This is a genomic window from Streptomyces sp. NPDC048192, from assembly GCF_043202415.1.
In the GTDB taxonomy this organism is placed as follows: domain Bacteria; phylum Actinomycetota; class Actinomycetes; order Streptomycetales; family Streptomycetaceae; genus Streptomyces.
In genome coordinates this window covers 222,654-335,131 of the sequence record NZ_JBIDAL010000001.1, presented here as the reverse complement: position 1 = coordinate 335,131, position 112,478 = coordinate 222,654, and the positions used below count along the sequence as shown (strand labels likewise).

Annotated in this window: 99 protein-coding genes and 2 pseudogenes (2 of these 101 cut by a window edge); 49 read left to right on the top strand and 52 right to left on the bottom strand. The window is 74.0% G+C overall.

Annotated features, from left to right (window positions below; genetic code table 11):
• Positions 1-234 carry the 3' end of a SpoIIE family protein phosphatase gene (locus tag ACGFZN_RS01490; protein WP_393856405.1) on the top strand. Its footprint begins 2,181 nt before the window's first position, so the window shows 234 of its 2,415 coding nt (coding positions 2,182-2,415); the start codon falls outside the window, past its left edge; its stop codon occupies positions 232-234.
• A gap of 286 nt (positions 235-520) precedes the next feature.
• On the opposite strand, the gene ACGFZN_RS01485 is transcribed toward ACGFZN_RS01490, so the two are convergent.
• Entirely contained in the window at positions 521-997 is a 477-nt protein-coding gene (locus ACGFZN_RS01485) for a flavin reductase family protein (protein ID WP_393856666.1), read from the bottom strand.
• 282 nt (positions 998-1,279) lie between these two features.
• Positions 1,280-1,897 carry a peptidoglycan-binding protein gene (locus tag ACGFZN_RS01480; RefSeq protein ID WP_393856404.1) on the bottom strand — a complete coding sequence of 206 codons (618 nt, stop codon included), beginning with the start codon at positions 1,895-1,897 and terminating at the stop codon, positions 1,280-1,282.
• 158 nt (positions 1,898-2,055) lie between these two features.
• On the opposite strand from ACGFZN_RS01480, the gene ACGFZN_RS01475 reads away from it, so the two are divergent.
• Positions 2,056-4,473, top strand: a complete 2,418-nt coding sequence (locus ACGFZN_RS01475; RefSeq protein WP_393856403.1) for a polysaccharide lyase 8 family protein — start codon at positions 2,056-2,058, stop codon at positions 4,471-4,473.
• Here the strand turns inward: ACGFZN_RS01475 and ACGFZN_RS01470 are convergent.
• Positions 4,460-5,302 carry a hypothetical protein gene (locus ACGFZN_RS01470; RefSeq protein WP_393856402.1) on the bottom strand — a complete coding sequence of 281 codons (843 nt, stop codon included), beginning with the start codon at positions 5,300-5,302 and terminating at the stop codon, positions 4,460-4,462. The two genes, ACGFZN_RS01475 and ACGFZN_RS01470, sit on opposite strands and share 14 nt — an antisense overlap.
• A 221-nt stretch (positions 5,303-5,523) precedes the next feature.
• Between ACGFZN_RS01470 and ACGFZN_RS01465 the strand changes: the two genes are divergently transcribed.
• Positions 5,524-6,267, top strand: a complete 744-nt coding sequence (locus tag ACGFZN_RS01465) for a TetR family transcriptional regulator (RefSeq protein ID WP_393856401.1) — start codon at positions 5,524-5,526, stop codon at positions 6,265-6,267.
• A 170-nt stretch (positions 6,268-6,437) separates the two neighbouring features.
• Entirely contained in the window at positions 6,438-6,857 is a 420-nt protein-coding gene (locus tag ACGFZN_RS01460) for a zinc ribbon domain-containing protein (protein ID WP_330336316.1), read from the top strand.
• Between the two features lie 64 nt (positions 6,858-6,921).
• On the opposite strand, the gene ACGFZN_RS01455 is transcribed toward ACGFZN_RS01460, so the two are convergent.
• Both ACGFZN_RS01455 and ACGFZN_RS01450 read right to left on the bottom strand, forming a co-directional pair.
• A complete protein-coding gene (locus ACGFZN_RS01455) occupies positions 6,922-7,308 on the bottom strand; it encodes a PPOX class F420-dependent oxidoreductase (protein WP_393856400.1) in 387 nt (128 codons plus the stop codon).
• A gap of 70 nt (positions 7,309-7,378) precedes the next feature.
• A complete protein-coding gene (locus ACGFZN_RS01450) occupies positions 7,379-8,557 on the bottom strand; it encodes a MalY/PatB family protein (protein ID WP_393856399.1) in 1,179 nt (392 codons plus the stop codon).
• Positions 8,558-8,829: 272 nt separating this feature from the next.
• Here ACGFZN_RS01450 and ACGFZN_RS01445 point away from each other — a divergent pair, with 272 nt between their 5' ends.
• Complete coding sequence (locus ACGFZN_RS01445; protein ID WP_393856398.1) at positions 8,830-10,215, top strand: S1 family peptidase; 1,386 nt, start codon at positions 8,830-8,832, stop codon at positions 10,213-10,215.
• A 90-nt stretch (positions 10,216-10,305) separates the two neighbouring features.
• Here ACGFZN_RS01445 and ACGFZN_RS01440 read toward each other — a convergent pair whose 3' ends face one another.
• The gene (locus ACGFZN_RS01440) at positions 10,306-10,491 is read right to left on the bottom strand and encodes a hypothetical protein (protein ID WP_153537178.1); all 186 of its coding nucleotides are present in this window, start codon (positions 10,489-10,491) and stop codon (positions 10,306-10,308) included.
• A 153-nt stretch (positions 10,492-10,644) separates the two neighbouring features.
• Entirely contained in the window at positions 10,645-11,340 is a 696-nt protein-coding gene (locus tag ACGFZN_RS01435) for a L,D-transpeptidase family protein (RefSeq protein ID WP_393856397.1), read from the bottom strand.
• A 260-nt stretch (positions 11,341-11,600) separates the two neighbouring features.
• Between ACGFZN_RS01435 and ACGFZN_RS01430 the strand changes: the two genes are divergently transcribed.
• Entirely contained in the window at positions 11,601-12,989 is a 1,389-nt protein-coding gene (locus ACGFZN_RS01430) for a pyridoxal phosphate-dependent decarboxylase family protein (protein WP_393856396.1), read from the top strand.
• A 4-nt stretch (positions 12,990-12,993) separates the two neighbouring features.
• On the opposite strand, the gene ACGFZN_RS01425 is transcribed toward ACGFZN_RS01430, so the two are convergent.
• The 4 genes from ACGFZN_RS01425 to ACGFZN_RS01410 all read right to left on the bottom strand — a co-directional run bounded on the left by ACGFZN_RS01425 (position 12,994) and on the right by ACGFZN_RS01410 (position 15,997).
• Positions 12,994-13,782, bottom strand: a complete 789-nt coding sequence (locus ACGFZN_RS01425) for an SDR family NAD(P)-dependent oxidoreductase (protein WP_393856395.1) — start codon at positions 13,780-13,782, stop codon at positions 12,994-12,996.
• Positions 13,783-13,853: 71 nt separating this feature from the next.
• Positions 13,854-14,483, bottom strand: coding sequence for an MBL fold metallo-hydrolase (locus ACGFZN_RS01420; RefSeq protein ID WP_393856394.1), 630 nt, complete (start codon positions 14,481-14,483; stop codon positions 13,854-13,856).
• Entirely contained in the window at positions 14,483-15,568 is a 1,086-nt protein-coding gene (locus tag ACGFZN_RS01415) for an S-(hydroxymethyl)mycothiol dehydrogenase (RefSeq protein ID WP_393856393.1), read from the bottom strand. The genes ACGFZN_RS01420 and ACGFZN_RS01415 overlap by 1 nt, the downstream gene beginning before the upstream one ends.
• A 123-nt stretch (positions 15,569-15,691) precedes the next feature.
• Positions 15,692-15,997 (bottom strand): hypothetical protein, encoded by a 306-nt coding sequence (locus ACGFZN_RS01410; protein ID WP_393856392.1) that lies wholly within the window; start codon positions 15,995-15,997, stop codon positions 15,692-15,694.
• Positions 15,998-16,240: 243 nt separating this feature from the next.
• Between ACGFZN_RS01410 and ACGFZN_RS01405 the strand changes: the two genes are divergently transcribed.
• On the top strand, positions 16,241-16,606 hold the full coding sequence (locus ACGFZN_RS01405; RefSeq protein WP_393856391.1) for a nuclear transport factor 2 family protein: 366 nt from the start codon (positions 16,241-16,243) through the stop codon (positions 16,604-16,606).
• 62 nt (positions 16,607-16,668) lie between these two features.
• Here the strand turns inward: ACGFZN_RS01405 and ACGFZN_RS01400 are convergent, their stop codons facing one another.
• A complete protein-coding gene (locus ACGFZN_RS01400) occupies positions 16,669-17,658 on the bottom strand; it encodes a CU044_5270 family protein (protein WP_393856390.1) in 990 nt (329 codons plus the stop codon).
• 547 nt (positions 17,659-18,205) lie between these two features.
• Positions 18,206-18,706, bottom strand: a pseudogene (locus ACGFZN_RS01395) (RNA polymerase sigma factor); the annotation flags it as partial.
• Between the two features lie 106 nt (positions 18,707-18,812).
• Here ACGFZN_RS01395 and ctaD (ACGFZN_RS01390) point away from each other — a divergent pair.
• Both ctaD (ACGFZN_RS01390) and ACGFZN_RS01385 read left to right on the top strand, forming a co-directional pair.
• Positions 18,813-20,444 carry a cytochrome c oxidase subunit I gene (gene ctaD, locus ACGFZN_RS01390; RefSeq protein ID WP_393856389.1) on the top strand — a complete coding sequence of 544 codons (1,632 nt, stop codon included), beginning with the start codon at positions 18,813-18,815 and terminating at the stop codon, positions 20,442-20,444.
• 87 nt (positions 20,445-20,531) lie between these two features.
• Positions 20,532-21,761 carry a glycosyltransferase gene (locus ACGFZN_RS01385; RefSeq protein ID WP_393856665.1) on the top strand — a complete coding sequence of 410 codons (1,230 nt, stop codon included), beginning with the start codon at positions 20,532-20,534 and terminating at the stop codon, positions 21,759-21,761.
• A gap of 28 nt (positions 21,762-21,789) precedes the next feature.
• On the opposite strand, the gene ACGFZN_RS01380 is transcribed toward ACGFZN_RS01385, so the two are convergent.
• Both ACGFZN_RS01380 and ACGFZN_RS01375 read right to left on the bottom strand, forming a co-directional pair.
• Entirely contained in the window at positions 21,790-22,815 is a 1,026-nt protein-coding gene (locus ACGFZN_RS01380; protein ID WP_393856388.1) for an alcohol dehydrogenase, read from the bottom strand.
• Positions 22,816-23,585: 770 nt separating this feature from the next.
• Positions 23,586-24,248 carry a TetR/AcrR family transcriptional regulator gene (locus tag ACGFZN_RS01375; protein WP_393856387.1) on the bottom strand — a complete coding sequence of 221 codons (663 nt, stop codon included), beginning with the start codon at positions 24,246-24,248 and terminating at the stop codon, positions 23,586-23,588.
• A 150-nt stretch (positions 24,249-24,398) separates the two neighbouring features.
• Here ACGFZN_RS01375 and ACGFZN_RS01370 point away from each other — a divergent pair, with 150 nt between their 5' ends.
• Positions 24,399-25,661 (top strand): YncE family protein, encoded by a 1,263-nt coding sequence (locus tag ACGFZN_RS01370; RefSeq protein WP_393856386.1) that lies wholly within the window; start codon positions 24,399-24,401, stop codon positions 25,659-25,661.
• Between the two features lie 30 nt (positions 25,662-25,691).
• Here ACGFZN_RS01370 and ACGFZN_RS01365 read toward each other — a convergent pair whose 3' ends face one another.
• Positions 25,692-27,758, bottom strand: a complete 2,067-nt coding sequence (locus tag ACGFZN_RS01365; RefSeq protein ID WP_393856385.1) for a GTP-binding protein — start codon at positions 27,756-27,758, stop codon at positions 25,692-25,694.
• 309 nt (positions 27,759-28,067) lie between these two features.
• On the opposite strand from ACGFZN_RS01365, the gene ACGFZN_RS01360 reads away from it, so the two are divergent.
• A complete protein-coding gene (locus tag ACGFZN_RS01360) occupies positions 28,068-29,171 on the top strand; it encodes an XdhC family protein (protein WP_393856384.1) in 1,104 nt (367 codons plus the stop codon).
• Positions 29,172-29,274: 103 nt separating this feature from the next.
• On the opposite strand, the gene ACGFZN_RS01355 is transcribed toward ACGFZN_RS01360, so the two are convergent.
• The 4 genes from ACGFZN_RS01355 to ACGFZN_RS01340 form a co-directional block, all read right to left on the bottom strand.
• Positions 29,275-30,699, bottom strand: coding sequence for an MFS transporter (locus ACGFZN_RS01355; protein WP_393856383.1), 1,425 nt, complete (start codon positions 30,697-30,699; stop codon positions 29,275-29,277).
• Between the two features lie 107 nt (positions 30,700-30,806).
• Positions 30,807-31,307: a metallophosphoesterase family protein gene (locus ACGFZN_RS01350; protein ID WP_393856382.1), complete on the bottom strand. Its 501-nt coding sequence runs from the start codon at positions 31,305-31,307 to the stop codon at positions 30,807-30,809.
• Positions 31,308-31,316: 9 nt separating this feature from the next.
• On the bottom strand, positions 31,317-32,327 hold the full coding sequence (locus tag ACGFZN_RS01345) for an SDR family oxidoreductase (protein WP_393856381.1): 1,011 nt from the start codon (positions 32,325-32,327) through the stop codon (positions 31,317-31,319).
• Positions 32,328-32,374: 47 nt separating this feature from the next.
• Positions 32,375-35,416 carry an FAD-binding and (Fe-S)-binding domain-containing protein gene (locus ACGFZN_RS01340; RefSeq protein ID WP_393856380.1) on the bottom strand — a complete coding sequence of 1,014 codons (3,042 nt, stop codon included), beginning with the start codon at positions 35,414-35,416 and terminating at the stop codon, positions 32,375-32,377.
• Positions 35,417-35,556: 140 nt separating this feature from the next.
• On the opposite strand from ACGFZN_RS01340, the gene ACGFZN_RS01335 reads away from it, so the two are divergent.
• The 4 genes from ACGFZN_RS01335 to rfbC all read left to right on the top strand — a co-directional run bounded on the left by ACGFZN_RS01335 (position 35,557) and on the right by rfbC (position 39,545).
• Positions 35,557-35,994 (top strand): MarR family winged helix-turn-helix transcriptional regulator, encoded by a 438-nt coding sequence (locus ACGFZN_RS01335; protein ID WP_393856379.1) that lies wholly within the window; start codon positions 35,557-35,559, stop codon positions 35,992-35,994.
• 274 nt (positions 35,995-36,268) lie between these two features.
• Positions 36,269-36,853, top strand: a complete 585-nt coding sequence (locus tag ACGFZN_RS01330) for a hydrolase (RefSeq protein ID WP_361988742.1) — start codon at positions 36,269-36,271, stop codon at positions 36,851-36,853.
• Positions 36,854-36,985: 132 nt separating this feature from the next.
• Complete coding sequence (locus ACGFZN_RS01325; protein ID WP_393856378.1) at positions 36,986-38,932, top strand: glycosyltransferase family 2 protein; 1,947 nt, start codon at positions 36,986-36,988, stop codon at positions 38,930-38,932.
• Between the two features lie 4 nt (positions 38,933-38,936).
• Positions 38,937-39,545, top strand: a complete 609-nt coding sequence (gene rfbC / locus ACGFZN_RS01320; protein WP_393856377.1) for a dTDP-4-dehydrorhamnose 3,5-epimerase — start codon at positions 38,937-38,939, stop codon at positions 39,543-39,545.
• Between the two features lie 34 nt (positions 39,546-39,579).
• Here rfbC and ACGFZN_RS01315 read toward each other — a convergent pair whose 3' ends face one another.
• The 6 genes and pseudogenes from ACGFZN_RS01315 to ACGFZN_RS01290 form a co-directional block, all read right to left on the bottom strand.
• Positions 39,580-40,383 carry a class I SAM-dependent methyltransferase gene (locus ACGFZN_RS01315; RefSeq protein WP_393856376.1) on the bottom strand — a complete coding sequence of 268 codons (804 nt, stop codon included), beginning with the start codon at positions 40,381-40,383 and terminating at the stop codon, positions 39,580-39,582.
• Entirely contained in the window at positions 40,384-41,247 is an 864-nt protein-coding gene (rfbD, locus tag ACGFZN_RS01310; RefSeq protein WP_393856375.1) for a dTDP-4-dehydrorhamnose reductase, read from the bottom strand.
• Complete coding sequence (rfbB, locus tag ACGFZN_RS01305) at positions 41,244-42,215, bottom strand: dTDP-glucose 4,6-dehydratase (RefSeq protein WP_393856374.1); 972 nt, start codon at positions 42,213-42,215, stop codon at positions 41,244-41,246. Before rfbB ends, rfbD begins: the two co-directional genes overlap by 4 nt.
• A gap of 44 nt (positions 42,216-42,259) precedes the next feature.
• Positions 42,260-42,391: pseudogene (locus ACGFZN_RS01300) on the bottom strand (sugar phosphate nucleotidyltransferase); the annotation flags it as partial.
• A gap of 122 nt (positions 42,392-42,513) precedes the next feature.
• A complete protein-coding gene (locus tag ACGFZN_RS01295) occupies positions 42,514-42,699 on the bottom strand; it encodes a hypothetical protein (RefSeq protein ID WP_393856373.1) in 186 nt (61 codons plus the stop codon).
• A gap of 122 nt (positions 42,700-42,821) precedes the next feature.
• Complete coding sequence (locus tag ACGFZN_RS01290; protein ID WP_393856372.1) at positions 42,822-43,190, bottom strand: DUF6479 family protein; 369 nt, start codon at positions 43,188-43,190, stop codon at positions 42,822-42,824.
• 113 nt (positions 43,191-43,303) lie between these two features.
• On the opposite strand from ACGFZN_RS01290, the gene ctaD (ACGFZN_RS01285) reads away from it, so the two are divergent.
• On the top strand, positions 43,304-44,968 hold the full coding sequence (gene ctaD, locus ACGFZN_RS01285; RefSeq protein WP_393856664.1) for a cytochrome c oxidase subunit I: 1,665 nt from the start codon (positions 43,304-43,306) through the stop codon (positions 44,966-44,968).
• Positions 44,965-45,348 (top strand): cytochrome c oxidase subunit 4, encoded by a 384-nt coding sequence (locus ACGFZN_RS01280; RefSeq protein WP_393856371.1) that lies wholly within the window; start codon positions 44,965-44,967, stop codon positions 45,346-45,348. Before ctaD (ACGFZN_RS01285) ends, ACGFZN_RS01280 begins: the two co-directional genes overlap by 4 nt.
• Here ACGFZN_RS01280 and ACGFZN_RS01275 read toward each other — a convergent pair.
• The 3 genes from ACGFZN_RS01275 to ACGFZN_RS01265 all read right to left on the bottom strand — a co-directional run bounded on the left by ACGFZN_RS01275 (position 45,284) and on the right by ACGFZN_RS01265 (position 49,648).
• The gene (locus tag ACGFZN_RS01275; protein ID WP_393856370.1) at positions 45,284-46,777 is read right to left on the bottom strand and encodes a cytochrome bc complex cytochrome b subunit; all 1,494 of its coding nucleotides are present in this window, start codon (positions 46,775-46,777) and stop codon (positions 45,284-45,286) included. The genes ACGFZN_RS01280 and ACGFZN_RS01275 overlap by 65 nt on opposite strands.
• Positions 46,774-47,049, bottom strand: a complete 276-nt coding sequence (locus tag ACGFZN_RS01270; protein ID WP_330336346.1) for a hypothetical protein — start codon at positions 47,047-47,049, stop codon at positions 46,774-46,776. Before ACGFZN_RS01270 ends, ACGFZN_RS01275 begins: the two co-directional genes overlap by 4 nt.
• A gap of 139 nt (positions 47,050-47,188) precedes the next feature.
• Positions 47,189-49,648, bottom strand: coding sequence for a SpoIIE family protein phosphatase (locus ACGFZN_RS01265; protein WP_393856369.1), 2,460 nt, complete (start codon positions 49,646-49,648; stop codon positions 47,189-47,191).
• A gap of 194 nt (positions 49,649-49,842) precedes the next feature.
• On the opposite strand from ACGFZN_RS01265, the gene lanKC reads away from it, so the two are divergent.
• The 4 genes from lanKC (at position 49,843) to ACGFZN_RS01245 (ending at position 56,248) form a co-directional block, all read left to right on the top strand.
• A complete protein-coding gene (gene lanKC / locus ACGFZN_RS01260) occupies positions 49,843-52,452 on the top strand; it encodes a class III lanthionine synthetase LanKC (RefSeq protein ID WP_393856368.1) in 2,610 nt (869 codons plus the stop codon).
• Positions 52,453-52,487: 35 nt separating this feature from the next.
• Positions 52,488-52,601, top strand: coding sequence for a SapB/AmfS family lanthipeptide (locus ACGFZN_RS01255; RefSeq protein WP_393856367.1), 114 nt, complete (start codon positions 52,488-52,490; stop codon positions 52,599-52,601).
• A 131-nt stretch (positions 52,602-52,732) separates the two neighbouring features.
• Positions 52,733-54,448 carry an ABC transporter ATP-binding protein gene (locus tag ACGFZN_RS01250; RefSeq protein WP_393856366.1) on the top strand — a complete coding sequence of 572 codons (1,716 nt, stop codon included), beginning with the start codon at positions 52,733-52,735 and terminating at the stop codon, positions 54,446-54,448.
• 75 nt (positions 54,449-54,523) lie between these two features.
• Positions 54,524-56,248: an ATP-binding cassette domain-containing protein gene (locus tag ACGFZN_RS01245; RefSeq protein ID WP_393856365.1), complete on the top strand. Its 1,725-nt coding sequence runs from the start codon at positions 54,524-54,526 to the stop codon at positions 56,246-56,248.
• Between the two features lie 30 nt (positions 56,249-56,278).
• Here ACGFZN_RS01245 and ACGFZN_RS01240 read toward each other — a convergent pair whose 3' ends face one another.
• Positions 56,279-56,887 carry a LuxR C-terminal-related transcriptional regulator gene (locus ACGFZN_RS01240; protein ID WP_393856364.1) on the bottom strand — a complete coding sequence of 203 codons (609 nt, stop codon included), beginning with the start codon at positions 56,885-56,887 and terminating at the stop codon, positions 56,279-56,281.
• 355 nt (positions 56,888-57,242) lie between these two features.
• Here ACGFZN_RS01240 and ACGFZN_RS01235 point away from each other — a divergent pair, with 355 nt between their 5' ends.
• The gene (locus tag ACGFZN_RS01235; RefSeq protein WP_393856663.1) at positions 57,243-59,387 is read left to right on the top strand and encodes a SpoIIE family protein phosphatase; all 2,145 of its coding nucleotides are present in this window, start codon (positions 57,243-57,245) and stop codon (positions 59,385-59,387) included.
• Positions 59,388-59,758: 371 nt separating this feature from the next.
• On the opposite strand, the gene ACGFZN_RS01230 is transcribed toward ACGFZN_RS01235, so the two are convergent.
• Positions 59,759-61,087: a S1 family peptidase gene (locus ACGFZN_RS01230; RefSeq protein ID WP_393856662.1), complete on the bottom strand. Its 1,329-nt coding sequence runs from the start codon at positions 61,085-61,087 to the stop codon at positions 59,759-59,761.
• Positions 61,088-61,286: 199 nt separating this feature from the next.
• On the opposite strand from ACGFZN_RS01230, the gene ACGFZN_RS01225 reads away from it, so the two are divergent.
• The 5 genes from ACGFZN_RS01225 to ACGFZN_RS01205 all read left to right on the top strand — a co-directional run bounded on the left by ACGFZN_RS01225 (position 61,287) and on the right by ACGFZN_RS01205 (position 68,311).
• Positions 61,287-61,700, top strand: coding sequence for a PaaI family thioesterase (locus ACGFZN_RS01225; RefSeq protein WP_393856363.1), 414 nt, complete (start codon positions 61,287-61,289; stop codon positions 61,698-61,700).
• Positions 61,701-62,154: 454 nt separating this feature from the next.
• A complete protein-coding gene (locus ACGFZN_RS01220; RefSeq protein ID WP_393856362.1) occupies positions 62,155-62,370 on the top strand; it encodes a type A2 lantipeptide in 216 nt (71 codons plus the stop codon).
• Positions 62,371-62,470: 100 nt separating this feature from the next.
• Entirely contained in the window at positions 62,471-63,277 is an 807-nt protein-coding gene (locus ACGFZN_RS01215; RefSeq protein WP_393856361.1) for an HlyD family efflux transporter periplasmic adaptor subunit, read from the top strand.
• 50 nt (positions 63,278-63,327) lie between these two features.
• The gene (locus ACGFZN_RS01210; RefSeq protein ID WP_393856661.1) at positions 63,328-65,493 is read left to right on the top strand and encodes an NHLP family bacteriocin export ABC transporter peptidase/permease/ATPase subunit; all 2,166 of its coding nucleotides are present in this window, start codon (positions 63,328-63,330) and stop codon (positions 65,491-65,493) included.
• Position 65,494: 1 nt separating this feature from the next.
• The gene (locus ACGFZN_RS01205) at positions 65,495-68,311 is read left to right on the top strand and encodes an NHLP bacteriocin export ABC transporter permease/ATPase subunit (RefSeq protein WP_393856360.1); all 2,817 of its coding nucleotides are present in this window, start codon (positions 65,495-65,497) and stop codon (positions 68,309-68,311) included.
• A gap of 24 nt (positions 68,312-68,335) precedes the next feature.
• Here the strand turns inward: ACGFZN_RS01205 and ACGFZN_RS01200 are convergent, their stop codons facing one another.
• On the bottom strand, positions 68,336-69,154 hold the full coding sequence (locus tag ACGFZN_RS01200) for a ribonuclease BN (RefSeq protein ID WP_393856359.1): 819 nt from the start codon (positions 69,152-69,154) through the stop codon (positions 68,336-68,338).
• 241 nt (positions 69,155-69,395) lie between these two features.
• Between ACGFZN_RS01200 and ACGFZN_RS01195 the strand changes: the two genes are divergently transcribed.
• Positions 69,396-70,442: a galactosyldiacylglycerol synthase gene (locus ACGFZN_RS01195; protein ID WP_393856660.1), complete on the top strand. Its 1,047-nt coding sequence runs from the start codon at positions 69,396-69,398 to the stop codon at positions 70,440-70,442.
• Between the two features lie 295 nt (positions 70,443-70,737).
• Here ACGFZN_RS01195 and ACGFZN_RS01190 read toward each other — a convergent pair whose 3' ends face one another.
• The 3 genes from ACGFZN_RS01190 to ACGFZN_RS01180 are packed head-to-tail and all read right to left on the bottom strand — an operon-like array spanning position 70,738 to position 73,320.
• A complete protein-coding gene (locus ACGFZN_RS01190; RefSeq protein WP_393856358.1) occupies positions 70,738-71,496 on the bottom strand; it encodes a polysaccharide deacetylase family protein in 759 nt (252 codons plus the stop codon).
• A 51-nt stretch (positions 71,497-71,547) separates the two neighbouring features.
• Positions 71,548-72,459, bottom strand: coding sequence for a DMT family transporter (locus tag ACGFZN_RS01185; protein ID WP_393856357.1), 912 nt, complete (start codon positions 72,457-72,459; stop codon positions 71,548-71,550).
• Positions 72,460-72,465: 6 nt separating this feature from the next.
• Positions 72,466-73,320 (bottom strand): SDR family NAD(P)-dependent oxidoreductase, encoded by an 855-nt coding sequence (locus tag ACGFZN_RS01180; RefSeq protein WP_393856356.1) that lies wholly within the window; start codon positions 73,318-73,320, stop codon positions 72,466-72,468.
• A gap of 308 nt (positions 73,321-73,628) precedes the next feature.
• Here ACGFZN_RS01180 and ACGFZN_RS01175 point away from each other — a divergent pair, with 308 nt between their 5' ends.
• From ACGFZN_RS01175 to ACGFZN_RS01155, 5 genes are all read left to right on the top strand, one after another.
• A complete protein-coding gene (locus tag ACGFZN_RS01175; protein WP_393856355.1) occupies positions 73,629-75,140 on the top strand; it encodes an MFS transporter in 1,512 nt (503 codons plus the stop codon).
• Between the two features lie 328 nt (positions 75,141-75,468).
• On the top strand, positions 75,469-75,645 hold the full coding sequence (locus ACGFZN_RS01170) for a hypothetical protein (RefSeq protein WP_393856354.1): 177 nt from the start codon (positions 75,469-75,471) through the stop codon (positions 75,643-75,645).
• A 124-nt stretch (positions 75,646-75,769) separates the two neighbouring features.
• Entirely contained in the window at positions 75,770-76,792 is a 1,023-nt protein-coding gene (locus ACGFZN_RS01165; RefSeq protein WP_393856353.1) for an iron-containing redox enzyme family protein, read from the top strand.
• Positions 76,793-77,467 (top strand): HemK2/MTQ2 family protein methyltransferase, encoded by a 675-nt coding sequence (locus tag ACGFZN_RS01160; RefSeq protein WP_393856352.1) that lies wholly within the window; start codon positions 76,793-76,795, stop codon positions 77,465-77,467.
• Positions 77,468-77,495: 28 nt separating this feature from the next.
• Positions 77,496-77,672, top strand: a complete 177-nt coding sequence (locus ACGFZN_RS01155; RefSeq protein ID WP_393856659.1) for a CDGSH iron-sulfur domain-containing protein — start codon at positions 77,496-77,498, stop codon at positions 77,670-77,672.
• Positions 77,673-77,916: 244 nt separating this feature from the next.
• On the opposite strand, the gene ACGFZN_RS01150 is transcribed toward ACGFZN_RS01155, so the two are convergent.
• A complete protein-coding gene (locus tag ACGFZN_RS01150) occupies positions 77,917-78,351 on the bottom strand; it encodes a subtilase-type protease inhibitor (RefSeq protein ID WP_393856351.1) in 435 nt (144 codons plus the stop codon).
• A 433-nt stretch (positions 78,352-78,784) separates the two neighbouring features.
• Between ACGFZN_RS01150 and ACGFZN_RS01145 the strand changes: the two genes are divergently transcribed.
• Positions 78,785-79,954 (top strand): lactate 2-monooxygenase, encoded by a 1,170-nt coding sequence (locus ACGFZN_RS01145; protein ID WP_393856350.1) that lies wholly within the window; start codon positions 78,785-78,787, stop codon positions 79,952-79,954.
• Between the two features lie 761 nt (positions 79,955-80,715).
• Here ACGFZN_RS01145 and ACGFZN_RS01140 read toward each other — a convergent pair.
• The 4 genes from ACGFZN_RS01140 to ACGFZN_RS01125 all read right to left on the bottom strand — a co-directional run bounded on the left by ACGFZN_RS01140 (position 80,716) and on the right by ACGFZN_RS01125 (position 86,818).
• Positions 80,716-82,407 carry an RICIN domain-containing protein gene (locus ACGFZN_RS01140; protein WP_393856349.1) on the bottom strand — a complete coding sequence of 564 codons (1,692 nt, stop codon included), beginning with the start codon at positions 82,405-82,407 and terminating at the stop codon, positions 80,716-80,718.
• Positions 82,408-82,948: 541 nt separating this feature from the next.
• A complete protein-coding gene (locus ACGFZN_RS01135) occupies positions 82,949-83,326 on the bottom strand; it encodes a hypothetical protein (protein ID WP_030739759.1) in 378 nt (125 codons plus the stop codon).
• Positions 83,327-83,329: 3 nt separating this feature from the next.
• Positions 83,330-83,569 (bottom strand): hypothetical protein, encoded by a 240-nt coding sequence (locus ACGFZN_RS01130; protein ID WP_330336371.1) that lies wholly within the window; start codon positions 83,567-83,569, stop codon positions 83,330-83,332.
• A 150-nt stretch (positions 83,570-83,719) separates the two neighbouring features.
• The gene (locus ACGFZN_RS01125; protein WP_393856348.1) at positions 83,720-86,818 is read right to left on the bottom strand and encodes a glycoside hydrolase family 2 TIM barrel-domain containing protein; all 3,099 of its coding nucleotides are present in this window, start codon (positions 86,816-86,818) and stop codon (positions 83,720-83,722) included.
• A 309-nt stretch (positions 86,819-87,127) separates the two neighbouring features.
• Between ACGFZN_RS01125 and ACGFZN_RS01120 the strand changes: the two genes are divergently transcribed.
• Positions 87,128-89,509, top strand: coding sequence for a SpoIIE family protein phosphatase (locus tag ACGFZN_RS01120; protein ID WP_393856347.1), 2,382 nt, complete (start codon positions 87,128-87,130; stop codon positions 89,507-89,509).
• Position 89,510: 1 nt separating this feature from the next.
• On the opposite strand, the gene ACGFZN_RS01115 is transcribed toward ACGFZN_RS01120, so the two are convergent.
• Positions 89,511-90,059, bottom strand: coding sequence for an RNA polymerase sigma factor (locus tag ACGFZN_RS01115; protein WP_393856346.1), 549 nt, complete (start codon positions 90,057-90,059; stop codon positions 89,511-89,513).
• Between the two features lie 45 nt (positions 90,060-90,104).
• On the opposite strand from ACGFZN_RS01115, the gene ACGFZN_RS01110 reads away from it, so the two are divergent.
• The 5 genes from ACGFZN_RS01110 (at position 90,105) to ACGFZN_RS01090 (ending at position 95,635) form a co-directional block, all read left to right on the top strand.
• The gene (locus ACGFZN_RS01110) at positions 90,105-91,496 is read left to right on the top strand and encodes a serine/threonine-protein kinase (RefSeq protein WP_393856345.1); all 1,392 of its coding nucleotides are present in this window, start codon (positions 90,105-90,107) and stop codon (positions 91,494-91,496) included.
• Positions 91,497-91,649: 153 nt separating this feature from the next.
• Positions 91,650-92,354: a DUF4232 domain-containing protein gene (locus tag ACGFZN_RS01105; protein ID WP_393856344.1), complete on the top strand. Its 705-nt coding sequence runs from the start codon at positions 91,650-91,652 to the stop codon at positions 92,352-92,354.
• Between the two features lie 200 nt (positions 92,355-92,554).
• Positions 92,555-93,793: a hypothetical protein gene (locus ACGFZN_RS01100; RefSeq protein WP_393856343.1), complete on the top strand. Its 1,239-nt coding sequence runs from the start codon at positions 92,555-92,557 to the stop codon at positions 93,791-93,793.
• Positions 93,794-93,856: 63 nt separating this feature from the next.
• Entirely contained in the window at positions 93,857-95,110 is a 1,254-nt protein-coding gene (locus ACGFZN_RS01095) for an SLC13 family permease (RefSeq protein WP_393856658.1), read from the top strand.
• Positions 95,111-95,143: 33 nt separating this feature from the next.
• Positions 95,144-95,635, top strand: coding sequence for a universal stress protein (locus ACGFZN_RS01090; protein WP_393856342.1), 492 nt, complete (start codon positions 95,144-95,146; stop codon positions 95,633-95,635).
• Position 95,636: 1 nt separating this feature from the next.
• Here the strand turns inward: ACGFZN_RS01090 and ACGFZN_RS01085 are convergent, their stop codons facing one another.
• Together ACGFZN_RS01085 and ACGFZN_RS01080 are read right to left on the bottom strand one after the other, a co-directional pair.
• Positions 95,637-98,072 (bottom strand): ricin-type beta-trefoil lectin domain protein, encoded by a 2,436-nt coding sequence (locus tag ACGFZN_RS01085; protein WP_393856341.1) that lies wholly within the window; start codon positions 98,070-98,072, stop codon positions 95,637-95,639.
• Between the two features lie 236 nt (positions 98,073-98,308).
• Positions 98,309-99,211 (bottom strand): helix-turn-helix domain-containing protein, encoded by a 903-nt coding sequence (locus ACGFZN_RS01080; protein ID WP_393856340.1) that lies wholly within the window; start codon positions 99,209-99,211, stop codon positions 98,309-98,311.
• A gap of 66 nt (positions 99,212-99,277) precedes the next feature.
• Between ACGFZN_RS01080 and ACGFZN_RS01075 the strand changes: the two genes are divergently transcribed.
• Positions 99,278-100,087 carry a phytanoyl-CoA dioxygenase family protein gene (locus ACGFZN_RS01075; RefSeq protein ID WP_393856339.1) on the top strand — a complete coding sequence of 270 codons (810 nt, stop codon included), beginning with the start codon at positions 99,278-99,280 and terminating at the stop codon, positions 100,085-100,087.
• A gap of 12 nt (positions 100,088-100,099) precedes the next feature.
• Here ACGFZN_RS01075 and ACGFZN_RS01070 read toward each other — a convergent pair whose 3' ends face one another.
• Positions 100,100-101,068, bottom strand: coding sequence for an aldo/keto reductase (locus tag ACGFZN_RS01070; protein WP_393856338.1), 969 nt, complete (start codon positions 101,066-101,068; stop codon positions 100,100-100,102).
• Positions 101,069-101,208: 140 nt separating this feature from the next.
• On the opposite strand from ACGFZN_RS01070, the gene ACGFZN_RS01065 reads away from it, so the two are divergent.
• Both ACGFZN_RS01065 and ACGFZN_RS01060 read left to right on the top strand, forming a co-directional pair.
• Positions 101,209-102,072 carry an endo alpha-1,4 polygalactosaminidase gene (locus ACGFZN_RS01065; RefSeq protein ID WP_393856337.1) on the top strand — a complete coding sequence of 288 codons (864 nt, stop codon included), beginning with the start codon at positions 101,209-101,211 and terminating at the stop codon, positions 102,070-102,072.
• Positions 102,073-102,216: 144 nt separating this feature from the next.
• Positions 102,217-103,080 (top strand): hypothetical protein, encoded by an 864-nt coding sequence (locus ACGFZN_RS01060; RefSeq protein ID WP_393856336.1) that lies wholly within the window; start codon positions 102,217-102,219, stop codon positions 103,078-103,080.
• Here the strand turns inward: ACGFZN_RS01060 and ACGFZN_RS01055 are convergent.
• Together ACGFZN_RS01055 and ACGFZN_RS01050 are read right to left on the bottom strand one after the other, a co-directional pair.
• A complete protein-coding gene (locus ACGFZN_RS01055; protein WP_393856335.1) occupies positions 103,077-103,601 on the bottom strand; it encodes a flavoprotein in 525 nt (174 codons plus the stop codon). The two genes, ACGFZN_RS01060 and ACGFZN_RS01055, sit on opposite strands and share 4 nt — an antisense overlap.
• A 9-nt stretch (positions 103,602-103,610) precedes the next feature.
• Positions 103,611-104,069: a nuclear transport factor 2 family protein gene (locus tag ACGFZN_RS01050; protein WP_393856334.1), complete on the bottom strand. Its 459-nt coding sequence runs from the start codon at positions 104,067-104,069 to the stop codon at positions 103,611-103,613.
• 129 nt (positions 104,070-104,198) lie between these two features.
• On the opposite strand from ACGFZN_RS01050, the gene ACGFZN_RS01045 reads away from it, so the two are divergent.
• Positions 104,199-104,783 carry a TetR/AcrR family transcriptional regulator gene (locus ACGFZN_RS01045; protein WP_393856657.1) on the top strand — a complete coding sequence of 195 codons (585 nt, stop codon included), beginning with the start codon at positions 104,199-104,201 and terminating at the stop codon, positions 104,781-104,783.
• On the opposite strand, the gene ACGFZN_RS01040 is transcribed toward ACGFZN_RS01045, so the two are convergent.
• Complete coding sequence (locus ACGFZN_RS01040) at positions 104,758-104,958, bottom strand: ferredoxin (RefSeq protein ID WP_393856333.1); 201 nt, start codon at positions 104,956-104,958, stop codon at positions 104,758-104,760. The genes ACGFZN_RS01045 and ACGFZN_RS01040 overlap by 26 nt on opposite strands.
• 13 nt (positions 104,959-104,971) lie before the next feature.
• Positions 104,972-106,201, bottom strand: a complete 1,230-nt coding sequence (locus tag ACGFZN_RS01035) for a cytochrome P450 (RefSeq protein ID WP_393856332.1) — start codon at positions 106,199-106,201, stop codon at positions 104,972-104,974.
• Here ACGFZN_RS01035 and ACGFZN_RS01030 point away from each other — a divergent pair.
• Positions 106,200-106,481 carry a hypothetical protein gene (locus tag ACGFZN_RS01030; protein ID WP_393856331.1) on the top strand — a complete coding sequence of 94 codons (282 nt, stop codon included), beginning with the start codon at positions 106,200-106,202 and terminating at the stop codon, positions 106,479-106,481. The two genes, ACGFZN_RS01035 and ACGFZN_RS01030, sit on opposite strands and share 2 nt — an antisense overlap.
• Before the next feature lie 45 nt (positions 106,482-106,526).
• Positions 106,527-106,976, top strand: coding sequence for a nitroreductase family deazaflavin-dependent oxidoreductase (locus tag ACGFZN_RS01025; protein ID WP_393856330.1), 450 nt, complete (start codon positions 106,527-106,529; stop codon positions 106,974-106,976).
• A gap of 78 nt (positions 106,977-107,054) precedes the next feature.
• Here the strand turns inward: ACGFZN_RS01025 and ACGFZN_RS01020 are convergent, their stop codons facing one another.
• The gene (locus ACGFZN_RS01020) at positions 107,055-108,125 is read right to left on the bottom strand and encodes a cation diffusion facilitator family transporter (RefSeq protein ID WP_393856329.1); all 1,071 of its coding nucleotides are present in this window, start codon (positions 108,123-108,125) and stop codon (positions 107,055-107,057) included.
• A 100-nt stretch (positions 108,126-108,225) separates the two neighbouring features.
• Between ACGFZN_RS01020 and ACGFZN_RS01015 the strand changes: the two genes are divergently transcribed.
• Both ACGFZN_RS01015 and ACGFZN_RS01010 read left to right on the top strand, forming a co-directional pair.
• Positions 108,226-109,242 (top strand): glutathione S-transferase family protein, encoded by a 1,017-nt coding sequence (locus ACGFZN_RS01015; protein WP_393856328.1) that lies wholly within the window; start codon positions 108,226-108,228, stop codon positions 109,240-109,242.
• Positions 109,243-109,270: 28 nt separating this feature from the next.
• A complete protein-coding gene (locus ACGFZN_RS01010; protein WP_393856327.1) occupies positions 109,271-109,573 on the top strand; it encodes a DUF4235 domain-containing protein in 303 nt (100 codons plus the stop codon).
• An 834-nt stretch (positions 109,574-110,407) separates the two neighbouring features.
• Here the strand turns inward: ACGFZN_RS01010 and ACGFZN_RS01005 are convergent.
• From ACGFZN_RS01005 to ACGFZN_RS00995, 3 genes are read right to left on the bottom strand one after another with little or no spacing between them, the layout of a single operon-like run.
• The gene (locus tag ACGFZN_RS01005) at positions 110,408-110,800 is read right to left on the bottom strand and encodes a VOC family protein (protein WP_393856326.1); all 393 of its coding nucleotides are present in this window, start codon (positions 110,798-110,800) and stop codon (positions 110,408-110,410) included.
• Between the two features lie 50 nt (positions 110,801-110,850).
• Positions 110,851-111,315: a pyridoxamine 5'-phosphate oxidase family protein gene (locus ACGFZN_RS01000; protein ID WP_393856325.1), complete on the bottom strand. Its 465-nt coding sequence runs from the start codon at positions 111,313-111,315 to the stop codon at positions 110,851-110,853.
• A 42-nt stretch (positions 111,316-111,357) separates the two neighbouring features.
• Positions 111,358-112,080, bottom strand: a complete 723-nt coding sequence (locus ACGFZN_RS00995; RefSeq protein WP_393856324.1) for a TetR/AcrR family transcriptional regulator — start codon at positions 112,078-112,080, stop codon at positions 111,358-111,360.
• A gap of 122 nt (positions 112,081-112,202) precedes the next feature.
• Here ACGFZN_RS00995 and ACGFZN_RS00990 point away from each other — a divergent pair, with 122 nt between their 5' ends.
• Positions 112,203-112,478, top strand: partial view of an APC family permease gene (locus tag ACGFZN_RS00990; protein ID WP_393856323.1) — the start only. Its footprint extends 1,227 nt past the window's final position; 276 of the gene's 1,503 nt are visible here — the first part of the coding sequence; it begins with the start codon at positions 112,203-112,205; the stop codon falls past the right edge of the window.

Below are 112,478 nucleotides of genomic sequence, written 5' to 3'. Positions count from 1 at the left end.
CTGGAGCCCGGCGACCGGCTGCTGCTGTACACGGACGGACTCGTCGAACGCCCCGGCGAGAGCCTGCAGGCTGGCCTGGACCGGCTGGCCGAGGCGGTGCGCGCCCAGGGCCCGGGCGAGTCCGGCTCCCTGGACGCGCTGCTCACCGCGATGATCGCGGACGAGCGGCGCGACGACGTGTGCGTGCTGGACATCCGGATGCCGGTGGACGACGTGGCGGACGCGCACGCGTGAGAGCCCTCGCCGCGGAGGGCAGCGCCGGGGTCAGTCGTCGTCGCGGTGCTGCCAGTACCAGAACAGGCCGGCGACGAGGGCCAGCAGGAAGACGGCGGGCAGGATCAGGCCCGGGATGCGGGAGCCGTTCATCGGGGCTGGCTTTCGGTCGTCGTACGGCGGCGGTGCGAAGCCGCGCGGCGCGGGGTCCGGGGGGTGCCGGTGCGGGGCGCGGGCTGCCCATCATGAGGCCTGGGCAGTGCCCCGGCAAGGGCTTTCGCGGGTGTCGCGGACTGTTCGAATCCGCTCAGTCGACGGGGTGGCCGGCCTCGATGCCGATCGCGTCGGACAGCCGCAGCAGGGGCCCGGCGGCGGGACCCTCGCCCCACTGCACGGGGTCCAGGACGAAGCCGACGTGGTCGCCGCCGTCGGTGCGGTGGAGGACGGCGCCGACGAACCAGGCCGCCGCGTCGCGCACGATCAGCGCGCCGCCGTGGCCCTCCGCGCAGTCCAGGCCGGCGAACTTGTCGACCTCGTCGCCGGTCCGGCCGCCGAAGAGCTCCGCGAGGTCCCGCTGGTCGCGGGTGATCAGGTGGACGGCGAGATGGTGGGCGGCCCGGGCGACGCGGTAGGTGTGGTTGGCCTTGGACAGCCAGACGGCGAACCGGGGCGGCCGGATGGAGCACTGCGAGGCGAACCCCACCAGGCACCCGCCCCGCTCATCGCCGGCGACGGCCGTGACCACGCACATGTCGGGGTCGAGCCGCTGGAAGAACCGCTCCATACCGCGCTCCGCCCCGCTCACCCCGTCCTCCCGGTCCTCGGAACCCACCGCGTCTGCCCCGCCCTCGGAGTCCGCCGAACCGCCCGCGTCCGCCGGACGGCCCGCTTCCACCGGTCCCGCCTCGCCCGCCGGTCCCGCCGTACCGCTCGGGTCCCTCATCCCTGTCCTGCCGTCCACGCCCGTCATGGCACCGTGCTCCCGTCCTCCGTCGGCCGGGTCTCCGGTCGGGCCCGAGCCCGCGGTGGGGCCCGCGCCGCCCTCCCGGGGTTCCCCGCGGCCCTGTCATGAATCGTCGGGCAGGACGGTCCGGGACTCCAGCGCCCGGCGCGTGTCGTCGCCGTAGACGCCGGTCTCGTCGCCCGTGATGCCGTACCAGAGCTGGAATCTGGCCACGGCCGCGGTGAGGGCGGCGTCGTAGGCGCCGCCGGTGGAGCCGTCGCGGTAGACGTCCGGGACGCGCAGCAGGCGTTCCTGGAGTTCGGTGACCTCGGGGCCGGTGTCGCCCTGGCGGAGGGTGCCGGGGCCGTCGGGGTCGGCGGCGGTGGGTGCGGGCGCCGATGTGGTGGCGGGCGGTGCGGTCGGCGCCGCGCCCGGCGGGGGTGAGGTCGCGGCGGAGTCCTGGCGGCCGGGCAGCAGCAGGGCGGAGCCGAAGCCGAGGAGCGCGGCGGCGGCCAGGGCCACGGCGACGGCCGCGCGGCGTAGGCCGGGGGCGGTGCGGGGCGGCCGTACGGGCGGCAGTTCCCGGGTCTCCGCCTCTTCGGCGGGCGCCGGCCGCGCCGGGACGCTCTCCATCTCGCGCATCAGTTCCGCGAGCCCGTCGAGACGGCGGGGCCGCAGCACCCGGACGGGTTCCAGGACCGGGCCACTGTGCGGCCGTTCGGGATCGGGCGCTGTCGGCACCGGGTTCTCCTTCCGTCGTCCCCGCCCTCCCCGTCGTCGGATACGGCGGCGGACGTGCCGCCGTTCAGCGCAGCCGCCCTCCCTTCGAACGACCGAAACGCTCAACTCCGCGCAAACCGTTGAGGGTTTTGGGAAAGCGGATGCTAGAAAGCGCCTTCATGACGACTCCTTGGTCACGCCGTGGCTTTCTGACCGCCTGTTCGGGATCCGCTGTGGCCCTCGGTCTCGGCGCCCGGGCGTTCGCGGCGCCGGACGAGTTCGCGACGCTCCGGGCAAGGTGGCGGACCCTGATCCTCGGCGAGGGATTCGACCCCGCCGCCGAGCCCTTCAGAAGCAGGCTGGCCGAACTGGGCGCGACGGCGAACCGGTACCGGACGACGATGGCCCCCGCCGCCGGCTCCCTGTGGCCCGACCTCGTCTACGCCGACCCGGACCCGGACACCGACCAGGAGTCCTACGGCTACTCGGGCAACATGAACACCAGTTACACCCGGCTGAGCACGATGGCGCAGGCGTACTGCCGGCCCGGCACCGGCCTGAGCGGCGACCCGGATCTGCGGGACGCGATCGTCACGGGCCTTGACCATCTGCACGACGACGTCTACCACGCGGGCCAGGTCCGCTACGGCAACTGGTACAGCTGGCAGATCGGCGCACCGCAGGCGCTGCTGGACACGTGCGTGCTGATGTACGACGCCCTCTCGTCCCGGCAGATCGCCGACCACCTCGCCGCCGTGGACCACTTCGTGCCCGACTCGGTGGTGGCGAGTTACAGCGGGACCAGCACGGGCGCCAACCGGGTCGACCTGTGCCGGGTGCTGGCACTGCGCGGGATCGTCGGGGCGGACGCGGCCAAGGTGGCGCTGGCCCGCGACGCCCTCTCCCCCGTGTTCCCGTACGTCACTTCCGGCGACGGCCTGTACGCCGACGGTTCGTTCATCCAGCACACCGCGGTGCCGTACACCGGCTCGTACGGCTCGGTGCTGCTCGGCGGGCTGGGTCTGCTGTTCGCGCTGCTGGCGGGGTCCGGCTGGGAGGTGACGGACCCGGGCCGGCAGACCGTGTTCGACGCGGTGGAGCACGCCTGGGCGCCGTTCCTCCACGACGGCCTGGTGATGGACTGCGTCGCGGGCCGGGCGATCAGCCGCGGGGTCGCGGCGGCGGACCCGCAGCGGATCCAGCAGGACGATCACCTGCGCGGCCATGCGGTCCTCGGCTCGATCGTGCTGCTCGGACAGGGGGCGAGCCCGGCCGAGAACGCCCGCTGGCGTGCTCTGGTGAAGGGCTGGATGCGGCGCGACTCCTACAGCCCGCCGCTCGCCGATCCGGTGCTCAGCCTGCCGCATCTTGCCCGGCTGCAGCAGGTCGCCGACGACGCGTCGGTGACGCCGGTCCCCGAGCCGGCCGGGCACCGGCTGTTCCCCTCCATGGCGCGGGCCGTCCATCGCGGACGCGGCTGGGCGGCGGCGCTGAGCATGGCGGACAAGCGGATCACGTACTACGAGACGGGCAACGGCGAGAACCTCCGCGGCTGGCACACCGGGGCCGGGATGCTCTACTGGTGGGGCGACACCTTCGCGGGCGGCCAGTACAGCGACGCCTTCTGGCCCACCGTCGACCCCTACCGGCTGCCCGGTACGACCGTCTCGCGCAAGCCGCTGGCGGACGGGGCCGGCGGCGACTGGGGCGCCCCGAAGCCGGACGCGGACTGGGTGGGCGGGGCGACGGACGGGCGGCGGGCCGCCGTCGGCCAGTACCTCAAGGGCCTGCAGTCGACGCTCGTGGCGAGGAAGTCGTGGTTCTTCCTGGACGACGCCGTGGTCTGTCTCGGCGCGGGCATCACCTGCGGCGACGGTACGGCGGTGGAGACGACCGTCGAGAACCGCAACCTCGGCGCCACCGGAGGCGCCCCCCTCACCGTCGACGGCACGGTCCAGCCCGCCACGCACCCCTGGTCGGCGACGCTCACCGGGGCGAGGTGGGCGCACATCGGCGGGCACGGCGGCTGTGTCTTCCCGGGCGGGGCGACGGTGCGGGCGCTGCGCGAGGCCCGCGACGGCAGCTGGAGCACGATCAACAAGGGCGGCTCGACCACCGTCCTGAACCGCACGTACCTGACGCTCTACGTCGACCACGGCACCGACCCGGTGAACGCGTCGTACGCCTACCTGCTGCTGCCGGGTGCCTCGGCGGCCCGTACGCGGGTCCGGGCCGCCGACGTGAACTGGCTGACCGTGCGCGCCAACACGAACGACCGGCAGGGCGTGACCGTCAGGTCGCTCGGGTTCACCGGGGTGAACTTCTGGTCCGGCGGAACGGTCGGGGCGCTCACGGCGAGCGATCCGTGCAGCGTGATGATCAGCGAGAAGGGGGACGGCACCGCCGTGATCGCCGTGAGCGATCCGCTGCGCACGCGCACGCGTCTCACCCTGACCTGGCGGCGGGCGGTCGCCGCGGTCACCTCCGCGCCGGCCACGCTCACCTCGTCGGCCACCGGCTCCGCGCTGACGCTGGCCTTCGGCGACCTCACCGGCACGGCGGGGGCCACCCAGACCGTCACCGTCAGGCTGGGCTGAGCGCCTGCTGCACGAACCGGCCCAGGGACGCCGTGAACGCGCTCACGAACGCGTCCCTGGCATCCTCCGGCAGGGCGTGCAGGGACAGATAGGGGTTGAGGTCCTCCAGTTCGACCAGCAGCAGGCCGCCGTCGCGGGTGCGGCAGGCGTCGACGCGCTGGATGCCGTGGCCGAGGTCGTTCCAGTCGACGAAGCGCCGGGCGAACTCCAGGTCGGCGGCGGTGGCCGCGTACGGTCTCAGCTCCCAGCGGCGCTGCGGATCGGGGGCGTACAGGGCGTACTGGAAGTCGTCGTCGACGAAGTAGAAGGACACCTCGTGGGCGAAGTCGACGCGGGGCTGTATCAGGACGTCGCCGGTGGCGTGCGCGGCGACCTGGCCGGCGGGGACGATCCGCAGGCCGAGGGAGTCGGCGCCGAGCAGGGGCTTGACGACGTAGCGTTCGGCGGCGGGCAGCAGACGCAGGTCCTCGGCGCGGCCGACGGTCGGTATGACGGGGAAGCCGGCGGCGCTCAGGTCGAGCAGGTACTGCTTGCCCGCCATGTCCGCCTTGCCGGTGAGCGGGTTGTAGACGCGGGCCCCGGTGGCGAGCGCCCGCGCGCGGAAGGTTTCGTAGGCGCGCTGGTAGCCGAGGACAGGCCCGCTGTTGCGGACGACGACGGCGTCGAAGCCGTCCATCAGCGCCTCGGCGTCCAGCGGGTGGCACAGCGCGAGGTCGAAGCGGGCGCGGAGCCGGGAGGTGAGGAAGACGTCCTCGTCGCAGTAGCGGCGCCCGCGGGCCTCGTACGCCAGGTCGGTGACGTAGAGCAGGCGGGGGCGGGCGGCGGGCATACAGGGTCTCCTCGAGGGGTGGTGTGGCCGGGCCGGCGGCGCGGCGCGCCGGCGGGGGTGCGGAAAGGTTACGCCGAGGTCCGGACCGTGCCGTCCTCACCCCGGAGCACCGCCCGGTCGCACCCTGAGGAGCCGATGCGCCAGCACTCAGTTCCCCCTGAGCGCCACATCCGCTGCACTGAGTGTCACCCGCCCCCGCTCCGGGTGCTACGTTCCCCTTCATGAGCTCCAGCAGCGCGGCGCCGGCCGAGAGGCCTTCGATGCGGGAGGCCCTCGTCTCGGCGGCCTTCCGGCTCTTCCTGGAACGCGGATACGAGCAGACCACCGTGGACGACATCGTGGCCCTGGCCGGGGTCGGCCGGCGTTCGTTCTTCCGCTACTTCCCCTCCAAGGAGGACGTGGTCTTCCCGGACCACGAGCGCTGCCTGGCCGACATGACCGCCTTCCTCGCCGCGGGCGACGAGGAGCACGAGCCGGTGCGGCGGGTGTGCGACGCGGCCCGGCTGGTGCTGCGGATGTACGCGGAGAACCCGACGTTCTCCGTGCAGCGCTACCGCCTGACCAGGAAGGTGCCGGGCCTGCGGGCCTACGAACTGTCGGTGGTGTGGCGCTACGAGCGCGCGCTCGCCGAGTATCTGCGCGGCCGGTTCGCGGGCCGGCCCGAGGGGACGCTGCAGGCGGACGTCATCGCGGCGGCGGTCGTCGCCGCGCACAACAACGCCCTGCGCTCCTGGCTGCGTTCGGACGGCGTGGGGGACGCGGGCGCCGCAGTGGACCGCGCTCTCGGGTATGTGCAGCGGGAGTTCGGGCACGCCGCCGAGCCCGCGGAGCCGCCCGTCCGCGTGCATCCGCTGCCGGGCGGGGAGGGCGGCCGTCCCGACGACGTGGTGGTGCTCGTCTCCCGCCGGGACGCTCCGCTGTGGCGTGTGGTGCAGGAACTGGAAGCGGCCCTCGGACGGGCCTGACCCGCCGCCGGCGCCCCCGCCGCCGCAGATTGGGGGTACGCAGTGCCTTTACGTGTGACACTCAGTGCCATACTCTGTCGCCGTGCACGGTGGCACGGCCGCCGCGCACGCGTGTGCCCGGTGCGCGCCGGACACGCGGGATTCCGGCCGAGCGCAGGGAGTTGACCAGCGTGTACCAGTACTCAGCAAACGCATCGCATCCGGCGGCCGGCTCCGCGGCGGGTGTCCTCGACCCCGTCTCCGCGGACACCAGGGACGCCCTCGTCTTCCAGCGCTGCACCTGGTGCGGCACCGCGATGTACCACCGGCTGCTGTGTCCGGTGTGCCAGGGCAGCGAGCTGCGCACGGAGCGCAGCGAGGGCGTCGGCACGGTCCGGCACTCCACCGTGGTGCACCGCAACACGCCCGCGGCACGCAACGTGTCGCTGATCGAGATGGCCGAGGGGTTCGTCGTACGGGGCCGGGTCATGGGCCCGCCGATCGGCATCCACAGCGGCGACCGCGTCCGGCTGTCCACCGCCCAGGATCCGGTGCGCGGCGAGCCCGTCTTCCAGCTGCTGGACGAGCCCTACCGGGGCGCCTGGACCTGACGGAACGCCGGGCGGCCGGCCGTCCGGCCGTCTCCCCGGTGGCCCGGCCGGTTCCGGTCGCCGGTCAGTCCGCGAGGGTCACGCGGATTCCCACCGTGCCCTCCAGTCCGCGGCGCAGCCGGCTGCCCAGCAGGGTGAGGCGGCCGAGGATGCCGTACTTGCGGGCGATGAGGTCCCGGTAGCGGGCGGTGGTGGCGGCGTCGGCGATCTCCGCGGTGGCCGGGACCTGGTCGCCGGTGGGGTTGCCGCGCAGGTCGCAGGGGCCGACCAGGACGTCCGCGCGGCGGCGGATCCGCTTGACCTTGAAGCTGTCGGCGGCCGTCCAGACGCCGAGGCCGTCCCCGTCGCGGACCGCCCACACGGGGGTGGCGACCGGGGTGCCGTCCTTGCGGTAGCTGGTCACCAGCAGGTACTTGCCGGAGCCGAGCCGGTCCAGCCGCGTGTCGTCCATGCCGGGCAGTGTAGGAGGCCGCGGCGCTCGGCGGACCGGCCCGGTCGCGGTGTTCACCGGATCCGCCCGGTCACTTCAGGGCCGCCGCCATACGCCGTACGCCTTCGGTGAGGATCTGGGGCGACGTCGCCAGGTTCAGCCGTACGTGCCCGGCGCCGCCGGTGCCGAAGGGCAGGCCCGAGCTGAGCGCGACCCGGCCGCGGTCGAGGAAGACCTGCGCGGGGTCGTCGCCGAGACCGAGGGCGCGGCAGTCGAGCCAGGCCAGATAGGTGGCCTCGGCGGGGCAGGCGCGGACCGCGGGCAGGTGCTCGGCGAGCAGGGCGGTGAGCAGGCGCCGGTTGGCCTGCACCCCGGCGAGCAGGGCGTCCAGCCAGTCGGTGGCCTCGCGCAGGGCGGCGGTGTGGGCGATGACGCCGACGTGGCTGGGGCCGTGGCCCACCTCCTCGGGGAGCCGGCCGAGGTCGGTGGCCGCCGCGGGGCCGGCGACGGCGAGGGCGGCCTTGAGTCCGGCCAGGTTCCAGCCCTTGGAGGCCGACATCAGCGACAGGCCGCGCTCGGCGCCGGGCACGCTCAGATACGGCACGAAGTCGACGCCCGGGGCGACGAGCGGGGCGTGGATCTCGTCGGCGACGACGCGGACGCCGTACCGTTCGGCGAGGGCGGCGACGGCGGCCAGCTCCTCGGCTGTGTGCACGGTGCCGGTGGGGTTGTGCGGGCTGCACAGCAGGAAGGCGGCGCGCCCGGACCCCGCGCCCGCCGCGCGGAACGCCCGCTCCAGGGCGGCGAGGTCGAGACGCTGACCGGCGCCGAGCGGGGCTTCGAGCACCCGCCGGTCCATGTGGGCGACGAACTGGAAGAACGGCGGATACACCGGCGGGTTGACGACCACCGGATCGCCGGGCCCGGTGACCAGCTTGATCATCTCGACCACGCCGAGCATCACGTCCGGAACGATAGCGGTGCGCTCGACGGCGATCCCGTCCCAGTCCCAGCGTTCGGCGGCGAAGGCGGCCAGGGCCTCGGCGTAGGCGGTGCCGGCCGGGTATCCGGTGTCGCCGAGGGCGAGCGCGTCGGTCACGGCGCGGACGACGGGTTCGGCGAGCGGGACGTCCATCTCGGCCACCCACAGCGGCAGTACGTCCTCGGGGTAGGTGCGCCATTTCATGCTCGTACGGCGGCGCAGCTGCTCCAGGCCGAGCGCCTGCAGCGGGCCGGATCCACCGGGCATGACGTGCGGGATGTCGGTCATGAGGATCACGATAGGAGCGCGGCGGAGCCGGTGGAACGGCCGTGCCACCGGGTACCGCGCCGAAGACCGGCCCGGACGACCGGCCGCCTCTCGCTCGGATCCTCCCTCGGGCGGGCCCACGACCCGGTACGCCGGCCGCGCCCCGCCGCCGGGTGCTGAACGCCGCGCCCGTCGGGCGCGTATGGAGGTGCGGGCCCTGGACGAGGCGGGGCCTCGCGCCGCCGGGACGGGCCGGCGTGCGTTCGGTTCGGTTTCGGTTTCGGGAGCCCCGCATGCGGCACGCACGACGACGGATCGTCCGGCGGGTGACCCGCCTGACGGCGGTCGCCGGACTCCTCCTGGGCGGCGCGATGGTCACCCAGGCGGCCATGGCGAGCGAGTCACCGCCGGCCGCCGCCAGACCGCTCGCCGCCGCGTCCGGATCCGGCGCCGGGGGCACGGGGGCCGCGCTGGTGGCGCGGCTCGGCACGGCGCGCACGGCGGGCGACTGGATCGGCGCGGACGGCCGACCGGTCGTCGCCGTCACCGACGGGGCGGCGGCCCGTGAGGTACGGCGCGCGGGCGCCGAGGCGAAGGTCGTGCGGCACAGCATGGACGAGCTCAAGTCGGCGACGGCCGCGCTGCGTTCGGCGCCGCGCGTGGCGGGGACCGCCTGGGCGGTGGACTACCGCACCAACCGGGTCGTGGTCAGCGCGGACAGCACGGTGTCCGCGGGCGACTGGTCCAGGATGAGCCGGGTGGCGGCGCGGATCGGGAGCTTCGTGCGGATGGAGCGGACGAAGGGCACGTTCACCACGCGGCTGAACGGCGCCCAGCCGATCCTGTCGACCGGGGGCCGCTGTTCGGCCGGGTTCAATGTGACCGACGGGCGCAGTGACTTCATTCTCACGGCCGGTCACTGCGGTCCCGCAGGATCGATCTGGTTCGCGGACGCCCAGGGCGGCCGGCAGCTCGGCCGGACGGTGAGCAGCACCTTCCCCGGCAACGACTTCTCGCTCGTGCAGTACGCCTCCGGCCGGGCCGGTGACGGCGCCGACGTCGTCGCGATCGGCGGCGGCAACGGAGTGCGGATCACGGGCGTCGCGGACGCGGCGGTGGGGCAGCGGGTGTTCCGCAGCGGCAGCACCAGCGGACTGCACGACGGAACGGTCACCGCGCTGAACGCGACCGTCAACTACCCGGAGGGCACGGTCACCGGGCTCATCCAGACCACGGTGTGCGCGGAGCCCGGCGACAGCGGCGGGCCGCTGTTCTCCGACGGGATCGCGCTCGGTGTGACCTCGGGCGGCAACGGCGACTGCACCACGGGTGGTACGACGTTCTTCCAGCCGGTGACGCGGGCACTGTCGGTGCTGAACGTCAAGCTCATCGTGTCGGCGCAGAGCTCGGGCGCCGGCGCCCCGAGCGCCTCCCCCGCGCCGTCCGCCCCGGCCGCCCGGGGCGCGATGGCGCCGAACGCGGCGTCGCCGGGGACCGCGGCGCCGGTGACCGGCGCCGCGGGACGGACGCTGCTGGCACGGCTGACGGACACCCGGAACGTCGGTCCCGGGCTGCTGGTCATCGCGGGCAGTCTGATCGCGCTCGCCGCGACCCGCTACATACGGGCCGAGCAGGACCGCAAGGCCTATCAGCGGCACTACTCGGCGACCTGGGGCTGAGGTACGGGGACAGGACAAGACGGGGACATACGAAGGGCACCCGTGCTAGCGGGTGCCCTCGAGGGTTCGGCGCGATCCGCGTGAGGCGGGTCAGGCGGCCCGCTGCGAGCGCGGTGTCGCGGCGGCCCACTCCATCACGAGGCGCTGGTACTCGGCGCGCTGCTCGGTGGTCAGTGTCCCGCCCGACCGGCGCCACAGGGCCCTGATCTCCTCGTTGACCTCCGCGGCCGAACGCTCGGGAGCGGCTTCAACAGTGGTGGACATGCTGTGAAGCATATGCCGATCGAGGTGAAGGCGCTGTGAGTAACTGCACTCCATACGGACATTACGGACGTGGTCCTCATCACGTCGATCTGTCAAGCACCGTGCGCGAGTTCACACCGACCCATAACCCGGCACGGGTGCCGGGACCGCTGGGACGGCGGCGGCTCAGGTGCCCGGCTTGCGGCCGTAGACGAAGACGTCGTCGCCGGTCCTCAACAGGGACCAGTAAGCCTTGGCGTCCTTGGTCGTCATGTTCACGCAGCCGTGCGAGCCCGGTGGGTTCCACATGCTCAGGTTGACCGAGTGGAAGGCCTGGCCGCCGTCGAAGAACTGACTGTAGGGCATCGGCACGTTGTAGACGCTGGAGACGTGATCGATGTCCCGCCAGTAGATCTTCTTCAGGCCGGTGCGGGTGGCATACCCCTTGCGGCCGGTGCGCACGGGCACCGGTCCGTAGACGAGCTTCTTGCCGTCCTGGACCCAGCTCAGCTGGAGCGTGAGGTTCACACAGGCGATCCGGCCCTTGTTCACCGGGCACGCGCCGTCCTTGTTGGGGTTGCTCCCCACGGCCTTCTGCTTGTTCATGAGATCCATCACGCCCCAGGTGACGGGGCCGGCGTAGCCGATGTCGGGCGTGATGCCATGTTTGTCCTGGAAGGCCTTGATGGCCTTGCAGTCGGCCGCGGACTGCTTGCCGTCGACCGGCCGGCCGAGGAACTTCTCCACCTGCTTCTGGTACGGCCCGGTCTGCGTGGTGCAGCTCGCGGCCTGGGCCGGCGCGGCGGTGAGGGCGAGTGTGAGCGGCGCCACCAGCCCCGTGACCCCCAGCACGACGACACCCCGTCTGCGTATGTCCCCCACGTGATCCCCTTCTCCCCAATCCGCCCGGGGTTTGCCCCAGGCGCTCCCCTGCGCGATTCCCGCGTTCTCGCCCTACTAGACCTGCTCGGACACACAGGGGTTGTGCTTCCGGTCAGACTGTGACGAAACGGTGAACCGGGGAGTGCGGTCCGACGGCCCCGTCCGTACCGTCGCCCGGCGAGGGTGGCCCGCGCCGTCCAGTCCAGTTCTCCCGTATTGGACCGGGCCCACCGCTTCCTGCCCGCTCTACGCTGCCGTACATGCACCCCACCCTCGCCGGCGACCTCTCCCGGCTCCCCGAACTCCTCCAGTCTGCCCGCGACTTCGCCGCCCGGGAGGCGGTGGGCCTGGCCGAGCGGCCGGTCGCCGTCGGCGGGGCGGCGCCCAAGCGGGCGGCGCTGCCCGAGGAGGGCGTGGGCGCGGCGGCGGCGCTCGGGTGGTTCGGTGAGCGGTGGGCGCCGGGGTTCTCCGGTTCCGCCGGGCCGCGCTATCTGGGCTTCGTCACCGGGGGCGCCACGCCGGCGTCGGTCGCCGGGGACTGGCTGACGTCGGTGTTCGACCAGAACCTGTCCGGGGCGGGTGGTTCGTGGGCGCAGGAGCTGGAGCGGGAGACGCTCGGCTGGCTGCGCGAGCTGTTCGGGCTGGGCGAGGCGCACAGCGGGGCGTTCGTGACGGGGGCGACCGTGTCCAACACGGTCGGGCTGGCGATCGGCCGGGAGTGGCTGGGCGAGCGGCTGGGGGTGGACGTCTCCCGGGCGGGCGCGGCCGCGCTGGGGGCGGTCGACGTGCTCTCCGGCAGCCCGCACTCCAGCGTGGAGAAGGCGATGTCGGTCCTGGGCATCGGCCGGGACCGGCTGCGGAAGGTGCCGCTGCTGCCCGGCGGACGGGAGGCCGTGGACGTGGCCGCGCTGGAGTCGGCCCTCGCGCGGCTGCGCGGCCGGCCGGCGATCGTCGTGGCCAACGCCGGCACCGTGAACACCGTCGACTTCGACGATCTGCGGGCGATCGCCGCGCTGAAGGACTCCTACGGCTTCTGGCTGCACGTCGACGCCGCGTTCGGCGGTTTCGCCGCGCTCTCTCCCGAGTACGCCGCGCTGGTCGACGGTCTCGACGCGGCCGACTCGGTCTGCGTGGACCTGCACAAGTGGCTCAACGTCCCCTATGACGCGGCCGTGCAGTTCACCCGGCGCCGTGACCTGCAGGTGAAGGTCTTCCACAACGCCTCCCCCTATCTGGGCGGGCCGGCCGGCGAGCCCGACTTCCTGCATCTGACCCCGGAGAACTCCCGGCGGCTGCGCGCCCTGCCCGCGTGGTTCTCGCTGGTCGCGTACGGACGCGCCGGGCACCGGGAGATCGTCGAGCGGAACGTGGCCCTGGCCCGCCGGCTCGGCGCGGGCGTGGAGGCGCTGCCGGGCCTGCGCCTGCTGGCGCCGGTGCGGCTGAACGTCGTCTGCTTCACCCTCGCCGAGCAGCCCACCCAGGAGCGGGTCGACGCACTGGCCCGTGCGGTGGCCGCGTCCGGCGAGGCCTATCTGACGCCGACCGTGTACGGCGGGGTGCCCGGGCTGCGGGCCGCGTTCAGCAACTGGCGCACCACCGAGGCCGACACCGAGCGGGTGCTCCGTGCGCTGGCGGCGGCCTCGGGCTGACGGCTCAGGGGCGTCGCAGGGCCGTGTGGAAGCCGGTGTTGACCGCGGTGAGCCCGCCGTCGACGACCAGCGTGGTGCCGGTGATCCAGGCGGCGTCGCGGGAGGCGAGGAAGGCGACCGCTGCGGCGATGTCCTCCGGTTCGCCGACCCGGCCGAGCGGATAGAGGTCGCGGAGGGCTTCGAGATCGGCCTCGCGGCCCTCCCACGCCGAGGTGCGGACGGTGCCCGGCACGACGAGGTTCACCCGCACGCCCCGCGCCGCGGCGTGCCCGGCGAGGGTGCGGGTGAGCGAGCCGAGGCCGGCCTTGGCGGCGCTGTAGGCGTGGTTGCCGAAGTCCTGCAGCCCGTTGACGGAACCGATGCCGACGATCGCGCCGCGTCCGGAGGCGGCGAGGTGGGGCAGGGCGGCGCGGAAGCAGCGGTAGGCGCCGGTGAGGGTCACGTCGAGGTCGAGCGCCCAGGCCTCGTCGGGGCCGTCCTCGAAGAGCGGCGCGTCCGGGGTGCAGTGGGCGGCGCAGTTGACCAGGACGTCGAGCGAGCCGAACGCGGCGACGGCGCGGGCGACGGCCGCCTCCACCGAGGCGCGGTCGGTGACCTCGCACGCCGACGCCTCGGCGGCGAGTCCCTGCCGGCGCAGGTCCGCTGCGGTGCGCTCGGCCTCGGGCAGGTCCCGGTCGGTGACCAGGACCCGCCCGCCCTCCTCGGCGATCCTGCGTGCGACGGCGGCGCCGATGCCGCGGGCCGCGCCGGTGACGAGAACTCCGTGTTCCGCGAAGCGGGTGTGATCGGTCATGCGCCGACCGTACGGCCCGGCGGGCGTTCTTTCACTGGTGCCGCCGGCTGTCCGCACGGCCGACGCCGGTCTCAGTGACCGCGCCTGATCCACTCCTGAAGGTGCGGCGCCTCGGCGCCGATGGTGGTGGGGTCGCCGTGGCCGGTGAGGACCTTCGTCTCCGGCGGCAGGGTGAGGAGCCTGTCGCGGATGGACTCGATGATCGTCGGGAAGTGGGAGTAGGTGCGTCCGGTGGCGCCCGGCCCGCCCTGGAAGAGGGTGTCCCCGGTGAAGACGGTGCCCAGCGCCGGGTCGTACAGGCAGACCGCGCCGGGGGCGTGTCCCGGGGTGTGGATCACGGTCAGGTCGGCGCCGGCCGCCTCGATGACCTGGCCGTCCAGCAGGTGCCGGTCGGGGTCGCGGTGCGGGTGGGTCATCTTCCACAGCGGCAGGTCGTCCGGGTGCAGCCAGATGGTGGCGCCGGTGCGCTCGGCGAGTTCGGGTGCGGCGTTGACGTGGTCGTTGTGGGCGTGGGTGCACACGATGGCGGTCAGCCGGCGGTCGTCGACGGCGCGGGCGATGGCCTCGGCGTCGTGGGCGGCGTCGATGACGATCACCTCCCGTTCGTCGCCGACGAGCCACACGTTGTTCTCGACGTCCCAGGTGCCGCCGTCGAGGGTGAACTGCCCGCTGGTGACGAGGCGCTCGATGCGCACGGTCATCAGAACACCACCACCGAGCGGAGCACGTCACCGTGGTGCATCCGCTCGAACGCCTTCTCCACCTCGTCCAGTCGGACGGTCTCGGTGACGAACGCGTCGAGCGGCAGCCGGCCTTGGAGATGCAGGTCGATCAGCATGGGGAAGTCACGGGAGGGCAGGCAGTCGCCGTACCAGGAGGACTTCAGGGCGCCGCCGCGGCCGAAGACGTCCAGCAGGGGCAGTTCGAGCCGCATCTCGGGCGTGGGGACGCCGACCAGGACGACGGTGCCGGCGAGGTCGCGGGCGTAGAAGGCCTGCTTGTAGGTCTCGGGGCGGCCGACGGCCTCGACGACGACGTCGGCGCCGAAGCCGCCGGTCAGTTCGCGGATCGCCTCGACAGGGTCGGTGTTCCTCGAGTTGACGGTGTGGGTGGCGCCCAGCTTCCTGGCGGTCTCCAGCTTGCGGTCGTCGATGTCCACCGCGATGATCTCCGCCGCGCCGGCGAGGCGGGACCCGGCCACGGCCGCGCAGCCGACGCCGCCGCAGCCGATCACGGCGACGGAGTCGCCCCGGCCGACGTTCCCGGTGTTGATGGCCGCGCCGATGCCGGCCATCACCCCGCAGCCCAGCAGCCCGGCGACCGCCGGGGAGACCGCCGGGTCGACCTTGGTGCACTGGCCCGCCGCCACGAGGGTCTTCTCGGCGAAGGCGCCGATGCCCAGGGCGGGTGACAGCTCGGTGCCGTCCGCCAGGGTCATCTTCTGCTTCGCGTTGTGCGTGTTGAAGCAGTACCAGGGCCGGCCACGCAGACAGGCCCGGCAATTCCCGCACACCGCACGCCAGTTGAGGATCACGAAGTCACCGGGCGCCACGTCGGTGACCCCGTCGCCGACCGCTTCCACCACACCGGCGGCCTCATGGCCGAGGAGGAAGGGGAAGTCGTCCGAGATGCCGCCCTGCTTGTAGTGCAGATCGGTATGACAGACACCGCAGGCCTGGACGCGTACGACGGCCTCGCCGGGGCCGGGATCCGGCACGACGACCGTCTCGACCCGTACGGGCTGGTCCTTCCCCGGTGCGATCACGCCGCGGACTTCCTGCGCCATGGTCTGGCCCCTTCCTCGATTGCCTTCCCGCCGACCCTACGCTCGACCGGACGGCGTCCGCGGGGAGTGTCCGATCCGTGTCACGAACTCCCGCACCGGCGCATCGGGTTCGCGCCGGACCGCCTACTCGACGTCCGGCACCAGGCCCGTCGCGGGCGCCGCGAGGTCGGTGACCTGGTGCAGCTCGTTGAGCCGGTTCAGCTCGCCGACCTGGTTCATGGCGCGCATCTGCTCGGAGACCCGGGGGACCTCCGCCCTGTGTTGGGCCGGGATGTCGCTGACGGTGAGCGAGTCGAGCGTGGCCATGGGCGGCGGGATCATCCCGGTGTGCCGCGCACTGGCGTCGGCCGCGTGCGCCAGCGGCGCGGCAAGGCCCGTGACACCGGCGGCGAGACCGAGGGCTGCGACGATACGTCGTGTTGAGGTCATGCCCTCAGCAACGGCGGCACCCCGGGTCCGGACACGGCCGGCGGCCCGCGCTCACCCGTGAGGCGGAGGCCGCGGTCCGCGCTTGCCGGGGGCGCGGGACTGTGCTCGTCCTGGCCGCCGGGGTGGGCCTGGCGGGGCGTCGGGGCTGCGCTTGCCGGGGTCGTCGGGCCGGAGGAGTCTCTAAGGGTGGGGATCCGCGCGGCCTGCGCCCGCCGGGCCGCCGGCGCCCGAAGGAGGTCACCCATGGGCACCACGACAGGTTCCGCCTTCGACATCGAGACACTGCGCCGCGGCATAGAAGGGACCACCGGCAACACCCTTCTGGCGCTGTACGCCGACGACGCGGAGATCCGCATCGTCGACCACGAGCACCAGCCCAGCCATCCCACCGTGCTGCACGGCCGGCGGGAGATCGCCCAGTTGCTGCACGACGTCTACAGCCGCGACATGACGCACCGGCTCGACCAGTGCGTCGTGCAGGGCGACCACGCCGCGTTCAGCGAGTCCTGCCAGTACGGGGACGGCACCCGTGTGCTGGCCGAGTCGATGGTCACGTTGCGCGACGGCAGGATAGCCAACCAGTTGATCATCCAGGTCTGGGACGAGTAGGCGCGCCCGGCACGACCGCCGGCGGCACGAGGCGCTGAGGCGCACCGGAACGGTCCGCACGGTCAGCGCATCCAGGCGCTGTACGACATCACGTCCCCGGCCTTCACGCCGTACCGCGGCTCGTCCCGGGTGACAGTGGTCTCCAGACCGAGGACGGCGCCGGTGCGCGGATCGAGGATCAGCAGGCGCCGCTCGCCCCGGCCGTCGTACGTGTACGCCTGTCCGGGACGCCCCAGCCGGTCCGTCACCTGGCCGGCGGGGCGCAGTCCCCGGGCGTCCGCGAGGACCCGCACCAGCGCGGCCGACTCGCGGGCTCCCAGGGTCCAGTGGTCCAGCAACTCGCCGACCGCGTCCAGGAGTTCCGGGGTGGTCAGGGAGCCGGTGGCGGTGCGGGCCGTCTCGGTGAGATAGGCCCGCAGGGCGGCCGGATCGTGTGGGGGGCTCGCCTCGGGCGGGGCGTCGCTCCAGCTCGGCGGGTAGGTGGTACGGCTCAGCACATGGCCGTCCGCCACCAGGCGCGGAGCGTCGCCCTCGTCGGTGAGGACCGGGCGGCCCGGGTGACGCGGGTCGGTCGCCACGACGAGTTCCGTGTGGCTGTCGTCCGGCAGCCAGCGCACCACCCGCTCCTCCGGCAGGGTCACGGGCGGCTTGTCGTCGCTCATGCCGAGACTCCAGGACTGCACATGGGTGCCCCTGCGCAGGCCGGGCGAGCCGTCGGCGGCGGCAGCGGCGGCCAGCCGGGACATCCGGTCCAGCGGTACGGCGGCGGAGTGGGCCAGGACGGTCAGCGGGCGGGGCGCGGCGACGGCGGGCTGGCCGCTCGGGCCGCCGAGAAGTGCGGTGAACACGGTGGCCAGCACGGCGGCGGTGGCGGCGAGGCCCCACAGCGGCCGGGCGCCCGGCACCCGGCGCCGGACGGGCGGAGTGGGCTCGTCTCGCAGCAGCAGCTCCAGCCGCCGCTCGGCGCGGTGGTCCAGCGGCCCGTCGCCGTAGTACGGGCCGTGAGCCGGGACCGGGTTGGCGTCGCGGAGCAGTTCGAGTTCGTCAGGCATGGCGGGGGTCCTTGCGCAGCGGTACGTCGGCAGGGGCGGGGGCGGGGTGCGCAGGGTGCGCGGGGCGCCCGGCGCGAGGCACGGCCGCCGGCACCCCGGTACCCGGCCGAAACCCGGGAGGCGGATGCTCCCCCGGCACCCCGGCACCCGGCCGAAACCCGGAAAGCGGACCCCCCTCCGGCACCCCGGCACCCCGCCGAAACCCGGGAGGCGGATCCTCCTCCGGCGCCCCGGTACCCGGCCGAAACCCGGGAGGCGGATGCTCCCCCGGCACCCCGGCACCCGGCCGAAACCCGGAAAGCGGACCCCCCTCCGGCACCCCGGCACCCCGCCGAAACCCGGGAGGCGGGCCCTCCTCCACTCCCCCGGCACGCGGCCGAAACCCTGAAAGCGGACCCTCCTCCGGCACCCCGACGCCCGGACGAAACCCGGAAAGCGGACCCTCCCCCGGTGCCCCGGCGCCTGGCCCGGATTCGAGCGGCGGTACATCCTCCGGCGCTTCGCGGCCCGGTCCCGGCCTGGTCGTCGAGTCCGGTGCGGGGTCCGTGGGGCGCAGGCGGGCTATCTCGGTGCGGAGGCGGCGGCGGGCGCGGTGCAGGCGCATCGTCGCCGCGCGCCTGCCGCACCCGAGGACCACGGCGATCTGCCCGGCGTCGAGTTCCTCCCAGGCCGCGAGGCGCAGGATCTCCCGGTCGGCCGGGGAGAGCCGGTCCAGGGCCTCGTGCACCCAGGCGCCGGGCGGCTCCGCGTCCGGGCTGTCCACGAGGTGCCGGCCGTGCGCGGCGTCGTCGTTGCCGAGCCGGTCCACCAGCCGGCGCCGGCGGCCGTAGCCGCGCACCGCGTTCGCCAGGCAGTTGCGAGCCACCCCGTACAACCAGGGCAGCGGCGCGTCCGGCAGGTCGCGCCGGCGCCGCCAGGCGGTCGTGAACACCTCCGCCACCACTTCCTCCACCTCGTCGCTCTGCCCGGGCAGCCGTCGCGCGACGTAGCGGCTGACCGCCCAGTAGTGCTCGCGATAGGCAGCGGCGAAGACCTCGTCGTTGCTCATGTTCCGTTCGTGTCCGGCACCGCCAGGATCGTCACACCCTTCTTCCGTGATGCTTCTCGCGTCGTCCGAGTGTGGCCGGTGGGCCGGGCGCGGACACAGGCGGGGCGTGAAGAGGATCAGAGACTTCAGGGGCCTAACGGCCGTACGGTGGCTCACGACCACCGATCACAAGACGATCGGAACGCTCTACTTGGTCACCGCGTTCGCGTTCTTCCTGATCGGTGGCGTGATGGCGCTGCTCATGCGCGCCGAGCTGGCCCGGCCGGGCCTGCAGATCATGTCGAACGAGCAGTTCAACCAGGCGTTCACGATGCACGGCACGATCATGCTGCTGATGTTCGCGACGCCGCTGTTCGCCGGCTTCACCAACTGGATCATGCCGCTGCAGATCGGCGCGCCCGACGTGGCGTTCCCGCGGCTGAACATGTTCGCCTACTGGCTGTACCTGTTCGGCTCGACCATCGCGGTCGGCGGCTTCCTCACCCCGCAGGGCGCGGCCGACTTCGGCTGGTTCGCCTACTCGCCGCTGTCGGACGCGGTCCGCAGCCCGGGCGTCGGCGCCGACATGTGGATCATGGGTCTGGCCATGTCCGGTTTCGGCACCATCCTCGGCTCGGTCAACTTCATCACCACGATCATCTGCATGCGCGCCCCGGGCATGACGATGTTCCGCATGCCGATCTTCACCTGGAACGTGCTGCTGACCGGTGTCCTGGTCCTGCTGGCCTTCCCGGTGCTGGCCGCCGCGCTGTTCGCCCTGGAGGCGGACCGCAAGTTCGGCGCCCACGTCTTCGACGCCACCAACGGCGGCGCCCTGCTGTGGCAACACCTCTTCTGGTTCTTCGGCCATCCGGAGGTGTACATCATCGCGCTGCCGTTCTTCGGGATCATCTCCGAAGTGATCCCGGTGTTCTCGCGCAAGCCGATGTTCGGCTACATGGGCCTGATCGCCGCGACCATCTCCATCGCCGGCCTGTCGGTCACGGTGTGGGCGCACCACATGTACGTCACCGGCGGTGTGCTGCTGCCGTTCTTCTCCTTCATGACCTTCCTGATCGCCGTCCCGACCGGTGTGAAGTTCTTCAACTGGATCGGCACCATGTGGAAGGGCTCGCTGTCCTTCGAGACGCCGATGCTCTGGGTGCTGGGATTCCTCGTCACGTTCGTCTTCGGCGGCCTGACCGGTGTCCTGCTCGCCTCGCCGCCGCTCGATTTCGCCACCTCCGACTCGTATTTCGTGGTGGCCCACTTCCACTACGTCCTCTTCGGCACGGTGGTGTTCGCGATGTTCGCGGGATTCCACTTCTGGTGGCCGAAGTTCACCGGCAAGATGCTGGACGAGCGCCTGGGCAAGATCACCTTCTGGACGCTGTTCATCGGCTTCCACGGCACCTTCCTGGTCCAGCACTGGCTGGGCGCGAACGGAATGCAGCGCCGGATTCCCGACTATCTCGCGGCCGAGGGGCTCACCACGCTCAACACGGTCTCGACCATCTTCTCGTTCCTGCTCGGCCTGTCGATCCTGCCGTTCCTCTACAACGTGTGGAAGACGGCCAAGTACGGCAAGCCGGTCGGCGTGGACGACCCGTGGGGCTACGGCCGTTCGCTGGAGTGGGCGACGTCCTGCCCGCCGCCGCGGCACAACTTCGTCACCCTGCCGCGGATCCGCAGCGAGTCCCCGGCGTTCGACCTGCACCACCCGGAAACACCGCTCGACCGGCGCGAGTTGAGCGTGTGATAACGGAACGGGAAGAGCCGGGCGCGCGTCGTGGAGTCCGCGCCGAAGCCGGATGCGGCCATACTGGCCGTCGTGCGCGTTGCGATCATGTCGGCAGGGTCCCGGGGCGACGCGGCCCCCTACACCGGACTGGGACACCGGCTCGCCGAGGCCGGGCACGAGGTCACGCTGGTCACCCACGCCCGTTTCGAGCCGCTGGCGGCGGGCTCCGGCATACGGTTCCACGCGCTGCCGGTGGATCCGCGGGCGGAGCTGGAGTCACCGCGCGGACGGGGTCTGCACCGCAGTTCCGGCGGCGTCGGCAAGCTGCTGCGGGTGGTGGCCCTGGCGCGGCGGCTGGTCGGGCGGATGACCGAGGACCTGCTCGCCGCGGCCCGGGACGCCGAGGTGCTGCTGCTGTCCGCCTCGCTGGCCCCGCTCGGCCACGCGATCGCCGAGGGACTGCGGGTGCCGAGCATGGGCGTCTATCTGCAACCGCTCGCGGCGACGCGGGAGTTCGCACCGCCGGTGCTCGGCGGCGGCAGCTGGGGCGCGGCGGCCAACCGGTTCGCCGGACACGGTGTCGGACTCGCCGTGGAGCACGTCTTCGCGGCCACCGTGCCCGATGTGCGGGCCCGGCTGGGACTGCCACCGGCGGGCATCGGCGCCGCACGGCGGGCCCGGGAGCGGCAGGGCTGGCCGGTGCACCACGGGTTCAGCCCGCTGGTGGTGCCCCGGCCCGCGGACTGGCGGACCGGTCTGACGGTCGGCGGCTACTGGTGGCCGTACGACACCGGGAGCCGGCTCCCCGACCGCCTGGAGGAGTTCCTGGACGCCGGTCCGGCGCCGGTCTTCGTCGGGCTGGGCAGCGCCACCGTGCCGGATGCGGCCCGGCTCGGCGCGCAGGTGGTGGCGGCGCTGCGGCGGGCCGGGCTGCGCGGGGTGATCCAGCGCGGCTGGGCCGGGCTCGCGGCCGGCGGGGAGGACATGCTGACCGTCGACGACGTACCCCATGCGCTGCTGTTCCCGCGGATGGCCGCGGTGGTCCATCACGCGGGCGCGGGGACGACCGCGGCGGGGCTGCGCGCGGGGGTGCCGGCCGTGCCGGTGCCGGTGCAGTTCGACGCGGGGTTCTGGTCCGCCCGGCTGGTGGCGCTGGGCGTCGCCCCGGACGTGGTGCCGTTGCGCCGCCTCACCGTGGACGCGCTGGCCTCGGCGCTGGTGCGGGCCACGCGTGAGCCGGCGTACCGGGAGCGGGCGCGGTCGCTGGGCGCGCGCATCCGCGGCGAGGACGGCGCCGCACCCGTGCTGGCGGCGCTGGACCCGCTCGGCGGGTGAGGTGCCGTCGGGAGCCGGACGGGCGGTGTCAGCCGTGGGTGAGCACCATGCGGAAGCGGGCGGCGCCGGAGAGCATCTTCTGGTAGGCCGCCTGCGCGTCGTCCAGCGGGACGGTCTCGGTCATCGGGCGGATGTTGTGCAGGGCGCTGAACTCCATGGTGTCCTGCACGTCCTGGGAGGTGCCGGACGGGTGGCCGCGCACGACCCGGCCGCTCATCAGCAGCTGCACCGGGCTGATGCCCAGCGGCTCGGGGTCCGCGCCGATCGCCACGAGTTCGCCGCGCGGCGCCAGGCCGTCCACGGTGGCCGCGATGGCCTGGGAGTTCCCGGCGGTGGCCAGCACGACGCTCGCGCCGCCCAGGGACCGCAGGGCCTCGCCGACCGGGGTGCCGGAGGTGCTGTCGACGTAGTGGTGGGCGCCCAGCTGCTTGGCGAAGTCGGCCTTCTCCGCGCCGCGGGCGATCGCCACGGTCTCGAAGCCCATCGCCGCCGCGTACTGCACCCCGAGGTGGCCGAGGCCGCCGATGCCGAGCACCGCGACCAGGTCCCCGGGGTGGGCGGAGCTTCGCCGCAGCCCGTTGTACGTGGTCACGCCGGCGCAGGCCATCGGCCCTGCGTCGCCCGCCGAGAGCGCGTCGGGGATCCGGGCGAGGGCGTCGACGGGGGCGATGACCTTCTCCCCGAAGCCCCCGTCGTAGGCCCAGCCGGGGACCTTCAGGTTGGCGCACGTGATGAAGTCGCCCTTGCGGCAGGACGTGCAGTGGCCGCAGCTGCCGCCGAACCAGCCGACCGCGACCCGGTCACCGACCTGGTACCCCCAGTCCTGGGTCCCCTCGCCGAGCGCGTCGACGCGGCCCGCGATCTCGTGCCCGGGCACTACGGGAAAGGTCACGCCCGGCAGACCGGCGTTCACGAACATGGTGTCGCTGTGGCAGATTCCGCAGGCCTCGACGGCGATCCGCACCTGGCGGGGCCCGGGCTGCGGCACCTCCCGCTCGACCAGTTCGAACGGGCCGCCCGCCGTCGTCACCTGCGCGACGCGATAGGTACTCATCACACGCTCTCCTGTGTCTCGCGTGGTCGTCCGCCGCTCGGGGCACGGGCAGGACGCCCCCCGCACCAGCAGACCAGCTCCGCCCCGATCCCGCGCGCCGAGCCCCACCGGACCGCGCCGGGGCGCACCGAGCCCGTCCGCGCCGACCCACGCCGGCGTGGCCCCCTACCGACGCCGGGGCGCACCGGGTCTTGTGACGTCCAGGGCCGAGTCCCCTGCCGTCCATCACCTAAGCCCGTCTCCCGTGGCTGGGGCCGCGATATCAGGAGGGGCCCGTGCGGCCGGGTGAGGCCCGCACAGCGGAGCCTGCGCCGCGGGACAGCCCGCGCAGTCGGCTGCGGGCCGCGTCACGCCGGAGCGGGGCGCGCCAAGCAGCACCGAGCCGCCCCAGACAGGAGCAGGCCGCCAGGCGGAAGCAGGCCCGGCAGACGGAAGCGGGCCGCGTCAGGCGGAACCCGGCGCGTCACGCGGCAGCGGGTCGCCCAAAGCAGGCCTGGGCCGCCCCAGACAGGAGCACGCCGCGTCACGCGGAACCGCCCGCGCCAGACAAGAACAGGCCGCGTCAAACCGAGGCGGGTCCGTCAGACGCAAGCGGGCCGCGTCAGGCACGACCGAGCCGCCTCAAGCAAGACCGGCGCGTCAGGCACGACCGGCCGCGTCAAGCGGAAGCAGGACCGCCCAGCAGGACCGGCGTCGTGCAGGACCGGGCCGCGTCAAGCACAAGCAGGCCCGCCATGCACAACCGGTGCGTCACGCGGGAGCGGGTCGTGTCAGGCCGTCGGGGGGCGCCAGTGTTCTGGGCGGAGCATGCCGAGCAGGAGGCCTACCAGTTCGTCGACCACGTCGTCGAGCGTGGCGTCGACCCAGCCGGCGCTCCAGTCGTGCAGCAGGCCGTTGACGCTGCCGATGAAGGCCGTCGCGGCGAGCCGGTAGTCGCGGGGCGCCGCCTCCCCGCGCGCCACGGCCGCGTCGGCCTCGGCGCGGATGAGGTCGATCCAGCGGGCCCGGCGGGCCAGGCGCTGTTCCTCCAGGCGCGGGCTGACGCCGACGATCTCCATGAAGCTGATGCGGATGCGCCGCGGGTCGGAGGTGACGTTGCGGGCGTAGGCCCGGAAGAGCACCGCGGCGCGCTCGGCCAGCGGCAGCCCGTCCGCCGTGGCGAGGGCGTCCAGGACGGCCTGTTCGGCCCAGCCGTTGACCTGCAGGTGCAGGGCGGCGAGGACGTCCTCCAGGGTGCGGAACTCCTCGTAGAACTGGCGGGTGGACAGGCCGGCGGCCTGGCTCAGCGCGGCCACGGTCGTGTTCCGGTAGCCGGGGGCGCCGCCGAACAGCTCCAGGGCCGCGGCCAGGAAACGGCGGCGCCGCTCGGCCTGCCGTTCCTCGGCGGATCTGCCGCCGTAGCGGCCCGTCGGCGCCTTCAGCCTGCCCGTCACCTTGTTCCCTCCGTCCGGCCCCTGCCCGATCCCCAATCTTGTCGTGCACACATCTTGTCGCGAAGGGGGTTCGCTCCTTACTTTTCAGTAAGTCACTGTGAAAGCGCCCGTGTTCAGATTCCCTCACGTCCTCGAGGAAGGAGAGCAGTCATGCCTGCCTCCAGAACCAGGCACCTGTGCTCCGTGGCCGCGGCCCTCGCCCTGACCCTCGCCGGCCCGTCGACCGCCGCGACCGCCGCCTCCGCCGCGAGCGGCGCCTCCGACGGCCTGCGCGAGGTGCTGTTCGTCGGCAACAACTGGGACGGCACCGCCGATGTCATCCGGTCCTCCGGAGACTTCGCGAAGATCGGCCGGATCGACGTCGTGCCGGACAAGGCCCAGCGGCTGGCGGAGATCAACGCCGACCCGATCAAATGGATCTACTACACGTCCATCCGCAACGAGGTCGGCGAGGGGCACGACCAGTACGTGGACGACATGTACTCCACGCCCGACGGCCGGTCCGTGGTGGTCTCCCGGCCGAGCTTCGCCGACGTCGTCTCCATCGACCTGGCCACCGGCCATCTCAACTGGCGCTTCCCCGTGGCCGGTTACCGCGCCGACCACATGGCCGTCTCGCCGGACGGCACCCGGGTCGCCGTCTCCGCGTCGACCGCGGACAAGGTGCAGGTGCTGGACATCGGAACCGGCAAGGAGCTGGGCGAGTTCGGCACCGGGGACAAGCCGCACGAGAACTTCTTCACCGACGGCGGCAAGTACATCTGGAACATGTCCATCGGCGAGGTGACGACCTCCCTGGACGACCCGGCCTGGGACTGGACCAAGGGCGACCGGCACATCACGATCGTCGACGCGAGCACGTTCAAGCAGGTCAGGACCATCGACATGCGGCAGCGGCTGGACGCGGCCGGGCTGAGGGACTTCTCCGACGCCGTGCGGCCGGCGGCGTTCACGCCCGACTGGTCCAAGCTCTACTTCCAGGTGTCGTTCTTCAACGGCTTCCTGGAGTACGACGTGGCCTCCGACAGGATCACCCGCGTCAAGACGCTGCCGGAGAACCCGGCGACCAACCCAGACCGCACCACCTGGCTGCTGGACTCGCGCCACCACGGCATCTCGATGAACCCGGAGGGCACCAAGCTGTGCGTGGCCGGGACGATGGACGACTACGCGACCGTGGTCGACCGGGCCTCCTTCGACGTCGGCCCCCTCGTCACCGCCTCGACGCCGTACTGGGCGACCGTGAGCGGCGACGGCAAGGACTGCGTCATCTCGGAGGCCGGCGCCGACCAGGTCACGGCCATCGACTTCGCCACCGGCCGCAAGGTGCTGTCCGTGCCGGTCGGCGACCATCCGCAGCGCGTCCGGCTGGGTCACGTCCAGGCCGACTGGACGGGCCCGGAGGGGAGTTGAGCACCGGCGCCGGAACCATCGGCGGCAGGCTCAGTCCCCCACCCTGCGGGTAACGTTGAGCAGGTACTCCTTCCTGTTCAGCGGGTTGTGGTCGGTGCGCGGGCGCCGCGGGACCGTGCCGCGGACGACCGGTGCGTAGTGGTCGAAGGCCGTCTCCAGCGCCCCCTCGCCCCGGGTGAGGCCGGGCAGCCGCTGCTCCAGCTCGTGCACCCGGGCGGCCGGCACCGTTCCCTGCAGCACGCCGGCCGCACCGACCGCGTCGGTGGTCTCCGGTACGGCGCCGAGCCGCGCGAGCACCGGAAGCAGCGCGCCCAGCGTGTCCACCGGTGCCTCGAGCCGGAAGCGGTGCATGGGCTCGTGGACCAGGGTGCCCGCGCGGCCCAGCGCCTCGGTCAGGACCAGCGGGGTCAGGCCCCGGAAGTCGTAGCCGGTGCTCGACATGCTCTTGTCGAAGCCCTGGTGGGCGTGGCTCTGCCGGGGCGAGTAGCCGGAGTGGGTCATGGTGACCGTGCAGTCGGGGATCCGCCAGCCGTACAGGCCCTGGCCGAGCGTGGCGCGGACGGTGTCCTCGACGGCCTTGAAGAAGGCGTACGGCATCGAGCCCAGCTCCACCTCCAGCCTGAACTCCACGCCCGCGCCGGGCGGCGCGGGCTCGACGCGCAGGCCGACCGTGGCGAGGAACGGGTTGCCGTCCTTCTTGTTGAACTCCACGGCGTGCCCGGTGCCGGCCAGCCGTTCGACGCACAGGGTCGTGGTCTCGCGGAAGGTGACGTCCAGGCCGTACTCCTCGGCGAGGGTCGCCTGGACGACCTCCTTCTGCACCTCGCCGTAGAGGGAGACGGACGTCTCCCCGCGCTGCTCGTCGTGCCGGACGCCGATGAGCGGGTCCTGCTCGGCGAGCTGGGTGAGCGCGAGGTGCAGCGGGCGCCGTCCGGTGCCGGGGCCGGGCACGACGACCGTCTCCAGGGTGGGCGGCGCGAACTGGTGCCGGTACGCCGGGCCGGGGCGACCGAGGGCGTCGCCGATCCGGATGCCGTCGAGCCCCCACACCTTGACGATCCGTCCGGCGCCGGCCTGGTCCCGCCGCACGTCGGTGCCGGACTCGAACACGCTGAGCCCGGTGACACGGCCCTCGGGGCGGCGCCGTACGGCCCGACCACCACCGGGGTGGTCCTGCGGCCCGGCGAGGCCGCCTCCGTACCGTGGTCCGCCGCCTGCCGGGACGTCCTCCGCTCCCCCGCTGCCGAACGGCACCCGGTCACGGACGCGCAGGGAGCCGGAGAAGATGCGGGCGTAGGCCGCCTTCTCGCCGGCCGGCCCGCGTTCGACCTTGAAGACCGTGGCCGACAGCGGGCCGGCCGGGTCGCCGTCCGCGGCGGGCAGGAGGTGTTCGATGCCGGTGATCAGCTCGGGCACACCCGCTCCCGTGATGGCGGAGCCGAAGTACACCGGATGGACCAGCGCGCGGCGGCTCTGGGCGGAGAGGGCGGCGCGCACCCGGGCGTCGGCCGGCGGGCCGTCGAGGTAGGCGGCGAGCAGGTCGTCGTCGTGGTCGGCGAGCACCTCCGGCGCAAAGGGGCCGAGGCCGGGGACGAAACGGGCGGCGGGCGTGCCGGCCGCGGCGGGCACGCCCATCGGCACGAGCGGTACGGACAGCCTGCGGGCCATCTGCTCCAGCACGGCGGCGCCGTCCGCGCCACGCCGGTCGATCTTGTTCACGAAGATCAGCGTGGGGATCCGCAGCCGGCGCAGGGTGCGCATCAGCACCCGGGTCTGCGCCTGGACGCCCTCGACGGCCGAGACGACCAGGACGGCGCCGTCGAGGACGCCGAGCACCCGCTCGACCTCGGCGATGAAGTCCGGGTGGCCGGGGGTGTCGATGAGGTTGACGGTGACGCCGTCGAGCGGGAACGAGACGACGGCGGACTTGATGGTGATGCCGCGCCGCCGTTCCAGCGCGAGGGTGTCGGTGGTGGTGCTGCCGGCGTCGACGCTGCCGATCTGGTCGATCACTCCGGCGGAGTGCAGCAGCCGTTCGGTCAGGCTGGTCTTACCGGCGTCGACATGCGCGAGAATTCCGAGATTGAGCAGATGCACTGAGCGTGATGTCCTTCGGCACGGGGCGGATTCCTTCCTGGGCGGACATGCACGCAGCGCGCATCGGCGGACCTCTCTGTGTGTGACTCTGTGTGTGACGACGGACAGCCCGCAGTGCAGCAGACACCGGGTCCCGGCGGCAATGGATTAACGCTCAACCAACGCTCGTCGCGCAGTCGGCCGGCCCAGGTGGCCGGGGCGGGGCGCCGTACTGCTCCCGCGCTGCCGGGGAACTCGGCGATCCGCAGTTGCCCGGCAATCGGATGCGCCGGGCGCGGGACCCGGTGGCCCGGGTGAGAGGAGCGGACGGTGCGGGAGATCCTGCCGGCGCTGGCGCGCTGGCACGCGGCCGGGGTTACGTTCGGGCTGGCCACGGTCGTCGCGGTCAGCCGCAGCGCGCCGCGCGGACCGGGGGCCGCGATGGCGGTGGGCCCGGACGACGAGGTCGTGGGGAGCGTGTCCGGTGGCTGTGTCGAGGGCGCGGTGTTCGAGCTGGCGCGGGAGGTCGTGGCGAGTGGCGTGCCGCGGCTGGAGACGTTCGGCTACAGCGACGAGGACGCCTTCGCCGTGGGGCTGACCTGCGGTGGCGAGATCACCCTGCTGGTGCGGCCGGTGACGGCCGGGTCGGACCCGGCGCTCGGCGCGGTCGCCGCGTCGGTCGCCGCGGGCGAGCCGGTGACGGTGGCCACGGTGGTGGACGGACCGGCGCGGCGGGGCGCGGTGCTCGCCGTCTGGCCCGACCGGGCGGCCGGCACGCTCGGCACGGACGGCCTCGATGCCGCCGTCACCGCCGACGCACGCGGCGAACTCGCGCTCGGCGTGTCGGTGTCACGGCACTACGGTCCGCACGGCCAGCGCCGCGAGGACGCCGTCACCGTGTTCCTCCAGTCGTTCGCGCCGCCGCCGCGGATGCTGGTGTTCGGGGCGATCGACTACGCGGCGGCGGTGGCCCGGATCGGCGGCTTCCTCGGCTACCGGGTCACCGTGTGCGACGCCCGTCCCGTCTTCGCCACGCCCAAGCGCTTCCCGGCGGCCGTCGAGGTCGTGGTCGACTGGCCGCACCGCTATCTCGCCGGCACGCAGACCGACGACCGCACGGTGGTCTGCGTCCTCACCCACGACCCGAAGTTCGACGTACCGCTCCTCCAGGAGGCCCTGCGCCGCCCGGCCGCCTACATCGGGGCCATGGGCAGCCGGAAGACCCACGAGGAGCGGCTCGCCCGGCTCACGGAGGCCGGCCTCAGCCGGGCGGAGCTGTCCCGGCTGCGCTCACCGCTCGGCCTCGACCTGGGGGCCCGTACGCCCGAGGAGGTCGCGGTGTCCGTCGCCGGCGAGATCGTCGCCCTGCGCTGGGGCGGCAGCGGGGCGCCCCTGACCGGCACCGCCGGGGCGATCCACCCGCCCGCCTCCTGACGAGCCCCGGAAGGCGACGGAGCGGGCGGCTGTGGCAAGGGGCGCGGCACGGTGGCGCCCGTCCGGCACCGGTCGCTGCCCGGAGGGGGCGGGCAGCCGGACCTCACCGCCGCACCCGCACCAGCGCCCCCGGCAGCAGCACCACGGCGATCAGCGCGGCGAGCCCGTAGAGGCCGGCGGACGCGAGCGCCACCGCGTGGAAGCCGGAGACGAACCGCCCCTGGTCCGCGGGCGACCCGGCGACCGCCCCCGCCACCGCGATGCCGATCGCACCCCCCGTCTGACGGGCGGTGTTGTTGACCGCGGAGGCGAGCCCCGACCGCTCGCCGGGCACCGCCGCGATGGCCGCCGCCACCACGGCCGGCGTGACCAGCCCGAGCCCGACGCTCCACAGCAGGAACGCCACGAGCAGCACCGCGTACCCCGCGCCCGGCGTGGCCCGCAACAAGAGTGCGAGTCCGGCCGCGGCAATCAGGAACCCGGCGCCGGCCGGCAGCCGGGAGCCGATCCTGCCGGTGATCCGGCCGCCGAACGGCGCGAGCACGGCGAGCGGTGCGAACAGCGGGACCAGCATGACCCCGGCCAGGAGCACAGAACGGTGCTGCACCGACTGCAGGAACAGGGTCAGCACGAACAGCGTGCCCAGGGTGCACAGGTTCATGATCCCGGCGGCGGTGTTGGCGGCGCCGAAGGCCGCCCGGCGCAGCAGGGTGAGCGGCAGCATCGCGTCGTCGCCGCGCCGCAGTTCGACCGCGCCCAGCGCGACCAGGGCGGCCGCGGCCGTCGCGGCGGCCGCGAGGACCTGCGGTGCGGTGGCGCCCAGCCGGCCGCCCTCGATGAAGGCGAAGGTGACGGCGAGCAGCGCCAGGGCGCCGAGCAGCATCCCGGGCAGGTCGAGGCGCCGGGCCTGTTCCTCCCGGCTCTCCCGCACGACCGCCGCCGTCCAGATCAGCGCGAGCACCACGATCGGCACGTTGACCAGGAAGACCGCGCGCCAGCCGAGCCCCTGGGTGAGCACCCCGCCGAGCAGGGGCCCGGCGGGCAGGGCGAGACTGCCGACGCCCGCCCACACCCCGATCGCGCGGGCCCGTTCGGCCTCGTCGGGAAAGGCCCGGCCGATGAGGGCGAGCGTGCCGGGCAGCAGCAGCGCCGCGCCGACGCCCTGCACCACCCGGGCGGCGACGAGCACGGGCACGCCCGGGGCCAGCCCGCAGGCCAGGGACCCGGCGCCGAACACGACGAAGCCGGTGAGCACGACCCGCTTGTGGCCGTACAGGTCGCCGGCGGTGCCGCTGGTGAGCATGAGGGAGGCCAGCGCCAGCGCGTAGCCGTCGACCACCCACTGCAGTCCGCCGACGTCCGCGCCGAGCCCCGAGCCGATCCGGGGCAGGGCGACGTTGACGATCGTGACGTCGAGGAGCACCAGGAAGTATCCGGCGCACATGACGAGGAGGACGGTGCGCGGGGATCCGGCGCGCCGCGCCGGCCGCACCGCGCGCTTGAGCAGGGTGACGGTTGCCTCGGGCATGAGGGACGGGTACCACCCGGTGTGCCGCTCAGACGTGGTCCCGCCGCGGACCGCTCGGACGTGGTCCAGCCGGAGTGGCGCCGGCCGTACGCCGGTGTACCGCGCGCCTACCGCGGGGGCAGCCGGTGCAGGACCACATCGGTGAGCGCGCCGTCGGTGAGGGCCGCGGTGAGGTAGGTGCAGTGGGGCTGGCGGCGGCGGTCGGTCGGAGAGCCGGGGTTGAGCAGCCGCAGGCCGTTCGGGGCGGTGGTGTCCCAGGGGATGTGGCTGTGGCCGAAGACCAGCACGTCGAGGTCGGGGAAGCGGGCGGCGCAGCGGGCCTCACGCCCCTGGGCGGGGCCGGTCTCGTGGACGACGCCGAAGCGCAGGCCGTCCAGTTCGGCGTACGCCACCTCGGGGAGTCGCGCCCGCAGCTCGGGCCCGTCGTTGTTGCCGTACACCGCGACGAGCCGGCGGCTGCGGCTCCGCAGCAGGTCCAGGGTGGCGGTGTCGACCCAGTCCCCGGCGTGGAACACGACGTCCGCGTGCGGGAGTTCGGCCAGCAGCGGCTCGGGGAGCCGTTTGGCGCGCTTGGGCAGATGGGTGTCGGACATGAGCAGCAGGCGCACGGCGAAAGCCTAGGCGGCGCGGGAGGTCAGGCGGCGCAGGCCGCGTGCGGCGCCGAGCAGCGCGACGCCCGTGCCGAGGGCGGTCACGGCCGGGTGCCGGGCCACGGTCTGCTGCAGGGAGCGCGGGTGGGCGCTGTCGTCGAAGGAGCCGTGCGCGCCGTGGTCCTCGGCGGGGTCCCGGTCGACGGGGGTGAAGAGGTTGTCCTCGCCGGCGGGCGGGATGCGGTCGGTCTGCTGGGAGTCGAAGCCGGTGCGGGCGAGATAGCGGTCGAGCAGGGCCGGGACGAGCCGGTTGGCCCAGATGGTGGCCACGGTGCTGGCGCCGACGTAGTACTGCTTGCGGCGCGGGTGGTCGGCCGCGTACAGCACGCCGCGGGCGGCGACCTCCGGCTGGTAGATCGGCGGCACCGGCATGGGGTGCCGGGACAGCCGGGAGCGGACCCATTCGAACTGGGGGGTGTTGACGGCGGGCATCTGGACGACGGTGACGTGGACGTGGCTGCCCCGGTGCAGCAGTTCGGTGCGCAGGGAGGAGGTGAAGCCGTTGATGGCGTGCTTGGCGCCGCAGTACGCCGACTGCAGCGGGATCGACCGCTCCCCCAGGGCCGAGCCGACCTGCACGATCGTGCCCCGGTCGCGGGGCAGCATGCGCTTGAGGGCGGAGCGGGTGCCGTTGACGAATCCGAGGTAGGTGACCTCGGTGATCCGGCGGAACTCCTCGGGGGTGATCTCGTCGAACGGCGCGAAGACGCTCGCGAAGGCGCAGTTGACCCATGTGTCGATGGGGCCGAACTCCTTCTCCGCGGCCTCGGCGACGGCCTCGACCTGGGTCTGGTCCGCCACGTCGGCGGGCTGCACGAGCGGGCGTCCGCCGAGGGCCGCGACCTCGTCGGCCGCCGCCCGCAGGCCGCCCTCGCCGCGTGCGACCAGCACGACGTTCGCGCCGCGCCAGCCGTACAGCCGGGCGGTGGCACGTCCGATTCCGGCGCTGGCACCGGTGATGACGACGGTCGCGGGCATGGTCATCTCCTTTCCTGCGGGCTCACTGCGTTCGGTGCTGCCGTCCCTCATCCGGGGCGCCGCCGCAGCCGCAGGGCGAGCGCGGCGCCGGCGGGCACGGCCGCCGTGGCGGCGGCCGTCGCCCAGCGGGCGGCGCGGGAGGGCGGCTCGGGGCGGTCGGCCAGGCGTTCGGGGTGGTCGCTGGGCAGGTTGCCGTCGAGGGCGAGCGCGAGCACCTCGGCGAGGTGCAGGGCGCGGCGGCCGGTGCCGCCTTCCTCGATCTGGGTGCGGCAGCTGAAGCCGTCGGCGAGGACCAGGCTGTCGGGTGCGGCGCCGCGGACGGCGGGCAGCACGCCCTGTTCGGCGACGGCCATGGAGACCTCGTGGTGGCCGCGTTCGAAGCCGAAGTTGCCGGCGAGTCCGCAGCAGCCCTCGTCGAGGACCTCGGCGTCCAGGTGGGCGCGGCGCATCAGTTCCTCGTCGGCGCCGGACTTCATGATGGCGTGCTGGTGGCAGTGGGTCTGCACGGTGGCCTGCCGGGCGAGCCGGGGTGGCTCCCAGCCGTCGGGGGCGTGGTGGACGAGCTGTTCAGCGAAGGTGCGGACCTGCCCGGCGAGCCGCTGCACGTCCTGGTCGGCGGGCATCAGCTCGGGGGCGTCGGCGCGGAAGACGGCCGTACAGGAGGGTTCGAGACCGATGACGGGGGTGCCCGCCTCCAGGTAGGGGCGCAGCACCGCGAGGGTACGGGTCAGCACCTTCTTGGCGACGGCGAGCTGACCGGTGGAGATCCAGGTCAGGCCGCAGCAGACGGGTTCGGTGGGTACGGCCACCCGGAATCCGGCGTCCTCGAGCACCCGTACGGCCGACTTCGCGATCGCGGGGTGGAAGTAGGTGCTGAAGGTGTCGGGCCACAGCACCACGGTGCGCGGGTCGGCCGGGTCCGGCTCCTCCTGGTCGCGTGCCTTCCACCACTGCACGAACGACTCCTCGGCGAACACCGGCGCCGAGCGGGCCTCGTCGATGCCCGCGAGCCGCTTGCCGAGCCGGGCCAGACCGGGCGCTTGCAGCGCGGAGTTGACCAGCGAGGGGGCGATCCGGGAGAGCCGGGCCCACAGCGGGAGGTAGCCCATGGAGTAGTGGGCGGCCGGGCGGATCCGGCCCTCGTAGTGGTGGGCCATGAACTCGGCCTTGAGGGTGGCCATGTCGACGCCGGTCGGGCAGTCGGACTTGCAGCCCTTGCAGGCCAGGCACAGGTCGAGCGCGTCGCGTACGGCGGTGGAGCGCCAGCCGTCCTCGACGGCGGAGTCGGCGTGGCCGTTCAGCATCTCGAACAGCAGCCTGGCCCGGCCGCGGGTGGAGTGCTCCTCCTCCCTGGTGGCCCGGTAGGAGGGACACATGACGCCGCCGGAGTGGCTGCGGCAGTTGCCGATGCCGACGCAGCGCATCACGGCGCGGTTGAAGGAGTGCTCGTCCTCGGGGAAGTCGAAGTGGGTGGAGGGGGTGGCCGGCCGCCAGCCGGGGCCGAGCCGGAGCTGCCCGTCCACGGGGTGGGGGTGGACGACCTTGCCGGGGTTCATCCGGTTGCCGGGGTCGAAGAGGGCCTTCAGCTCGCCGAACGCGGTCACCAGCCGCTCGCCGAACATGCGGGTGAGCAGTTCGCCCCGGGACTGCCCGTCGCCGTGCTCGCCGGACAGCGAGCCGCCGTAGGCGGCGACGAGGTCGGCGGCGCGCTCCACGAAGCGGCGGAAGTGCGCCACGCCGTCGGCGGTGCGCAGGTCGAAGGGGATGCGGGTGTGGACGCAGCCCTGCCCGAAGTGGCCGTACAGGGACGGGTGGTCGTAGTCGAACTCGTCGAAGAGGCCCTTGAGGTCGCGCAGATAGTCGCCGAGCCGTTCGGGCGGCACGGCGGAGTCCTCCCAGCCCTCCCAGGTCTCCCGGTCGTCCGGCGGACGCGCGGTGACGCCGAGTCCGGCCTCGCGGGCCTTGAGCATCTTCTGCTCGCGCTCGGGGTCGTCGGAGAAGGCGATCCTGCTGTCCTTCTCGTCGCGGCCGACGGCGCGCAGCAGCGCGTGCGCCTGCTCGTCGACCTCCTCCTGGCTGTCGCCGCTGAACTGCAGCATCAGCCAGCTGTCGCCCTCCGGGAGGGCGTTCAGGGAGTCGAGGTAGGCGCCCTCCTCGCGCATCAGCTGCGCCATCCGGCCGTCCAGCGCCTCGAGCTGTGTGGGTGAGCAGCGTTCGAGCAGCAGCGGCACGTCGTCGGCGGCCGTGCAGATGTCGTCGTAGCCGAGGACCAACAGCGACTGGTACCGCGGCACCGGGACGAGGTCGAGTTCGGCGCGCAGGACGGTAACCAGGGTGCCCTCGCTGCCGACGAGCGCCTTGGCGACGTCGAAGCCGTTCTCGGGCAGCAGGGAGTCGAGGTTGTAGCCGGAGACGCGGCGCGGGATCTTGGGGTAGCCGCGGCGGATGTCGGCGAGGTACTCGGTGGCGATGCGGTCGAGGCCGGCGTAGAGCTCGGCGAGCCGGCCGCCGCCGGCGGCGAGCCGGGCGCGCTCGTCGGGCGGGGTGGGGCCGACCCAGGCGCGCTGTCCGTCGTAGGTGAGGATCTCCAGCTGCCGGACGTTGTCGACGGTCTTGCCGTAGGCCTGCGCGGAGGCCCCGCAGGAGTTGTTGCCGATCATGCCGCCGAGCGCGCAGTGGCTGTGGGTCGACGGTTTCGGCCCGAACTGGAGCCGGTGCGGGGAGAGCTGGCGGTTGAGTTCGTCGAGGACGATCCCGGGCTCCACCACGCAGGTGCGCCGTTCGGGGTCGACGGAGATGAGCCGGTCGCAGTACTTGGTCCAGTCGATCACCACGGCGGTGTTGGTCGACTGTCCGGCGAGGCTGGTGCCGCCGCCCCGGGAGAGGACGGGGGCGTCGAACCGCGCGCACACCGACACGGCCCGGGCGCCGTCCTCGACCGTGCGCGGGACGACGACGCCGAGCGGGACCTGCCGGTAGTTGGAACCGTCCGTGGCGTAGGCGCCGCGACTGCCGGCGTCGAAGCGGATCTCGCCGTCCACCTCGGCGCGGAGAGCCGCCTCGAGGCCGGACATGTCCGAAGGGGTCATCTGCGCTCCCAGTCCTCACCGACCGTGCGGGGTCACCGACGTGCTGCCTGTCCGAGGACGGGCGAGTACCCGACAATTGAACAGTCAAGACTGAACAGTTTGACCTGGACAGTTGCGGCTGTCGGCCTTAGGGTGGCGGCATGGCCGACATCTCCGACTCCGCCGCACGGGCCGCGCGCGAGCTGCGCGTGGTGTTCAGCCGGCTGCGGCGCCGCATCCGCGAGGTCGCGCAGGACACCGACCTCAGCCCCTCCCAGGAGTCGGCGCTCACCCTGGTCGGCAAGCACGGCGCCGCTACGGCCAGCGCGCTGGCCGCCGCCGAGGGTGTGCGCCCGCAGTCGATGGCGACCACGCTGGCCGCCCTGGAGCAGCACGGGCTGATCCGGCGCGCCCCCGACCCGGACGACGGCCGCCGCCAGCTGGTCACCCTGACCGACGCCGGGCGGGCCCGGATCGAGGGCAACCGGCAGGTGCGCGAGGAGTGGCTGGCCCGCGCCTTCCAGGACCGCTACACCGAGCAGGAGCGGCAGACCGTGCTCGCGGCGCTGGAGCTGCTGGAACGCCTGTCGCAGCCGTGACCCGGAGGCCGGCCGCACGCGCCGCCGGGACGGCCTCCCGCCCCCTTGACTGCGCCGCGGTCGCCTCGGCCCCGGCTCCGGCCGGCGTCGCCCGCCGATCCGGGTCCCCGCCCGCCGGGACCGCCGGGCCCCTTCCTGCCCGCCGGCCCGGCACCGCCGCCGGCGAGCACCCGCCGGACCGCTCCCCGGGCCGGCACACCCCGGAAACCCCCGAACCCCCTGAAGCTCCGGAACCCCCGGAAACTCCCGACCCCTCGAAAGGCCTGACCGACTCATGTCGCTCACCACGCTCGACCCCCGTACCGCCCTCGTCGCGATCGACCTGCAGAACGGCATCGTCGGCATGCCCGTGCAGCCGCACGCGGCCTCCGACGTCGTCTCCCGCACCGCCGAACTCGCCGACGCCTTCCGCGCCAAGGGGCTGCCCGTGGTCCTGGTCCGCGTCTCCTTCGCGCCCGACTGGGCCGACGCCGTCCCCGGCCGCACCGAGCGCCAGGCGCGCGGCCTCGCCTTCCCCGAGGGCTGGGACGTCATCGCCGACGAGCTGAACGGCCACCCCGGCGACATCCGCGTCACCAAGCACAACTGGAGCGCCTTCCACGGCACCGACCTCGACGTCCAGCTGCGCCGCCGCGGCGTCACCCAGATCGTGCTCACCGGCATCGCCACCAGCATCGGCGTGGAGTCCACCGCCCGTGACGCCTACGCCCACGGCTACCACGTCACCCTCGCCACCGACGCGATGGCCGACGCCGACGCCGAGGCGCACGCCAACAGTGTCGAGCGGATCTTCCCGCGGCTCGGCGAGAGCGGCACCACCGCCGAGATCCTTGAGCTGCTCGCCAAGACCCACGCCTGACCGTGCGGCCCCCGGCCCGTGCGGCGGAGCGGGGGTGCCCGCACACCGCCGCACGGGCCCGGGTTAGCATTCGGCCACGCCCACCCGTGCCACCCAGGCAACGGGAAGCGAACAAAGGGGGCTTGGAACCGGATGCCGGTCAAGGTCAGCGTCATCGTCCCCGTGTACAACCCGGGGCCGTACATCGAGGACTGCATCGCCTCGCTGCTGCACCAGTCGCTGCCTCCCGACGAGTACGAAGTGATCTTCGTGGACGACGGCTCCACCGACGCCACCCCGGCCCGGCTCGACGCCCTCGCCGCCGAGCATCCGCACATACACGTCATCCACCAGGAGAACTCCGGCTGGTCGGGCAAGCCCCGCAACGTCGGCATCGAGGCCTCCCGCGGCGAGTTCGTGATGTTCGTCGACAACGACGACCGGCTCGGCGACGAGGCCCTGGAGCGGATGTACGACTACGGGGTCGCCAACAAGGCGGACGTGATCGTCGGCAAGATGGCCGGAAAGGGCCGCCCGGTCCCGGTGGAGCTGTTCCGCCGCAACCACCCGCACGCCACGGTCGCCAACGCCCCCCTGATCGACAGCCTCACCCCGCACAAGATGGTCCGGCGCTCCTTCCTGGAGCGCACCGGGCTGCGCTTCCTCGAGGGCCGGCGGCGCCTGGAGGACCACGTCTTCTTCGCCGAGGCCTATCTGCGCGCCGACAACGTCTCGGTGCTCAGCGACTACGTCTGCTACTACCACATCAAACGCGACGACGCCTCCAACGCCGGCTTCCAGCGCTTCGACCCGGTCGGCTACTTCAGCAACCTGCGCGAGGCCCTCGACGTGGTGGAGCGGTACACCGAGCCGGGCCCGCTGCGCGACCGGCTGCTGCGCCGCTGGCTGCGGGTGGAGATGGTCGAGCGGATGAGCGGCCGCCGTCTGCTGGCGATGCCGGACGACTACCGGCGCGAGCTGTTCAAGGAGATGCACGCCGTCGTCGTCGAGCGCTTCGGCCCCGGCGTCGCCCCCGGCCTGCGCCCCGGGCAGCGGATCGTCGCCGCGCTGATCCGCGAGGACCGCTACGACGACCTGGTCGCCTACGCCGAGTGGGAGGCCGGGGTCCGTCCGCGGGCCGTACCGGCCGGGGCCGCCTGGCGGGACGGCGTCCTGCGCATCGGCCTCGGCGTCGAGTACACCACCGCCGACGGCCCGCTGACGGTCCCGGCGGGCGCCCCGCGGCCGCTGGCGGACGGCGCGCCCCGCGATGTCGCCGAGGCGGCGTCCTGGCTGGCGGCGGCCGCCGAGGACGGCTTCGAGACGGCCGCCGTCGACGTGATCGTGCGCGACCGGGAGAGCGGCGCCTCCTTCTTCCAGCCGGTCGAGGTCACCCGCGAACGCGTCGCGGCCGAGGCCGGCGGCACCCGGCTGCTGCTGCGCGCCACGGCCGCCGTCGACCCCGCCACGGCGGCCGGCGGCGACCCGCTGGGCGCCGGCCTGTGGGACCTGTACGTGCGGGTCGGCCTGGGCGGCTGGACCAAGGAGTGCCGGCTGGGCCCCGCCCCGGCGCAGGGGCTCGCGCTGCCGCCGGCCGGCATCGTCGAGGGCCGCGTCGTGCTGCCGTACTGGACGCAGCAGTACCGCAACCTGTCGCTGGACGTGGACCGTGCGGTGAAGTCCCTCGGACTGCACCGGCTCACCCCGGCGGACGCGACGGTCTCCGCCGACACGCTGACCGTCGCGCTGCCCCTGTACGTGCCCGACAGCACGACGGTCGGCGTCCGCCTGGCCGGCGCCTCCGGCCGCGCGGTCGACCGGCCCGCCGCGCTGACGCCCGCCGACGGCGTGCACGCGCTGCTGGAGGCCGGCCTGCCGCTCGGCGAGCTGCGCGGCGCCCTGTGGCGCACGGAGCTGCTGCTGTCCGGCGGCCGGGCCGTGAAGCTGCCGCTGCTGCTGCGCGTGGGACGCGGACCGGGCGCCGTCGAGGTGGTCCGCGCGGCCCCGCCCGGTATGCTGCGCCGACTGCTGCGCAGGGCACGGCGCCTGCTGGGCGGCGTACGGCGAGCGCGGACGACCGCGACGACACGGAGGGCATGACGGCGTGCGGCAACTGGGGATCGGCGGCGCCTGGGTACTGGAGCCCCAGGTGTTCCCGGACGACCGGGGCAGCTTCCACGAGTGGTACCGGGGCGCGGAGTTCCGCGAGGCCACCGGGTACGACCTCGGTCTCGCCCAGGCCAACTGCTCGGTGTCCCGGCGGGGCGTGCTGCGCGGCATCCACTTCGCCGACGTGCCGCCCGGCCAGGCCAAGTACGTCACCTGTGTGCGCGGGGCCGTCCTCGACGTGACCGTGGACATCCGCGTCGGCTCGCCCACCTACGCGCAGTGGGAGGCCGTGCGGCTGGACGACGAGAGCCGCCGCGCGGTGTTCCTCGCCGAGGGGCTCGGGCACGCCTTCATGGCGCTCACCGACGACGCCACGGTGGTGTACCTGTGCTCCACCGGGTACGCGCCTGGGCGCGAGCACGGGCTGCACCCGCTCGACCCGGCGCTGGACATCGCCTGGCCGGAGGGCATCGAGCCGCTGCTGTCGCCGAAGGACGCCGAGGCGCCCACGCTGGCCGAGGCGGAGCGGTCCGGGCTGCTGCCCACGTACGCGGACTGCTCCGCCCACTACCAGCGGCTGCGCTCCGGGGAGTTCAGCGGCTAGGCCGCCCAGGCGGCCGGGGAGCCGTGCGGGCGGCTCAGCGGTCGGCGGCGTACGGGGCCAGCGCGCGGCGCAGCGGCTCCCAGCCGCGGGAGCGCTTCGTACCCCGGTTGCGGGCCGTGACCAGCGGCTTCCAGAAGCCGGCCGCGAGGAACTCCTCCGGCTTGACGGCGGTGGTGCGCTCCAGCACGGACTCCGGGACCTTCTGCGGGTCGGGCACCTCGAACTCCGCGAGGATCTCGTCGTACCTGTCCTTCAGGACGGTGCTGTCCGGGTCGGCGCCGAAGACCAGCAGCTGGCCGGTGGGCGCGGTGTCGACCAGGACCGTCACCAGGTCGGGGCGGTACCGGCCGAGGATCTCGATCAGCTTGTAGACGTCGCCGGTCCAGGCGTTGGTGTGCCGGTCGCGGGCGGCCTCGTCGACGTTGCGCGGGAGCATGTCGTCGAAGACGATCACGCTCGCCCAGTCGGAGTGCTTCTCGATGTTGATGAAGTCGCGCAGCGCGTACTCGAACAGGTGCATGCCGTCGATGAACGACAGGTCGAGCGTGGTGCGCCTGAAGTAGCCGAACGGGCTGCGGTTGCGGGCCAGGTTGCGCAGCGGATGCCGGCCGCCGCGCAGGTGCGCGAGGGGGTTGTCGCGGGCGAAGAAGTCGTCGCTCGTCGCCTTCACCAGGTGCACGTCGCAGCGTATCTCCGTGACCACCTTGAAGGCGGGGTCGACCGCGATGCTGGGCACCCGGGACAGCGTCAGGCTGCGGCCGTCGTTGACGCCGATCTCCAGGTAGTTGCGGTTCGCGCTGACCTTGTGGAGTTCCCGCAGGAACTCGTGCCGTTTCACTTAAGTCGTCTCCTTGCGGATGTGGGGCAGTGCTTCGTGCAGGGCGGTCCGCCAGTCCCTGAGCGGTGCCAGACCGGCCGCCCGCCACCGTTCGTGACCGAGGACGCTGTAGGAGGGCCGGGGCGCGGGCCGGACAAAGGCCCGGCTGTCGGTGCGGCGGACCCGGTCAGGGTCGGCGCCGGCCAGCCGGAACACCTCGCGCGCCAGCTCGTACCAGCTGGCCTCGCCCGCGTTGGTGGCGTGGAAGACGCCGGACGCGCCGCTGACACCCAGGTCGGCGATCCGGGCGGCGACGTCCGCGCTCCAGGTGGGCTGGCCGTGCTGGTCGTCCACGACGGCGACGGTGTCCCGGGTGCCTTCCAGCCGCAGCATGGTGCGCACGAAGTTGGATCCGTGCGCGCCGTACAGCCAGGCGGTGCGCACCACGGCCGACGCGCCGGGGAGTTCGGCGAGCACGGCCCGTTCCCCGGCGAGCTTGGTGCGGCCGTAGGCGGTGCGCGGTGCGGGTTCCTCGTCCTCGCCGTAGGGGACGTCGCGGTCCTCGCCGGAGAAGACGTAGTCGGTGGAGACGTGGATCAGGCGGGCGTGGGCGGCGGCGCAGGCGCGGGCCAGCAGCCGGGGGCCCTCGCCGTTGACGAGCAGGGCGCGCTCCTCGTCGGTCTCGGCGGCGTCCACGGCGGTGTAGGCGGCGCAGTTGACGACGATGTCCGGCCGGTGCTCGGCCAACGCGCTCGCGACGGCGGCCGGTTCGGTGATGTCGAGCCCGGCGCGGCCGAGTCCGGCGACGAACTCGCCGCGTCCGCGCAGTGTCTGCACGGTGTCCTGGCCGAGCATGCCGCACGCGCCGGTGACCAGCCACCTCATCGGGCGCTCCGCCGCTTCAGCGGCTCCCACCAGTCGCGGTGCTCGCGGTACCAGGCGACGGTCTCGGCGAGCCCGGCGGTGAAGTCGCGGCGCGGGCGGTACCCGAGTTCGTCGCGGATCTTGCTCCAGTCGACCGAGTAGCGCAGGTCGTGGCCCTTGCGGTCGGCGACGTACTCGACCCGGTCCCAGCCGGCGCCGCACGCCTGGAGGAGCAGGCCGGTCAGCTCCTTGTTGCTCAACTCGGTGCCGCCGCCGATGTTGTAGACCTCGCCGGGGCGGCCCTCGGTGCGCACCAGGTCGATGCCGTGGCAGTGGTCGTCGACGTGCAGCCAGTCGCGGACGTTGCGCCCGTCCCCGTACAGCGGGACCGTCAGGCCGTCGAGGAGGTTGGTGACGAAGAGCGGGATCACCTTCTCCGGGAACTGGTGCGGGCCGTAGTTGTTGGAGCAGCGGGTGACCCGCACGTCCATGCCGTGGGTGCGGTGGTAGGCGAGGGCGATGAGGTCGGAAGAGGCCTTGGATGCGGAGTACGGCGAGTTGGGGGCCAGCGGGTGCTCCTCCGGCCAGGAGCCGGTGTCGATGGAGCCGTACACCTCGTCGGTGGAGATGTGCACGAACGGGCCCACGCCGTGCCTCAGCGCCGCGTCGAGCAGGGTCTGGGTGCCCAGGACGTTGGTGCGCACGAACTCCGCGGCGCCCTCGATCGAACGGTCGACGTGCGACTCGGCGGCGAAGTGCACCACCTGGTCGGCGTCGGCCATCAGCTTGCCGACCAGGGCGGCGTCGCAGATGTCGCCCTGCACGAAGTCCAGCCGGGGATGGCCGAGGGGCAGGTTGGTGAGCGTGCCGGCGTAGGTGAGCCGGTCCAGCACGGTGACGTCCGGGGCGCCGGGCGAGTCGTCGGCGAGGAGCATGCGGACGTACGCGGAGCCGATGAATCCGGCGGCGCCGGTGACGAGGAGGTTCATGAACCGATCTGCACCTTGCTGTGGTCTCCGAGGACGGGTCGGTGGGCCCTGGGGACGGATTCCAGGCCGTAGCACAGCACGGGCTTGCCGGCCACCGGCACCAGCCGTTTCGCCGGGGCGTGCGTGATCGGACGCAGCCGGGTGCCGGAGCCGCCGGAGAGCACCAGAGCCTTCATTCGCCACACCTTAACGGCGATCGTCCGGATCGGAGCTTTGCTTCGCTGACTTGTTCGTTACGACGGCATGGCTCTGGTGTCGACGGGGCTTTACCGGAAGGGCGTTCGGCCGCAGGTGCCGTTCAGTCCTCGCCGCGCACGATGTTGTCCTCGGAGGCGGTCCTCCGCTGCTGGGCGGAGTCGCGGTCCATGACGGCCGCAAGGCAGGTGCGCACGCCCCGGTTCCGCCGCCGGCGGGCCTTCGCCCAGCCGGTCTCGGCGTAGGGCAGGGACGGTTTCTCGGTGGGCTGCGCGGTCACGTCGTCCATCTTCCTTCTGCGTCGTCCGCCGGCTCCCGGGGCGCATGTGCGTCAGCGGCCCCGCGGGGGCCCGGGTGCGATAGGTGTCGTACCGGGTCCCCGCGGGGCCGGGGCGGCAAACACGGGGCGGCTCAGGTGCGGCCGCCGCCCCCGCCGCCGAAGGCCCCGCTGGAGCCGGGCGACCAGCGGGGCCGGCGCTGGTCGTCGGCGCGCCGGCTGCGGACGGTGCCCACCTGGTAGGGGGTGAGCCGTTCGCCGTCGTCGACGGCGCGGGGCACCTCGTCCGGCTCGCGCATCTCGTGGGTCTCGCCCACCGGTCCGGACGGCGGCACGGTGGGCTGCTCCTCGGGTCGCGGTGGCGGGGACTCGTTCCGGCGCACCTTGATGCCGAGCCGGAAGGCGAGGATCAGTCCCACGGTGCAGGCGATCCCGGCGAGCAGGATGAGGACGTACCCGAAGACCTGGGCACCGGATGCTGCTGTGTTCGTCGCGAAGTCCATGGGCGTCGGGTACCCGGCCGAGCGGCGGATACGACTCCCGGTGCGAGGCGTGGCGCACACGGGGCCGCAGGTCACGGGGAGTAGCGTCACCCGCGATGACGGAACTACCGGAGATGTCGGATACGCACGAGATCGTCGCGCGCTACACGGCCCCCGCCCCGCGTCCGGGCCGGGCCGTGCTGCGCTGGGTCTCGACCGCCGACCACAAGGTGATCGGCCGGCTGTACATGGTCACGGCGTTCTGCTTCTTCCTGTTCGCCGGGCTGCTCGCCCTCGGGATGCGCGCGGAACTCGCCCGGCCGGGTCTGCAGTTCCTGAGCGAACACGGATACGACGAGTTCTTCACGATCCACGGCACGATCATGATGCTGCTGTTCGCGACCCCGATGTTCGCCGGGTTCGCCAATGCCGTGATGCCGCTGCAGATCGGCGCGCCGGACCTCGCCTTCCCCCGGCTGAACGCGCTGTCGTACTGGATGTTCCTGTTCGGCGGGCTGATGGTGGTCTCCGGGTTCCTGGTGCCCGGTGGGGCCGCGGCGTTCGGCTGGTTCGCCTACGCGCCGCTGAACAGCGCCTACTTCTCGCCCGGTGCGGGAGGTGATCTGTGGGCGATGGGGCTGGTGGTCTCCGGTGTGTCGACCACGCTGACCGCGGTGAACTTCATCGCCACGATCGTGTGCCTGCGCGCGCCGGGCCTGACCATGTTCCGGATGCCGATCTTCACGTGGAACGTGCTGTTCACCTCGATCCTGATCCTGCCCGCGTTCCCGGTGCTCACGGCGGCGCTGCTGGCGCTGGAGGCGGGCCGGAAGTTCGGGGCCCACGTCTTCGACGCGGCGAACGGCGGCGCGCTGCTGTGGCAGCACCTGTTCTGGTTCTTCGGGCATCCGGAGGTCTACATCGTGGCGCTGCCGTTCTTCGGGATCGTCTCGGAGATCATCCCGGTGTTCTCCCGCAAGCCGCTGTTCGGCTATGTGCCGATGATCGGGGCGACGATCGCCATCACCATGCTGTCGGCGGTGGTGTGGGCGCACCATATGTTCGCCACCGGCGCGGTGTTGCTGCCGTTCTTCTCCCTCATGTCGTTCCTGATCGCGGTGCCCACGGGCATCAAGTTCTTCGCGTGGATCGGCACGATGGTCAACGGCTCGGTGTCGTTCGAGACGCCGATGCTGTGGGCGATGGGCTTCCTGGTGTCGTTCCTGCTGGGCGGGCTGAGCGGCGTGCTCATCGCCTCGCCGCCGCTGGACTTCCATCTCACCGACACCTACTTCATCGTGGCCCATCTGCACTACGTGCTGTTCGGCACGGTGGTGTTCGCGATGTTCGCCGGGTTCTACTTCTGGTGGCCGAAGTTCACCGGCAAGATGCTGGACGAGCGGCTCGGCAAGCTCCACTTCTGGCTGCTGTTCCCGGCGTTCCAGCTGACGTTCCTGGTGCAGCACTGGCTCGGCGAGGAGGGCATGCCCCGCCGGTACGCGGACTATCTGACCGCGGACGGCTTCACCCTGCTCAACACGCTGTCCTCGGCCGGGGCGTTCCTGCTGGGCGTCTCCACGCTGCCGTTCCTGTACAACGTCTGGCGCACCGCCGTCCGGGGCGAGAAGGTCACCGTGGACGACCCCTGGGGCTGGGGCCGCGGCCTGGAGTGGGCCACCTCCTGCCCGCCGCCCCGGCACAACTTCACGGCGCTGCCCCGGATCCGCTCCGAGTCCCCCGCGTTCGACCTGCACCATCCGGACATCGAGAGTCCGCCCGGAGAGGAGCTGGTGCGATGAAGGCCGAGGCGCTGCTGTTCGGCGGGGTCGCGCTGTTCTTCGGCGGCTCCGCCGCGCTGTACGGGCTGTGGTCGGGCGAGGAGGCGGGCACGGCCGCCCTGGTCGTCGCGTGCGGCATGGCCGGGCTGGTGTCGTTCTTCTGCCTGATCCAGTACCGGCGCCGCGGGACGCGGGCTCAGGACCGCACGGACGCGGAGGTCGCGGACGCGACCGGGCCCGTGGCGTTCTTCCCCGACGAGAGCCCGTTCCCGATCGTCACCGCGCTCGGCTTCGCGCTCACCGCGACCGGCGTCGTCTTCGGGCTGTGGCTGTTCCTCATCGGCCTGGGCGTTCTGGCGCGCGGGGTGTACGGGCTGGTGTTCCAGTACGCGCACCGGTGAGCGGCCGGCGCGGGGCACCGGGCCGGAACTCCTCCACGGGCTCGTGGTCGGTCTCGTAGCCGCCGGTGACGCTCTGCCGGATCTCGCCGGTGGGCACGCCCTCCGCCAGCCGCTCGTTCTCGGCCGCCGTCAGGGCCCGGCACAGCCACCGGGTCGCCAGGAAGGCCAGGACCGGCGCCACGATCAGGGAGACACGGCACACCCAGGTGATGGCGTTGACGGAGACGCGGAAGGTCTGGGCGATGACGTCGTTGCCGCCGGCCACCAGCAGCACGCCGTAGAAGACGATGCCCGCCACGCCGAGCCCGGTGCGCACCGGGCGCTCGCGGGGCCGGTCGCACAGGTGCCGCTCGGTCCACCACTCCCCCGTCAGGCGCTGCTCCACGAACGGGTAGACGTACAGGACGGCGAAGAGCAGAGCGGGCAGGACGACCGCCGGGAGCAGCACGTTCCACATGAAGGTGTGGCCGGCGACGTTCGTCTCCCAGGGCGGCATCAGCCGCAGCGAGCCCTCCAGGAAGCCGACGTACCAGTCGGGCTGGGAGGCGGTGGAGACCTGGTCGGGGCGGTAGGGGCCGTAGTTCCAGATCGGGTTGACCTGCGCGACGCCCGCGAGCAGCACCAGCACACCGAAGACGGTGAGGGACAGGCCCGTGGAGGTGGCCGTGAACTGCGGGACCAGGGGCTTGCCCACGGAGTTGGCGTTGGTGTGGCCGGGGCCGCGCCACTGGGTGTGCTTGAGCTGGAAGACCAGGATCAGATGCACCGCGACCAGGGCGAGCAGGAGGCCCGGAATCAGCAGGATGTGCAGCGGGTAGAGCCGGGTGATGATCTCGTGGCCGGGGAACTGGCCGCCGAACACGAAGAACACGAGATAGGTGCCGACCACGGGGATCGACTGCATGATTCCCTGGGCGATGCGCAGCCCGGTCCCGGAGAGCAGGTCGTCGGGGAGGGAGTAGCCGGCGAAGCCCTCGGCGAGCGAGAGGACGAACAGGGTCAGGCCGATGACCCAGTTCGCCTCGCGCGGCCTGCGGAAGGCACCGGTGAAGAAGATCCGCAGCATGTGCGTGCCGATCGCGGCCAGGAAGACCAGGGCGGCCCAGTGGTGGGTCTGCCGCATCAGCAGTCCGCCGCGCACGTCGAAGCTGATGCGCAGGGTGGAGTCGTAGGCCTGGGACATCCGCACCCCGCGCAGCGGCGGGTACGAGCCCGCGTAGACGACCTCGCGCATGTCCGGCTGGAAGAAGAACGTCAGCCACACCCCGGTCAGCAGGAGCACCAGCAGGCTGTACAGGGCGATCTCGCCGAGCAGGAAGGACCAGTGCTCGGGGAACGCCTTGCGCAGCAGCGAGCCCGCCTGCGACAGGGGCAGCCTCCGGTCCACGGCGCGCACGAGCCGCTCCCCGCGGCGGGCGTCCCCGCTCATGCGTCCTCGGGCTCCGCCGCCGCCCGGGCCACCTCGGCCTCCACCTCGGGGCGCGGCCGGCCCGACTCCTTCGCGTACTCGCTCACCGCGGTCTGCACGTCCCGGGCCAGGTCCCGCCAGGCGCGCAGCGCGGTCTCGTACGTGCCGGACTGGGCGCCGGTCATCCGCCGCTCGGCCGGCGGGCCGTAGGTGTGCCGCAGCTCCTCGACCGTGGCGTGGGCCGCCTCGGCCGCGCGCTGCTTCTGCACGAGTTCCTCGAAGGTGTGTGCCACACCAATCGACCCTAGGCATCCCTTTGCGGACACGCCTCCCGAGGCTGCGCCAACCTGCCGAAACGGTACCCGTGTGGCGGTCAGGGCGCGGTGCGGGCGAGGTGCGGTGCGCCGGCCGGTGCGGAGGCGCCCGCGGCCGTCAGCCGCCCGGCACCAGGTCCGCCCAGACCTGTTTGCCGCCGCTGACCGGGAGCGTGCCCCAGGCCGCCGACACCGCCTCGACCAGGAGGATGCCGCGGCCGCCGGTGGCCTCCCAGCCGATGCTGGTGGGCTTGACGGGGCTGCGCGGGGAGGTGTCGGCGACGGCGAGGCGCAGACGGTGGTTGACCAGGCTGAGGTCGAGGCGGACCTGCCCGCCGGTGTGCACGAGGGCGTTGGTGACCAGTTCGGAGACGACCAGCAGGGCCGCGTCCATGGTGTCCTGCGAAACGCCCCAGGCGCGCAGGGTGCGCCGGGTGAAGCGGCGGGCGTGCCGGACCGCCTCCGGCACCCGCCACACCGTCCAGCTCTCCCGCAGCGGCCGTACGGCCATGCCGTCGTAGCGCATCAGCAGCAGGGCCACGTCGTCGTCCCGGCGGGCGCCGGTGAGCAGCGCGTCGGCGACCAGGCCGAGGTGGGCCGGGTCGGCGGCGGACAGTTCCCCCGCGAGCCGGTCCATGCCGACGTCGATGTCGGCGTCCGGGGACTCCACCAGGCCGTCGGTGGTGAGCGCGATCACCGTGCCGGGCAGCAGCCGCAGCGGGGTCATCGGGAAGTCGGCCTGGCCGAGCACGCCGAGCGGGGGCCCGCCCTCGGCCGCCATGATCTCGGTGGTGCCGTCCGGGTGGCGCAGCACGGGCTGCAGATGGCCGGCCCGTACGCACCAGGCGGTGCCCTGCTCCATGTCGACGTCGACGTAGGCGCAGGTGGCGAAAAGATCGGTCTCCATGTCCAGCAGCAGCCGGTTGGCGTGCGCGACGACCACGTCCGGCGCGTGGCCCTCGGCGGCGTAGGCGCGCAGCGCGGTGCGCATCTGGCCCATCAGGGTGGCGGCGCCCGCGTTGTGGCCCTGGACGTCGCCGATGACGAGGGCGACATGGTGGTCGGCGAGCGGGATGACGTCGTACCAGTCGCCGCCGACCTGCAGCCCCTCGGTGGCGGGCAGATAGCGGGCGACGGCGACCGCGCCGGGCAGCCGGGGCAGGCGGCGCGGCAGCAGGGTGCGCTGGAGCATGCCGACGAGTTCGTGCTCGGCGTCGAAGGCGTGGGCGCGCAGCAGGGCCTGCCCGGCGAGTCCGGCGCAGGCGGTGAGCAGGGCGCGTTCGTCGGGGCTGAAGGGGTGCGGGCGGTCCCAGCCGATCAGGCAGGCGCCGGCCATGCGGCCGCCGGCGGGCAGCGGCAGCACCGCGAGGCCGCCGGGGCCGACGTCGGCGAGGGCGGGTTCCAGCGGGGTGCCGGCCGGCCAGATCCGGGCGCGGCCCTCGCGCAGCGCGGCGGCCAGCGTGGGCATGGCGCGCACCGGCGCGTCGGGCCATTCGGTGCGCCACTCGGTGCGCCACACCTCGGGCCACTGTTCGGGCTCGGGCGGGTCGAGGACGGTGACGACGAGCCGGTCGTTCTCCAGTTCGGCGAGCGCGAGCCGGTCGGCCTGCAGCGGTCCGCGCAGGGCGGCGACGACGGCCTTGCCGACGTCCTTGACGGTGGTGGCGGTGGCGAGCGCGGCGGCCAGGCGCTGCACCCGGGCCACGTCGGTGACGTCGGAGCGCAGGGTGGAGGCGTCGGCGACGGTGCCGACGAGCCGGGCGGGGCGGCCCTCGCCGCCGGGGAGCAGCCGGCCGCGCAGCCGCAGCCAGCGGGGCGCGCCGGAGGGCTGCAGGATGCGGAACTCCAGCTCGCGCTCGCCGATCGACATGTGGTCGGCCTCCACCACGCTCATCAGCGCGGGCAGGTCTTCGGGGACGGTGAGCGAGAGCAGGGTCTCCACCCGGCCGTCGAAGTCGTCGCGGGTGAGCCCGCACAGCCTGAGGATCCCGTCGCCGACCTCGATCCGGCCGCTGTCCATGGCCAGGCTGAACGCCTCCGGCGGCAGTTCGCCGCCCTCGCCGACGAGGGCCGCCGGCAGGGGGACGGCGATCGCGCCGGTGATCAGCTCCAGGCAGGCGCGCTCCTCGGCGCCGAAGCCGCCGCCGTGCTCGCTGACGGCCAGCAGACAGCCGCCGCCCGCCGGTCCGAGCGGCAGGGCGGCCACGGAGAAGTCCGGGGACGGGGTGCGCCGGGCCTCGGGGCATCCGGCGACCTGCTCGGGGCCGAGCCAGCGCGGCCGCCCGGTGCGGTGGGTCTCGGCGACCGGGGAACCGCCCGCGACCGGATAGCAGTCGCGCAGGCCGTACAGGGTCCGGGGCAGTCCCGCGGACTCGATGAGACACACCTGGGCCGGGTCGTCGCCGGGTGTGTAGACACCGGCGAAGGCCGCTCTGGCGAACACCAGCGCCTGTTCGAGGATGCGGTGCAGCCGGTCCGGCGTGTCGGGCGCCGCGGTGAGCGCTTCCAGGGCGGCTCGGGCTCGCTCCGTCGTCGTCCGGCTGATCGCAGCGCCCTCGCTCCTCACCACGTTCGCCATTACAGCGCGTATGCGGCTCCTGCGCAGCCCCTGTGAAGGGTGCGGGTGTGTGGCGTGCCCTCCGCTCGAAAGCCGCCGAACACATCTTGACGCGTGAGTTCCGCACACCGACCTCGTGACAGACGTGACTTTCCGCCACCGGGCGGCTCCTGCGAGTGTCGTCTGCGGCCACACCACGAAGGGGCGGGAGGGGCATGGACAAGCGGTACGAGGTGTACGCGCTCGCCGACGGACACTTCTACGACACGCCCGACCGGCTGCCGGGAGCGGACGGCGCCCCGGCGCCGCAGTTCGCGACGGCGTGTCGCGCCGTCCCGGAGGGCTGGCGCGCGGGGCGCTCGGGCGACTGGCTGACGCTGACCCCGGTGGGCGCGGACGGCGCGCCGCTGCCGGCGCCGGCGCAGGGCTGGAAGATCCACTCCTCGGCGACGGCTTCGAACGCCGACCGGGTCGCGGCCGTCGTCTGGGACTACTGCGTGCCGCGCCGGATCCCGTTCAAGTTCGTGCCGGGCCCGCACCTGCTGCACCTGCGCAACGCCAAGTACGCGGGCCGCGACACCAGCGGCAAGTTCGTCACCGTCTACCCCGCCGACGAGGAGCAGCTGCACCGGACCCTGCGGGAGCTGGGTGCGCTGCTGGAAGGCTTCGAGGGGCCGTACATCCTCACCGACCTGCGCTGGTACGACGGCCCGCTCTACGTCCGCTACGGCGCCTTCGCCCGCCGGTACGTCGTCGACGAGCGCGGCTCGCTGGTCCCGGCGGTGGCCGACGGCGAGGGCCGCCTGGTGCCGGACCGGCGGGACCCGTCGTTCCAGGTGCCCGAGTGGGTGACGCTGCCGGAGTTCCTGCGCCCGCATCTCGAGGCCCGCAACACCACGACGGTGGGCGACCTGCCGTACCGCATCGAGAAGGCGCTGCACTTCTCCAACGGCGGCGGGGTGTACGCCGGGACCGACACGCGGGACGGGCGCCGGGTGGTGCTGAAGGAGGCCCGGCCGCACGCGGGGCTCGCCGCCGACGGCGCGGACGCGGTGACCCGGCTGGAGCGGGAGAAGGCCGCGCTGGAGCGGGTCGCCGGCACCGGTGTGGTGCCCGAGGTGCGGGACTGGTTCACGCTCGGCGAGCACCGGTTCCTGGTCATGGACCACGTGCCGGGCCGCCCGCTCAACTCGTTCTTCGCCGAGCGGCATCCGCTGCTCACCCCCGACCCGGACCCGGGCGCGGTCGCCGCGTACACGGCGTGGGCGCTGCGGATCCACGAGGCGGTGGAGCGGGCGGTGGCGGCGGTGCACGCGCGCGGGCTGGTCTTCAACGACCTGCACGTCTTCAACATCATGGTGGCCGAGGACGAACGGTCCGTGTACCTCATCGACTTCGAGGCCGCCGCCCCGGCAGCCGACAACGCCCGGCAGACCGTCGCCCACCCCGGCTTCTTCGCCCCGCCGGACCGGCGCGGCACGGACGTCGACCGCTATGCGCTGGCCTGTCTGCGGCTCGCCCTGTTCCTGCCGGTGACCACGCTGTTCGTGGTGGACCGGGGCAAGGCGGCGCATCTGGCGGAGGTGATCGCCGAGCAGTTCCCGGACGTGCCGCGGGCCTTCCTGGACGAGGCCGTCGCGGAGATCACCCGGAACACGCCCCGCACCGCGGCCCGGCCCCCGGTGCTGCCCGGCGACTGGCCGTACAGCCGGGACTCGATGGCGAAGGCGATCCTCGCCTCCGCCACCCCGGAACGCGACGACCGCCTCTTCCCCGGGGACATCGCCCAGTTCGCCGACGGCGGCGGCCTCGGCCTCGCCCATGGCGCGGCGGGAGTCCTCTACGCCCTCGAGGCCTCCGGGTGCGGCCGGTACGACGAGGGCGAGCGCTGGCTGCTGAACCGTACCGCCCCGCCGCCGCCCGGCACCCCGCTCGGCCTGTACGACGGCCTCGCGGGCGTCGCCCTGGTGCTGGACCGCCTCGGGCACCGGCAGCGGGCGCTGGACCTGATCGACGGCGTGCTGCGGGAGAACTGGCGCAGCCTCGCCTCCGACCTGCACGGCGGCCTGGCCGGGCTCGGCCTGGTCCTCGGCCGGCTCGCGGAGACCACCGGCGAGCAGGATCTGCGGGAACACGCCGCCGAGGCCGCGGGCATCCTGCTGCGGCGGCTGGCGGAACCGGCGCAGGACGGCCCTCGGCGGCGCGCCGGGCTGCTGCGCGGCGCGAGCGGTCCCGCGCTGTTCCTGATCCGGTGGTACGAGCAGACCGGCGAGGAACGCTGGCTGACCGCGGCGGGCGAGGCGCTCCGCCGCGACCTGGACCGCTGCGTGACCCAGGAGGCGGGCGGCGGCCTGGAGGTGGACGAGGGCTGGCGGACGCTGCCCTACCTCGGCGACGGCAGCGCGGGCATCGGACTGGTCCTGGACGACTACCTGGCGCACGCGACGGACGGCACCGGGGAGTTCGCACACGCCCGGGCCGGCATCCTCACCGCCGCCACCTCCCGCTTCTACGCCCAGCCGGGCCTCTTCCAGGGCCGCGCCGGGATGATCCTGCACCTCGCCCGCAGCACCGCTCCGGGCGCCGGACCCGCACGCCTTGAGCAGCAGATCGCGGGGCTCGGCTGGTTCGCCATGGACTACCAGGGCCAACTGGCGTTCCCCGGGCACCAGATGATGCGGCTCTCCATGGACCTCGCCACCGGTACGGCAGGCTGCCTGCTCGCGCTCGCCGCGGCCCGCGACGACGCCCGCACCGCGCACCTGCCCTTCCTGCCGCCGCCACCGGCGGCCCACACACGCGGCTCCGCACTCACGGAGTCGTGACACCACTCCCGTCCCCATGAGGAAAGGACAACACCATGGCACTGCTCGACCTGCAGACCCTCGAGTCCGAGGAGCAGCACCACAACGGCGCGAGCACCGCGAGCCTGCTCTCCTGTGTGTCCGCGGCGAGCGTTCTGCTCTGCCTCTGACCCCAGCGCCGGCACCGACGGCTCCGGGCGACGCCCTCCCCGCGTGGGAGGGCGCCGTCCGGGGCCCGTCCGGCTGGGGCCGCCCACGACCGCCGTGCCGGTTCCGTCCGACCCCAGCGAGGCCGCAGCCGATGAACTCCTCCTCCCCCAGCGCCGCTTCCGCGGCCGGCCGTGAACTGTCGCGGGCGGCGCTGCGGCAGAGCGGCGTCCGCTGTGCCGCGCTGGGCGCCGTGAGCACGGCGGCCACCGCCGCCGGTCTGCTGCTGCCCGCCCTGCTCGGGCACACCCTGGACCTGCTGCTGGCGCACGCACCGGCCGCACGCTGGGTCGGCTGCTGCGCCGGCGTCGTCCTGCTGCTCGCCGTGCTGGACGGCTGCGCGGGGGTGCTCACCGGCACCGCCGACGCGCACGCCACCGCATGGCTGCGCCGCGATCTGGGCGGGCATGTCCTGGCGCTGGGCCCGCGCGCCCTGACCCGGTTCGGGGCCGGTGACCTGGTGGCACGGCTGGTCGGCACCGCCGCGCAGGCCGGGACGGCGCCGGGTGCGCTGGCCGCGTCGCTCGCCGCGCTCGCCGGGCCCGTCGGGGGCGTGGTGGCGCTCGGTCTCATCGACCCGTGGCTGGCGGCCGTGTTCCTCGCCGGGGCGCCGGTCCTGGCCCTGCTGCTGCGCGCGTTCGCCCGGGACACGTCGGCGTGCGTGGCCGACTACCAGCGGGCGCAGGGCCGGATCGCCGGGGCGCTGGCGGAGGCGGTCGAGGGCTTCCGTACGATCCGGGCCGCGGGCGCCGAGCGGCGCGAGACCGCCCGCGTGCTGGCACCGCTGCCCGAACTGTCGCGCGCCGGGCACCGCATGTGGCGGGTGCAGGGGCGGGCCGCCGCCCAGGCGGTCGTCGTGGCCCCGCTGCTGAACCTGGGCGTGCTGGCGGTGGCCGGGCTCCTGCTGGCCCGGCACCGCCTGTCGGTGGGCGAGGTGCTGGCCGCCTCCCGGTACGCGGTGCTCGCCACGGGCGTCGGCACGCTGGTCGGGCAGCTGGCCGCGCTGGCACGGGCCCGCGCGGCGACCGGCCGGCTCGCCGAGGTGCGCGCCGTGCCCGCGCCCGCGCACGGCACCCGCCGCCTGCCGCCGGGCAACGGGCGGCTGGAGCTGCGCGCGGTGACCGCACGCCGGGGCGGGCACACCGTCCTGGACGGCGTCGACCTGGTCGTCCCGGGCGGCACCAGCCTCGCCGTGGTCGGCCGTTCCGGTGCCGGGAAGTCGCTGCTCGCCGCGCTCGCCGGGCGGCTCGCCGACCCCGACGCGGGCGAGGTCCTCCTCGACGGCGTACCGCTGCGCGACCTGGGCCACGCCGAGCTGCGCGACGCCGTCGCCTACGCCTTCGAGCGGCCCGCCCTGCTGGGCGCCACCGTCGAGGACACGATCGCCTTCGGCCGCACGCCCGCCGGTCCGGCGGCCGTCCGCCGTGCCGCGCGGCGGGCCCGGGCCGACGACTTCGTACGGCGCCTCCCCGACGGCTACCGCACCCGCGTCGCCGACGCGCCCCGCTCCGGCGGCGAGAGCCAACGCCTCGGCCTGGCCCGCGCGTTCGCCCACGGCGGCCGTCTGCTCGTCCTCGACGACGCCCTCTCCAGCCTCGACACCGTCACCGAACACCACATCACCCGGACCCTGTTGTCCCCGGACCCCGGCCGTACCCGGCTCCTGATCGCCCACCGCGCCTCGACGGCCGCCCACGCGGACCGGGTCGCCTGGCTGGACGCGGGCCGCGTCAGGGCGCTCGGCACCCACCGCGAGCTGTGGCAGGAGCCGGGGTACCGAGCGGTGTTCGGCCACGAGGGCGGCGGCTGACGCACACCCTCGCGAACCGCCGGACGTACCCGGCAGGACCCGCACCGACCCGCTCCGAAGGGGGAGTTGACGCACATGGCCGACGCCGGACGCTCATCCGGACGGACGGCCGCGCGACCGGCCACCGGCCGCCCGGCGCCGGTCCGCGGCCACGGACGCCGGTTCCTGCGGGAGCGGTGGCGGGTGCTGGCCCGGCTGGGGGCGTGGTCGGTTCTCGAGGCGGGGCAGACGTTCGTGCTCGGCTACGCCCTCGCGCGGGCGCTGGACGCGGGGTTCCTGGCCGGGGACGCGCGCATCGGGCTGCTGTGGCTGGGTGCGGCGGGGCTCGCCGTGGGCGTCGGCGCGGTCGGAACGGGGCGGGTGTACGGCGTGGTCGCCGCGCTGGTGGAGCCGGCCCGGGACCGCCTGGTCACGGCGGTGGCGGAGCGCGGAGTGCGGGAGGCGGACCCCGGCGCGCTGTCCGGGCTCACCCAGCAGGTGGAGATCGCCCGGGACACGTTCGCCGGTGTGGTGCTGGTGTCGCGGTCGTTCCTGTTCACCGCCGCCGGCGCCCTGATCGGCCTGTTCTCGCTGGCCCCGCTGCTGCTGGCGGTCGTGCTGCCGCCGCTGCTCGCCGGGACGGCCCTGTTCGCCGCGACACTGCGCCCGCTGGCCCGCCGTCAGGAGGCCTTCCTCACCGCCGACGAGGACCTCGCCCACGAACTGGGCACCGTCGTCCCGGCGCTGCGCGACGTCACCGCGGCCGGCGCCGAGGAACGCGTCGCCGCCGCCCTCGCCCGGCGCACCGACGCGGAACTGCGCTCCGCCCGCGCCCTGGCCCGGTGGAGCGTCACCCGGGTGGCCGCCCTGGCGCTGGGCGGCGAACTCCCTGCGGTGCTGCTGCTGGTGACGGCCCCGTGGCTGCTCGGCCACGGCGTGACCCCGGGCGCCCTGGTGGGGGCGCTGACCTACGTCACCCAGTCCCTGCTCCCCGCCCTCGCCAACCTGGTCCACGGCCTGGGCACCAGCGGCGCACGCCTGACGGTGGTGCTGCGCCGCCTGCTGGCCCCGCGCTCCGAGGGCCCCGGGGCCGTGGTCACCGGCGGCGTCGCCGCGCCGGCGACGCCGGACACCGCCCTCTCCCTCACCTCCGTCACCTTCGCCTACGGCCCCGCGAGCGAGCCGGTGCTGAAGGACCTCGACCTCACGCTTCCCCGCGGCGCCCACCTGGCCGTCGTGGGCCCCAGCGGAATCGGCAAGTCGACACTCACCGCGCTGATCTCCGGCCTGCTCGTCCCCCAGCACGGCACCGTCCGGGCGTGCCCCGCCGTCCTCATCCCGCAGGAGGCGTACGTCCACACGGGCACCCTGGCCGAGAACCTCGCCCTGCACCGCCCGGCCCCGGTCCCCGAGCCGGAACTCCTGGCCGCCGCCGACGCGGTCGGCCTGACACCCCTGCTGCGACGCGTCGGCGGGCCCGAAGCCCCCCTCGACCCGGCGCACCTGTCCGCGGGCGAGCGCCAGCTCGTCGCGCTGACCCGCGCCTACCTCTCCCCCGCCCCGCTGGCCCTGCTGGACGAGGCGACCTGCCATCTCGACCCGGAGGCCGAGGCGCGGGCCGAGCGGGCCTTCGCGGCGCGCCCTGGCGGCACGCTGATCGTCGTCGCGCACCGGATCAGCTCCGCCCGCCGGGCCGACCGCGTCCTCGTCATGGACGGCGCGCGCACCGCCTGCGGCACCCACGAGGAGCTGCTGCGCACATCGGCCCTGTACCGGGACCTCGCGGGCCGCTGGACGAGCCCCGCCCCGCTGCCCCGCTGACCACCCCGTCCCCCGCCGCGCGACAGCCCGTCACACCCACCCCTCGCCGCGCGATATGCGAATGGCGTCGATCCGGTTCCGGGCCCCCGTCTTGCGGGTGATCGACGCCATGTAGTTGCGGACCGTGCCGTGCGAGAGGTGGAGCCGCCCGGCGATCTCGGCGACGGACGCGCCTCCCGCGGCCAGGGACAGCACGCTCAGTTCGCGTCTGGTCAGCGGCATCTGGGCCGCCTTGAGGAAGCCGAAGCCCAGCGACGGATCGACGAAACGTTCCCTCTCGGCGACGGACCGGATGGCGCGCACCAGCCGCTCCGGTGCGCCCGCCTTGTCGACATAGCCGAGCGCGCCCGCCTCGGCGGCCCGTTTCAGCAGGCCGGGCCGGTTCGCCTGGGCCAGCACCACCAGGGCCGGCGGCGTGCCGCCGGGGCCGGGCGGGCACAGGTCGGCGAGCGGCGGCATGCCGGGGCCGTCGGCCCGGTCGAGGTCCGCCGCGCACACGTCGGGGCGTAAGGAACGCACCCGCCCGACGGCTTCCCGCCACGGCGTGTCGTGCACGTCGAGACCGGGATCCCGCCGCAGCCATTCGGCCAGCACCGCTCGCACCAGACACGCGTCCTGCACCAGAAGCACCCGGATCACTGCCCGCCCCCTAGTTCGGTCGTCCTCGCTCGTCGCCTGCGTTCCGCGTCGCCGTCCGCGCCGTCGCGGCCGTCACGCTGCGCACCGTGTTCCCGCACGGACAGCGCGTGCCCATTCTTCGGTGCCGGTACCGTCCGCGGGCGCGGAGATCCGGCCATCAAGATGCGCGGGGGCGCATGCCAGGCGCCCGTACGCCGCCCGCGCTTCCGCCGGCCGGGCATGGGTGCCCGCGAACGGGGTATGCGATGGCATCCCCGGGCGGGTCGGCGGCCCGGGGCCGGGCGGCTCGTCGTGCGCCGGGCCCGCCCGCGGGGGAGCGTTGTCCCCAGGACGCGCGACGCGGCCGTACGAGGAGGTGGTCGGCGTGTCCGACGGGCCGGAACCGGCACCGGCGGCCGGCACGGCGCCGGGCGCCCATCCCGTGCTGTCGCTCGCGCTGGTGTCGATGATGCACGAGGTGCACGCGCACTCCGGCGCGGTGTACCTGCTCGGCCCCGGTGAGCAGGTCCTGCGGATGGCGGTGCACGCGGGCATGCCGCGGGCGTTCGCGGCGCCGTGGGAGCGGGTCGGGCTGTCCGCGCCGATCCCGGTCGCGGACGCGGCGCGCGAGCGCCGGCTGGTGTGGGTGGGCGGCGAGGAGGAGATGGCCCGCTGCTATCCGCGCGTCGCGGTGGTGCTGCCGTACCCGTTCGCGCTCGCCGCGCTGCCCGTGGCGACCGAGCGGCAGGTGTACGGCGCGGTGTTCGTGACCTGGCCCGGCACGCATCCGCCGGAGCTGTCCGACGCGGAGCGGGACCACCTGTGGGCGGCCTGCGAGCGGCTGGCACTGCGGCTGGAGCGCGCCGCCGGGGAGGGCCGGACGTTCGGCGGGGAGAGCGATGTACTGGCCGCGCCGGCATGGGCCGCGGCCGAGACGCTGGGCGCGGTGGAGGCGGCCCGGTTGGTGTCCCGGCTGCCGTACGGGCTGGTGTCGCTGGATCTGGACGGCCGGATCGGGTTCGTCAACGCGGCCGCCGCCGAGCTGCTCGGCAGGCCGGCGGGCGAGCTGCTGGGCACCCTGCCGTGGGTGTCGGTGCCGTGGCTGAACGATCCGATGTACGAGGACCGTTACCGGGGGGCTCTGCTCAGCCAGCGGACGACGTCGTTCGTGGCGCTGCGCCCACCGGGCGAGTGGCTGTCGTTCCGGATGTATCCGAGCACGACGGGTCTGAGCGTGCGGATCGGCCGGGCCCGGGCGGTGGCGGACATGGCGCCCGAGCCGCCGCGGGCGGACGGCGCGCCGTCCCGGCTGGTGTCGATCTCCCAGGTGCTGAGTTTCGCGGGCGCGCTGACCGAGGCGGTCGGCGTGCAGGACGTGGTGCAGCTGGTCTGGGACGAGGTGGCGCCCGCGGTCGGCAGCCAGGCGCTGGTGGTCCTCGGCTCGCAGGGCGGGCGGCTGCACGTCCTGGGGCACCGCGGGTACCGGGACCCGCACACCGTCGAGCGCTTCCACGGGCTGCCGCTGGCCCGGCGGACCCCGGGCACCCATGTGCTGACCAGCGGGGTGCCGGCGTTCTTCGAGTCCCGGGACCAGCTGGAGCGGCTGTATCCGGCCCGGCACGAGACCCCGGACGGCTACGCCGCCTGGGCGTATCTGCCGCTGATCGCGTCCGGGCGGCCGGTGGGCACCTGTGTGCTGGCCTACGCCGAGCCGCACGTCTTCCCGGCGGACGAGCGGGCCGTGCTGACGTCGCTGGGTGGGCTGATCGCGCAGGCGCTGGAACGGGCCCGGCTGTACGACGCCAAGCACCGGCTCGCGCAGGGGCTGCAGCAGGCCCTGCTGCCGCGCTCGCTCGCGCCGCCGCCCGGCATCGAGGCGGCCGCCCGCTATCTGCCGGCCGCCCACGGCATGGACATCGGCGGCGACTTCTACGACCTGGTGCCCTCGCTGCCGCTGACCGCGGCGGTGATCGGGGACGTGCAGGGGCACAACGTGACCGCGGCGGCGCTGATGGGGCAGATCCGCACCGGGGTGCGGGCGTACACCACGGTCGGGCAGGCGCCGCACGAGGTGATGCGCAGCACGAACCGGCTGGTGTTCGACCTCGGCGCCGAGCTGTTCGCCAGCTGTCTGTATCTGCGGCTGGACCCGGCGCGCGGGACGGCCGTGATGGCGCGGGCGGGGCATCCGCCGCCGCTGCTCAGGCGGCCGGACGGGCGGGTGCGGGTGCTGGACCTGGCGGGCGGCCCGCTGCTGGGGATCGATCCGGCCGCGGTGTACCCGACGACCGAGGTGTCGCTCGCTCCCGGCTCGGTGCTCGTCCTGTACACCGACGGCCTGGTCGAGACGCCCGGGACCGACATCGAGGACGCGCTGGTGGGTCTCGGCGGGCTGCTGTCGGAGGTCGGCGACCGGCCGCTGGAGCAGCTGGCGGACGAGGTGGGCCGGTACGGCGCGGCGGGCCGGGAGCGGGTGGACGACGTGGCGCTGCTGCTGTTGCGGGCGTGCCAGGAGGCCTGACGGGGTGCGGCCGACAGGGGGCACGGCGTGCGGCCGCTCGGTCGGCACGGGGTACGGCCGCTCGGTCGGCACGGGGTGCGGCCGCTCGGTCGGCACGGGGTGCGGCCGACCGGTCGGCACGGCGTGCGTCCGACCGGTGGGCACAGGGTGCGTCCGACCGGTCGGCACGGGGTACGGCCGACCGGTGGGCAGGGCGGTCCGGCCCTCCCGCCGGAGGGCCGGACCTTCCCCGCCGGCGGGAACCGCGGGTGAGGCCAGCGGGGAGACGGGGTGCCCGGCGGGGCGCGGAAGGGGCGCGGGGGACGGCCCGAGCAGCCGTGACGGCGCCGCGGCCGGGAGGCGGCCGTACCGCCGCCCCCGGTGCCGGGCGCTCAGCGCGTACTGGTCAGCGAAGACCCGTCGTCCCCGGACCCTGCGCCGGACTGGTCGCCGCCGCTGCCCGACGGGTCGCCCGCCGAGGCCGACGGATCGGCCGAGCCGGACTGGTCGCCCGCACCCGACTGGTCGCCGGCACCGGACTGGTCGCCCGCCGGGGCCGACGGATCCGCGGAGCCGGACTGGTCGCCGGCTCCGTTGCCGAGGGTGGCGCCGGTGGCCTGCAGGGCGGCGGTGACCGGCTGGAAGAAGGTCTCGCCGCCGCTGGTGCAGTCGCCGCTGCCGCCGGAGGTGAGGCCGACCGCGCTGCCGTCCTGGGTGAACAGCGAGCCGCCGCTGTCGCCGGGCTCGGCGCAGACGTCGGTCTGGATGAGGCCGTTGACGGTGTCGACGCCGCCGGGGTTCGTCTCGCTCTGGAAGTTGACCGTGGCGTCGAGGCCGGTGACCTTGCCGTCGTGCAGCCCGGTGGTGGAGCCCATCCGGAACACGGTCTCGCCGACCGTGGCGTCGGCCGCCTGGTTGATCTGCACGGTCTGGCCGTTGCCGACGTTGACCTCGCTGGGCGCCTGGGTGCTCGGGTCGTCGTACTTGACGAGCGAGAAGTCGTTGCCGGGGAACTTGGCCTGGTCGACGGTGGCGACGGGCTGCCCGTTCTGCGAGTCGGACCAGTCCTTGGCGGCGACCCCGCAGTGACCGGCCGTCAGGAAGGCGGGACTGCCGTCGGAGGCGGTGACGTTGAAGCCCAGGGAGCAGCGCACGCCCCCCTGCTGGGTCTGGGCGAAGATCGCGTCGCCGCCCGAGACGAAGGTCTTGAAGGTGCCGGCGGACTTCTTCAGGGTCGCCATGCCGGAGCCGAGGCCCTGCACGGTCGACTGCAGTCTGTCCCACTTGGCGCCGGTGACGGTGGAGTCGGCGGTGACGAGGATCTTGTCGGTGCGCGGGTCCACGGCCCAGGAGGTGCCCGGGATGGTCGCCTTGGTCTTCAGCGTCGTGGCGGCGGCCTTGAGGTCGCGGGTGCTGTTCTTCACCTGGCGGACCACCGCGCCCGCCTTCTTCGCCTGCTGGATCACGTTGTTGTCGCCGCTGACCACGTTGACGACGAGCTGCTGCCTGCCGCCGTCGTAGTACGACCCGGCGAAGGCGTCACCGAGTGCCTTCTGCAACTGCGCGGCGAGCCCGGAGGCCTGAGCGGCCTTCAGGGTCCTCGCGGTGCCGCCCGCCGCCTGACCCCCGTCCTGCGAGGCGTTGGCGTGCGGGAGCAGGAGGGCCGCCGCTCCGAGCGCCGCGACACCGCCCACCGCTATCGCGGCCTTGCGCTTGGGCATTCGCTTGTGACTCAAACTTCTCGACCTCCTGGGTACGGGGGCTGCCGCTCGCGGGCGGTTCGTCTTCGGGGCGCCTGGATGGCCGTACGTACGCACCGGCCGTGCGGTGCGTTCAATTCCGTTTCCCGGCGGCCGCGCCGGGCGGGCGAATCGGCCATGCCCCGCGTGGCGGGGCGGGCGGCCGGGAACACTCCCGCGTATGACGATGACCCCGGCCGAAGCCGACAAGATCCTCGCCGCGAACTTCGCTCCCTGGGTGCTCGATCTCGGGCTGACGGTCGAGGCGGTGGGCGAGGACCGGGCCGTGCTGCGCCTGCCCTGGTCCGAGCGGCTGGCCCGGGAGGGCGGCGGTCTGTCGGGGCAGGCGCTGATGGCGGCGGCGGACACGGCGACGGTGATCGCGGTGTCGGCCGCGCGGGGCGGATTCGTGCCGATGACGACCGTTCAGCAGTCGACGTCGTTCCAGCGGGCGGTGTCCGGTGCGGATGTCCGGATCGAAGCGGTGCTGACGAAACTGGGCCGCCGGATGGCGTTCGCGGACATCGCCCTGAGCGACGCCGGCTCGGGCGCGCTCGCCGCCCGGGCGAGCACGGTGTACGCGATCCTGGGCTGACACGTTCCGCTACCGATCAGTAACGGTCCGTTTCCAGCGCGGAGCGGAATCTTCCCTTCAGGGAATCTGCACATCGAATACCCAAGCGGCTCACCGTGGACGGCGGATCTGCACATCCGCGCGCCCCCGGACACGCCTTTGGCGCGGAGTGCCGGATTCGCCGGCGGACGGGCAAGGGCGCCGGTGCGACGATGCCGTGCGGCATGTGAAGGAGTCGCCGACATGTCGTGCGCAGACCTGCACGGATGAACCCCGCCGTTGGTCAAGTGCCCTGGTGAGAGCCCTGGTTGATTGGAAGCCCGCCCCGCGTGCGTGCTTTGATCCATCGCACCGCGGGGGTTCACGGCGGGCTCCCGGAGACGGGGGCCCGGCGCCCGCGGTCGCGGCCGTCCGTCTGTCCCCAGAGGGGGCCGCTCCCCCTTGTGAAGTATCCATCAGGAAGGGAAGTTCCATCATGAACTCCACCCCCCAGGTCGAGACCGTCGAGATCTCGGACGCCGAGCTGGACAACGTCTCCGGCGGTCTGTCCCTGAACACCCTGAACACCGTCACGGGCGCCGTGAACGGCATCGCCCCGGTCTCCGGCGCCGTGAACACGGTCGTCGGCACCGTCGAGGGTGTCACCGGTCTGAACGTGCAGCCGGTCACCGACCTGGTCGCCGGTCTCTGATCGCACCTCGTCGCACCGAAGTCCCGGAGCCGTTCGCCGGCTCCGGGGCTCTCGGATGCCCTGAAACACCCGCGTCTCTCCCACAGGTGAGGGAAGTTCCGTGCAGTTCCGCCAACAGGCCCTCGCCAAGCTCCAGTCACCGGAAGAGCTGGACCTCCCGGTGCGGCTGGCCCGCCCCCAGGGCTGGCTGGCCCTCGGTGTCACCGTCGTCGTGATGGCGGCGGCCTCCGTGTGGGCGGTGACCGGCTCGGTCGCCTCCACGGTGAGCGCCCCGGCCGTCCTCACCCACGGGCAGGGCAGCTATGTACTGCAGAGCCCGGTGTCCGGGCAGGTGACGGCCGTCCTGGCCCGGCAGGGTGAGCGGCTGCCCGCGAACGCCCCGGTCCTCAAGGTCCGTACCCAGCAGGGCGAGGCCGTGGTCCGCACGGTCGCCGCGGGCCGGGTCACCACGCTCGCCGCCACCATCGGGCAGATCATCCAGACCGGCACGAACGTGGCCGCCGTGGAGAAGGTCGCCCACGCCTCCGACCCGCTGTACGCGACCGTGTACGTCCCCGCCGAGAGCGCCGCCGGCATCCCGGCGCACGCCTCCGTCGACCTCACCGTGTCCTCGGTGCCGGCGCAGACGTACGGCGTGCTGCGCGGCGAGGTGAAGTCGGTGGACCGCACCGCGCAGTCCGCCCAGTCGATCTCCGCCTTCCTCGGCGACAGCCAGCTCGGCGAGCAGTTCACCCGCAAGGGCCGCCCGGTGGCCGTCCTGGTCACCCTCGACAGGTCGGCCGCCACGAAGAGCGGTTACCGCTGGTCCACCACGGACGGGCCGCCGTTCCGGCTCGACTCGATGACGCTCGCCTCCGGTTCCATCAAGCTGGCCGACCAGCACCCCGTCGATTGGCTGCTCCCGTGACCGCCACCCAGGAACGCGGCCGCAGACGCGCCGCCCCCGCCAAGCGGCCGGTGCCCAAACCCCGCGGCGGAACGGTCCGCACCCCCACCGTGCTCCAGATGGAGGCCGTCGAGTGCGGCGCCGCCTCCCTCGCGATGGTCCTCGCGCACTACGGCCGGCACGTCCCGCTGGAGGAGCTGCGCATCGCCTGCGGTGTCTCCCGCGACGGCTCGCGCGCCTCCAACCTGCTGAAGGCGGCGCGCAGTTACGGTCTGACCGCCAAGGGCATGCAGATGGACCTGGCCGCGCTGGCCGAGGTGGCGGCGCCGGCCATCCTGTTCTGGGAGTTCAACCACTACGTCGTCTTCGACGGCATGGGCCGCCGCTTCGGCCGCCGCGGCGTGTACATCAACGACCCCGCCAAGGGCCGCCGGTTCGTGCCCATGGAGGAGTTCGACGGCAGCTTCACCGGTGTGGTGCTGGTGATGGAGCCCGGCGACGGCTTCACCAAGGGCGGCCGCAGGGCGGGCGTGCTCGGGGCGATGCCGGCCCGGCTGCGCGGCACCGCGGGCACCCTGCCCGCCGCCGTGCTGGCCAGCCTGCTGCTGGTGGCGGTCGGCGCCGCCGTGCCCGCGCTCAGCCGCACCTACATCGACACCTTCCTCATCGGCGGACAGACCTCCCTGCTCGGCGTGCTGTTCGCCTCCATGGCCACCTGCGTCCTGCTCACCCTGGTGCTGACCTGGCTGCAGCAGGCCAACCTGCTGCACGGCCGGATCATCTCCTCCACCCTCTCCAGCGCCCGCTTCCTGCGCCATCTGCTGCGGCTGCCGGTCACCTTCTTCGCCCAGCGCTCCCCCGCCGACCTGGTGCAGCGGCTGCAGTCCAACGACCAGGTCGCCGAGACCCTGGCCCGCGACCTCGCCGCGGCCGGCGTCGACGCGATCGTCGTCGTCCTGTACGCCGTCCTGCTCTACACCTACGACCCGCAGCTGACGTTCGTCGGCATCGGCGTGGCCCTGCTCAACGTGGTCGCCATGCGGCTGGTGGTCCGGCTGCGCGCGACGCGCACGGCGAAGCTGCGCGCGGACACGGCACGGCTGACGAACACCTCGTACACCGGTCTGCAGCTGATCGAGACGATGAAGGCGACCGGCGGCGAGGACGGCTACTTCCGCAAGTGGGCCGGGCAGCACGCCACCACGCTGGAGGAGCAGCAGCGGCTCGGGGTGCCGAGCGCCTGGCTCGGGGTGGTCGCGCCGACGCTCGCCACGTTCAACAGCGCGCTGATCCTGTGGATCGGCGGAATGCGGGCGGTCGAGGGACACATCTCCGTCGGCCTGCTGGTCGCCTTCCAGGCGCTGGTCACCCGTTTCACCGCGCCGCTGACCCGGCTCAACGGCGTCGCGGGCCGCATCCAGGACTTCGCCGCCGACGTGGCCCGGCTGAAGGACGTGGAGAACTTCCAGGCCGACCCGCTCTACGCCCGCCCCGGCGGCGCCGACTCCACCCGGCGGCTGCACGGGCACGTCGAGCTGGAGAACATCACCTTCGGCTACAGCCCGCTGGACAAACCGCTGCTGAGCGGCTTCGACCTGACCGTGGGGCCGGGTCAGCAGGTGGCGCTGGTCGGCGGCTCCGGCAGCGGCAAGTCCACGGTGTCCCGGCTGATCTCGGGCCTGTACACGCCGTGGGACGGGGTGATCCGCATCGACGGCCGCCGGCTGGAGGACATCCCGCGCGGCGCGCTCGCCGCCTCCGTCTCCTTCGTCGACCAGGACGTGTTCCTGTTCGAGGGCTCGGTCCGCGACAACGTGGCCCTGTGGGACCCGTCGATCCCCGACGAGGCCGTGGTGGAGGCGCTGAAGGACGCCGCCCTGTACGACGTGGTGATGCGCCGGCCCGGCGGCATCCACAGCAGGGTCGAGCAGGACGGCCACAACTTCTCCGGCGGACAGCGCCAGCGCCTGGAGATCGCGCGGGCGCTGGTGCGCCGGCCGAGCATCCTCGTCCTGGACGAGGTGACCAGCGCGCTGGACGCGGAGACCGAGCTGGTCGTGATGGACAACCTGCGCCGGCGCGGCTGCGCCTGCGTGGTGATCGCGCACCGGCTGAGCACGGTCCGCGACAGCGACGAGATCGTCGTACTGCAGCACGGCACGGTCGTGGAGCGCGGACGGCACGAGGAGCTGGTGGCGCGCGGCGGCGCGTACGCCGCGCTGGTCAGGGAGCGATGAGATGACGTCCGTACAGGAAGGCGATCTGGTCCTGGGCGCGCTCGGCTCGCTGGGCACGCGCATCGACTGCGCCGGCTTCAACCGCCTCGACCTCGAAGGCCCCCAGGTGCTGTGGCTGGTCGCGGCCGGCGCCCTGGACCTGTTCGCGGTGGACGCCGCCCAGCAGGGCCACTGGCACCACCTGGGCCGGCTGGAGGCGGGCACGCTGCTGCTCGGGCCGGTCGCCGGACCCCAGCACACCCTGGTGGCACGCCCGGTCCGGGACTGCGCGGTGCACCGGATCAACCTGCGCGAGCTGTACCAGCCGGCCAACACCCAGACCTGGTCGTACGACGAGTACGGCAACCCGCAGTACGTGCCGCCCGCGACGAGCCCGCTGGAGTACGCGGTGGCGCTCGGCGTCGGCCGCGGCCTGTCCGTGCTGTTCCAGGCGCCGATGGCGGACGAACGGGCCGCCGCGCCCACCGACGACGACGTGTTCTGGATGCAGGTGCCGCCGGGCAGCGTCCAGTACGGCTCGCTGTACGGCGCGGAGGCCGCCGCGGACCTGCTGATGGACCCGGCGCTGTGGCAGTCCATGGTGGACCAGCAGTACCGGCTGCTGACCGCGCTGGACCGGTGGATCGAGCAGCTGGAGCGCAGCCACGAGACCCGTACGGCCGCCGGCATCAAGGCCGGTGAGGCGGTGCGGGCGCAGGCCGACCAGACCCTGCTGGCGTCCATCGGCAAGCGCTCGGCCCGCCGGACCACGGCCGCCGACGCCGACGCCGGGTACGCCGCCTGCAAGCTGGTCGCCGAGGCGGCCGGGATCACGCTCGCCGAGCCCGCGCAGAGCGGTACCGAGAGCGAACGCCTGGACCCCATCGAACGGGTCGCGCTCGCCTCCCGGGTGCGCACCCGGGCGGTACGGCTCCAGGGGCGCTGGTGGCGGGAGAACGTGGGCCCGCTGGTCGGGCACCGGGCGCTGTCCGGGGCGCCGGTCGCGCTGCTGTGGCGGCGCGGCGGCTATGTGGCCGTGCATCCCGGCACGGGCCGCGAGACCCCGATCGAGAAGGCGAACGCGGAGGAGTTCGAGCCGCGCGCGGTGATGTTCTACCGGCCCCTGCCCGACCGGGCGCTCACCCCGCTCGGCCTGCTGCGGTTCAGCCTGCGCGGCACCCGCGGCGATCTGCTCGCCCTGCTGCTGGCGGGCCTGGTGACGGTGGCGATCGGCGCGCTGGTGCCGGTCGCGACGGGCAAGGTGCTCGGCGAGTTCGTGCCGAGGGCGCAGACCGGCCCGATCGCGCAGGTGTGCCTGGCGGTGATGGTGAGCGGGGTGGTCGCGGCGGCGTTCACGCTGCTGGAGAACCTGTCCATCCTGCGTCTGGAGGGCCGGATCGAGGCCGCGCTCCAGCCCGCCGTGTGGGACAGGCTGCTGCGGCTGCCGACCCGGTTCTTCACCCAGCGCTCCACCGGCGAGCTGGCCAGCGCGGCGATGGGCATCAGCGCGATCCGCCGGCTGCTCGCGGGCGTGGGCCCGGTGGTCGCGCAGTCGGTGACGGTCGGCGCGATGAACCTGGGCCTGCTGTTCTGGTACAGCCCGTCGATGGCCCTCGCGGCGCTCGGCATGCTCGTCGTGATCGCGGCCGTGTTCCTGGGGCTCGGGCTGTGGCAGGTGCGCTGGCAGCGCAAGCTGACGGTGCTCGGCAACAAGCTGAACAACCAGGCCTTCCAGACGCTGCGGGGCCTGCCCAAGCTGCGGGTCGCGGCGGCCGAGAACTACGCCTACGCCGCCTGGGCGCGCCAGTTCGCCCGCAACCGGGAGCTGCAGCAGAAGGCCGGCCGGATCAAGAACCTCACCACCGTCCTCGGCGGGATCTATCTGCCGGTGTGCACGCTGCTGATGTTCATGCTGCTGGCGGGTCCGGCGAAGGGCGCGATGTCGGCGTCCGACTTCCTGACCTTCAACACGTCGGTGACGATGGTGCTGACCTCGGTCACCCAGCTGACCGGCTCCTTCGTGTCGGCGGTGGCCGCGCTGCCGCTGTTCGAGGAGATCAAGCCGGTCTTCGAGGCGACGCCCGAGGTGCGCACGTCCAGCACCCGGCCGGGCCCGCTGTCCGGCGCGATCGAGGCCCGCCGGCTGTCCTTCCGGTACGCCGACGACGGCCCGCTCGTCCTGGACGACGTGTCCTTCGCCGTCCGGCCGGGCGAGTTCGTGGCGATCGTCGGCCCGAGCGGCTGCGGCAAGTCCACCCTGCTGCGGCTGCTGATCGGCTTCGACAAGCCGGTCTCCGGCAGCGTCCTGTACGACGGCCAGGACCTGGCGGCGCTGGACCAGTCGGCGGTGCGCCGCCAGTGCGGCGTGGTCCTGCAGCACGCGCAGCCCTTCACCGGCTCCATCCTCGATGTCATCTGCGGCACCGAGCCGTACACGCCGGAGGAGGCGATGGCGGCGGCCGAGATGGCGGGGCTCGCGGAGGACATCAAGCGGATGCCGATGGGGCTGCACACGATCGTGGCCGGCAACGGCGCGATCTCCGGCGGGCAGCGGCAGCGGCTGATGATCGCCCAGGCGCTGATCCGGCGCCCGCGGATCCTGTTCTTCGACGAGGCGACCAGCGCCCTGGACAACGACACCCAGCGCATCGTCATCGACAGCACCCGCAAGCTGAACGCCACCCGCGTCGTCATCGCGCACCGCCTGTCGACGGTCCTGGACGCCGACCGGGTGATCGTGATGGAGGACGGCAAGGTCGTCCAGCAGGGCACCCCGGCCGAGCTGCTCGCCGACACCACGGGCCGGCTGCACGAGCTGGTGCGCCGCCAGATTGCCTAGGGGCCGTCGGCCGTCCGCGTCGGCCTAGCCGCACTCCTTCTCGCCCCGCGGGTGCTCGTGGTGGGCCGGCCGCCAGTGGTGCTCGCAGAACCAGCGGCCGAACAGGGCGCCGCCGTAGATGACGAACCCGACGCCGATGAGCCAGGACTCCACGACGAGGACGGTGCCGACGGCGCCGTAGCTGAGCGCGTTGGTGACGATGAGCGGGGTGAACACCAGGTAGGAGAAGACCCGCAGACCAGCCAGCCCGATGACGGTGGCGAGCGCCCCCGGCAGCAGGGAGCGCCAGCGGATCTGGCCGCCCAGCAGGAAGCGCTGCCCCCACCAGAAGAACAGCACGCCGGTCACCGCGGACACCGCGATCCGCTGTCCGCCGCGCAGCGTGTTCTTGCTCGCGACCTCCTGGTAGAGGTAGGCGGTGAGCACGATCAGCCAGGTCGCCTGCCGCCACACCCGGTGCCAGGGGCCGGAGGCCAGGCCCCAGATGCGTTCGTAGGCGTTCTGCACGCTGCCGCCGAAGGACACGCCGAACACGGCCAGCAGCACACCGCCCCAGACGCTGGTGGTGCCGATGACCTTGCGCGGCGGGCTGATGACGCCGGTGACCACGTCGGCGGACCGCCCGGACAGGCCCATGCCGTCGGTGAGCCAGGAGGCGAAACCGCCCCGCACCAGGGGATCGGCGGCGGCGACCACGATGAGCATGGGCGCCAGCGTCACCAGGGCCAGGGTCGCGAACCCCATGGCGCGGTGCATCAGCTCCAGTTCGCGGCCGTGTTCGAACAGGGCCGCGGCCCTGAGCCACTCCCAAGCGCGGTGCAGGCCGCGCCGCCACCACCTCACGGCTCCTCCCGTGCTCGCCGCCCACACGCTCTCCTGTGCCGATTCATCCACCCCGGCCCGCTCCGGGCAACTCGCGTGCCCGCCGAGTCCGGTGACCGCGCCGGGGCGACACGGCGGCCGGGTGACCGGTTTGCGGGCGCCGCCCACCGGACAATCGGTCCCCGTGCGAACTCCTGCCGAGGTGCCCTCCACGGACGCGTCCCCCACGAGCCGGCGGCGGCCGCTGATCCTCAGCGCGAGCATGGGCGCCGGTCATGACACGGTGGCCGCCGAGCTGGCCCGCCGGGCCACGGCCTGCGGACTGAAGCCGCATGTGGCCGACATCCTGCACCTGCTGCCGTACGGCCTGGGCGGCGGGCTGCGCCGGTCCTACCAGGCCTCGGTACGGCACTTCCCGTGGGCGTACGCCGGTGTGTACGGCGCCTTCCTGCGCGGCGGCCGGGGGCCGCGCCCCAGCGGGGTGCCGCTGGCCCGGCTGGCGGCCGGCGCGCTGACGGACCTGGTGGAGCGGCTGGACGCCGACGTGGTGGTGCCGGTCTTCCATCTGGCGGCGCAGCTCACCGGTCACCTGCGGGCCCGGGGCCGGCTGCGGGTGCCGAGCACCGTGTTCCTCGTCGACTTCGCGGTGCACCGGCAGTGGCTGCATCCCGGCAACGACCGGTACCTGTGCCTCACGGACGAGGCGGCGGCCGAGGTGCGCCGGGCCCTGGGGACGCCGGCGGTGACGACCGGTCCGGCGGTCGCGCCCGCCTTCCAGGCACCGGCGCCCGGCGCGGCGGCGTGGCGGGAGCGCTTCGCGGAGCGGGCGCCCGGCCGGCCGGCGGTCCTGCTGTCCGCGGGCGCCTGGGGTGCGGCGCACGGTGCGGACGGCACGGCCCGGTTGCTGTGGGAGGCCGGCTACCTGCCGGTGGTGCTCTGCGGGCGCAACGCGCGGCTGCGGGCGCGGGTGTCCCGGGCGCCCGGGGTGCTCGCGCTGGACTGGGTGGACGACATGCCGGGGCTGCTGGCCGCCGCGTACGCGCTGGTGGACAACGCGGCCGGCCAGACCGCCGTACAGGCCCTGGCCGCCGGGCTGCCCGTGATCGGGTACCGTCCGCTGCCCGGCCACGGTGTCGACGGGGTCCGGCGGATGTCCGGCCTCGGCGTCTCTGAACTCGTCCCGGACGGCGCCGCTCTGCCGGCCGCGCTCGCCCGGCTCACGGAGGGCGGACCGGAACGGGCGCGGCGGGTGGCCCGGGGGCGGGCCCTGTTCCGGGCCGACCCGCTGGCGTACGCGACGGGGTGGTGACCCGGCGGCCCACCCGCGCGGGCTTCCCGGCCGCCGGTCCGGTCTCCGCGCGCCGCCGCACGGTACGGCGGTGACACCGTCCCCCGGCGCCCGTCCGAGGGGCCCGGGTGAGGCGAGGTGTCCCGCCGCCAGGAGCGGCTGGACTCGCCGGCCGTGCGGGCGGTCTCCGCGCGGAGGTGGCCCAGCCGGTCGCCCGTGCGGCCGGTCGTCTCCAAGGGCCGGCATGCCGCTGCCCGGATGCCGCGGCGAGCCCGGCCGGCCCGTGCCCGGTGCTCCTCTCACGCGCGCCGCCCCCTCACCGGCCGCCCGTGGCGGCGGATCCGGCCGGCCCGTGGTCGCGCAGTGGCCCCACCGTCAGGCCGGCCTCGCGGCAGCCCTCCACCAGGGCCGGCAGGGCGCCGAGGGTCGAGCGCCAGCAGCCCGGGGCCGCGACGCGGTCCGAGTCGTGCAGCAGGACGGTGCCGCCGTCGCGCAGGTCCGCGGCGACCAGGGCGCGCACGGAGGCCGGGGTGGCGTCGGCCGTCCAGTCCTTGCCCCAGGCCGACCACAGCACCGGCCGCAGCCCGGACCGCCGGGCCGCGAGCCAGCGTCCGGAGGTGAGGATTCCGTACGGCGGGCGGTACCACTGCGGCCGGTGGCCGGAGATGTCCTGCACCGCGCTGACGGTGCGGGCGACCTCCTCGGCGTCGCGGGCCGGCGCGGGACGCCAGGGGCGGTCGTGGGTCCAGCCGTGGACGGCGAGTTCGTGTCCGCGCCGCACGGTCTCGCGGACCAGGCCGGGATGGCGTACGACGTGTTCGCCGAGCACGAAGAAGGTCGCCCGCACCCCGAGTGCGTCCAGCGCGTCGAGGAAGCGGGGCGTCGACGCGGGGTCGGGGCCGTCGTCGAAGGTGAGCGCGATGTGCCGGCTCCGGCCGGCGCCGGACAGCCGCGGGCACAGCAGCAGCCGCACGCCCGGCAGCCAGGTGGCCGCCGGTGCGATGTGCGCGGCGGCGACACCGGCCGGCAACAGCAGCGCCGCCTTCCGCCAGATGCGGCCGGACCTCGGAACCATCGCTGAACCGCCTTCCTGGTCGGGGATGTCGCGTCTGTGCACGGTGGTGCCCTAACGATGTACCCGGTGCGGGTCACCTGGCGGGCGGTCCCGCACGTGCGCGTCCCACTCCCCGCCCTCGGCGGAGGCGTGGGCGAGCCCCAGGCTGCCCGTTCCGATCAGCACGATGCCGATCACCTCCGGGATCACCCGCGCCCCGAGCTGGATCACCTCGTCGAACAGCACCCAGCCGAGGATGACGCTGGTGATCGCGTCGCCCAGGGTGAGGGCGGGCTGGGACGCCGTCAGGGAACCGGCGCCGAGCGCGCTCTGCAGCAGCAGGAAGGCGACGGCCCCGACGGCGCCGGTGGCGTACAGCGACCAGTGGCCGAACATCGCCGCCGGTCCCTGGCCGAGCCGTCCCACGGCCTCCTTGAGCAGGGCGGCGGTGGTCGCGAAGGACACGGCCGAGGCGAGGCCGAGCAGCGCGGCCCGCGCGGCGGACCTGGCCGGGCGGGCCACCGCCACCAGCACGATCACGGCGCCGATCGCCGCGGTGCCGCCGGCCAGCCAGGCCCCGGCCGACGCCGTGGGCCGGCCCGCGGACGGCGACGCCGACACGAGGAAGAGGGCCAGTCCGACGGCGAGGGCGGCGAACGCCAGCCAGGTCCGCCGGTCGGGGGTACGCCGGAAGGCGATGCTGCCCACGATCAGCGTGAACAGCAGCTCGGCGGCGAGCAGGGGCTGGACGAGGGACAGGCTGCCGGTGGCCAGTGCCGCGGCCTGGAGCAGGCTGGACAGCGCCAGCAGCCCGCTGCCGGCCAGCCAGTTCGGGCGCCGCAGCAGGCGGGCGAGCCGGCGCAGCGCGGCCCGCGCCCTGCCGCACTCCTCGGCCTCCTGCACGGCGGCCCGGCGCTGAAGCACCGAGGCGGCGGCGTTGGAGAGGGCCGCGAGCAGCGCGAGCAGCACCGTGACGCCGGTCATGGCCACTCACCCGAAGCGGGCGGCGAGCCGCCGGTACAACCCGGGCGCGGCCCCGCGCACCAGGGCGGGGTAGCGCAGCCAGCCGGGGACGTACACCTCGTCCTTCCCGTGCCGGACGGCGGCGCAGACCGCGTCCGCAACCCGCTCGGGCGGCACCGGCCGCGGCCAGCTCCTGGTGTAGGGGGCGCCGCGGCGCGCGAAGAAGGGCGTGTCGACGGGGCCCGGAATGACGAGGCTGACGCCCACGCCGGTGCGGCGCACTTCGTACCTGAGGGCGTCGGCGAAGGCGGCCAGGGCGGCCTTGGCGGCGGAGTACACGGCCTCGCCGCGCACGGCGACGCTGCCGGCGACGGACCCGATGAGCACGATGCGGCCGGTGCCGGCCGCGACCATGTGCGGCAGCAGGGCGCGCACGAGGTGGACGGTGGCCAGCAGGTCGACGCCGACGATCTCGTCGATGCGGGCGTGCGGCATGCCGGCGAAGTCGCCGGCCCAGCCCAGGCCGGCGCTCGCCACCAGCAGGTCGAGGCGTCCGGCGTGGTCGAGGACCGCGTCGGTGAGCAGCCGCTCGGCGCCCGGCCGGGTCAGGTCCGCCGGTACGGCGAGCGCGTCGATCTGAGCGGCCACCTGCTCCAGACGGGTGACGTCGCGTCCGTTCAGCACCAGCCGCCAGCCTCCCTCGGCGGCCAGCCGGCGGGCGATCACGGCTCCGATGCCCGAGGAGGCGCCCGTCACCAGCGCGGTGCCGCTCCGGCCCGTCGGCATCCCAGCGGTCGCGGGCGCGGATCCCGTGCGGGGGACGGAAGTCGCGACCGGCCCGGTGCGGTTCGACGGTCCTGTGGGGAGCGGGGCATGGGACATGGTGACGACCTCACTGCGACGTGTCTGCACGGGCTCGCGAGCTCCGGGGCCGAACCCTCGCGGTGTATCCAGGGCGCCACACACTGAAACACCGCGCACGGCGGAACCCCGCCGAACGCGTGCCGAAGGTGACCTGAAGGTGGCCCCGAGCCGCCTGGCGGAGGCCCTCACGCGCCCAGGTCCGCAGGCGCCGATAAAGAAACGTTGCCGTTTCGCTGACACTCGCGTAGGCTCGACCTGTACGAAACAGTTTCGTTTACGAGCTGTGCGCTCCGTCCTCCCGAACGACTTCCCTGGAGTGGTTCCGCATGCCCCACAAGACCCTGTCCGACAGCTCCCGAGCGGGGGCCGCGGCCGTAGAACACGGAGCCGGAGGGGCCTCGCCGAAGCGGTGGTGGATCCTCGCGGTCATCGCGGTCGCCCAGCTGATGGTCGTCCTCGACGCCACGATCGTGAACATCGCCCTGCCGTCCGCCCAGCACGACCTCGGGTTCTCCGACGGCAACCGGCAGTGGGTCGTGACCGCGTACGCCCTGGCCTTCGCGTCCCTGCTGCTGCTCGGCGGCCGGATCGCCGACCTGTTCGGACGCAAGCCCGCCTTCCTCGCCGGCGTCGTCGGCTTCGCCGCGGCCTCCGCGCTCGGCGGCGCCGCGAACGGCTTCGCCATGCTGGTCGTCGCCCGCGCCCTGCAGGGCGCCTTCGGAGCGCTGCTCGCGCCCGCCGCGCTGTCGCTGCTGAACACCACCTTCACCGACGCCCGGGAGCGGGCCCGCGCCTTCAGCGTGTACGGCGCCATCGCCGGCGCCGGCGGTGCCGTGGGGCTGCTCCTCGGCGGTGTGCTGACCGACGCGCTCGACTGGCGCTGGACGCTGTACGTCAACGTGGCCATCGCGGTCGTCGCCTTCGCGGGCGGCTGGGTCCTGCTGGGCAACCACCGGGACGCGGAGCACGCCAGGCTGGACGTGCCGGGCACGGTGCTCGTCGCCGCCGGCCTGTTCTCGCTGGTCTACGGCTTCTCCAACGCCGAGACGCACGACTGGGGCTCGCCGCTGACCTGGGGCTTCCTGATCGCGGGCGGGGTGCTGCTGGCGGCCTTCTCCTGGTGGCAGACCCGGGCCGCGCACCCGCTGCTGCCGCTGCGCATCCTGCTCGACCGCGACCGCGCCGCCTCCTTCCTCGCGGTGCTGATCACCGGCGCCGGCATGTTCGGCGTGTTCCTCTTCCTGACCTACTACCTCCAGCTCAACCTCGGCTTCAGCCCCACGAAGACCGGTGTGGCGTTCCTGCCGATGGTGGGCGCGCTGATGGTGACCGCCCAGATCGGCACCACGGTCCTGGTGCCCCGGCTCGGCCCCAAGACGGTCATCCCGCTGGGCTTCGCCGTCGCGATGGCCGGCATGGCCTGGCTGACCGGCATCGGCGTGGGCTCGCACTACGCGAGCGCCGTGCTGCCCCAGCTCATCGTGACCGGCGTCGGCCTCGGCCTGGTCATGCCGCCGGCCATGCAGCTGGCCACCGGCGGGGTGGCCGCCGAGGACGCGGGCGTGGCCTCGGCCACCGTCAACGCCATGCAGCAGGTGGGCGGCTCGATCGGCACGGCCCTGCTGAACACGCTCGCGGCGAGCGCCGCGACGGACTACCTCTCCGGCCGGGACGCCACCAGCAAGCTGGTGCAGGCCCAGGCGACCATCGAGAGCTACACGACCGCCTTCTGGTGGTCGTCCGGGTTCTTCGCCGCCGGCGCGGTCCTCGCCTTCCTGCTCTACCGTCGCGGGGTGCCCCGGCAGGACGCGGCAGCCGCACCCGTCGTCCACATGTGACGGCGACCGGGTGACCACCGGAACACCGCCGGGCCCGAGGGGCCGCCGTCAGCAGGGAGACGGCGGCCCCTCGGGCTGTCATGGTGGGGGTGTGCGCAAGACGGCCGCGGGCCCGCCTCCGGCGGCTGCCGCCCCACCGTGCTCCGACCTGGGCGTTCGCGCGCCGGCCCGCGCAGGCGGGGCCGGTGCGGCGGTTCGGTGCGGCGTACGGGCGCTGCCGGCGCCCGGTGCCGGGCCGGCGGGCACGGCGCACTCCCTGGCCGGCGGTTGAGACGCCGGCCGGCGGGTAACTCAGATGATCAGATGACCGGCGGCGGGAGGACAGGCCATGCCCGGTGAGGAAAACGACGAGAAGGCCCGCAAGGAGCAGTTCGACACCGCCCTGGAGGAGGTCCTCCGGGAGGTCGAGGAGGCCGAGCAGCGCGACGAGGAAGACACCGGCGGCAAGGCCGGGGACGCCATCACGCCCAACACCGAGGCCCAGGAGCAGGCGAGCGAGGACTGAGGGTCCGGCCGGGGAACCGGCCGCGCCTGCCGCACGCGGGAACGACCGCGCCCTCCCCGAGCCGCCCCCAGGCCCCGGCAGCCCACCTGTGCCTCACCAGGGGCCGCGCGGGTACCCGGACCCCATGAACAGCCACGCACGCGGCCCCCGGCTGCCCGCGCCCCGAGGCCCCCTGTCCGCCGCCGTCACCGCGTATCTGCGCGGGACCGGCCCCCTCCCCCGCCCGGCCGAGGCCGAGGCGGCGGACCCCTACGGCGACGATCCCCAGCTCGCCCTGTACCTCTGCTACGAGCTGCACTACCGCGGCTTCGCCGGCGTCGCCCCGGAGCTGGAGTGGGACCCGGAGCTGCTGCGGGTCCGGGCCGCCCTGGAGCGCCGTTTCCTGTCCGCGCTGCGGAGTGACACGCCCGGGCACGACAGCCTCGACGACGCGCTCGGCGCACTGCTGGTCGAACCGGTCGACGGCAGCGGGGTCACCCATTTCCTGTGCGGCGAGGGCGAGTTGTGGCATCTGCGCGAGTACGCCGCGCAGCGCTCCCTGTACCACCTGAAGGAGGCCGACCCGCACGCCTGGGTGCTGCCCCGGCTGTGGGGCCGGGCGAAGGCGGCGATGGCGGCGGTGGAGTACGACGAGTTCGGCGGCGGCCGGGCCGACCGGGTGCACGCGCGCCTGTTCGCCGCGCTGATGGCGGACCTGGGCCTGGACACCGCCTACGGCCGCTATCTGGACGCGGCGCCCGCCGAGATGCTGGCCGTCGTCAACCTCATGTCCCTGCTCGGCCTGCACCGCGAGCTGCGCGGCGCTCTGGTGGGCCACTTCGCGGAGGTGGAGATCACCTCCTCGCCTGGTTCCCGCCGGCTCGCCGAGGCGATGCGCCGCACCGGCGCCGGGCCCGCCGCGGAGTTCTTCTACGACGAGCATGTCGAGGCGGACGCGGTCCACGAGCAGGTCGTACGCCACGAGGTGATCGGCGGGCTGCTCGCCGAGGAGCCGGAACTGGCGGCGGACGTGGCGTTCGGGATCGACGCGACCGAGTTCCTGGAGGGCCGGCTGGCGCGGCGGCTGCTCGCCGACTGGCGCGCCGGGCGCTCGTCCCTGCGCACCCCGCTCACCCCGCTGACGCGGGCAAACTCCCATACATCCTGAATGGCGGGGTACTCGCGCCGCGTGATCGCATTGATCCTTCCGGGCGTGTACGCCCCACAGGAGGACACCGAGCTGCTGACCGAGGCCCTCCGCGCGGAGGCCCCGGCGCCCGGCAGCCAGGTCCTCGACGTCGGCACCGGCAGCGGGGCCCTGGCGCTGGAGGCCGCACGGCACGGCGCCGAGGTGACCGCGGTGGACGTGTCCCGGCGCGCCGTGTGGACGGTGCGGGCGAACGCCTGGCTGTCCGGGCTGCCGGTGCGCATCCGGCGCGGCAACCTCTTCGGACCGGTCCGGGGCCGCACCTTCGACCTCATCCTCGCCAACCCGCCGTACGTGCCCGCGCCCGACACCCGGCACGGGCCGCGCGGCCGGTCCCGGGCCTGGGACGCGGGCCGGGACGGGCGGCTGCTGCTGGACCGGATCTGCCGGGACGCGCCCGCGCTGCTGCGCCCGGGAGGCGTACTGCTGATCGTGCACTCCGCGCTCAGCGACCCCGACCACACCCTGCGGCTGCTGCGGGACGCGGGCCTGAAGGCGTCGGTGGCACGGCGCCGCCGGATCCCCTTCGGACCCGTGCTGCGCTCGCGCGAGGACTGGCTGCGCCGGCGCGGCCTGCTGGAACCGGCCGCGCGAACCGAGGAGTTGGTGGTCGTCCGTGCCGAACGAACCTACTGAGAACGAATCTGCTGAGAAGACCCGCCGGATCAGTCTCCGGCGGCAGGGTCCGCTGCTGGTCGAGGGGCCGGTGGAGGTCGAGCTGGAGGACGGCACCACGGTGTCCTCGGATCGGTTCCGGGTCGCGCTGTGCACCTGTGGGCGCAGTCGCCGCTATCCGTGGTGCGACACCAGTCACCGGCGCAGAACCAGGAACGGCGCTTGAGAACGGGTTGTTTCCCGAGCCGGTTGTTTCACAGACCGGTTGTTTCACGCCGCTCCCCGGGTCGGGCCCCCCACGGGCCCGCCCGGGGAGCGGCTGTGTGCCCGGAGGCCGGCGGGCGGCCCCACTCCGCCCGTCGGCTCCGGTGCGAGATCGCAGGTTCCCCGCTCCAGGGGCCGCACTCCCCGGTTGCGGACCTGTTCCGGCGTGTGCGGGGTGCCGTGCGATCCCGGTCCTGGAAGACTCCCTAGAAGTTGAAGACGCCGCCCCCCACGGAGTCGCGCACGCAGGCGTTCCCGAAGGTGCGCTCGTACGAGACGCGTTTGCCCTGCCAGACGCCCTGGACGGTCACGACGACCGGGTCGTACAGCTTGTTGCACCACACGTCGTCGGCCGGCTTCAGGGCGTTCAGGTCCCCGCCGGCGCCGCTCAGTTCGGCGCAGGCCTCGGCCGCGGCCGGATGGGTGCCGGAGGGCGTGGGGGCGCAGCTCAGGGTGACGGCGCGCTCCGGGGTGGCCGTGGCCGCGTCGCTGCCGTGCCCGGTCGTGAGGACCAGCGCCGAGGGGGCGTAGAGCGACGACGGGGCGGCGTCCGGTGCAGCGACGGCGGCCCCGGTCAGGGGTCCGCAAACGGCGGCGGCCGTGAGGCCGAGGGCCGCTGCCCAGCGCGCGGTGTTCCGCATTGTGTGCATCCTTCCGCTCGGATCGATGTGTGCCGGCTCCGGCCCGGTGGGCGCCGGAGCGGCGAGCGCCACTCTGCCGAGTCCGCCGCCGAAACACACATCGAACCCGCAGGTTTCAGTAACATTGCGTGTTGAATCAGTGGCGCGAAGTCACGGAAATCGAACGCGTCGGCCCCGGAACTGAGCGGGTCTTGATCGCGGAAAGCGGTCACATGGCCGAAAATCACCGGCCCGTTAATCGGCCTGAAACATTCCGGGTTCACTTCCACTGAAACCTTTCACGATGCCTCCACGACTCCTGGCGTTCATCCACGTTCACGAAGCCGTGCCCGAGGGGGCGCCGAGTTGCGTCGGGGTCCGGGGCCGGAGGCGCACCTACCGGCGGGTATCGTCGGCGCGGCGCAGGCCCGACGAGGAGAGGCGGGACGTACGGATGGCGAAGCACTGGGCCGATTTCCAGTACGAGATCTATCTGAACGGGATGACGGGCGCCGTGCCTCGGCTGCCCACCGATACGACCCGGCTGGAGGAACTGGCCGAACACCGGCTCGGTCCGGGCCCGGTGGGCTATGTGGCGGGAAGCGCGGGCGACGGCAGCACGGCCCGTGCCAACCGGGCCGCGCTCGCCCGCCGCCGGATCGTGCCGCGCATGCTGCGGGACGTGTCCGAGCGCGATCTGTCGGTCGAGGTGCTCGGCAGGACGCTGCCGGCGCCGCTGGCCCTGGCGCCCGTCGGTGTGCTGTCGATCATGCATCCGGACGCCGAGTCCGCCGCCGCCCGGGCCGCCGCGGCGCAGGGCGTGCCGTTCGTCCTGTCGTCGGCGTCGAGCACGCCGATGGAGCAGGTGGCGGAGGCGATGGGCGACGCCGAGCGGTGGTTCCAGCTGTACTGGGGCAAGGACCGCGAGGTGACGCGGAGTTTCCTGGGCCGGGCGAAGGCCGCCGGGTTCTCGGTGCTCGTGGTCACCCTGGACACCCCGCTGCTGGCGTGGCGGCCGCGCGACCTGGACCAGGCGTACCTGCCGTTCCTGCACGGGGTGGGCACCGCGAACTACTTCACCGACCCGGCGTTCCGGGCCGGGCTCGCCAAGCCCGTGCACGAGGACCCGAACGCGGCGGTGCTGCACTTCCTCGGCCTCTTCGGCGACCCCGGCCACACCTGGCCGGACCTGGCGTTCCTGCGCGAGCACTGGGACGGCCCGATCGTGCTCAAGGGCGTCCTGCACCCGGACGACGCCCGGCTCGCCGCCGACGCCGGGGTGGACGGCGTGGTCGTCTCCAACCACGGCGGCCGGCAGGTGGCGGGCTCGATCGCCGCGGCCGATGCGCTGCCCCAGGTCGCCGACGCGGTCGGCGACCGGCTGACGGTGCTGTTCGACAGCGGGGTGCGCACCGGTGACGACGTGTTCAAGTCACTGGCCCTCGGCGCACAGGCGGTGCTCCTCGGCCGCCCGTACGTCTACGGGCTCGGGCTGGACGGCCAGGCCGGCGTGGAGCACGTCGTCCGCTGCGTCCTGGCGGAACTGGACCTGACACTCGCTCTGTCCGGCCACACGGGCCCGGGAACGGTGTCACGAGCGGACTTGACGGATCACCCGAACTGACCGAGCCGGGCAGACACTTGGCCGGGTACGGCCGGTACACCACCGGCCACCGCCAAGCGACTCCGCCGAGTACCACCGAGCGCTCCGCCGGGCGCCGCTGAACGCTCCGCCAGGTGCCGGTGAGTGCTCCGGCGAATGCCGCCGAACCCTCCGCCGGTGCCACCGAGCGCTCCACCCGGAGCCATGGAGCGCTCCGCCCGGGACCCGCTCAACGCTCCGCCAGGTGCCGGTGAGTGCTCCGGCGAATGCCGCCGAACCCTCCGCCGGTGCCACCGAGCGCTCCACCCGGAGCCATGGAGCGCTCCGCCCGCGGCCCGCTCAACGCTCCGCCAGGTGCCACCGAGCGCTCCGCCGGGCGCCGCCGGGTGCTCGGTCCAGTGCGGGCGGGTGCTCGGTGCTGCACGGGTACAGCGTGGGTGCTGCACGGCCTCAACCGGATGCGGGCGGACGGCCCATGAGAACGGCCGGGTGTTCGCCGGAGTGCGGCCGGGCGGTCCGGCAGGTTGCCCACCGGGTGCCGCCGGGGACTACGCGCGGGGCAGCCAGGCCCTCCGGCAGGCTCCCCACCCGATGCCGCCAGGGACTCGGCACGGACGGCCGGGCGCTCCCACAGCCCCCACCCACCGGATGCCGCCAGGGACTCGGCACGGGCGGCCGGGCGCTCCCACAGCCCCCACCCAGTGCGGCCAAGGACTCCGTGCGGGACGGCCGGGGGCTTCGCGGGGGTCTGCCGAGTACTCCGCGGGGCACCACAGTGGCCGTCAGGCGTCTCCGTCGGTCTCGCGGCCGGTCGCCGTCACCCCGCGGTGGCAGCGCGCCGGGTACGGCCTCGCGATCTTGCGGGGTGCCTGGGTGCCGGCGATCGACAGGGAGCCCGGGGTCGCTGACGGTGCGTCGGGCAGCCAGCGCTGGTCGGCGGAGCCGTCGCGCACCTTGACGACGAGGTCGGCGCCCGCGGCGTCGGCGGACGTCGCCAGCGCGAGCGTCCTGTCCCAGCGGGGCGGCAACTCGCCCTGCGCGGTGGGGTCGTAGCGCACGTCGTCGGCCCGCGGGGACCCGGTGCCGGCGCAGGTGCCGAGGATGACCACTCCGGCGTCGGCGTGCGAGTCCAGGCACAGCCCCGAGTCCGCCGCGCTGCGCAGGCGCCCGTCGGGCTCGTACGTCCACTGCTGGGTGGACGCGGTCGAGCAGACGGCGAGGACCGCCTCCGCCCCGGCCTTCGGGACGCCCTTGATGTCCAGGCACAGGTCGGCACCGGCGTTGCGCAACCGGGTGGGCCGGCCGGCGGCGGGCAGGGCCGCGGTGCCGGGCGCGGTGCCGGGCGGGGACTGGCCGGCCGCGGTGCCGGGGGCGGCGCTGGTGGAGGCGACCGGACCGGTGCCGTTGCCTCCGCCCGGCCACACGCTGATCGCGAGGACGGTGGCCAGCAGTCCGGCCGAGGCCACCCCGACGCCGGTGAGCAGCGTCCTGGAGGACCAGCCGGCGCGGGGCGGTCCGGGTTCGGCACGCCGCCGGGTGCCGGGCAGGGCGGCGGCGCGGGCGAGCAGCCCGGGCTTGCCGCCGCCGCGCCGGCGTCCGCCGGACCGCCGGGAGCCGCCGCGGCTGCGGGCGGCGCCGGGTCGGCGGCCGGGGCGTGAGTCGAGGTAGCGGCGGGCGCCCCAGCCGAGGACGGCCTCGGCGAGCAGCACACCGGGCGCGGCGTCGGCGTGGCCGAGTTGCTCGGCGGCATGCCGGCAGTATGCGCAGCCGGACAGATGCTCCTGGACGTCCGGCAGCAGGGCTCCGCCGCGGCGGATCGGTACGTCGAGCAGGCGGTTGAAGTAGCGGCATTCCCTGCCCGGCGCGAGTTCCCGGTGGGCGCGCACCAGGCCCTCCCGGAATTTCTCCCGCGCCTGTTCCAGCGCGGCCGCCGCGCTCTCGACGTCCAGAGCGAGGAGAGCGGCGGGAACGGTGATCGGCTCGGCCTCGACCTCGACGTGCCACAGCAGCGCCTGTTCCAGACGGGGCAGGGCGTGGAACGAGTGGTCGGAGAGCACGCGGTTCTCCGGTATCAGGGTCTTCGCCGCGCGCATGCCGCGGCCCCCGGCGGGTTTCCCGAGTCCGGGCAGTACGGCGGTGATCCGGTCGGTGCCGGACCAGTTGACGACCGTGTCCCTGACCGCGACGAGCAGCCGGGGCCGCAGCGCGTCGGCGCCTTCGCCGAGCGCGAGCCGGCCGAGGACCTGGTGGAAGGCGGTGGCGGTGACCATGTGGGCGAGCGGCCCGGTCAGGGCGAGGCAGACGACCGCGTAGTCGTGCGCCGGCTGCCAGTGCCGGGCCATCAGCAGGGCGGTGGACCGGGAGGCCTCCGCGTCGGAACCGGCCCGCAGCGGACCGGCGAGGGACTCGTCGGACTCCCCGGGGTCTTCGCCGGGCGGCGGATAGGGGGGACGAGGGGGGTGGGGGGTGGGCACTGAGCGGATTCCTTTGGTGCGACGTGCGTTGATGCGTGTCTCTGCGCCGCGCGGGGAGGGAATGGGCCGGCGCCCCTGCCGGTGACGCTCCGCAACTGCCGGAAGAATCCCGGACTTTACCCCCCGCACGGTCGTTGCAACCCTTGCACAACTTCCACACGAGCAACAAGGCGCCCGTCGGCCTCGGCGGTGTTGACAGTAAGTCAGGGCTGCGGGGCCGCCGCCCGCCGTTGTGCAGGGGCTTTCGGCATTTTCATGCGCCCCGTGTGAAGCGCGCGCCCGCGGCGGCGGGCACACGCACGCTTCCGGGAAGTGCGGCCCGGTAGTGGACTGGGGCCGGCCTCCTCGGAAAAGGCCCCGCGCGCGGTGGAGGTCCCCGGCTCGAGCGAGGAACGAGAGCCGCGGCAGGCTCTCCGCGCGCACGCGGCCGCCGGCCCGTTCCTCCCGCCCTCGGCCGGCGGCCCGCCCCTCCCTGCTCCGGCCGGCGGCTCCGGCGGCTTCCCCCGCCGGCCGGAGCGGGACGGGTGCCGCGCGCGGCGGCTCAGATCTGCCAGGAGCGCAGCCGGTCGGCGGCGCCGTACACGTCGGTCTTGCCGGAGATCAGATCGCGGGCGAGGTCGACGAGGGCGCCGTAGGGCGGGTCGATGCCGACGCCGCTGACGAACATGTAGGCCACGGCGGTCGCGCAGGCGAAGCGGGCGTTGGCGGCGGGCAGCGGCTTGAGCACGGCGAGGGTGTGCAGCAGGGCGGCGGCCCGCCAGGCGGGGTCGGAGTCCACGCCCAGCCGGGGCGGATCCACGCGGTGCCGGGCGACGGCGGCGACCAGCGCGGAGAAGTCGTCGACGGCGGGCTGGTCGGGCAGGACCTCCTCGTGGCGCTGGAGCAGCCAGGGGACGTCGATGTGGATGACGGAGGGCATGCGTCAGGCGGCCTCGTCCTTCGCGGGGGGCTCGTCGTCGGGGAAGGCCGCGGCGAACTCCTCGGCGTGGGCGGCGAAGAACTGGCGGAAGGCCGCGGCGCCCTCCTGCAGGGCCCGGTGCCGGGCTATGTCCGCGGCCGCGGCCTCGCGGACGAGGGCCTTCATCGACGTACCGCGCTCCTTGGCGATCTGCCGCAGGTCCTCGAGTTCCCGGTCGCTGAACTCCACGTTGAGAGCTGGCATGCCCCTCACGGTACCGCGCGGGTACTCACCCGTAAATACCGCCAGGTCAGCTGCCCTTTTCGCCGGTACCGGCGGGTGCCGGGAGCCAGGCCCGGATCCCGCCGGTCACCGGATGGTCCGCCCCTGCCACCGGGCGGGCGGCGCGGTGCGTCACACGTCCAGCCTGCTGATCCGCACCGCCCCCTGCGCCTGGCCCGGGTGGGCGCTGGTGAGGGTCAGCCGGAGCCGGGAGCCGCCGACCGGGTCGAAGGTGATCATGGTCGGGCTGTCCGAGGCCGTGGCCCACTCGGTCCTCGCGCCCGTGACCGGCACCCAGGCGCGGCCGTCCCACACGGCGACCTCGGCCTTCGCGGGCAGGGCGTGGGTGGCGTCCACGGTGAAGGACACCGCGACCCGGTCGACGGTGCGGCGGCGTCCGAAGTCGACGGACACCCAGTCCTCGGCGCGCGCCCCGTTGAACGCGGGCAGCAGCGCGGTGGCGGACTTGGCGAAGGCGTTGGACCAGCCGGTGGCCGGGTCGCCGTCGAGCATGGCGGCGGGCAGGGTGTCCGGACGACCCGAGTAACTGGCGTCCGCGTGCGGGTAGTGCACGGGCGCCGGGTGCTCGGGCCGGAAGCCGGCCGCCGGGGTGCGGGCGGCGTCGCGCACCGGGGTGGTGGGCGCGCTCGCCGTGCCGGTGCGCAGGCCGTCCGCCCGTGCGGTGACGGTCAGCCGGCCCGGCTTGCTCCCGGCGCGCACGATGGCGAGGGCCTTGCCGTGGAAGGCGGTGCGGGTGCTCGCCTGGTAGCGCTCGGCGCTCTCCTGGCGGCCGTTGTCGACGCCGGCGAGCGAGCCGCCGGCGACGTCGAAGGAGATCAGGTGCTCGGCGTCGGGCACCACGGTGCCGTGCGCGTCGACGATCTCGGCGGTGACGAAGAGGAGCGAACGGCCGTCCGCGGGGAGGGACGTGCGGTCCGCGGTGAGGCGTACGGCGTGCGCGGGGCCGGCCGTGCGCAGGACGTCGGTGGCGACCGTGCTCCCGTCCCGCCGGGCCACCGCCTTCAGTTCGCCCGGCTGGTAGGGCACCCTCCAGGTGAGATGCAGCTTTCCGGCGCTTCCGCCGGGGCTGGTGTAACTGCCCGGGTAGGGGCCGTCGGTGAAGGTCTTGTCGTCGCCGGTGGCCTCGGTGGTCTCCAGGTAGGAGCGGCCGTCGGTGGTCCGCTTGACGTCGAACTCCCGCACGCCCAGGGACTTCCCGTTGAGGAACAGCTCGACGGTGGGCACGTTGGCGTACGCCCACACCTCGACGGTGTCGCCCTCCTCGTGGTTCCAGCTCATCGGCAGCAGATGGACCATGGGCTCGGCCGTCCACTGGCTCCTGAACAGGTGGTACATGTCCTTCGGGAAGCCGGCCGTGTCCACGGCGCCGAAGAAGGACGACTTCACGGGGAAGACGTCGTACGGCGTGGGCTCGCCGATGTAGTCGATGCCGGACCACAGGAACTGCCCGGCGAACCATCTGCGGTCCCGGTCCTTCTTGTGGCCGTACTCGCCGCTCATGGTCCAGGAGGCGAGGTTGTTGTCGTACGAGGAGGTCGCGCGCCTGCCCGGGGTGTGGTTCTCGCCGGTGTTGAGGTGCTCCGGCTCCTGGTAGGCGCCGCGGGTGGAGGTCTCCGAGGAGGACTCCGACTCGAACAGGAACAGGTGCGGATAGGCCGCGTGCAGCGCGTCCACCGACTTGGCGGTGTTGTAGTTCAGGCCGAGGCCGTCCAGCTTGGCGAGCATCAGGTCGGCCGCCGAGCCCTTCTTCGGCACGCTCCGGTATTTGTCGGAGCCGATGACGAGCGGGCGGGTGTCGTCGGCCGCCTTGATGGCGCCGATGATCCGGTCGGCCATGGCGAGCCCGGCGGTGGAGGTGGAGTCGGGGATCTCGTTGCCGATGGACCACAGCACCACGGCGGGCGAGTTGCGGGCGGCGAGCACCATCTCGGTGGCGTCCTTCTCGCACCACTCGTCGAAGAACCGGCCGTAGTCGTAGGTGTTCTTGCCGGTGCGCCAGCAGTCGAAGGCCTCCACCATCATCACGATGCCCAGCTCCTCGCAGACCTGGATCAGCTGCGGCGAGGGCGGGTTGTGCGAGGTGCGCAGCGCGTTGACGCCCATCGACTTCATGAGGGTCATCTGCCGGCGGACCGCGTCGATGCAGACCGCGGCGCCGAGCGCGCCCTGGTCGTGGTGCAGGTCGACGCCCTTGATCTTGGTGTGGGTGCCGTTGAGGGAGAAGCCCTCGTCGGGGTCGAAGCGGTAGGTGCGGATGCCGAAGGGGGTGCGGAAGGTGTCGGTGGTACGGCCCGCGACGCGCAGCTCGGTGTGCAGGGTGTAGCGGTGCCCGGGGGTCGCGACGTCCCACAGCAGGGGCTCGGGCACGGTCAGTTCGTGGGTCTGCGTGGCCTGGCCGGAGACGGCGGCCGTGGTGGCCGTGCGGGCGACCGTGCGGCCGTCGGGGCCGGTGATCCGGGAGAGGATCTGCACGTCGGTGCCGGTGCCGGACTCGTTCAGCACCGTCGTCGCCACCCGGATCAGCGCGCGGTCGGCGGACACCTCCGGCGTGGTCACGTAGGTGCCCCGGCGCGCGACGTGCACGGGTTCGGTGATCACGAGCCGGGCGTCGCGGTAGATGCCGCTGCCGGAGTACCAGCGGCTGCTCGGCAGCTGGTTCTGCACCTTCACCGCGAGCACGTTGGGGGTCGTGCCGTCGGTGTGCACCAGGCCGGTGAGGTCGAGGGCGAAGCCGGTGTAGCCGTAGGGGTGGCGGCCGGCCTGTGTGCCGTTGCAGTAGACGTAGGAGTCCATGTAGACGCCGTCGAACTCCACCGAGATCCGCTTGCCGGCGTACGCCTTCGGCAGGGTGAAGGCGAGCCGGTACCAGCCGAGGCCGCCCGGGAGGAAGCCGGTGCCGCCGCTGGTGCCGTGGTCGGTGGTGGGGGTCTGCTCGATCGACCAGTCGTGCGGGACGGCCACCTGGCGCCAGGCCGAGTCGTCGTACCCGGGGTCGGCGGCCTGTGCGTAGGCGCCGGTGGGGTCGGTGATGCCGCCCGGGTTCGCCAGCGCGAAGCGCCAGCCGTCGCGCAGCGGCACGGTGTGGCGGCCGCCGGAGTCCGCGGACGCCCCGGCGGCGTCGGCGGCCGGGGCGGCGGTGATGTTCAGCAGCGCTCCGGCCGCGGGGGTCGCGGTGGCGGCGACGAGTACCGATCGGCGCGTGACCGTCATGGCGGCTCTCTCTCATCAGGGCCCAGAAGTACTCAGAACTGATCGTGAACAAACAGATTCTGACGGCCCGCCACACGCGATCGTCAAGGGTCCGGAACCCGGTGACCGCCACAGCGGGCACATCGTCCGGATTTCCCCCTTGACCGTGTTCGACCGGCCGGTCAAGCGCACGCCGTCCGGGGCGCCCGCGCCCGCCCGCAGCGGGGCGGGCGGGCGCGGGACGAGGTTCGCGGCGGTCCCCGAAGCACTACGCTGGAACACGAGAGGTGCCACCTGTTCACTGTGAGTGTGCGCTTGGGAGCGGCGACGATGAGCCGGGTCTATCCGTTCGACGACGCGGCGACGGCCCGGGCTGTCATCGACGAGGACGGAACGCTGGTCGAGTGGAACGAGGGCGCCGCACGCCTGCTCGGCCACCCGGCGGACACCGTGCTGGGCCGCCCCGCCGCCCGGCTCCTGGCCGGTGCGGACACCCCGGCCCCGCCCGCCGGCCCGCGCTGGCAGGGCACGGTCGGACTCCGCCACCGCGACGGCCGTACGGTCCCGGTCTGGCTGCTCGCCCACCGCCGGCCGGCGTCCGACGGACACGGCGGCAGTTGGCTCGTGGTCACCCCGCTCACCGGCTCCCAGCCGCCCGCCGACGACGACCCGCTCGCCGAGGCGGGCCTGATCCAGTCGCCGTGCGCGGTCGCCGTGTACGACGCCGAGCTGCGGCTGCGCCGGATGAACGACGCGATGGCCGAGGTGGTCGGCCTGCCCGAGGAGCGCCTGCGCGGGCTGCGGCTCGCGGAGATCGGCGGCGAGCCGCAGAGCGACGAGCTGGAGCAGGGCATGCTCCAGGTGCTGGCCACCGGCAGCCCGCTGGACATCCAGACCCGCGTGCGCACCGCCGGCGCGGACGGCGCGCACGCCTGGCTCGTCCGGATGACCCCGGTCCGGGACGCCCAGGGGCGGGTGCGCGGGGTGTCCGTGGCCGCGCACGACATCACCGACAGCCTCCGGGCCCGGCAGCGGCTGCAGCTGGTGAACGAGGCGAGCGTGCGCGTCGGCAGCACGCTGGACGTGACCCGTACGGCGCAGGAGCTGGCGGAGGTGTGCGTGCCCGTCCTCGCCGACTTCGTCACCATCGACCTGCTGGACCCGCAGGACCACGGAGGCGAGCCCCCGGCCCGCCTCACGGCGCCGGTCACCCTGCGCCGGGCCGCCCACCAGTCGGTCCTTCAGGGGGTGCCGGAGGCGGTGATCAAGCCCGGGCAGACCGAGGAGTACCCGGCCGGCTCACCCCAGGCCGACGCCCTGACCGCCGGCCGCCCGATCCTCGCCTCGGCGGCCGCGGGCGACATGGAGCCCTGGCTCACCTGGAACGACGCACGGGCCGAGCAGGTCCGCCGGTTCGGCATCCACTCCTCGATGTCGGTCCCCATCCTGGCCCGCGGGCTCACCCTCGGAGTCGCGGTGCTCACCCGCCACCGCCGTCCCGACCCCTTCACCGGGGACGACCGGATGCTCGCCGAGGAGATCACCACCCGGGCCGCCGTGTGCATCGACAACGCCCGCCGCTACTCCCGGGAACGGGAGACCGCGCTCGCCCTCCAGCGCAGCCTGCTGCCCCGCACCCTCCCCCGCACGGTCGCCCTGGAGGCCTCCTCCCGTTATCTCCCGGCCGCGCGGGCCGGGGTGGGCGGCGACTGGTTCGACGTGATCCCGCTGTCCGGGATGCGGGTCGCGATGGTCGTCGGGGACGTCGTCGGACACGGCGTCGAGGCCTCGGCCACGATGGGCCGGCTGCGGACGGCCGTCCGCACCCTCGCCGACATCGACCTCGCCCCGGACGAACTGCTCACCCACCTGGACGACCTGGTGGTCCGCCTCTCGGAGGAGTCCGGGGTGGACGCGGGCCCCGGCGAGGTCGGCGCGACCTGCGTCTACGCGGTCTACGACCCGGTGTCACGGCGCTGCACCGTGGCCCGCGCCGGGCATCCGCCGCCCGTGGTGCTGCGGCCGGGCGGCGCGCCCCAGGCGCTCGACGTGCCCGCCGGTCCCCCGCTGGGCCTCGGCGGACTGCCCTTCGAGTCCACCGAGGTGGACCTGCCCGAGGGCACCGTCCTCGCGCTGTACACGGACGGGCTGGTGTGGGCCCGGGACCGGGACCCGGAGACCGGCCGGGAGATGCTGTACGAGGCGCTCGGCACCGCCGCGGACTCCCTGGACCGGACCTGCGACCGCGTCCTGGGCGCCCTGCTGCCGCCGGGCGGCTCGGCGGACGACGTGGCACTGCTGCTCGCCCGGACCCAGGGCGTGCCCGCCGCGCAGGTGGCGACCTGGGACATCCCTGCCGACCCGGCGCTGGTCGCCCCGATCCGCAAGCAGGTCGTGCAGCAGCTGGACGCCTGGGGGCTCACCGAGGCCGCGTTCACGGCGGAGCTGGTGGTCAGCGAACTCGTCACCAACGCCATCCGGTACGGCGCGCACCCCATCCGGCTGCGGCTGATCCACGACGCGACCACGCTGATCTGCGAAGTGTCCGACACCAGCCACACCGCCCCGCATCTGCGCCGCGCCAAGGTCTTCGACGAGGGCGGCCGCGGGCTGCTCCTGGTCGCCCAGCTCACCCAGCGCTGGGGCAGCCGGCACACCACCGAGGGCAAGACGATCTGGGCGGAACTGCCGCTGATCGAGGCGGAGCAGTAGCTCAGCCGCCCGTCAGCCAGGGACGCACCTGCTTGCGGGCCTCGTGCAGGCGGGACTTCAGGGTGCCGAGGGGGATGCCGACGCGTTCGGCGACCTCGGCGTAGTCGAGCTGGCAGATGTCCCGGTAGACCAGCGGCGCGACCAGGTGCGGATGGGTGCGCTCCAGCCGGTCCAGCGCCTCCAGCAGGTCCACCCGGGAGCCCGCGATGACGCTGGTGGTGCGCGGGTCGACGGCGTACGAGGGCTCGATGGCGGCCGGCTGCTCGGCGGCCCGCCGCTTCAGCTCGCGGTACTTCTGCCGGCAGCAGTTGGCGACCACCGTGTAGAGCCAGGTGCTGAAGCGGCTGCGGCCCTCGAAGCGGGCGATGTGCCGGGCCACCTGGAGCAGCACGTCCTGCGCGGCCTCCTCGGCGTCCTCCCGGCACGGCAGGAAGCGCCCGCAGCGGCGCACCACCTCGGGCCGGATCTCGGTGAGCAGCCGGTCCAGGGCCGCGCTGTCGCCGGCGGCGGCCCGCCGGGCGAGGTCTTCCGTCGGCGCCTGGTCCAGCACCTGGGTCCCCCTTCGAGTCGATCTCAGGCCAGGCATGATAGTCGTATGCACTCCCCTGGGCGGATCGGCCGCTACCGCCTCGAACGGCCGCTGGGCACCGGCGCCTTCGCCACGGTGTGGCTCGCCCACGACGACGAGCTCCAGGCGCCGGTCGCGGTGAAGGTCCTCGCCGACAACTGGGCGCACCGGCTCGACATCCGGGACCGCTTCCTGTCCGAGGCCCGGCTGCTGCGCCGGGCCGGTTCCAGCCGGGTGGTGCAGGTCTACGACATCGGTGAACTCCCCGACGGCAGGCCGTACTTCGTGATGGAGTACGCCGCCGGCGGCACCCTCGCCGACCTGCTGGCCGGCGGCCCGCTGCCGGTGGGGCACGCGCTGGCGCTGACGGCTCAGGCGGCCAGGGCCGCCGCCGCGCTGCACGAGGCGGGGATCGTGCACCGGGACATCAAGCCGACCAACGTGCTGCTGCACACCGCCCCGGACGGCACCCGGCGGGTGCTGCTGGCCGACCTGGGGCTCGCCAAGAGCCTCGCGCAGGCCTCGGTGCTCACCCTGGCCGCGGGCTCGGCGGGCTATCAGCCGCCGGAGCAGGCCGAGCCGGGCGAGGGCATAGACGAGCGGGCCGACGTCTACAGCCTGGGCGCGGTGGGCTACGAGCTGGTCACCGGGAGCGTGCCGGGCCCGCCCGGCAGGGTCGTACCGCCGCGGCGGCTGCGGCCGGACCTCGGCGAGGCCGTGGAGCGGGCGCTGCTGCGGGCGCTGGAGCCGGACCGGGCGCGCCGCTGGCCGGGCGCGCAGGCGTTCGCGGACGAGCTGGACCGGCTGGCCGCGGGGACGCCGGCGCTCCGGCCCGCCCGGCGGCTGGACGGGGTACGCGGCCGGCTGAACGCGCTGACGCTGTCGCTGGCCGCGGTCACCGCCGCGGTGGTGGCCGCGGCGGTGGTGACCGTCCTCATCCGCCCCGGCGGCTCCCCGGACCGGGTGCGGGTGACGGACTCGACCGGGCGGGTGGCGGTCGAGGTGCCGGCGGGTTTCGGCCGCGAGCTGCGCGACTCGGGCTGGAACCCCGGCGCGCTGGGGCTCGCCAAGGGCCATGAACCGGGCCTGGTGGTCGCCGACGACCTGAGCAGATGGCCCGAGCTGGGCGCGGCGGTGGACGGCGTGTTCGTCGGCCTGAGCGAGCACGGCGACGTCACCGCGCGGGTGAAGGCCCTCACCCACACCGGCTGCCGCTACTCCGGCAGCCGTACCTTCTCCGACGCCACATGGCACGGCCTGGTGCGGGCCTGGAGCGGCTGCCCGGACGGCGGCTCGGTCACCGAGTCCGCGCTGGGTCCGGCGGACGGCGGCGCGCAGCCCCAGGTGTACGTGCAGGTGCGCCAGCGGGGTGACGGCGACGCGACCGAGGGCATACTCCGTTCGCTGAGCGTGTCCTGAGGGCGGCTGCGGAGGGGCGGGGCGGGGAGGAAAATCCCGTGTGGGCCGAACTTTTCCGGCGTCGCGCGCATCGCAGGTGTGTGGACGGCGCACTCGGCGCCATGAGGCACGCGGTCCGTCGCGTGCCGTGACCCTCCAGGAGTGTGGAGCGACATGGTGTACGCACCCCGGTCCGCGCGGCACGGGGCCCTGCTCGTGGGCACGGTCGCCGTGCTGGGCCTCCTGACCGCCTGCGGCAACGGCAAGCAAATCCAGACCCACCCGCCGATCACGGCCTCCGGCACGGCGGCGCCGGCGACAGGCACCACGCAGACACCGGGGTCCTCCGGGTCCGCCACGCCGGCCGCGTCCACCGCGCGCAGCGGCGCCGCCTCGCACTCCGCGCCGAAGGGGACGACCCCGTCTGCGGGCGGCGGCGGTACGACCGCGGCGGTGACGAGCGCCCGCTGCCACACCTCCGAGCTGCGTGCCTCGGTGGGCCGCAACGACCCGGGCGCCGGCCAGGAGAACTTCCCGGTCGTCCTCACCAACACGTCCGGCCGGACCTGCACCGTGCGCGGCTACCCGGGCGCGGCGTTCGTCAGCGCCTCCGGCGCGCAGCTCGGCGCGGACCCCAAGCGTGAGCCGGGTTCCCCGGCGACGATCACGCTCAGGCCGGGACAGAGCGCCTGGGCCGGGCTGACCTTCTCCAACCCCGGCATCAGCGGCGCCGGTACGGCCACCCCGGCCGCGCTGCTGGTCACCCCGCCGGACGAACGCGACTCGCTGAAGGTCGCCTGGACGGGCGGAGCGGTGCCCGTCTCCGGGAACTCCTCGTCCGTCTTCCTGTCGGTGTTCAGCCCCGGCACTGCTCCCTGACCCGCTCCCCGCACACACCGGGAACCCCGCTGCCGCCCTCCCCGGGCAGCGGGGTTCGTCATGTTCGCGCCACAACTGTCACAGGACGGCAACAGGCGCCGTAGCCCGCGATCTTTCCCCCGGCATCCGTCATCGAACCCGTCGACCAGATCGGCGAGGCGGCCCCGCGGGGGTCGTGATCCAAGGAAATCGGGGAGAAGATGAGCGGGATATCGCGCAGGCGGGTGCTGACGGCGGGCGCGGCGGCGGGCGCCCTGGGCACGCTGGCCGCGTGCTCCTCCGGCACCGGCCTCTCGGTGGGCGGCCCGGCGGGCGGCAAGGGCACCGCCCAGGCCCGGCCGGCCAAGCCGATCGGCGACGGCTCCACGGCCGACACCGGGCCCCAGCCGCACCAGCCGGAGCCCGAGCGGCTGAAGCCGGGGCAGAAGCCCCCGCAGTTCGTGGTGTTCTCCTGGGACGGCGCCGGCGAGCTGAGCAACCAGCTGTTCTCCCGGTTCCGCAAGGTGGCCGCCGACCACGGCGCCAAGATGACGTTCTTCCTCAGCGGCATCTACACGCTGCCCGAGTCCAAGAAGCACCTGTACCGCCCGCCGCAGCACCCGGTCGGCGCCTCCGCGATCGGCTACCTCGCCGACCGGCACATCCACGCCACCCTCCAGCAGGTCCGCGCGGCCTGGCTGGAGGGCCACGAGATCGGCACCCACTTCAACGGCCACTTCTGCGGCGCGACCGGCGTGCGCAACTGGTCCCCGGCCGAGTGGCGCAGCGAGATCGACCAGGCCGTCGACTTCGTGACCCACTGGAAGACCAACACCGGTTTCACCGACCTCGAGCCGCTCCCCTTCGACTACCGCAAGGAGCTGACGGGCGGTCGCACCCCCTGCCTGGAGGGCCAGGCCAACCTGCTGCCCACCGCCGCCGCGCTCGGCTGGACGTACGACGCCAGCTCCCCCGGCGGCCTGCAGATCTGGCCGGGCAAGGTGCAGGGCGGGAAGATCTGGGACTTCCCGCTGCAGTCGATACCGTTCCCCGGGCACGGCTTCCAGGTGCTGTCGATGGACTACAACATGATGTTCAACCAGTCGGGCGGCAACCCGAACGGCGACCGCGCCCAGTACGACGCCTGGCGCACCCAGGCCCGCGACGCCTACGTCGCCGGTTTCGAGCGGGCGTACACGACCAACCGCGCCCCCTTCTTCATCGGCAACCACTTCGAGCGCTGGAACGGCGGCATCTACATGGACGCCGTCGAGGAGGCCATCGGGAAGATGGCCGCGTACGGCGACGACGTGCGGTTCGTGTCGTTCAAGCAGCTCGTGCGGTGGCTTCAGGCCCAGGACCAGGCGGTGCTGCGCAAGCTGCGCACGCTGGTGCCGGGGCAGGCCCCGGCCGGGGGCTGGGCGGAGTTCCTGGGCGCGGCCGGCAGCAAGGCGTCGTAGCGCGTTCAACATCGTCTGTTTTCATGGGCGGGCACCCATTGATCCGTTCCGGAAGGATCCGCCCTGAACACCCCGCTCGCCGAGGCCCTGTCCGCCGTCCTGCTCGTCGCCGTCCTCGCCTGGGCCGTGGTACGGCCCTTCGGGTGGCCGGAGGCGGTCATGGCCGTGCCCGCCGCCGGTGTCGCGGTGGCCACCGGGGCGATCTCGCTCGACCACGCGCGGGCCGAGGCGGAGCGGCTCGGGCCGGTCGTCGGATTTCTGGCGGCGGTGCTGGTGCTCGCCCACTTCTGCGACGTGGAGGGGCTGTTCCAGGCGTGCGGGGCGTGGATGGCGCGGTGGGCGCGGGGCCGTCCGGTGCGGCTGCTGACGGCGGTGTTCGCGCTGGCCTCCGTCATCACCGCCGTGCTCAGCCTGGACGCCACGATCGTGCTGCTCACCCCGGTGGTCTTCGCCACCGCCGCGCGCACCGGCGTACGGCCCAAACCGCATGTCTACGCCTGCACGCATCTGTCGAACACGGCGTCCCTGCTGCTGCCGGTGTCCAATCTGACGAACCTGCTGGCGTTCGCGGCGAGCGGGCTGAGCTTCACCCGGTTCGCGGCGCTGATGGCGCTGCCGTGGCTGGTGGCGATCGGCGCCGAGTACGCGGTGTTCCGGCGGTTCTTCGCCCGTGACCTCGCGGCGGCGGCGCCGGCGGCCCGGGATGCCGGCGCGGGGCCGGGGCTGCCGCTGTTCGCCCTGGTGACCGTCGGCTGCACGCTGGCCGGGTTCGTGGTGGCGTCGGCGTTCGGTGTGGAGCCGGCCTGGGTCGCGGCGGCGGGCGCGCTGGTGCTCGCGGGGCGGGCGCTGGTGCGGCGCAGGGCGACCCCGCTGACCGTGGTGCGGGCCGCGGCCCCGTCGTTCCTCGCGTTCGTGCTGGCGCTGGGCGTGGTGGTGCGGGCGGTCGTCGACAACGGGCTCGCCGACGTGCTCGGGCATGTGGTGCCCGGCGGCACGTCACTGCCCGCCCTGCTGGGCCTCGCCGCGCTGGCCGCCGTCCTGGCGAACCTCATCAACAACCTGCCCGCGGTGCTGGTGCTGCTGCCGCTGGCCGCGCCGGCCGGGCCGGGGGCGGTGCTGGCCGTGCTGCTCGGCGTGAACATCGGCCCCAATCTGACCTACGCAGGGTCGCTGGCCACGCTGCTGTGGCGGCGGATCGTGCACCAGCACGAGCACGACGTGGACCTCGGGGAGTTCACCCGGCTCGGTCTGCTCGCCGTGCCGTCCTGTCTGGCCGTCGCGGTGGTGGCACTGTGGGGGTCGCTCCGGGTTTTCTGACCGGGTGTCCGACGTCTGGGGAGGCCGACCGGAATGCGTGTGATCGCCTGGCTCGTCGAGGGCACCTGGCCCGCCTGTGTGGACGCGGTGCGCCGCCATGCGCCGGACACCGCCGAGGTGGTGCTGCTGCACGTCAGCGCGCCCGAGGTGCCGGGGGTCGCGCACGGCGCGTACGCCGGGCTGCTCGGCCGGGGCCACCCGGAGCGGGATCCGGGCGGCCTGCTCGAGGCGCTCGGCGGGGCCTCGGCGGCCGAACTGCTGGACGCGGCGGCCCGGCGGCTGGGCCGGCCCTGCGCCCGTGAGGAGCGCTCCGGCCGGGTCGAACGGGAGGTGGTGGCCGCCGCGGAGGGCGCCGACCTGCTGGTGCTGGCCCGGGACGGCGACCGGTCCCGGCTCGGGCCGAAGAGCCTCGGCCCGGCGGCCCGGTTCGCCGTCGACCACGCGCCCTGCCCGGTGCTGCTGGTGTGGCCGGAGCCGGCTCCGGCGCTGGGCACGATCCCGCCGCCACCGCCGCACCGCCGCTGAGTCAGCGCCGGTGGCGTCCGCCGCCGTAGCCGCCGCCGTCTCCGTATCCTCCGTATCCTCCGCCGTCTCCGTATCCGCCGCCGCCCCAGCCGCAGAAGGACGTGGGCGCGGAGCACGGGCCGGACGTGGCCGTGGGCGTCGCGGAGGGGCCGGGCCCGGTCGCCGTGGGCTTCGGGGCCGACGGTGAGGTGGTGCGGGAGGCCGTGGGGGCGGGAGCCGGCCGCCGGGAGGTGCCGGCCGGCGACGGAGTGCTGTCGCCGTCCCAGTCGACGTTCTGCATCTGCAGGTCGGTCTTGGCGGTCTCGACGGACCAGCGCTGGACGGCGCCGGGGGCGCGGTCCTTGACCACCAGGGCGCCGGAGCCGTCGGTGGCGGCCGGGGTGAGGGCGAGGTCCTGGTTCCAGCGGGGTATCAGGGCGCCCTGAAGGGTGAAGTCGTACCGGATGTTCCTGGCGGCCTCGCCGCCGGCCGAACAGGGGGCGAGGCGGACCGAATAGGCGAGGTGCGAGTCGAGGCACAGCTGCGGGGCGGCGGAGCTGCGCAGCAGCCCGTCGGTGTCGTACGTCCACTGCTGGTCCGGGGCCACGGAGCAGGCGGCGAGTTCGGTCTCGGCGCCCTTGACGGCCTTCTTCCCGACGATGCCGACGCAGAGGCCGGAGCCGATGTTGCGCAGCCGGCCGTGCAGGACGCCCTGCCCCGCCGGGTTCGACCCGGCCCAGGACGGACTCCCGGCGCCCTTCCCCGGCGCGGGGGAAGCCGCCCCGCCGCCGGCCGGGCCCGCCCCGTCACCGGACCCGAGCACCGACCACAGCACCAACGGCAGCGCGACCAGCCCGCTCACGGTGACGACGGCCAGCGCCACGTTCCGCCGCCGAGCCCGCCGCGCCCGCGCGGCCCGCAACGCCGACCGCCCGGAGGCCACCGCATCCCCGGCCCGACGGCGGCCGGCGTGCTCGGCGGCACCGGTACGGCCCAGCGCTCCGGCAGCGGCAGGACGCCAGGCGGGCACGGCCGACGAACCCCGACCCGCGGTGTCGGCGGAGCCACCCCGACGCATGAATCCCGCGGCCCCGCCCCCACGCCGGGTCTCACCGGTATCGCCCCCGCCCGACACCTCCCCGGCATCCCGGCCCCCGAACACGCCGGAAGAACCGCCAAGACGCCCGGGCCCGGCGAAGCCACCCCCACGTCCGAACCCGCCGGAGACACCTCCACCCGACAGCTCGCCGGAAGGCTCCCGGCCTCCGAACCCAGCGGCACCGCCAAGGCGCGCGGGCCCCGCAGCCCCACCCCGACGCCCGGGCTCACCGGAAGCACCCCCGCCCGACACCTCCCCGGCATGCTCGCGGCCCCCGAACCCAGCGGAACGGCGTCGGTGGCCCGGTGCGGTGGGGCCGGGCTCGGTCGGCGGCGTGGGGGGATCGCCCGCAGGCGGCGACTGGGAATCGCTGACTCGCGTGGGGGCAGCGGAGCGCCGTCGGCGGGTCGGGCCTGCGCCTCGGCGCCCGCGTGGGCGCTCGGCAGGGCCGTCCCCGGCCGTCGGGGTGACGCCTCGGTGCCCGGCCCCGGCGGAACCGCCGGAGTGCGGCGGGTCCGTGAAGGCCTCGCCGGGCGGAGGTGCGACGGCGTGCGCCGGTTCCCCGGTGCGGTGGGCGCGGGCCTCGACGTAGGCCTGGGCGCCCCAGCCGAGGACCGCCTCGGCGAGGGCGAGGCCCAAACCCGTGGTGAACGCGGCGAGTTGGTCGGCGGTCCGGCCGCAGTGGCCGCAGCGGCCCAGGTGCTCGCGCAGGTCCGGGTCGACGTCGGCGCCGCCGCGCCGGAACGTCACGTCGAGCATGCGCTGATAGCGCCGGCACTCGTCGTCGGGGGCGAGTTCGCGGTGGGCCTGGAGGCACTCCTCGCGCAGCCGTTCCCGGGCCCGGCGCAGCTCGATCCCGGCGTCCTCCGGGTCCAGGCCGAGCAGGGCTGCCGGTACGGCGATCGGCTCGCCCTCGACCTCCGTGTGCCACAGCATGGTGCGCGAGGCCTGGGGCACCCGCTGGAACGCGCGGGACAGCAGCCGGCGGCCGGGCGGCGGCAGCAGCATGGCGGCGGCGCGCCCACCGCCGGCGCCGGACCGCAGCGCCGGGTGCAGGAGTTCCTGACGGCCGTCGGACTCCCACTCGGCGGCGATCCGGCGGACGGCCACCAGGATCTGGGGCCGCCAGGCGGCCGTGGGCCCGGACTGCCGCAGCGAGGCGCCGAAGAGCCGGGTGAAGGCGGCGGTGGTGAGCATGCCGGCGGCGCGCGTCCCGTCCGTGCACAACCGCGCGTAGGCGAAGGCCGCTTCCCAGTGCCGGTCGAGGAGTTCACCGATCGGATGGAGTGCGGGTGCCCCTCTGCTCCACTTCTTCAGTTCGGCGCTCAGCTGTTCGTCGGACGGGCCTGCCTCATGCACGGCTGCATTCCTCCAGACCTGATACGGAATTAGTCCATACCAAGCGGTATGAGAAGGCGGTGGGGCTGCCCGAACGTCCACCTGAGGCGGCTCTTGTGAAGCGTGGGGGGTGCACGGGAGCGGCCCACACTTTTGCACAGGCGCACAGGCCGGAACAAGAGATCTCTCGATTATCCGCGCTTGCGTACGGCGGACTTCCTTATTGACGCGAATTCAGGAGAATCCTTTTCTCCTCCTTACCGCCGGGCGCCCGCCCGGTAGGCGCCGGGCGGCACTCCGTACCGTTCCCGGAAAACCCGGCTGAAGTGGAAAGGACTGCCGAATCCGCAGGCCGCCGCGACCCGTTCCACCGTCAGGTCGGTGACCTCCAGCAGCCGCGCGGCGTGCCGCAGCCGGGCCTCCCGCAACGCCCGCATCGGGGACCGCCCGGTGCGCAGCGTGAACAGGTGGGCGAAGCGGGACGGGGACAGCGCGACGCCCTCGGCGAGCGAGCGCACGGTGTGCGGCGCGCCCGGGTCGGCGGCGATCAGCTCCTCGGCACGGCGCACCCGGGCGTCGGCGTCCGCTGCGGGCGCCGGCGTCCGGGCGCCGCCGGCGGCGAGCAGGACGACCTCCTCCAGTGCGCACAGGGCCAGTTCCCGGGCCAGACTGCCGTGCGCCACGGCCACCGGGTCCGGGTCGGGCGGCAGGTCTCCGGCCGGCCCGCGGGCGTCGGCGAGCATCCGCGCGAACGCCGCCTCGATCCGGCCGTGCAGGGCGCCGGGCACGGACGTGACGGCGTACAGGCCGTCGGACACGGCGTACGGGGCGAGCCAGTGCGTCCAGGCCGGGCGCGCCTGGCAGTGCGTCCACCAGAACCGCCAGCTCTCGGCTTCGGGGGCGACGGCGTAGCGGTGGCCGGTGCCCGGGGCGAGCACCACGAGGTCCCCGGCACCGGCGCGGGTGCGGGCGGCGCCCTGCCGGAGCAGGCCGCCGCCGCCCAGGGTGAAGGTGAACAGCCAACTGGCCGAGCCGCGGGGCCGGTTCACGCCGTAGCCGGGCCGCTGGTCGTAGCGGCCGGTGACCACCAGTCCCGGCGGTGGGGACGGGGACGGGTCGGCCGCGGCAGCCTGGGGCAGGTTCTCAGCATGCACGGGCATCCTCCCGTCGGGCGCGCGGTCCTAGCGTGGCGGACGAGTGACCATCCGACCCCAGGGAGCGGATCCATGACGGCCACGGACTTCGGCGCCATCCTGCCCGAGGCGCTCCGCCGGCAGTTCGACCAGGACGGATTCACCGTCGTACGCGGGCTGTTCGGCCGGGCGGAGACCGAGCGGCTGTGCGCCGCGTTCGCCGCGCTGCACGCGGCCGGCCCGGTGCCCGCCCGCTTCGAGCCGCGCCCGGCGGACCCCGATCCGCTGCGCCGGTACCCCCGGGTGATGCAGCCGCACGAATTCAACCCGGTGGCACGGCGGTTCCTGCTGGACGCCCGGCTGCGGGCGGTGCTGGAGACGCTGTTCGGGGAGGAGGTGCTGGCCGCGCAGAGCATGTTCTACTTCAAGCCGCCGGGCGCGCGGGGGCAGGCGCTGCACCAGGACAACTTCTATCTGCGGGTCGAGCCGGGGACGTGTGTGGCGGCGTGGGTGGCGTGCGAGCCGATCGACCGGGACAACGGCGGCCTCGAGGTGGTGCCGGGCACGCACCGGATGGACCTGTTCTGTCCCGAACTCGCCGACGAGGAGCTGTCGTTCGCCCGCGAGTACGTGCCGCCCCCACCCGGGCTGACGCCGGTGCCGGTGGATCTGGCGCCGGGTGACGTGCTGTTCTTCAACGGCAGCCTGGTGCACGGCTCCGGCTCCAACCGCACGGCGGACCGGTTCCGGCGGTCCTTCATCGGGCACTACGTCGGCCGGTCGGCCGAGCGGATCGGGGCGTACTACCGGACGCTGACCATGTCCGGGGAGCGGGTGGCGCTGCCGGAGAGCGAGGGGGCGGGTCCGTGCGGCACGGAGTTCCGCCCCGACGGGCCGCACTGAGCCGTCGCGGCCTCAGTGCCCGCTGATGGCGCGCGGGGTGTAGGGCTGCTGCAGTTCCTCGATCTCCTTGTCGGTCAGCTCCAGTTCCACGGCCGCCACCGCGTCCTCGATGTGGTGGGGCTTGGCGGCGCCGACGATCGGGGCCACCACCGTGTCCTGGTGCAGCAGCCAGGCGAGGGCCACCTGGGCGCGGGGCACGCCCCGCTCGTTCGCGATCCGGGTGACGGCCTCGACGATGGAGCGGTCGCTGTCCAGGTAGAGGCGGCTGCCGAAGTTGTCGTTGGCACTGCGTTCGGTGACCGTGCCCCAGTCGCGGGTGAGCCGGCCCCGGGCGAGCGGGCTCCACGGGAGCACGCCGACGCCCTGGTCGGCGCAGAGCGGCAGCATCTCCCGCTCCTCCTCGCGGTAGAGCAGGTTGTAGTGGTTCTGCATGGACACGAACTTCGTCCAGCCGTGCCGCTCGGCGGTGTGCTGCAGCTTGGCGAACTCCCAGGCGTACATCGAACTCGCCCCGAGATAGCGGACCTTGCCGGCCCTGACGACGTCGTGCAGGGCCTCCATCGTCTCCTCGACCGGGGTGTGCGGGTCGAAGCGGTGGATCTGGTAGAGGTCGACGTAGTCGGTGCCGAGGCGGCGCAGGCTGTGGTCGATCTCGGTCATGATCGCCTTGCGGGACAGCCCCGCCCCGTTGGGGCCCGGCCGCATCCGGCCGTTCACCTTGGTGGCCAGCACGATCTCGTCGCGGTCGGCGAAGTCGCGCAGCGCCTTGCCGACGATCTCCTCGCTGGTGCCGTCGGAGTAGACGTTCGCGGTGTCGAAGAAGGTGATGCCCGCCTCCAGCGCCTGCCGGATGAGCGGGCGGGACGCCTCCTCGTCGAGCGTCCACTCGTGGACCCCGCGGTCGGGCAGGCCGTAGGTCATGCAGCCCAGACAGATCCGCGAGACGTCCAGGCCCGTCGAACCGAGCTTCACGTACTGCATCGTTGCCGCTCCTGCGGTCGGGAGGGTGGTCACCCCCGAGCCTACGGCGTGGTCCGGCCGCCGACTTGACGATCCCGGCGCGCGGGGGATGTGATCCTGCCACGCGCAGCGCCGCCCGGCGTGCGCAGGAGGGAGCGGACGTGCCCCGCACGGGTGTGCTGCGCGCCGCGGGCTCCCGGAGGCCGGCGGGCGCCCTGGCCGTGGCCCTGACCGTCACCGTGTCGGCGCTGGCCGGCTGCGGCTCCGGCACGAGCGGCGGTTCGGCCCCCGAGGCGCGGTCCCCACGGCCCGCCGCGGTGCGGCTGCCTCCGCGCCACGCCGGGTTCGACTACCAGATCGGCGGCGCCTATCCCCCGCCCGCCGGCGTGCGGATCGTCAGCCGCGACCGCTCCGACTCCCCCGCGCCGGGCCTGTACAACATCTGCTACGTCAACGCCTTCCAGGCCCAGCCCGAAGAGCGCGCCTCCTGGCCGGCCGGCCTGCTCCTGCGCGACACGCGCGGCCGGGCCGTGATCGACCGGGACTGGAACGAGGCCCTGCTCGACCTGCGCACCCCGGCCAAGCGGGAACGCGCGGCCGAGCGGGTGAACCGGTGGATCGACGGCTGCGCCGCGAAGGGCTTCGACGCCGTCGAACCGGACAACTACGACAGCTACACCCGCTCCCGCCACCTGCTCACCGCCGCCGACGCCACCGCCTTCATGGCCCTGCTGTCCCGCCATGCGCACGCCCGGCATCTGGCGGTGGCGCAGAAGAACACCGCCGGGCTGGCCGGTGCCCGCCGCCGGGCCGGGCTGGACTTCGCGGTGACCGAGGAGTGCGGGCAGTACGACGAGTGCGGGGTGTACGCGAAGGCGTTCGACGACCGGGTCCTGGACGTCGAGTACACCGCGTCCGGTCTGCGCTCGGCGGCCGCCCACTGGGGTGACCGGCTGAGCATCGTGCGGCGGGACAGGGCGGTGTCCACTCCCGGGAGCAAGGGATACGTCCGCGAGGTCCGCTGAGGTCGCGCTCGGGCGGACGCGTTGCTGCCCCCAGGTGACCGTGCGGCGTGGGAGCCGGACGATCGTCGTACGGTCGGCTCATCCTCGGCGGCAGGCGACCGGCATCCGGCCGGTCCCGGCCGCCCCGGAGGTAGCACGGTGCCGATGCGTTCCACCACTGTCAGAACCCTGGCCGGAGCGGCGCTGCTGCCGCTGGCCCTGGTCACACCCGCCTGCGCCCAGTCCGCCGGCCGGACCGCCGTCACCGCCGCACCGGCGCCCGAGAGCCCGGCGACCCTCTGCTCGGTCGCCGGGACGCTGCACGGTACGCACGGGGAGCGGGCCGAGGTCAGCCTGTGCGCGGACACCGGCGTCCCGAGGTTCAACGTGACCGCCCCGGCCACCTGCCGGATCGCCGGCGTCCGGGTCCGCTACGCCTGCCGCACCGAGGGCACCTGGAAGGCCGTCCGCTCCGGCAGGACGCTCGGCACGGGCACGCTGCCCGGCTCGGGGCTGTACCCCGGGCCCGGCGCCTACGACATCAGTGCCACCGTGCGCGTGCGGTCGACGCCCGCGGGCGTCGACCTGAAGGGCACGGTGCGGGCCACCGTGTCGCTGACCGCGCCCAAGGCGAGGGCGACGCACTCCGTCACCGTGGACCGGAGCGTGCTGCGCCGCAACGCCACGACCACCGTCACCTACACGATCCGCCGGGACCTCGACGAGGGCGACGGCAACGCGCGGCTGGGGATGATCGGCCAGGAGGGCACGGGCCTGCGCATCAGCACCGCCGACAAGCGCTGCGTCAACCCGCTGGTGGGCCGGTACCCGTCGAAGACCCGGCTGGCGCACTCCCTGGACTGCACGGTGACCGAGCTGCAGCCCGGCCACCCGGAGAAGCTGACGGTCCGCTTCACCGTCGGGTCCACGTGCTCCACGGTGGTCTCGAAGCTCGGCTACTGGGTCCCCAAGGGCCAGGACATGTTCACCGGCAACATGCTGGCGGGGCCGACGCTGACCTGCCGCTAGAGCAGATCCAGCGCCCGCTCCCAGCCGAGGTCGGGCCGTACGCCGTCCGCTCCGGCCTCGCCGGTGTACCGCTCGCCGAAGCGGACGCCCATCCCGCGCAGCCGTGCCACGCCGTCCCGGTAGGCGGGGTGGGCGGCCAGCGCGTCGGCGACGCAGGGCAGCACGGCCACCGGTATGCCGAGGCCCACGGCCTCGCACAGAGTGCCGAGCGCGAGGGTGTCGGCGATGCCGGCCGCCCACTTGTTGACGGTGTTGAAGGTGGCGGGTGCCACCACGACCGCGTCCGGCGGCGGGAAGGGGCGCGGGTCGGCCGGGGTGCGCCAGGCCGAGCGGACCGGGCGGCCCGTCTGCGCCGCCACCGCCTCCCCGTCGAAGAAGCCGCCCATGGCGACGGGGGTGGCGATGACGCCGACCTCCCAGTCCCGTTCCTGGGCGGCAGTGATCAGCTTGCTGACGCCCGAGGCGGTCCCGGCGGCGCAGACGACGACGTAGAGGAAGGGTTTTCCGGCCTGTTCGGTCATCCGGGAACCCTACTGAAGCGGGAAGGACAGCCCGCGCTCGGTCCCGGGGCGCGGACCGTGGATCCGGCGTTCGCCCTCCTGGATGCGTACGTCGTTGATGCTGGCCTCCCGCCGGGTCATCAGGCCGTGCTCGTCGAACTCCCACAGTTCGTTGCCGTAGGAGCGCCACCACTGGCCGTCGGCGTCACGGGACTCGTACTGGAAGCGGACGGCGATGCGGTCGCCGTCGAACGCCCACAGGTCCTTGCGCAGCGCGTAGTCCAGCTCCCGCTGCCACTTGGCGGTGAGGAACGCGACGATCTCGGCGCGGCCGGTGAGGAAGGTGTCCCGGTTGCGCCAGACGGAGTCCTCGGAGTAGGCGAGCGCCACCTTGTGCGGGTCGCGGGTGTTCCACGCGTCCTCGGCGGCCTGGACCTTCTGCGCGGCGGTCTCGCGGGTGAACGGCGGCAGCGGCGGACGGTCGGCCATGGTCTCCTCCTGGGCTCGGACAGCACCGGAGAACGCGCGTTCTCCGAAGGCTCGCTACCGTAGGAGAACGAGCGTTCTCCGGTCAAGGAGACGCGTCCAGGAGCCGAGCGAGGAGTGATGGTGTCGCCGATGGACAGCGCGGCCGCCCGGGAGCGGGTGCTCGACGCCGCCGAGGAGCTGTTCTACGCCCGGGGCGTGCAGAGCGTGGGCATGGACGAGCTGCGCGCCGCGTCGAGGGTCTCGCTCAAACGCCTCTACCAGCTCTTCCCCGCCAAGGAGCAGCTGGTCGCGGCCTGGCTGGCGCGGCGGGACGAACGCTGGCGCGGGCGTCTGGCCGCGTACGTGGCCAGACGCCGGGACCCGCGCGAGCGGATCCCGGCCGTGTTCGACTGGCTGGAGGAGTGGTTCGGCGAGGCGGGGTTCCGCGGCTGCGCCTGGATCAACGCGCACGGCGAACTGGGCGCCCTCTCGCCGCTGGTCGCCGCCCAGGTGCGGGCCCACAAGGAGGCGTTCCGGGACGGCCTCGCCGCGCTGGTGGAGGAGGCCGGGCTGCCGGCGGCGCTGGCCGGCCCCCTCTTCCTGCTCGCCGAGGGGGCGATGGTGAGCGCCGGCGTCACCGGGAGCACCCGGCCGGCGGCCGAGGCCCGCGAGGCGGCACGGACGCTGGTGGCGGCCGCCGGCCGGGAGGTCAGCCGGTCGTCTCCGACAGCTTGATCGCGCCGACCGGGCAGGCGCGGGCCGCCTCCCGGACCATCGGGTCGCCCGCGCCGTCCTCCCGTCCGGGCAGCAGGGTGCTGTAGCCGTCGTCGTCCTGGGTGAAGACGCCCGGCGCCGCGAGGGCGCACTGACCGGCGCCGATACAGACGTCCTTGTCGATGTCGATGTGCATGAGCGTCAGCCTCTTACCAGGTCACGGGGAGTTCCAGCATCCCCTGGATCGTGTCGCCGCGCTTGAAGGGGATGTCCTCGGCCGGGACGGCCAGGCGCAGCCCCGGCAGCCGGGTCAGCAGGCTGCCGAGCGCGATCTCCAGCTCCGCGCGGGCCAGGTTCTGGCCCAGGCACTGGTGGATCCCGAAGCCGAAGGCCACGTGCTGGCGGGAGGGCCGGTGGAAGTCCAGGGTGTCGGGGTCGTCGTAGCGGGCCGGATCGCGGTTGATCACCGAGGTGGAGAAGAGCACGCCCTCGCCGGCCCGGATGGTGATGCCGGCGATCTCGATGTCCTCCAGCGCCACCCGCTGCATCCCCTCGGCGATGGACAGCATCCGCATCAGCTCCTCGACGGCGGCGGGCAGCAGGTCCGGGTCGGCGCGCAGCTCGGCCAGCCGGTCGGGGTGCCGGAGCAGGGTGAAGGTGCCGAGGGAGATCATGTTGGCGGTCGTCTCGTGGCCGGCGACCAGCAGGATGAGGGCGAGCGACACGGCTTCCGCGCGGTCCAGCTCGCCGTCGCGGAGCTGCTGGTGGACGAGGTCGTCGAGGATGCCGTCGCCGGGCCCCGGCTGCTTCGCCTTGTCGTCGATCAGCCCGCCGAGGTACTCCTCCAGGCGGGCGCGGGCGGCCATGGAGTCGGCCGCCCGGGGACCGCGCAGCAGCCTGCGGGACTGCTCCTCGAAGAACTCGTGGTCGGCGTAGGGCACTCCGAGCAGGCCGCAGATCACCGTGGAGGGCACGGGCAGCGCGAAGGCGGAGACCAGCTCGGCGGGCGGTCCCTGCGCGATCATCGCGTCGAGCAGGTCGTCCACGGTCCGCTGGATCCACGGTCGCAGCGCGACCGCGCGCTTGACGGTGAACGACGGGACCAGCATCCGCCGCTGCCGGTGGTGTTCGGGGTCGTCCATCCCCAGCAGCGCCACCCGGCGGTCGCGGATGCCGGCGAACCGCTCGGCGGGGATGGGGAAGTCCGGGTGGCGGCGGTCGGTGGACAGCCGGGGGTCGGCGAGCAGGGCGCGGGCGGTGTCGTAGGAGGTGACCGCCCAGACCTCGCGGCCGTCGTACAGGGTGACGCGGGACAGGGGGCGCCCGTCGCGCAGCGGCTCGTAGCCGGTGGGCGGGTGGTAGGGGCAGGTGCGGTCCTGCGGGAAGGCGACGGCGGCGGCCGGGGTCGCCGGGCCGGTGGGGTCCGTCAGTTCCGTCATGGAAGACCTCGCAGACGAAGGAGTCGTGCCGATCTTCATTAGATGCCTCGGGCACCTATGGGTCGACGTCAAGTTCGGCCAGTTCGGTGACCCGGGGGATCTGGCCGAAGGCGAGCGTCCAGAGGATCGGATTCCGGCCGGGGCGCACCACGCACCCGCCGGGCAGGGCGGCCCGCGCCCTCCGCCGTACGACCATACCGCCGCACACAGTGACATGCAGGGCGAAACGGGCTATGCGGATCCGGGCGGCGCGGATGATCCGCAGGGCCGCCGATGTTGAATGCGGATGGCAGACAGCCGTTGGACCGACGAAGGGTACGGATCCATGCCTCTTGAGGGCGAGTACGAGCCCAGCCCGACCCAGTGGGTGCGCGAGCAGGTCGAGCTGTACGAGAGCTCCGGCGGGACGAAGGGCACGACGCTCATGGACACCGGGCTGCCGGTCGTCGTGCTGACGTCCCGGGGCGCGAAGAGCGGGAAGATCCGCAAGACGCCGCTGATGCGGGTCGAGCACGAGGGCCGGTACGCCCTGGTCGCCTCGCAGGGCGGCGCGCCCAAGCACCCCGTGTGGTACTACAACATCACGTCCGATCCGCACGTCGAGCTGCAGGACGGGCCGGTCAAGCGGGACATGAGGGCCCGTGAGGTCACCGGCGAGGAGAAGGCCGTGTGGTGGGAGCGGGCGGTCGCCGCGTACCCGCCCTACGCCGACTACCAGAAGAAGACCTCGCGGGAGATCCCGGTCTTCGTGCTGGAGCCCGTCGACGAGAGCTGACGCGCCCCGGATGCGGCCGGACGCGGAGACATCCGCGCCGGACAGGTGTGAACCGTCCCCGGGGCGGGCACCCGTGCGTCAGGCCCCGCCGCGCTCCCCCGTCGCGGCGGGGCTTTCGCGTGCCTCGCCGGCCGGCCGGTCGGTCACGTCCAGGAAGATCTGGTCGGCCTCGGGGAACGTCCGGGCCAAGGACCGCTTGATGCGTACGGAGACCCGCTCGAGCCGCTCGCTCTCCAGCCCCGGCACCAAATCGATGCGGGCGGCCACCAGGGTGGAGTCCAGGCCCAGCTTCATCGTGAACAGCGCCTCCACGCTGTCGATCTCCGGCTGCGCCTCGAGCCGCGCCCGGATCCGGCCGCTCAGCTCCGGATCGACGGCCTCCCCGATGAGCTGGTCACGGGCGTCACGGCCCAGCCGGTAGGCGACGTACACCAGCAGGACGCCGATCGCCAGGGAGGCCGACGCCTCCCAGACGACCTGCCCCGTCGCCATGTGCAGTCCCATCCCGGCGAGCGCGAGCGTGACGCCCAGCACCGCCGTGCCGTCCTCGGCGACCACCGTGCGCAGCGCCGGGTCGCTCAGCGCGCCGAGGCCGCCGCCCTGCCGGCGCACCTGGTGCAGGGCCCGCAGCAGCGAGACGCCCTCGGCGACCAGGGCCACGCCCAGCACGATCAGGCCCGCCACATAGCCGGAGAACTTCTCCTCGGTGCCCTCGCGCAGCGCCTGGACGCCCTGGAAGAAGGAGAAGCAGCCGCCCATGACGAAGATGCCGACGGCGGCGAGCAGGGACCAGAAGAAGCGTTCCTTGCCGTAGCCGAAGGGGTGCCGCCGGTCCGCGGGGCGGCGGCTGCGGCGCAGCGCTGCCAGCAGGAACACCTCGTTGAGGCTGTCGGCGACGGAGTGCGCGGCCTCCGACAGCAGGGCCGGCGAGCCCGCGAGGACGCCGCCGGCCGCCTTGGCCACGGCGATCACCAGGTTGGCGGCGAGCGCCACTAGGACGGTGACCCGGGTGTGCCGGTCGCCCCCGGCGCCCCCGCCGGGCCTGCCGCCGCCGGGTCCGCCGCGGTCCGCCGCGTGGGGCGCTCCGTCCGGGCCCGCATCGGCGGCCGTACGTGTGGCCTGCTCGCGTTCAGAGGATGTCCCGCTCACCCCACGCCGACTGCCCGCCGACGGGCGGATCACACCGTGCGGGCCGCGGAAAACGGGGAACGTGTTGGCCAGAAGGGGCGCCGGGCGGCGAGGAGGAGACATGGGCGGCGACGGAAACCGGGCATACGGGCACAAGAAGTTCAGCCGGTCCAGGAGTCACTTCACGGACCGGATCACCGCCGACGGACGGGACGGCTGGCCGGTGGAGGCGGGCCGTTACCGGCTGGTGGTCTCGCGCGCCTGTCCGTGGGCGAGCCGGGCGGTGATCTCCCGCCGTCTGCTGGGCCTTGAGGACGCGCTGCCGATGGCCGTCGCCGACCCGATCCAGGACGACCGCAGCTGGCGGTTCACCCTGGACCCGGACGGCCGGGACCCGGTGCTCGGCATCCGGTTCCTGAGCGAGGCGTACGACCGGCGCGAGACCGGCTACCCGGGCGGGGTCAGCGTGCCCGCGGTGGTGGACGTGCCCAGCGGACGGCTGGTCACCAACGACTACCAGCAGCTGACGCTCGACCTGGCCACCGAGTGGGCGGCCCTGCACCGCCCCGGCGCGCCCGACCTGTATCCGGCCCACCGGCGCGACGAGATCGACCAGGTGATGGCCGAGGTGTACGAGGATGTGAACAACGGGGTGTACCGGGCCGGGTTCGCCACGCAGCAGAAGGAGTACGAGGAGGCGTGCGCGGGCGTCTTCCGGCGGCTGGAACTGCTCGCCGACCGGCTGGCGGGACAGCGGTATCTGGTCGGCGACACCCTCACGGAAGCGGACATCCGGCTGTTCACGACGCTGGTCCGGTTCGACGCCGTCTACCACGGCCACTTCAAGTGCAACCGCTGGAAGCTGGCGGAGCACCCGGTGCTGTGGGCGTACGCCCGGGATCTGTTCCAGACCCCGGGGTTCGGCGACACGGTCGACTTCGACCACATCAAGCGGCACTACTACCAGGTGCACAGTGGCATCAACCCCACCGGCATCGTGCCGCTCGGCCCCGACCTGGCCGGCTGGCTCAGCCCGCACCACCGCGAAGAGCTGGGCGGACGGCCGTTCGGGGACGGCACGCCGCCGGGACCGGTGCCCCCGGGCGAACGGGTGGCCCCCGAGGGGCGGGCCGCATGAGGGAAGTCCGGCGAGGAAGGAGTCACATATGGGCAAGGCAAAGAAGAAGAAGCTTCCGTTCGTCTACCAGCCGATCGGTTTCGTGCTCAGCTGGGCGAGCGGCGCGCTGGCCGGTATGGCCTTCCGCAAGGCGTGGATGACGCTCCGACACGAGGAGGAGGCGCCGGACGCGCTCGACCCGGACCGGGGGTGGGGGGAGATCCTGCTGGCCGCGGCGGTACAGGGGGCGATCTTCGCCGTGGTGCAGAGCGCGGTGAACCGCACTGGCGCGAAGGCGATCGCCCGGTCCACCGGCCAGTGGCCGGTGGCCGACAAGGACGACAAGGACTGACGGCCGCCGGCCGACAAGGACGCCGGGGCCTGCTTCGGACGGGCCGGGCGCGGCACCGCGGCGCGCGGACCGCGCCGGGCTGCGGGTGCGCCGCAGGTCCCAACCGCGCCGGGCTGCGGGTGCGTCGCGGGGTGCCGCGCCGCGCCGGGCTACGGGTGCGCCGCAGGGTGCCGACCGGGCCGGGCTGCGGCTGCGCCGTGGCGCGCCGCGCCGCGCCGCGCATACGTCGTAGACAGGCCTGCGGCCGGCTGCGGATGCGCTATGACGGACCACGCCGGGCTCGGAATACGCCGAGACGGACGGCGCCAGGCTCCGGATACGCCGAGACGGACCACCCCCGGTTACGGATGCACCGTGGCGGACCACGCCAGGCTCCGGATACGCCGAGACGGACCACCCCCGGTTACGGATGCACCATGACGGACTACCCCGGGCGGCGGATACGCTGTGGCGGACTGCGCCGGGCTCCGCATGCGCCGTGGCGCACCCGCGCCGGGCGGCGGATACGCCGAGGCGGACTGCGCCGGGCTCCGCATGCGCGGTGACGCACCCGCGCCGGGCGGCGGATGCGCCCAGGCGGACCACCCCGGGCGGCGGGTGCGTGATGACGGACCCCCGCCGGGCTCTGGCTGCGCCGGGGCAGGCCTGCGCTGGGCTGCCGTTGCGTTCTGGCGGCGGGGCGTCCTGACGGGCGGCGCCCGCGCGCTCTCGGTGTCACCAGGCCCCGGCGAACCTCCTCGCGGGGTGGCCGGGGCCCCGGCGCCCGCCCGCTCTCGGTGTCGCCCGGGCCGGGGAAGGCGGCCGGGGCCCAGCGGGCCGGCTCGCGCGTGCTGGTCAGCCCTGTTTCGGGGCCATGGCCGGCAGCAGGCGCAGGGTGAACGAGTGGCCCGCGGGGTCGGCGTAGCCGCGTTCCTCGTACGGCCCCGGCGCGTCCTTCGTGTCGAGCGGCCGGCCCCCCAGCTCCACCACCCGCCGCTCGGCCTCGTCCAGGTCCTCGACCAGGAAGTCGAGATGGACCTGGAGGGAGTTCTCCGGGCGGGGCCAGCTCGGCGGGGTGGCGTTAACATCGCGGCGGAAGGCCATCCGGATGCCGTCGGCGCCCCGGACCTCCACCAGGTTCGCGGAGGCGTGCGACTGCTCGCCCTCCAGCAACTGCCGGTAGAACTCGGCGAGTTTCTCCGGCTCGGCGCAGTCCAGCACGACCACGCCGCGGTTCACCAGTGTCATGTGTCCTCCCGGGAATGTCCTCCTTCTGCGGATATCCCGGGCGGCCGGGTTCACTCGGCCGGCAGCCACCGTCCGTCGCGCATCAACTCCCGGCCCCGGAGCTCGTTCTCCTCGCGCCAGGCCTGGACGCGCTGCGGGAGGATCCTGAAGTACAGGTAGCGGGCGGAGAGCCGGCGGGGGTCGAAGCCGGTCTTGCCGGCGAAGACCTCGGCGTCCTCCTCGGGAAGGTCCTCCGGGGTCACCGACTGGACGGTGCCCTCGATCATCACGACGTCGCGCGTCGGGCCGAGGCCCAGCCGGACCCGCCCCGTGGCCAGCAGGTTGCGGCCGGTGGGGCTGTCGGCCGGTGTGGCGATCAGCAGGGTGGCGCCGTCCCACACGAAGGACAGGGGCACCAGATAGGGGGTAGCGCCGTCGGGTCCGGCGGTGGCGACCCAGACGTCGACGTCGTTCTCCAGCCGGTGCAGGGTGTCCTTCTTGCGCTCTGCGGGGGTGCGGGCGGGCGGTGGGGTCATGGCGTACGGCCTCCTGTGGTCCGGGGACGTCCAGTGTGGCCGTCACCCGGCACCACCGCCCGTACGGATGCGGTCGAGGCGTGTCCGGGCCGCCGTCAGGAGCAGGTCCAGGGCGGCCGGGTAGGAGCTGGAGCGCATGGCGGCGACGAGGTGGGGCGCGGTCGCCGCGATGTGCGGGTGCGTGTCCGCGGGCAGCCGCCCGTACGTGCTGCGCCAGACCTGGGCCTCGGCCTCGCGGGCGGCCTTCGGCAGGGCGGTGCCCGCGGAGTCGAGGGCGCCGAAGGCGAGGGCCTGGTCGACGAACGCGTGGTAGATCCGCACCGCCTCGGGGTCCGGGAACCCGGCCCGGCGCAGCACGCCGAGGATGCTCTCCACCGCCTGGATCTCGTGGGCGCGCCCGGTGACGCGGTGGGCGCTGAGCATCGCGGCCCTGGGGTGTGCGAGCGCGCCGGCGTGCATGCGCAGGCCCAGGTCGCGCAGGTCGGCCGCCCAGTCGCCGGTCGGCCGCCAGGTGCGCAGGGTGCGGCCGATGAGTTCGTCGGCGATGGCGAGCATCAGGTCGTCGGTGTGCCGGAAGTACCGGTAGAGGGAGCTGGGATCGGCGCCGAGGGCCCGGCCGAGGCGGCGCACGGAGAGCGCGTCGGCGCCGTGCTCCTCGATCAGCCGGAGGGCGGTCTCCACGATCAGCCCCTCGGACAGGACCACACCCTGTTTGGTGGGCCGGCGGCGCTGCCGGGCTGCGGGCGGGACGACACGGTCGGTCATGGGGCCTCCCTGGGTGTGCCCGCACCTTATGACAACACCGTTGACCTGTTAAGTGCCCCGGCAGTTTCATGTCCGGTCACCGGGGCCGTCCGGGGCCCCGCGGTGCGAGCGGAGAACCGGCCATGACCGACAGACGCCTCGGAGTCGATCCCCCTGTGCGGCCCGAACTGCGCAGATCCCTGAGCGTGGTGGACGGCGTCGCCGTCGCCGCCTCCAGTACGGCCGCCACGACCAGCATCGGCATCGGGCTCGGGGTGACCGCGGGCGTGGTCGGCCCGCATCTGCCGGCGATCATGCTGCTGGCGTTCCTCCCCGTCCTCGGGATCGCCGGGGCCTACTCGCGGCTGAACCGGGTGGAGCCGAACGCGGGCAACGGCTATGTGTGGGTGGGCCGTTCG

Coding starts and splice junctions, on each gene's coding strand:
- ACGFZN_RS01290 (WP_393856372.1), bottom strand. CDS start 43,190: ATGGACTTCGCGACGAACACAGCAGCATCCGGTGCCCAGGTCTTCGGG.
- rfbD (WP_393856375.1), bottom strand. CDS start 41,247: ATGAGGTGGCTGGTCACCGGCGCGTGCGGCATGCTCGGCCAGGACACC.
- ACGFZN_RS01425 (WP_393856395.1), bottom strand. CDS start 13,782: ATGACCGATCACACCCGCTTCGCGGAACACGGAGTTCTCGTCACCGGC.
- ACGFZN_RS01050 (WP_393856334.1), bottom strand. CDS start 104,069: ATGGCCGACCGTCCGCCGCTGCCGCCGTTCACCCGCGAGACCGCCGCG.
- ACGFZN_RS01135 (WP_030739759.1), bottom strand. CDS start 83,326: ATGCCCTCCGTCATCCACATCGACGTCCCCTGGCTGCTCCAGCGCCAC.
- ACGFZN_RS01185 (WP_393856357.1), bottom strand. CDS start 72,459: ATGACCGGCGTCACGGTGCTGCTCGCGCTGCTCGCGGCCCTCTCCAAC.
- ACGFZN_RS01370 (WP_393856386.1), top strand. CDS start 24,399: ATGCCTGCCTCCAGAACCAGGCACCTGTGCTCCGTGGCCGCGGCCCTC.
- ACGFZN_RS01355 (WP_393856383.1), bottom strand. CDS start 30,699: ATGCCCGAGGCAACCGTCACCCTGCTCAAGCGCGCGGTGCGGCCGGCG.
- ACGFZN_RS01325 (WP_393856378.1), top strand. CDS start 36,986: ATGCCGGTCAAGGTCAGCGTCATCGTCCCCGTGTACAACCCGGGGCCG.
- ACGFZN_RS01165 (WP_393856353.1), top strand. CDS start 75,770: ATGAACAGCCACGCACGCGGCCCCCGGCTGCCCGCGCCCCGAGGCCCC.
- ACGFZN_RS01080 (WP_393856340.1), bottom strand. CDS start 99,211: ATGCCCGTGCATGCTGAGAACCTGCCCCAGGCTGCCGCGGCCGACCCG.
- ACGFZN_RS01040 (WP_393856333.1), bottom strand. CDS start 104,958: ATGCACATCGACATCGACAAGGACGTCTGTATCGGCGCCGGTCAGTGC.
- lanKC (WP_393856368.1), top strand. CDS start 49,843: ATGGACAAGCGGTACGAGGTGTACGCGCTCGCCGACGGACACTTCTAC.
- ACGFZN_RS01195 (WP_393856660.1), top strand. CDS start 69,396: ATGGGCGCCGGTCATGACACGGTGGCCGCCGAGCTGGCCCGCCGGGCC.
- ACGFZN_RS01335 (WP_393856379.1), top strand. CDS start 35,557: ATGGCCGACATCTCCGACTCCGCCGCACGGGCCGCGCGCGAGCTGCGC.
- ACGFZN_RS01005 (WP_393856326.1), bottom strand. CDS start 110,800: ATGACACTGGTGAACCGCGGCGTGGTCGTGCTGGACTGCGCCGAGCCG.
- ACGFZN_RS01055 (WP_393856335.1), bottom strand. CDS start 103,601: ATGACCGAACAGGCCGGAAAACCCTTCCTCTACGTCGTCGTCTGCGCC.
- ACGFZN_RS01035 (WP_393856332.1), bottom strand. CDS start 106,201: ATGACGGAACTGACGGACCCCACCGGCCCGGCGACCCCGGCCGCCGCC.
- ACGFZN_RS01265 (WP_393856369.1), bottom strand. CDS start 49,648: ATGGCGAACGTGGTGAGGAGCGAGGGCGCTGCGATCAGCCGGACGACG.
- rfbB (WP_393856374.1), bottom strand. CDS start 42,215: ATGAACCTCCTCGTCACCGGCGCCGCCGGATTCATCGGCTCCGCGTAC.
- ACGFZN_RS01430 (WP_393856396.1), top strand. CDS start 11,601: ATGCACCCCACCCTCGCCGGCGACCTCTCCCGGCTCCCCGAACTCCTC.
- ACGFZN_RS01025 (WP_393856330.1), top strand. CDS start 106,527: ATGCCTCTTGAGGGCGAGTACGAGCCCAGCCCGACCCAGTGGGTGCGC.
- ACGFZN_RS01225 (WP_393856363.1), top strand. CDS start 61,287: ATGACGATGACCCCGGCCGAAGCCGACAAGATCCTCGCCGCGAACTTC.
- ACGFZN_RS01405 (WP_393856391.1), top strand. CDS start 16,241: ATGGGCACCACGACAGGTTCCGCCTTCGACATCGAGACACTGCGCCGC.
- ACGFZN_RS01380 (WP_393856388.1), bottom strand. CDS start 22,815: ATGAGTACCTATCGCGTCGCGCAGGTGACGACGGCGGGCGGCCCGTTC.
- ACGFZN_RS01345 (WP_393856381.1), bottom strand. CDS start 32,327: ATGCCCGCGACCGTCGTCATCACCGGTGCCAGCGCCGGAATCGGACGT.
- ACGFZN_RS01450 (WP_393856399.1), bottom strand. CDS start 8,557: ATGACCGACATCCCGCACGTCATGCCCGGTGGATCCGGCCCGCTGCAG.
- ACGFZN_RS01045 (WP_393856657.1), top strand. CDS start 104,199: ATGGACAGCGCGGCCGCCCGGGAGCGGGTGCTCGACGCCGCCGAGGAG.
- ACGFZN_RS01170 (WP_393856354.1), top strand. CDS start 75,469: ATGCCCGGTGAGGAAAACGACGAGAAGGCCCGCAAGGAGCAGTTCGAC.
- ACGFZN_RS01060 (WP_393856336.1), top strand. CDS start 102,217: ATGCGTTCCACCACTGTCAGAACCCTGGCCGGAGCGGCGCTGCTGCCG.
- ACGFZN_RS01280 (WP_393856371.1), top strand. CDS start 44,965: ATGAAGGCCGAGGCGCTGCTGTTCGGCGGGGTCGCGCTGTTCTTCGGC.
- ACGFZN_RS01015 (WP_393856328.1), top strand. CDS start 108,226: ATGGGCGGCGACGGAAACCGGGCATACGGGCACAAGAAGTTCAGCCGG.
- ACGFZN_RS01470 (WP_393856402.1), bottom strand. CDS start 5,302: ATGCCCGCCGCCCGCCCCCGCCTGCTCTACGTCACCGACCTGGCGTAC.
- ACGFZN_RS01230 (WP_393856662.1), bottom strand. CDS start 61,087: ATGCCCAAGCGCAAGGCCGCGATAGCGGTGGGCGGTGTCGCGGCGCTC.
- ACGFZN_RS01180 (WP_393856356.1), bottom strand. CDS start 73,320: ATGTCCCATGCCCCGCTCCCCACAGGACCGTCGAACCGCACCGGGCCG.
- ACGFZN_RS01455 (WP_393856400.1), bottom strand. CDS start 7,308: ATGGACGACACGCGGCTGGACCGGCTCGGCTCCGGCAAGTACCTGCTG.
- ACGFZN_RS01330 (WP_361988742.1), top strand. CDS start 36,269: ATGTCGCTCACCACGCTCGACCCCCGTACCGCCCTCGTCGCGATCGAC.
- ACGFZN_RS01190 (WP_393856358.1), bottom strand. CDS start 71,496: ATGGTTCCGAGGTCCGGCCGCATCTGGCGGAAGGCGGCGCTGCTGTTG.
- ACGFZN_RS01150 (WP_393856351.1), bottom strand. CDS start 78,351: ATGCGGAACACCGCGCGCTGGGCAGCGGCCCTCGGCCTCACGGCCGCC.
- ACGFZN_RS01475 (WP_393856403.1), top strand. CDS start 2,056: ATGACGACTCCTTGGTCACGCCGTGGCTTTCTGACCGCCTGTTCGGGA.
- ctaD (WP_393856664.1), top strand. CDS start 43,304: ATGTCGGATACGCACGAGATCGTCGCGCGCTACACGGCCCCCGCCCCG.
- ACGFZN_RS01105 (WP_393856344.1), top strand. CDS start 91,650: ATGGTGTACGCACCCCGGTCCGCGCGGCACGGGGCCCTGCTCGTGGGC.
- ACGFZN_RS01340 (WP_393856380.1), bottom strand. CDS start 35,416: ATGACCCCTTCGGACATGTCCGGCCTCGAGGCGGCTCTCCGCGCCGAG.
- ACGFZN_RS00995 (WP_393856324.1), bottom strand. CDS start 112,080: ATGACCGACCGTGTCGTCCCGCCCGCAGCCCGGCAGCGCCGCCGGCCC.
- ACGFZN_RS01445 (WP_393856398.1), top strand. CDS start 8,830: ATGCGGCACGCACGACGACGGATCGTCCGGCGGGTGACCCGCCTGACG.
- ACGFZN_RS01175 (WP_393856355.1), top strand. CDS start 73,629: ATGCCCCACAAGACCCTGTCCGACAGCTCCCGAGCGGGGGCCGCGGCC.
- ACGFZN_RS01100 (WP_393856343.1), top strand. CDS start 92,555: ATGAGCGGGATATCGCGCAGGCGGGTGCTGACGGCGGGCGCGGCGGCG.
- ACGFZN_RS01275 (WP_393856370.1), bottom strand. CDS start 46,777: ATGAGCGGGGACGCCCGCCGCGGGGAGCGGCTCGTGCGCGCCGTGGAC.
- ACGFZN_RS01010 (WP_393856327.1), top strand. CDS start 109,271: ATGGGCAAGGCAAAGAAGAAGAAGCTTCCGTTCGTCTACCAGCCGATC.
- ACGFZN_RS01440 (WP_153537178.1), bottom strand. CDS start 10,491: ATGCTTCACAGCATGTCCACCACTGTTGAAGCCGCTCCCGAGCGTTCG.
- ACGFZN_RS01295 (WP_393856373.1), bottom strand. CDS start 42,699: ATGGACGACGTGACCGCGCAGCCCACCGAGAAACCGTCCCTGCCCTAC.
- ACGFZN_RS01160 (WP_393856352.1), top strand. CDS start 76,793: ATGGCGGGGTACTCGCGCCGCGTGATCGCATTGATCCTTCCGGGCGTG.
- ACGFZN_RS01090 (WP_393856342.1), top strand. CDS start 95,144: ATGCGTGTGATCGCCTGGCTCGTCGAGGGCACCTGGCCCGCCTGTGTG.
- ACGFZN_RS01075 (WP_393856339.1), top strand. CDS start 99,278: ATGACGGCCACGGACTTCGGCGCCATCCTGCCCGAGGCGCTCCGCCGG.
- ACGFZN_RS01400 (WP_393856390.1), bottom strand. CDS start 17,658: ATGCCTGACGAACTCGAACTGCTCCGCGACGCCAACCCGGTCCCGGCT.
- ACGFZN_RS01030 (WP_393856331.1), top strand. CDS start 106,200: ATGGAAGACCTCGCAGACGAAGGAGTCGTGCCGATCTTCATTAGATGC.
- ACGFZN_RS01250 (WP_393856366.1), top strand. CDS start 52,733: ATGAACTCCTCCTCCCCCAGCGCCGCTTCCGCGGCCGGCCGTGAACTG.
- ACGFZN_RS01205 (WP_393856360.1), top strand. CDS start 65,495: ATGACGTCCGTACAGGAAGGCGATCTGGTCCTGGGCGCGCTCGGCTCG.
- ACGFZN_RS01385 (WP_393856665.1), top strand. CDS start 20,532: ATGTCGGCAGGGTCCCGGGGCGACGCGGCCCCCTACACCGGACTGGGA.
- ACGFZN_RS01120 (WP_393856347.1), top strand. CDS start 87,128: ATGAGCCGGGTCTATCCGTTCGACGACGCGGCGACGGCCCGGGCTGTC.
- ACGFZN_RS01000 (WP_393856325.1), bottom strand. CDS start 111,315: ATGACCCCACCGCCCGCCCGCACCCCCGCAGAGCGCAAGAAGGACACC.
- ACGFZN_RS01485 (WP_393856666.1), bottom strand. CDS start 997: ATGGAGCGGTTCTTCCAGCGGCTCGACCCCGACATGTGCGTGGTCACG.
- ACGFZN_RS01465 (WP_393856401.1), top strand. CDS start 5,524: ATGAGCTCCAGCAGCGCGGCGCCGGCCGAGAGGCCTTCGATGCGGGAG.
- ACGFZN_RS01255 (WP_393856367.1), top strand. CDS start 52,488: ATGGCACTGCTCGACCTGCAGACCCTCGAGTCCGAGGAGCAGCACCAC.
- ACGFZN_RS01245 (WP_393856365.1), top strand. CDS start 54,524: ATGGCCGACGCCGGACGCTCATCCGGACGGACGGCCGCGCGACCGGCC.
- ACGFZN_RS01110 (WP_393856345.1), top strand. CDS start 90,105: ATGCACTCCCCTGGGCGGATCGGCCGCTACCGCCTCGAACGGCCGCTG.
- ACGFZN_RS01130 (WP_330336371.1), bottom strand. CDS start 83,569: ATGCCAGCTCTCAACGTGGAGTTCAGCGACCGGGAACTCGAGGACCTG.
- ACGFZN_RS01420 (WP_393856394.1), bottom strand. CDS start 14,483: ATGACCGTGCGCATCGAGCGCCTCGTCACCAGCGGGCAGTTCACCCTC.
- ACGFZN_RS01415 (WP_393856393.1), bottom strand. CDS start 15,568: ATGGCGCAGGAAGTCCGCGGCGTGATCGCACCGGGGAAGGACCAGCCC.
- ACGFZN_RS01220 (WP_393856362.1), top strand. CDS start 62,155: ATGAACTCCACCCCCCAGGTCGAGACCGTCGAGATCTCGGACGCCGAG.
- ACGFZN_RS01125 (WP_393856348.1), bottom strand. CDS start 86,818: ATGACGGTCACGCGCCGATCGGTACTCGTCGCCGCCACCGCGACCCCC.
- ACGFZN_RS01145 (WP_393856350.1), top strand. CDS start 78,785: ATGGCGAAGCACTGGGCCGATTTCCAGTACGAGATCTATCTGAACGGG.
- ACGFZN_RS01070 (WP_393856338.1), bottom strand. CDS start 101,068: ATGCAGTACGTGAAGCTCGGTTCGACGGGCCTGGACGTCTCGCGGATC.
- ACGFZN_RS01410 (WP_393856392.1), bottom strand. CDS start 15,997: ATGACCTCAACACGACGTATCGTCGCAGCCCTCGGTCTCGCCGCCGGT.